General features: G+C 71.7%; 60 protein-coding genes and 2 pseudogenes (1 of these 62 only partly in view). 26 read left to right on the top strand and 36 right to left on the bottom strand.

Going from position 1 to position 89249, the window contains the following annotated elements; genetic code table 11:
- The coding region (locus ABZ809_RS17105) for a lantibiotic dehydratase (RefSeq protein WP_357563463.1) at positions 1–1794 on the top strand (1794 nt) is incomplete at its 5' end.
- 16 nt (positions 1795–1810) lie between these two features.
- On the opposite strand, the pseudogene ABZ809_RS17100 reads toward ABZ809_RS17105, so the two are convergent.
- The 5 genes and pseudogenes from ABZ809_RS17100 to ABZ809_RS17080 all read right to left on the bottom strand — a co-directional run.
- Positions 1811–2980 (bottom strand): annotated as a pseudogene (locus ABZ809_RS17100) (MFS transporter); the annotation flags it as partial.
- 365 nt (positions 2981–3345) lie between these two features.
- Complete coding sequence (locus ABZ809_RS17095) at positions 3346–3564, bottom strand: hypothetical protein (RefSeq protein ID WP_357563462.1); 219 nt, start codon at positions 3562–3564, stop codon at positions 3346–3348.
- Positions 3565–4808: 1244 nt separating this feature from the next.
- Complete coding sequence (locus ABZ809_RS17090; RefSeq protein WP_357563461.1) at positions 4809–6008, bottom strand: helix-turn-helix domain-containing protein; 1200 nt, start codon at positions 6006–6008, stop codon at positions 4809–4811.
- A 318-nt stretch (positions 6009–6326) separates the two neighbouring features.
- Positions 6327–7244 carry a hypothetical protein gene (locus tag ABZ809_RS17085; RefSeq protein ID WP_357563468.1) on the bottom strand — a complete coding sequence of 306 codons (918 nt, stop codon included), beginning with the start codon at positions 7242–7244 and terminating at the stop codon, positions 6327–6329.
- A gap of 6 nt (positions 7245–7250) precedes the next feature.
- Positions 7251–7442: pseudogene (locus ABZ809_RS17080) on the bottom strand (helix-turn-helix transcriptional regulator); the annotation flags it as partial.
- A 608-nt stretch (positions 7443–8050) separates the two neighbouring features.
- Between ABZ809_RS17080 and ABZ809_RS17075 the strand changes: the two are divergent.
- Positions 8051–8614, top strand: a complete 564-nt coding sequence (locus ABZ809_RS17075) for a DinB family protein (protein ID WP_357563460.1) — start codon at positions 8051–8053, stop codon at positions 8612–8614.
- Positions 8615–8640: 26 nt separating this feature from the next.
- On the opposite strand, the gene ABZ809_RS17070 is transcribed toward ABZ809_RS17075, so the two are convergent.
- A complete protein-coding gene (locus ABZ809_RS17070) occupies positions 8641–10005 on the bottom strand; it encodes an MFS transporter (protein ID WP_357563459.1) in 1365 nt (454 codons plus the stop codon).
- Between the two features lie 242 nt (positions 10006–10247).
- On the opposite strand from ABZ809_RS17070, the gene ABZ809_RS17065 reads away from it, so the two are divergent.
- The 3 genes from ABZ809_RS17065 to ABZ809_RS17055 all read left to right on the top strand — a co-directional run bounded on the left by ABZ809_RS17065 (position 10248) and on the right by ABZ809_RS17055 (position 19129).
- Positions 10248–17621: an amino acid adenylation domain-containing protein gene (locus tag ABZ809_RS17065; RefSeq protein WP_357563458.1), complete on the top strand. Its 7374-nt coding sequence runs from the start codon at positions 10248–10250 to the stop codon at positions 17619–17621.
- Between the two features lie 276 nt (positions 17622–17897).
- Positions 17898–18521 (top strand): response regulator transcription factor, encoded by a 624-nt coding sequence (locus ABZ809_RS17060; RefSeq protein ID WP_357563457.1) that lies wholly within the window; start codon positions 17898–17900, stop codon positions 18519–18521.
- Positions 18518–19129, top strand: a complete 612-nt coding sequence (locus ABZ809_RS17055) for a LuxR C-terminal-related transcriptional regulator (protein ID WP_357563456.1) — start codon at positions 18518–18520, stop codon at positions 19127–19129. The genes ABZ809_RS17060 and ABZ809_RS17055 overlap by 4 nt, the downstream gene beginning before the upstream one ends.
- A gap of 13 nt (positions 19130–19142) precedes the next feature.
- On the opposite strand, the gene sbnA is transcribed toward ABZ809_RS17055, so the two are convergent.
- Together sbnA and ABZ809_RS17045 are read right to left on the bottom strand one after the other, a co-directional pair.
- Positions 19143–20165 (bottom strand): 2,3-diaminopropionate biosynthesis protein SbnA, encoded by a 1023-nt coding sequence (gene sbnA / locus ABZ809_RS17050; RefSeq protein ID WP_357563455.1) that lies wholly within the window; start codon positions 20163–20165, stop codon positions 19143–19145.
- A 43-nt stretch (positions 20166–20208) separates the two neighbouring features.
- Positions 20209–20430, bottom strand: a complete 222-nt coding sequence (locus tag ABZ809_RS17045) for an MbtH family NRPS accessory protein (RefSeq protein ID WP_357563454.1) — start codon at positions 20428–20430, stop codon at positions 20209–20211.
- A gap of 261 nt (positions 20431–20691) precedes the next feature.
- Between ABZ809_RS17045 and ABZ809_RS17040 the strand changes: the two genes are divergently transcribed.
- Positions 20692–21321 carry a hypothetical protein gene (locus ABZ809_RS17040; RefSeq protein ID WP_357563453.1) on the top strand — a complete coding sequence of 210 codons (630 nt, stop codon included), beginning with the start codon at positions 20692–20694 and terminating at the stop codon, positions 21319–21321.
- Positions 21322–21324: 3 nt separating this feature from the next.
- On the opposite strand, the gene ABZ809_RS17035 is transcribed toward ABZ809_RS17040, so the two are convergent.
- From ABZ809_RS17035 to ABZ809_RS16995, 9 genes are all read right to left on the bottom strand, one after another.
- Complete coding sequence (locus tag ABZ809_RS17035; protein ID WP_357563452.1) at positions 21325–24231, bottom strand: AAA family ATPase; 2907 nt, start codon at positions 24229–24231, stop codon at positions 21325–21327.
- Between the two features lie 95 nt (positions 24232–24326).
- Positions 24327–24551: a hypothetical protein gene (locus ABZ809_RS17030; RefSeq protein ID WP_357563451.1), complete on the bottom strand. Its 225-nt coding sequence runs from the start codon at positions 24549–24551 to the stop codon at positions 24327–24329.
- Between the two features lie 79 nt (positions 24552–24630).
- A complete protein-coding gene (locus ABZ809_RS17025; protein WP_357563450.1) occupies positions 24631–27720 on the bottom strand; it encodes a type 2 lanthipeptide synthetase LanM family protein in 3090 nt (1029 codons plus the stop codon).
- 116 nt (positions 27721–27836) lie between these two features.
- Entirely contained in the window at positions 27837–28832 is a 996-nt protein-coding gene (locus tag ABZ809_RS17020; protein ID WP_357563449.1) for a hypothetical protein, read from the bottom strand.
- Positions 28820–32233, bottom strand: coding sequence for a hypothetical protein (locus ABZ809_RS17015; protein ID WP_357563448.1), 3414 nt, complete (start codon positions 32231–32233; stop codon positions 28820–28822). Before ABZ809_RS17015 ends, ABZ809_RS17020 begins: the two co-directional genes overlap by 13 nt.
- Entirely contained in the window at positions 32230–32913 is a 684-nt protein-coding gene (locus ABZ809_RS17010; RefSeq protein ID WP_357563447.1) for a hypothetical protein, read from the bottom strand. The genes ABZ809_RS17015 and ABZ809_RS17010 overlap by 4 nt, the downstream gene beginning before the upstream one ends.
- A complete protein-coding gene (locus tag ABZ809_RS17005) occupies positions 32910–33284 on the bottom strand; it encodes a hypothetical protein (RefSeq protein WP_357563446.1) in 375 nt (124 codons plus the stop codon). The genes ABZ809_RS17010 and ABZ809_RS17005 overlap by 4 nt, the downstream gene beginning before the upstream one ends.
- 370 nt (positions 33285–33654) lie before the next feature.
- The gene (locus ABZ809_RS17000; protein WP_357563445.1) at positions 33655–34695 is read right to left on the bottom strand and encodes a hypothetical protein; all 1041 of its coding nucleotides are present in this window, start codon (positions 34693–34695) and stop codon (positions 33655–33657) included.
- 174 nt (positions 34696–34869) lie between these two features.
- Entirely contained in the window at positions 34870–35649 is a 780-nt protein-coding gene (locus ABZ809_RS16995; RefSeq protein ID WP_357563444.1) for a peptidoglycan DD-metalloendopeptidase family protein, read from the bottom strand.
- A 539-nt stretch (positions 35650–36188) separates the two neighbouring features.
- On the opposite strand from ABZ809_RS16995, the gene ABZ809_RS16990 reads away from it, so the two are divergent.
- Both ABZ809_RS16990 and ABZ809_RS16985 read left to right on the top strand, forming a co-directional pair.
- Entirely contained in the window at positions 36189–37631 is a 1443-nt protein-coding gene (locus ABZ809_RS16990) for a hypothetical protein (RefSeq protein ID WP_357563443.1), read from the top strand.
- 17 nt (positions 37632–37648) lie between these two features.
- On the top strand, positions 37649–40741 hold the full coding sequence (locus ABZ809_RS16985) for a hypothetical protein (protein ID WP_357563442.1): 3093 nt from the start codon (positions 37649–37651) through the stop codon (positions 40739–40741).
- Between the two features lie 90 nt (positions 40742–40831).
- On the opposite strand, the gene ABZ809_RS16980 is transcribed toward ABZ809_RS16985, so the two are convergent.
- The 4 genes from ABZ809_RS16980 to ABZ809_RS16965 are packed head-to-tail and all read right to left on the bottom strand — an operon-like array spanning position 40832 to position 43731.
- The gene (locus ABZ809_RS16980; protein WP_357563441.1) at positions 40832–41431 is read right to left on the bottom strand and encodes a hypothetical protein; all 600 of its coding nucleotides are present in this window, start codon (positions 41429–41431) and stop codon (positions 40832–40834) included.
- 46 nt (positions 41432–41477) lie between these two features.
- Positions 41478–42653, bottom strand: coding sequence for an acetylhydrolase (locus tag ABZ809_RS16975; protein ID WP_357563440.1), 1176 nt, complete (start codon positions 42651–42653; stop codon positions 41478–41480).
- Positions 42650–43012 carry a transcriptional regulator gene (locus tag ABZ809_RS16970; protein WP_357563439.1) on the bottom strand — a complete coding sequence of 121 codons (363 nt, stop codon included), beginning with the start codon at positions 43010–43012 and terminating at the stop codon, positions 42650–42652. The genes ABZ809_RS16975 and ABZ809_RS16970 overlap by 4 nt, the downstream gene beginning before the upstream one ends.
- Positions 43009–43731, bottom strand: coding sequence for a hypothetical protein (locus tag ABZ809_RS16965; RefSeq protein ID WP_357563438.1), 723 nt, complete (start codon positions 43729–43731; stop codon positions 43009–43011). The genes ABZ809_RS16970 and ABZ809_RS16965 overlap by 4 nt, the downstream gene beginning before the upstream one ends.
- A 190-nt stretch (positions 43732–43921) precedes the next feature.
- Between ABZ809_RS16965 and ABZ809_RS16960 the strand changes: the two genes are divergently transcribed.
- On the top strand, positions 43922–44320 hold the full coding sequence (locus ABZ809_RS16960) for a hypothetical protein (protein WP_357563437.1): 399 nt from the start codon (positions 43922–43924) through the stop codon (positions 44318–44320).
- A gap of 64 nt (positions 44321–44384) precedes the next feature.
- On the opposite strand, the gene ABZ809_RS16955 is transcribed toward ABZ809_RS16960, so the two are convergent.
- From ABZ809_RS16955 to ABZ809_RS16945, 3 genes are all read right to left on the bottom strand, one after another.
- Entirely contained in the window at positions 44385–47252 is a 2868-nt protein-coding gene (locus ABZ809_RS16955; RefSeq protein WP_357563436.1) for a BTAD domain-containing putative transcriptional regulator, read from the bottom strand.
- A gap of 106 nt (positions 47253–47358) precedes the next feature.
- Positions 47359–48072: a molybdopterin cofactor-binding domain-containing protein gene (locus ABZ809_RS16950; RefSeq protein ID WP_357563435.1), complete on the bottom strand. Its 714-nt coding sequence runs from the start codon at positions 48070–48072 to the stop codon at positions 47359–47361.
- 223 nt (positions 48073–48295) lie between these two features.
- Positions 48296–49495, bottom strand: coding sequence for an oxygenase MpaB family protein (locus ABZ809_RS16945; protein ID WP_357563434.1), 1200 nt, complete (start codon positions 49493–49495; stop codon positions 48296–48298).
- A gap of 89 nt (positions 49496–49584) precedes the next feature.
- Between ABZ809_RS16945 and ABZ809_RS16940 the strand changes: the two genes are divergently transcribed.
- The 4 genes from ABZ809_RS16940 (at position 49585) to ABZ809_RS16925 (ending at position 55037) form a co-directional block, all read left to right on the top strand.
- Positions 49585–50952, top strand: coding sequence for an acyl-CoA dehydrogenase family protein (locus ABZ809_RS16940; RefSeq protein ID WP_357563467.1), 1368 nt, complete (start codon positions 49585–49587; stop codon positions 50950–50952).
- A complete protein-coding gene (locus ABZ809_RS16935) occupies positions 50945–52078 on the top strand; it encodes a phosphotransferase family protein (protein ID WP_357563433.1) in 1134 nt (377 codons plus the stop codon). The genes ABZ809_RS16940 and ABZ809_RS16935 overlap by 8 nt, the downstream gene beginning before the upstream one ends.
- Before the next feature lie 29 nt (positions 52079–52107).
- A complete protein-coding gene (locus ABZ809_RS16930; protein WP_357563432.1) occupies positions 52108–52875 on the top strand; it encodes a 3-oxoacyl-ACP reductase family protein in 768 nt (255 codons plus the stop codon).
- 293 nt (positions 52876–53168) lie between these two features.
- Positions 53169–55037: an AMP-binding protein gene (locus ABZ809_RS16925; RefSeq protein WP_357563431.1), complete on the top strand. Its 1869-nt coding sequence runs from the start codon at positions 53169–53171 to the stop codon at positions 55035–55037.
- On the opposite strand, the gene ABZ809_RS16920 is transcribed toward ABZ809_RS16925, so the two are convergent.
- Complete coding sequence (locus ABZ809_RS16920; protein ID WP_357563430.1) at positions 55034–55909, bottom strand: oxygenase MpaB family protein; 876 nt, start codon at positions 55907–55909, stop codon at positions 55034–55036. The two genes, ABZ809_RS16925 and ABZ809_RS16920, sit on opposite strands and share 4 nt — an antisense overlap.
- 113 nt (positions 55910–56022) lie before the next feature.
- Between ABZ809_RS16920 and ABZ809_RS16915 the strand changes: the two genes are divergently transcribed.
- From ABZ809_RS16915 to ABZ809_RS16905, 3 genes are all read left to right on the top strand, one after another.
- Positions 56023–56493: a DUF4334 domain-containing protein gene (locus ABZ809_RS16915; protein WP_357563429.1), complete on the top strand. Its 471-nt coding sequence runs from the start codon at positions 56023–56025 to the stop codon at positions 56491–56493.
- 25 nt (positions 56494–56518) lie between these two features.
- A complete protein-coding gene (locus ABZ809_RS16910) occupies positions 56519–57613 on the top strand; it encodes an NAD(P)-dependent alcohol dehydrogenase (RefSeq protein ID WP_357563428.1) in 1095 nt (364 codons plus the stop codon).
- Between the two features lie 157 nt (positions 57614–57770).
- Positions 57771–58988: an oxygenase MpaB family protein gene (locus tag ABZ809_RS16905; RefSeq protein WP_357563427.1), complete on the top strand. Its 1218-nt coding sequence runs from the start codon at positions 57771–57773 to the stop codon at positions 58986–58988.
- A 12-nt stretch (positions 58989–59000) separates the two neighbouring features.
- Here ABZ809_RS16905 and ABZ809_RS16900 read toward each other — a convergent pair whose 3' ends face one another.
- Both ABZ809_RS16900 and ABZ809_RS16895 read right to left on the bottom strand, forming a co-directional pair.
- Complete coding sequence (locus tag ABZ809_RS16900) at positions 59001–60146, bottom strand: TetR/AcrR family transcriptional regulator (RefSeq protein ID WP_357563426.1); 1146 nt, start codon at positions 60144–60146, stop codon at positions 59001–59003.
- A 144-nt stretch (positions 60147–60290) separates the two neighbouring features.
- Positions 60291–61487 carry a TetR family transcriptional regulator gene (locus ABZ809_RS16895; RefSeq protein ID WP_357563425.1) on the bottom strand — a complete coding sequence of 399 codons (1197 nt, stop codon included), beginning with the start codon at positions 61485–61487 and terminating at the stop codon, positions 60291–60293.
- Positions 61488–61671: 184 nt separating this feature from the next.
- Here ABZ809_RS16895 and ABZ809_RS16890 point away from each other — a divergent pair, with 184 nt between their 5' ends.
- Both ABZ809_RS16890 and ABZ809_RS16885 read left to right on the top strand, forming a co-directional pair.
- Positions 61672–62886, top strand: coding sequence for an acetyl-CoA C-acetyltransferase (locus tag ABZ809_RS16890; RefSeq protein ID WP_357563424.1), 1215 nt, complete (start codon positions 61672–61674; stop codon positions 62884–62886).
- 10 nt (positions 62887–62896) lie between these two features.
- Positions 62897–65044 carry a 3-hydroxyacyl-CoA dehydrogenase NAD-binding domain-containing protein gene (locus ABZ809_RS16885; protein ID WP_357563423.1) on the top strand — a complete coding sequence of 716 codons (2148 nt, stop codon included), beginning with the start codon at positions 62897–62899 and terminating at the stop codon, positions 65042–65044.
- Between the two features lie 5 nt (positions 65045–65049).
- Here ABZ809_RS16885 and ABZ809_RS16880 read toward each other — a convergent pair whose 3' ends face one another.
- The 6 genes from ABZ809_RS16880 to ABZ809_RS16855 form a co-directional block, all read right to left on the bottom strand.
- Positions 65050–66996: a GMC family oxidoreductase N-terminal domain-containing protein gene (locus ABZ809_RS16880; RefSeq protein WP_357563422.1), complete on the bottom strand. Its 1947-nt coding sequence runs from the start codon at positions 66994–66996 to the stop codon at positions 65050–65052.
- An 11-nt stretch (positions 66997–67007) separates the two neighbouring features.
- Positions 67008–67748, bottom strand: a complete 741-nt coding sequence (locus ABZ809_RS16875) for an ABC transporter ATP-binding protein (RefSeq protein ID WP_357563421.1) — start codon at positions 67746–67748, stop codon at positions 67008–67010.
- Positions 67745–68500, bottom strand: a complete 756-nt coding sequence (locus ABZ809_RS16870) for an ABC transporter ATP-binding protein (protein ID WP_357563420.1) — start codon at positions 68498–68500, stop codon at positions 67745–67747. The genes ABZ809_RS16875 and ABZ809_RS16870 overlap by 4 nt, the downstream gene beginning before the upstream one ends.
- Positions 68497–70437 carry an ABC transporter permease gene (locus ABZ809_RS16865; protein ID WP_357563419.1) on the bottom strand — a complete coding sequence of 647 codons (1941 nt, stop codon included), beginning with the start codon at positions 70435–70437 and terminating at the stop codon, positions 68497–68499. Before ABZ809_RS16865 ends, ABZ809_RS16870 begins: the two co-directional genes overlap by 4 nt.
- Before the next feature lie 74 nt (positions 70438–70511).
- Entirely contained in the window at positions 70512–71753 is a 1242-nt protein-coding gene (locus ABZ809_RS16860; protein ID WP_357563418.1) for an ABC transporter substrate-binding protein, read from the bottom strand.
- Between the two features lie 572 nt (positions 71754–72325).
- Entirely contained in the window at positions 72326–73477 is a 1152-nt protein-coding gene (locus ABZ809_RS16855; protein WP_357563417.1) for an acyl-CoA dehydrogenase family protein, read from the bottom strand.
- 75 nt (positions 73478–73552) lie between these two features.
- On the opposite strand from ABZ809_RS16855, the gene ABZ809_RS16850 reads away from it, so the two are divergent.
- Positions 73553–75043 carry an aldehyde dehydrogenase family protein gene (locus tag ABZ809_RS16850; RefSeq protein WP_357563416.1) on the top strand — a complete coding sequence of 497 codons (1491 nt, stop codon included), beginning with the start codon at positions 73553–73555 and terminating at the stop codon, positions 75041–75043.
- 1 nt (position 75044) lies between these two features.
- Here the strand turns inward: ABZ809_RS16850 and ABZ809_RS16845 are convergent, their stop codons facing one another.
- Positions 75045–75725 carry a GntR family transcriptional regulator gene (locus ABZ809_RS16845; protein ID WP_357563415.1) on the bottom strand — a complete coding sequence of 227 codons (681 nt, stop codon included), beginning with the start codon at positions 75723–75725 and terminating at the stop codon, positions 75045–75047.
- A 43-nt stretch (positions 75726–75768) separates the two neighbouring features.
- Here ABZ809_RS16845 and ABZ809_RS16840 point away from each other — a divergent pair, with 43 nt between their 5' ends.
- The 4 genes from ABZ809_RS16840 to ABZ809_RS16825 are packed head-to-tail and all read left to right on the top strand — an operon-like array spanning position 75769 to position 79931.
- Positions 75769–76584 (top strand): enoyl-CoA hydratase-related protein, encoded by an 816-nt coding sequence (locus tag ABZ809_RS16840; protein ID WP_357563414.1) that lies wholly within the window; start codon positions 75769–75771, stop codon positions 76582–76584.
- The gene (locus tag ABZ809_RS16835; RefSeq protein WP_357563413.1) at positions 76581–77738 is read left to right on the top strand and encodes a CaiB/BaiF CoA-transferase family protein; all 1158 of its coding nucleotides are present in this window, start codon (positions 76581–76583) and stop codon (positions 77736–77738) included. The genes ABZ809_RS16840 and ABZ809_RS16835 overlap by 4 nt, the downstream gene beginning before the upstream one ends.
- Positions 77738–78766 carry an LLM class F420-dependent oxidoreductase gene (locus tag ABZ809_RS16830; RefSeq protein WP_357563412.1) on the top strand — a complete coding sequence of 343 codons (1029 nt, stop codon included), beginning with the start codon at positions 77738–77740 and terminating at the stop codon, positions 78764–78766. Before ABZ809_RS16835 ends, ABZ809_RS16830 begins: the two co-directional genes overlap by 1 nt.
- 28 nt (positions 78767–78794) lie before the next feature.
- Complete coding sequence (locus tag ABZ809_RS16825) at positions 78795–79931, top strand: acyl-CoA dehydrogenase family protein (protein WP_357563411.1); 1137 nt, start codon at positions 78795–78797, stop codon at positions 79929–79931.
- On the opposite strand, the gene ABZ809_RS16820 is transcribed toward ABZ809_RS16825, so the two are convergent.
- Both ABZ809_RS16820 and ABZ809_RS16815 read right to left on the bottom strand, forming a co-directional pair.
- Entirely contained in the window at positions 79917–80666 is a 750-nt protein-coding gene (locus ABZ809_RS16820; protein ID WP_357563410.1) for a helix-turn-helix domain-containing protein, read from the bottom strand. The genes ABZ809_RS16825 and ABZ809_RS16820 overlap by 15 nt on opposite strands.
- Before the next feature lie 110 nt (positions 80667–80776).
- A complete protein-coding gene (locus ABZ809_RS16815) occupies positions 80777–82246 on the bottom strand; it encodes a cellulose binding domain-containing protein (RefSeq protein ID WP_357563409.1) in 1470 nt (489 codons plus the stop codon).
- A gap of 151 nt (positions 82247–82397) precedes the next feature.
- Between ABZ809_RS16815 and ABZ809_RS16810 the strand changes: the two genes are divergently transcribed.
- From ABZ809_RS16810 to rph, 3 genes are all read left to right on the top strand, one after another.
- A complete protein-coding gene (locus ABZ809_RS16810; RefSeq protein ID WP_357563408.1) occupies positions 82398–83072 on the top strand; it encodes a hypothetical protein in 675 nt (224 codons plus the stop codon).
- A 368-nt stretch (positions 83073–83440) separates the two neighbouring features.
- Entirely contained in the window at positions 83441–86614 is a 3174-nt protein-coding gene (locus tag ABZ809_RS16805; RefSeq protein WP_357563407.1) for a glycoside hydrolase family 38 C-terminal domain-containing protein, read from the top strand.
- A gap of 303 nt (positions 86615–86917) precedes the next feature.
- Positions 86918–89249, top strand: partial view of a rifamycin-inactivating phosphotransferase gene (gene rph, locus ABZ809_RS16800; protein WP_357563466.1) — the 5' portion only. Its footprint extends 263 nt past the window's final position; the window shows 2332 of its 2595 coding nt (coding positions 1–2332); its start codon is at positions 86918–86920; its stop codon lies beyond the right edge, outside the window.

The following is an 89249-nucleotide window of genomic DNA, read 5'->3' as shown; positions in this document are numbered from 1 at the left end:
GTGTTTTTTTCGTCGTGGGCGGTGGATGCGGTGGCGCGGGTGGTGGGTGGGGGTGTGGGGTTGCGGGAGTGGTTGGCGCCGCGTCGGGTGCCTTTTGTGCGGGTGACGGGTGGGGGTGTGGTGGTGCCGGGGCTACCGGCCCGACCCGTCGACGCCGTACGCCTCCGGGTGCTGGAGCTGTGCGACGGGCGCCGCACCGCCGCGCAGATCGCCACGGCGGCCGCACTGTCGCAGCCGGACTGCGTCGCCGCGCTCGACGACCTCGTCCGGCGCCGCTGGATCACCTGGCGACTGGACATCCCCGCCGACGTACGGCCGGAACGCCACCTGCGCCGCTGGCTGGAACGGGTCGGCGACCCGGACCTCCGCCAGCGCGGGCTGGCCGCGCTCGACGTCCTGGAACGGGGCCGCGACCGGGTCCGGGCCGCCACCGACGCGGACGCGCTCGCCGCCGCGCTGGCCGCGTTGGAGGCCGACTTCGTGGCGCTGACCGGCACCGCCGCCGCCCGGGAGAAGAGTTCCGGCACCGCCCCCTGCCGCACCCTCGTCTACGCCGACTCGCGGCGCTCGGCCCGCGTCCAGCTCGGCCGGCCGGTGCTGGACGCCCTCGCCCCCCTCGACGGGCTGCTGACCTCCGCCGGCTGGCTCACCGCGAGCCTCGCCGACCGGGTACGCCGCCGCGCCCGCGCCGTCCACGACCGGCTCCGGGCCGGCACCGACGGCCCGGTGGACCTGGCCGCGTTCTGGTTCGCGTGCATGCCGATCCTGCACGGCGACGCGGTCGCCGACGCGCGGGAACTCCAGGAGGAGTTCCAGCGGCGCTGGGCCGACGTGCTGGACGTCCCGGCCGGCGCCCGCCGCGTACAGCGCGACGGACGGGACATCGCCGACCGGCTCCGGCGCGCGTTCGCCGGGCCGGGCCGGGGCTGGACCGCGGCCCGCTATCTCAGCCCTGACGTGCTGATCGGCGCCACCGACGCCGACGCGGTCGAGCGCGGCGACTTCACCCTGGTCCTCGGCGAGCTGCACGTGGCCACGAACACCCTCGGGGCGAACCTGTTCGTCCAGCAGCACCCCGCGCCCGCGGACCTGTTCGCGCAAACCGATCGCGACCACCCCGGCCCGAGGCTGCTGCCGCTGCTGCCCAAGGAGCACCGGGCCCGGCTGTCCATCCGGGTACGCCAGTGCCTGGTCCGGCCCGAGGACTACCAGGTCGCGCTCGTCGACCAGACCGCCGACCCGGAGCTGCCGCGCACCGTCAACAGCGCCGACGCCGTGGTCGAGCCGCGCGGCGACCAGCTCGTGGTCGTACTCCCCGACGGGGCGGCCTTCGACGTCCTCGACGTCTTCTCGCACGTGCTCACCACGCTGGTGATGGACCTGTTCCGGATCCTGCCCGACGCCGACCATTCGCCGCGGGTCACGGTGGATCGGATGGTGGTGGCGCGGGAGTCGTGGCGGTTTGTGGCGGGTGAGTTGGGGTTCGTTGATGAGCGGGTGGAGTCGCGGCGGTTTGTGCGGGCGCGGCGGTGGCGGGCGGGGTTGGAGTTGCCGCGGTGGGTGTTCGTGACGGTGCCGGGGGAGCCGAGGCCGTTTTTTGTGGATTTTGATTCGCCGGTGTACGTGAACATTTTTGCGAAGGCGGTGCGGCGGTTGGTGCGTCGTGATGGGGGTGGTCGGTTGACGGTGACGGAGATGTTGCCGACGCCGGAGCAGGTGTGGTTGAGCGATGACGTGGGGAATCGGTACACGTCGGAGTTGCGGTTCGTGGCGGTGGACCAGACCCGCGCGTGAGAGCGATGGTGGGTTCGGCGTCGGACCGTCGGTGACGCAACTCGGTCGGCAGCACCGCCAGCGCGATCAGCGCGCCGAGCAGGCCCGTCGCGGCGAAGCCCCAGGCCGGTGCGGAGGCATCGATCACCGCCCCGGCCAGCGGGGCGCCGAGCGCCAGCCCCAGCGTCATCGCCGAGCCGTGCATGCCCATCGCCTCACCCCGCACGCCCGCCGGCACCAGCCGGCTCACCGCGTCGGCGGTGGCGGCTACGGTCGGCGCGGTGAGCGCCCCGGACGGCAGCAGCACCAGGGCCAGTAGCCACCATTCGCCGCTGCCCAGACCGACCGGAACGGTGACCAGGCCAAGGGCAAGGGTGAGGCGCAGCGACGATACCGGGCGGGACAGCGCACCGTAGGTGAGGCCGCCGACCAACGAGTACGAGGCCCACAGCGCCAGCACCACACCGGTCCAGTCGACGTGACCGGCGTCGCGCAGCACCGCCACCACCGTCACCTCGGTGCCGGCGATCACCAGCGTGCTGGCCGCGCCCCCGGCGAGCAGCCCGATCAGCCGTGGGGTCAGCCACTGCCGGCGGGGCAGCGGCTGCGCCGGAGCCGGCTCCTCGTCCCGTGCCCGGGTCGGCGGGTCGAGCACCAGCAGGGTGAGTCCGGCCAGAACGATGCCGGCGCCGACGGCGTACATGGTCCGGCTGGGCGAGACCTGGGTGGCCAGGGCCACCGCCGCCGCCGGCCCGATCATGAAGCTGAGTTCGACCGACATCGAGTCCAACGCGTACGCCTGCCGGCGCCGGACCGGCGGCACCAGCGCGGCGATCGACTGCCGGATCACGGAGAAGACCGGGAGGGCGAGCAGCCCGCCGACGAACGCGCCGCCGAGCAGCACCGGGTACGGCAGGACCGGCGCCGTCCCCCAGAACAGCGCCGTGACCGCCGTGGTCAGCAGCAGCATCGGCCGCAGGCCGCGCCGATCGACCAGCCGTCCGAGCAGTGGTGCGCCGAGCGCCGAACCGACAGTCATCGCGGCCCCGACCAGTCCGGCGGCGAGATAACCGTGGCCCAGATCGAGCACGTGCAGCGTCATCACCACCGCGGTTGCCGCCACTGGCAGCCGGGCAAGGATCGCGACCAGCAGCAGGGGCCGCAACCCCGGCAGCGCGAGCGCGTCCCGGTAAGGCCGCACATCCAACACGTCCGTACCTCCCGGGCCGTCCAAGACCGAAGCCGTCCCCGTGTACGCCGGATCAGTCGGGCATGCGGTCGACCGTATTACCGGCCCAGGCGGTCAGGCCAGCGGCCGATACGCGACATCGACAGTGCCCAGAAGCCGATTCCGCCAAGGCGATGGACGCCTCCTGGGCGACGAACGGGAGGGTGCCCTGCCGCGCTCCAGAGCCGCGCCAGGGCCCTCAATGGAGGCTCTCAGCAAGAGAAGGACCTCGGTCGGGCCCGACGCCAGGGCTGCCTCTTCGTGACGTGCGTCACATCAGACCCGGGCGGGCGGGGCTGCCCCAGGGGCGTCACGAACCGGCTCGTGACAGGCGCGCGCCCGGTTCAGCCCACCCCGATGGTCACGGCGAGGTGGGCGAGCGTCGTCGGCGCGGCGGAATCCCGGGCGACCTGGGCGAGGATGTCGCGGCCGGCTGGCCGCTGCCGGATCTCGGCCGGTGCGATTCGGTCGGCCTCCATTAGGACGCGGCCGGCACCGACCGGGTCGGCGGCGTGCAGGTGGGCGCGGGCGACATCGATGTACGCGGCGCGGGGATCAGCCACCGCCAGCCGTCCCGCCCGGTCACCTCGATACCATGTCCAGCGTACGCACCCCCCGCTCAACCTTGTCCACCCAACTCTTCGACTTACCCAACCGATCCGCCAACCCCGGACGTGAGACGCAGGCACCTTCCTAAAGCCACCACCATCGGCCCGATCGCGGCCAACGAGCTGATCCAATCCGGTTCACCGCCGCCCTCGCCAGCCAGGGCTCCGGCAAAGTCGGGCCACTAAGCTCCGCGCATGCAGCATTGCCGACTTTCCTCCACCAAACGCACAGCGATCGGGGCGTTACTGCTGGTCTTGGCTGTGGCCGGCTGCGACTCCAAGGCGGAATCGTCCTCCGATGCCACGTGGTCGAGCCCTGACACCGCCGCTACCGCGACCACCTCCCGCGCTGCTTCCCCCTCAAGTCCCCGTGACGCCGAACCTTCCGCATCTTCCTCCCCCACCGCGGACGAGTCACGGGAGGCCGAAGCGGCACAGGAGCCCAAAGCAGCAAAGAGGACGGAGGCGCCGAGCGGGGGCGGCACCAAGTACACGGCGTGCGCCGACGGCGACTGCAAAGTGTCCTTCTCCGGTTCGGTCAAATTCCCACTCGGCAGGTGGACGGTGTCGTCCTCCGTGGAGGATGGCGGTGTCAGGGTGCGACTGACCGACGCCAATGGCAGGGGCGGCGGTGGCGGCTTCATGGCAGGGCCCGGGTGCACTGTGGCGATACATGCCGACGGCGGCGGGCGAGTCGGATGCGACCAACCCGGAGCCGAACCCGAACCGGGCGGGTGGGTCGTACACCTGCTGGAACTGGACGGGGACACCGCTGTCATCCGAGCGATCCTGGGCTGACTGTGAGGAATGCTGTCGCAGCCTGATTCTGCCGGGCTGTGGTCTGGTGGCCGTGCGTGTGACCCTTGGTCTGATTAGCTTCGTGCCTTTGAGCTGACTTGTCTACGCACGGTCACCGGCCCCTCCGCCGGCATCGACTTCCTGCGCGCCGCCCAAGCCATCCAGATCCGCAGACGCCGCCTCGACCAGCCGAAACGCTTCACCACCGAGACCGTCTACGCCATCACCGATCTCCGCGTCCACGGAGGACGTTGCGGGGTGGTCGCTACCGGGCAGCCTGTGGTTCGGCAGGTCGGGCAGCGTCCGTCGGGTCCGGGTCGGTGGTGGCGGAGGATGGCGCGGGCGGTGAGGATCAGCCGGTTGCGGATCTGCGCCAGGGACAGCAACGGCGCGGTCACCGTTCAGCCCACCCCGATGGTCGCGGCGAGTTGGATAAGCGTCGTCGGGGCGGTGGATTCCCTGGCGATCTGAGCGAGCATGTCACGGCCGGCGGGGCGGTGTCGGATCTCGGCCGGTGCGATCCGGTCCGCCTCCACCAGCACCCGGCCGGCACCGACCGGGTCGTCGGCGTGCAGGTACGCGCGGGCGGCATCCACGAGGTACGCGGCGCGGTGCTCGGCGCTCAGCCACCGCCACCCGTCCCGCCCGGTCACCCTCTCGTGCCGGGCCACGGCCTCCTCGGCGTCGCCCCGTTCCACTGCTACGGCGACGCGGGCCAGTTCCACGGCCGTCGGCCCGAACCCGGTGCGATGGTGGTCGTGCCCGTCTCCCACCCGCGCCGCTATCTCGCCGGCCTCAACCAGCAGGCCGACGGCGGCCCGATCGTTCCCGTCGCGGGCGGACGCCAGTGCAGCCTGTACCAGCAGCGTCCCGCACAGCGACAGCTCCGCCGGGTCGCCGGACCCGCTCGTCGGCGGCGCGATGCGGTACGCGGCGGCCAGCATCACCGACTTCGCCACCCGCGCCCGCCCCGCAGCATGCAACACCTGCCCCAACTGCACGGCAGCGGCAGCCACCAGCACCCGGTCACCGGTGGCGGCGAGCATCGCCCGGTCCACCGCCAACCACGCCACATCCGGGGCGCCGAGCTTCACCAGCACCGAACCGGTCACCCGGTACGCCTCCACCAGCGGCACCCGCCCCGCGCCGGGATCGCGGGCATGGGCGCGCTGCGCCTCGGCCAGCAGCCCCGGCACCAGGTCGACCACCTGTGGATAGCGGGCATGCTGGAACGTGGTCCACACGTGCCCGGCCTGCCGCACCAACCGGTCCAACGGCAGCACCCGGTCAGATGTCGGGCGCTCCAGCGCGATCTCGTACGAAGACAGAGCCGTCCGAACCCGCTCGACACTCTCGACGCGCTCGGCCATTCCGGCCGGCTTGGCGTCGCGGCCGAGCAGAACCGCCGTGTCGATGCGCAGCACGGCGGCGATGTCCCGAAGCGTCGACACCCTGTCCAGGGAACGGACACCCCGCTCGACCTTGTCCACCCAACTCTTCGACTTCCCCAACCGATCCGCGAGCACCTGCTGCGAGAGCTTGCGCCGCCCCCGCCAGTACGCCACCCGCCGACCCACCGGCAACAACTCACTGTTGTCCACGACGCCACCGTCGATCCGGCACCGCTCGGGTCGTCTCCTCGGCCGGTATTCGATCCGCCTCGGCCCGCGCGAGAATCCGTTCGCGGGCAGCCTCCCGTTCCGCTGCCTGGATCTGCTCGCCTCGGTTCGTGGCTGGAGCGTCCTCGCTCATCCCTACCTCCGCTGGTAGGGGCGCGGCGGCGTGCTCTGAAAGGACCGACACCGCCGCGCCCGACTCCGAGCGGGTCACGCATTCCCGGTACCGAAGACCGTGGCGTACTCGCCCTGGTCACAGCATCGGGTGATCAGGCGGTCACGTTCCAGGTGGCACGCGTCCGGTCAGGTGTCCATGGACGCGGACAGGTTACGGACAAGAGCGGACAACCGGCCGGACCGGTTCCGGGCAGCGATCGACCGCGCCCGCTCCACCGACTGAGCTGCGCCGTCCCGCTCGCCAATTGCCAGTTGGGCCCCGGCAAGGTGGCACACGTAGGTGCCGGTCCAGTCGGCCGAAGCCGAGTCGACGTCCAAACCGTCGAGGCCGGCGGTCAACAACTCCACTGCCTGTTCGTGCTGCCCCAGCGCGGCCCGGGTGGTGCCCGCCTCCAGGTCGAAGAACGCCCGGTCCCGGTAGTAGTCCCACGGCGGCATCTCGCCCTTGTGCTCCAACGCGGCTACCGCCCGTTCATCGGCCGCCGCCGCCGTACTGATCGCGGCCTGCCAGTCGTCAGCGAGGACGTATGCGCGGGCAAGCTGGTAGTGGTCGTACGCCAGCTGCCCTGGCGACATCCCCGGCCTGGTCAGCGCCGCTCGGGTCACGCCAAGCAGGGCACCGACGTCCCCCGTCTGCCCGGCCAGATCGGCGCGGAAGGACAGCACCGTACCCAGCAGCGCGTCATGACCGCTCTCGACGGCCCACTCCAACGCCTGATTCAGCCAGTGCCGGGACCAACCGTGATCACCTGCGGCGATACCCAGCCAACCGGCGAACTGCGCCCACTGCGCGGCCTGGTCGACCAGCCGGCGCCGCAGGTCGTCGTGCGCCTCGCGGGCCAGGTGGCTGACGAGATCCAGGTTCGCCTGGACCGCCGGCATGACGGCGGCAGCACCGAGAACATCGTCAAGACGGCGTTGACTGGCCAGGAGATCCGCGAGCGCGTCGACCGTAGCCGGGTCAGTCCGCGTCGGATGACGAGCGGCGAAGGCGATCCGGTCGGCACCGTCGCCCGGCAACTCGGGCGGACGCGCCAACGCCATCAGTCGGCCACCCGTGCCGAGAGCGTCATCCAAGCGTCTCGCCACGTCATCGCTCGGTTGCCGTCGCCCAACTTCCAGGTCGTGAAGCTGGCTCTTGCTCTGGTAAACCACGTGCGAGAGAGCGCGAAGCGAGATCCGGGCCTCGGTACGCAGCCGGCGAAGCTCCGCACCGAAGCGCGGGTCAGCAATGGGCGACACGACGTACTCCCAGGTAGAGGGCTGGGGCGGCGGTCCCGCCGGCCTCTACCCCGACGGGCCGCCGCATCGGACGGTACACCCGCGCTCCACGCAATGTGACGCCGCGCGCCCCCCGTGTCGAGACATCACTTGGCGTCGTATTGATCAACGGTGGGGGCGTAGTCGATCAAGGCGGACGACTTGGCTTCTGAACTGCTGTTACGCCTGGCACTGATGGTCAGCGTGGGGCACCGTCCGGCTGGATCCATCTGCGTTCGGGACCTCGGGCGATTGTCCGCGTTCGGCGCCTGGCGGCTGCCCTCGTCCCGGCCGGTTGCTGTCACTGTCAAGGTCGACAACTCGAATTACGGGCTCGGTTAGTCGTCCTCGTCCAGGAGACCGAATGCCTCCGGCGCATCTTCGGCGAAGCTCGAAGAACGCCAGGCACTCAAGCAAGCTGTCGAGCACTGCCGTGAAGACCGGGTCAGGCGTGCACACGCGGCTGCAGACCGCGCCGCCGTTGACCCATCTTGCCCCCCTGCATCGGGCACGGACCGGGCACGCGGCAGACAATGGCCCGGCGTCCGCGAGGGTCGCAGCCAGGTCTCCGTTGTATGTAGCGTGCGGAAATGACAAGAAGCCAGCGACTCGCGGACCAACTGGACCGGCACTGGCACAAGAACCTGCGGCCGCGGCTGCACGGTCTTGCCGACGAGGAGTACTTCTGGGAGCCGGTGCGCGGCTGCTGGAGCATCCGCCCACGTGGCACGTCGGCCGCACCGATGTCGGCAGGTTCGGGGGGATGGACGATGGACTCCGCGTCCCCTGACCCAGTGCCGGCGCCGGTGACCACGATTGCCTGGCGTTTGGCGCACATCATCGTCTCCTGCCTGGGCTATCGGGTCGGATGGCACTTCGGCGGCCAGGACGTCGACTTCCAGACATTCGCCTACGCGGGGACCGCTGAGGAGGCGCTGAAACAGCTCGATGAGATGTATGGGAGATGGAACGCGGGGGTCCGCGAGCTCTCGGACGCTGACCTGGAGAATCCGCCCACCGTGGGTCCCGAGCGGTTTCCCATGGAGGGCATCGTCCTGCACGTCAACAGGGAGCTGATTCATCACGGCGCCGAGATTTCCCTGCTGCGCGACCTCTACCGCTGGCAGGACGGAGCCGTACCACGCCGAATATGACTTTCCGGTAACCCCTCCCGGCTGAATCACGCACGCGAGGGTGCGGCCGGCCCGGCCGATGCCGGCGGGAGGTCGCCAGCAGGCGGGGCCGAGCCGGCCCGGCCCCGCACGTCAAGCGGGAGGTCACCGGGCGTCTCAGCGGGCAGTGGACGCCGGGTGGGAGCGGGTCCGGCGGGCACTTCCGCGGGCCGGGCCGGGGCGTGGCGTACGGACCGGCTCGCCGTGGCCGCCGTGGCCAGCGTCAGCATCCAGGCGGCCAGCACCCAGAGGCTGACCGTCGCCCCGACGTGTTCGAGCAGGAAGCCGCCGACCAGGGGGCCGAGCGGCACACCGCCCATGGCGATCATGCCGCTGGCCCCGAGCACCCTGCCCTGGATCCGGTCCGGGGTGATGGCCAGCTGGTACGAGGAGATGGCGATGTTCCAGATCGGCCCGATGAACGACATGAGCGTGAAGACCGCGCCGAGCCAGTACGGGCCGGACGCCAGCAGGAGCAGCGGGAGCAGCAGGGCCCACGCCCAGTTCGCCCCGATCACCACGACGTTCATCGGCAGGCGCTTCTTGATGGCGGGGGAGAGCAGCGACCCGACCACCCCGCCGACCGCGCCGAGGCCCAGCATCACCCCCACGGCGGACGACGACGCGCCGTGCCCGTCGGCGATCACGATGATGACCAGGACGAGCGCCCCGAACAGCAGGTTGCTGCCGGCGATCAGCAGCGTGGTGGTCCGCAGGAACGGCTGACGCCAGAGCCAGACCACGCCCTCGGCGATCCCATTCGGACGTCGCGCCCCGCCCCGGTCGCCCTGCAGGTCGCTGCGGATGAGCAGCAGCGTGCACAGCGAGGCGACGTAGGTGAGCATGTCGAACAGGAACGGCACCGCGCGGCCGAGCCCGAACAGCAGGCCGCCCAGCGGCTGGCCGAGCATCGCGCTGCCCCGTACCCGGATCTCGTTGCGCGACATCGCCAGGGTCAACTGCGAGGAGTGCACCACGTGGGGGATCGCCGCCGCGGCCGCGATCCGGTAGCACACCGCCATCGACCCCTCGACGAAGCCGACCGCGAGGATGTGTGGCAGGTGCAGCCGGCCGGCCAGCAGCGCCAGCACCAGGCTGCCCAGGGCCAGCGCGCGCAGCACGTCCGCCCAGATCATCACCCTCCTGCGGTCGTACCTGTCGACAAGCACACCGGCCGGAAGCTGGAGCAGTAGCTGCGGTAACAGGGCCACGAACCCGGTGAGCCCGGCGTCCGCGGGCGAGCCGGTGAGGGCGAGGACCAGCAACGGGTACGCGACGGCGGAGGCGTAGGAGCCGAGGTTCGATGCCGCCGTCCCCGTCCAGAGCAGCAGGAAGTCCCGGTTGCGGCGGAGCGGCGGCACCTGTGTCGACATGGGTCGATGCTGCGTGCTCGTGGGCGCGGTCGGATGAGAAGGAGCGGCGGCAACGGAGGCAGACGTGAGCGCGGGCGGATCTGCCGACCTGACCCTCACCCCCGGCACGCGGGCGCCGTCACGCTGGGTCCGGCCGTCGCCGGCACCGGTGGCCCGCAACGGTACGGGCGGCGGTCACGACCGGGACCGTAGGGCTGTGCGGCTTCCGGAGTCGACCGACTGCCAGCACAGAAAGGCCAACCATGAGCACGAGCTCGATCTCCCGCGAGGAGCTGCTCCAACGCCGGTTGCGCGGATTGGCGACCCGACCGGACGCCGGCATCGGCCGGGTGCGTCGCGACGGTGCCCTGCCGGTGTCGTTCGCCCAGCGCCGGCTCTGGGTGCTCGACCAGATGCAGCCCGGCAGCACCGAGTACCTGATACCGGTGCGGCTGCGGCTGCGGGGCGTGCTGGACGCGGCCGCACTGCGCCGCGCCCTGGACGAGATCGTGGCCCGCCACGAGGTGCTGCGCACCCGCTACGTCGCCACCGACGGGGAACCGGTCCAGCTCGTCGACCCGCCCGCGCCGCTGCCCTGGGAACACACCGACCTGTCCGGGACCGACCGGGACGCCGCCGATCGGCTGCTCGCCGAGCTGGTCGAGACGGGCGCCCGGCGTCCCTTCGACCTGGCGGCGGAGTGGCCGGCGCGGGCGGCGCTGGTGCGACTCGCCGACGACGAGCACGTCCTGCTGCTGACCCTGCACCACATCGCCGCCGACGGCTGGTCCGAGTCGGTCCTGCTCGCCGAGCTGGACACCCTGTACGCCGCGTTCGCCGCCGGGCAGCCCGCACCGCTTTCGCCGCTGCCCGTCCAGTACGCCGACTTCGCCGCGTGGCAGGCCGAGCGGCTCTCCGGCGCGCGCCTGTCCGCGCAGCTCGACCACTGGCGTACGGCCCTGGCCGGGCTGACGCCGTTGGAACTGCCGACCGACCGCCCCCGCCCGGCCGCGCGTGACAACGCGGGCGCGGCGGAGTCGTTCACCGTGCCGGCCGACCTGGCCGCCGCCCTCGTCCGGCTGGGACGGGCCCACAGGGCGACCCCGTTCATGGTGCTGCTCGCCGCCTTCAAGCTGCTGCTGGCCCGCCACTGCGGCCAGTCCGACGTGGTGGTCGGCAGCCCCGTCGCCGGTCGGGACCGGGCCGACATCCAGGGCCTGATCGGCCTGTTCGTCAACATGGTGACGCTGCGCACCGAGGTCGACCGCCGGTCCACCTTCGGGGAGCTGCTGACGCGGGTCCGGGAGACCGCCCTGGAGGCGTACGCGCACCAGCACGTCCCCTTCGAGCGGCTGGTCGACGACCTGGAGCCGGTCCGGGACCCGTCGCGCACCCCGCTGTTCCAGGTGGTGTTCCAGGTCGAGGACACCCCGACGGCGGCGACGCCGGCGGGAGACGCCACGGTGGTCGCCGAACGGGAGCCGGTCGGCTGGGAGGTGGCCAAGTACGACCTGAGCCTCAGCCTCGCTCCCCGCCCCGACGGGACGATGGCCGGCAAGCTGGAGTACGCCACCGCACTCTTCGACGCGACCACCGTGCGCCGGATGGTGGGCCACTACCTGCGGCTGCTGGAGAGCGTGGCGGCCGACCCGGACCGGCCGGTCGGCCGGCTGGCGCTGCTCACCGACGCCGAGCGCCGTCACCTGCTCGCCGAGCGCAGCGGCCCCGGGGAGAGCTTCGCCGTGGGGCGGACCCTGCCGGAGCTGTTCCGCGAGCAGGCGCGGCGCACCCCGGACTCGATCGCGGTCACCGGCCCCGGCGGCGCGCTGACGTACGCGGAACTGGACGAGCGGGTCGACCGGCTCGCCCACCACCTGCGTACCCTCGGCGCCGGCCCGCAGACGCTGGTGGGGGTCTGCCTGGACCGCCGGGTGGAGCTGGTCGTGGCGCTGCTCGCCGCGCTACGGGCCGGTGCCGCCTACCTGCCGCTGGACCCGGGACAGCCCGCCGACCGGCTGCGGTACATCCTCGACGACGCCGGCGCCACAGTCGTCGTCACCCACAGCGACCTGGCCGGGCGGCTCCCGGCCGGTGGGGTGCCGGTGGCGCTTGTCGACCGGGACCTGCCGCAGCGGCCCGCCGCGCCGCCGCCGCTGCCGGCCGGGTCGCCCGACGACATCGCCTACGTCATCTACACCTCCGGCTCGACGGGACGACCGAAGGGCGTGCCGGTCAGCCACGCCAACGTCGTACGCCTCTTCGACTCCTGCCGCGCGGACTTCCGCTTCGGCCCCGACGACGTGTGGACGCTGTTCCACTCCTACGCGTTCGACTTCTCCGTCTGGGAGCTGTGGGGTCCGCTGCTGCACGGGGGACGCCTCGTCGTCGTGCCGTTCGACGTGTCCCGTTCCCCGCACGACTTCCTGGAGCTGCTGGTCGCCGAGCGGGTCACCGTGCTCAACCAGACGCCGTCGGCCTTCCGCACCCTGGTCGAGGCGGTCACCGAGACGGACGTGGCACCCGGGACGCTGGCGCTGCGGACGGTGATCTTCGGGGGCGAGGCCCTCGACGTCGCCGACCTGGCCCCGTGGTTCGCCCGGTTCGGCGCGGACGGCCCCGAGCTGGTGAACATGTACGGGATCACCGAGACGACGGTGCACGTGACGTACCGGCCGATCCGGCCGGAGGAGACAGCCGGCGGACCCCGCAGCCCGATCGGTCGTCCCCTGCGCGACCTGCGGCTCTACCTGCTCGACGACGACCTGGAGCCCGTGCCGGTCGGCGTACCCGGGCAGATCTTCGTCGCCGGCCCCGCCCTGGCCCGCGGCTACCTCGGCCGGCCGGCGCTGACCGCCGAACGCTTCGTCCCCGACCCGTACGGCCCGACGCCGGGCGCGCGCATGTACCGCAGCGGCGACCTGGCCCGCTGGGTCCTCGACGGTGACCTGGAGTTCCTCGGGCGGGCCGACGACCAGATCAAGATCAGGGGACACCGGATCGAGCCGGGCGAGATCGAGGCGGCCATCCGCACGCACCCGGGCGTCGAGGGCGCCGTCGTGGTCGCCCACCGCGGCAGTGGGGACCGGGAGGACCGGCTCGTCGCCTACGTCGCCGCCGCGGCCGGCGCGATCGACGTGCCGGGGCTGCGCGAGCACCTCGGCGAGCGCCTGCCGTCGTACATGGTGCCGGCGATCTTCGTGCCGCTGGACGCGATCCCGATGACCGGCAACGGCAAGGTCGACCGGCGGGCGTTGCCCGACCCGGGCGCGGGCGGGACGCTCGACCAGACCGGCCAGGTGGCCCCGCGCAGCCCGCTGGAGCAGCTCATGGCCGAGGCGTGGGGCGCGGCGCTCGGCGTCGAGGCGCTCGGCGTGCACGACAACTTCTTCGCCCTCGGCGGCGACTCGATCCGGGCCATCCGGGCCGTCGGCGCGTTGCGCCGGCAGGGCATCGACGTGACGGTGCGGGACCTGATGCTGCACCAGAGCGTCGACAGCCTGAGCCGACTCGTCGCGTCGGCGTCCGACTGCGGGCCGGCGGGCGCGGCGGACCTGCCGGCCGGCGCCGAGGAACAGCGGGTCGCCCCCTTCGCGCTGCTCGCCGACGCGGAGCGGGCGGCACTACCGCCGCACGTGGTGGACGCGTATCCGCTGTCCATGGTGCAGGCCGCCATGGTCTACCAGATGCTCGCCGACGACGACAGCCCGTACCACAACATCACCCTGTTCCCGATTGTGGACGACGCGCCGTTCTCGCTGCCCGCGCTGCGCCGGGCGGCGGCGCTGCTGGCCGGCCGGCACGAGATCCTGCGGACCAGCTTCAGCCTCGATGAGCACCGGGAACCGCTGCAACTGGTCCACGCGACGGGCAGCGTCCAGGTGGGCTACGACGACCTGCGTGGTCGCTCCGAACAGGAGACCGAGCGTACGCTGCGCGAGTTCACCGCGCGGGTCCGGCGGGAACCGTTCGACACCAGCCAGGCCCCGATGCTGCGCTTCCACGTGCACCAGACCGCCGAGGACCGGTGGACGTTCTCCTTCATCGAGTGCCACGCCATCCTGGACGGCTGGAGCCACCACTCCCTGATCGCCGAATTGTTCGCCGACTACCGGAGCATCCGCGACGGCCGCGACCTCGACAGCCGGCCCGCCCACACCGTCCGGTACGCCGACTTCATCGCCGCGGAGAGGCGGTCCCTGGAATCGGCGGCGGACCGGCAGTTCTGGACCGACCGGCTGGCGCGGTTCGACCGGGTCCCCCTGCCGGCGAGCTGGGCCGCCGAGCCCGGCGCTGACGAGCGGCCGTACAAGATCGGGTTGTCGTTCGCCGACCTGGAGCCGGGCCTGCGGCGGCTGGCCGTCGCCGCCGGGGTGCCGCTGAAGAGCGTGCTGTTCAGCGCCCACCTGGCGGTGCTCCGGGCGGTCTCGGGAACGCACCGCTTCCACAGTGGCCTGGTCTGCAACGGCCGGCTGGAGACCGAGGGCGGTGAGACGGTCCGTGGCATGCACCTGAACACGCTTCCGGTCGGCGTCGAGCTGACCGGGTCGACCTGGACCGACCTCGTGCGGCAGGTCTTCGCCGAGGAGGTGGCGCTCTGGCCGCACCGGCGTTTCCCCCTGCCGGAGATCCAGCGCCGGTGGGGCGACGGCACGCCCGTAGTCGAGGTCGCCTTCACCTACCTGGACTTCCACGTGCTCGACCGGGGTGGCATCGATTCGGCGAAGGTCGTCGACGACAGCCCCAACGAGTTCGCCCTGAACACCTGGACCTTCCCCGGTGTGCTGTTCTTCTCCGCCCGACCCGAACGGATCAGCCGGGCCGACGGCCAGCGGCTGGCCCGGATGTACCGGCGGGTCCTGGAGGCGATGGCGGCCGACCCGGCCGGGGACGCCGGCGGCGCGGCCCTCGACGCGGCGGAGACGGACCGGATCGCCGAGTTCTCCACCGGCCCCGAGGTGGACTACCCGGACCTGTGCGTGCACGAGATGTTCGAGCGGCAGGTGGCCCGGACCCCGGACGCGGTGGCGCTGCGGACGGCGGACGGCGGCACGGTCAGCTACGCGGAGCTGGACAGCCGCGCCAACCGCCTCGCCCACCACCTGCGGGCCCACGGCGTGGGCGCGGAGACGCGGGTGGGCGTGCTGCTGCGCCGTGGCCCGGAACTGGTCGTCGCGCTGCTGGCCGTGCTCAAGGCGGGCGGCGCGTACCTGCCCTTCGACCCGAACCACCCGACCAGTCGGATCCAGGCCCTGCTCGGTGAGGCCGGGCTGGCCCTGGTGGTCACCGAGTCGGCGCTGGCCGACCGGGTCTCCGCGGCGGTGCCGGCGGTGGTGGTCGACGCCGACCCGGCCATCGCCGGGCGCTCGCCCGATCCGCTGGGCCGCACCACCACCCCGGACGCCCTGGCCTACCTGATCTACACCTCCGGCTCCACGGGCGCGCCGAAGGGGGTGATGATCGAGCACCGCAACCTGGTCAACCACGTCTTCTGGGCGATCGAGGCGTTCGCCCCGCGCGGCGGCGTCGGCGCCCCCCTGTACTCGTCGATGGCCTTCGACCTGCCCCTGACCGCCGTGTACCCGGCGTTGCTGTCCGGCCAGGCGCTGACGCTCACCCCGGACGACGGCACCCCCGGCCTCGACGGGCTGGTGGAGGCGCTGCGTGCCGGGGGGTTCGGGCTGCTGAAGGCCACGCCGACGCACCTGGCGATCCTCAACCGGTCGCTGACGCCCGCGCAGCTGCGGAACGCGACCGGGCGGATCGTGTCCGGCGGTGAGGAGCTGACCCGGGAGATGGTGGACGAATGGGCCCGGCACGCGCCGGACACGGTCATCGACAACGAGTACGGGCCCACCGAGACGACCGTCGCCTGCTGCTACGTGGAGAGCACCGCCGGGGAACTGGCGGCGGGCGTGCTGCCGATCGGCCGGCCGATCAGCAACACGGTGCTGCGGGTGCTGGACGCCGGCATGCGTCCCGTGCCGGTCGGGGTGCCCGGCGAACTGTACATCGGCGGGGCGCAGGTGGGCCGGGGCTACGTGGGGCGGCCGGACCTGACCGCCGAGCGTTTCGTGCCCGACCCGTACGCGGCGCGTCCCGGGGCGCGGCTGTACCGCACCGGGGACCGGGCCCGCTGGCGTGCCGACGGAATGCTCGAGTTCCTCGGCCGCGCCGACAACCAGGTGAAGATCCGCGGCTACCGGATCGAACTCGCCGAGGTCGAGGCCGCCGTGCGGCGCCACGCCGACCTGCGCGACGTGGCGGTCCTCGCGCACACCGGCCCCGGCGGGGACCGGGAGCTGGTCGGCTACGTGGTGCCCGCCGGCCCGTTCGACCCGGTGGCCCTGGCCGACCGGATGGCCGCCACCGTTCCGGAATACCTGATCCCCTCGTCGTACGTGGTGCTCGACGAGTTGCCCATGACGCCGAGCGGCAAGGTGGACGCCAAGCGGCTGCCCGCTCCCGGGCCGGCCCGCGACAGCCGGCCCTACCGGGCCCCGCGCACGGCGGTGGAGAGCATCGTGGCCGCGGCCATCGCCACGGTCCTGGGCCTGCCGCGGGTCGGCGTGGACGAGCCGTTCACGGCGTTGGGACTGCACTCGATGACGGTGATGCGGGTGATCGTGGAGCTGCGGGAGCGGCACGGGCTCGCGGTGGCGTTCCGGGACTTCTACCGGCACCGTACGGTGCGGGAGTTGGCCTGCGCGGTCGACCCGGGGCAGCGCGACGGGCTGCGGCCCGCCGCCGCCGCGGACCCGGACGACCCGGCTGTCTGGGCGGCCGACGCCCTGCTGTGGTTCCGCCGCGACGGCGACCTGCCCCCGCTGTTCTGCGTCTATCCCGGCGGCGGGCAGTGGTACGTGCACCTGGCCGAGCAGCTGGAGCCGGGCCGCCCGGTCGCCGCGCTGGAGTGGCCGGGCCTGCACGGGCCCGTGCCCTCGCCGCAGAGCATCGGGCACGTGGCCGACATCTTCGTCGGTCAGCTCCGGGCGGTGCACCCCACCGGCCCCTACCACCTGCTGGGCTGGTGCGGAGCGGGGCCGGTCACCGGCGAGATGGCCGCCCGGCTGCTGCGGGAGGGCGAGCAGGTCACCTACGTGCTGCTCGACCCCGCACTGGACAGCCACACCCGGCGGAACCTGTGGGAGGAGTCCGCGGTGCTCGCCGAGGGCGAGGAACTGCTCGCCGAGCTGAACCGGACGACGGCACCGGACCGGATCGCCGAGCTGCAACGCCAGTTCGCGACGGTGCTCGACCGGGTGATCGACGAGGGCGCCAAGGTGGTCCCGCAGCCGGGCGACACGTTCTGGAGCGGACGGCTGCGGGTGTGGCGGGAACTGACCCAAGCGATGCTCGGCTACCGGGAGCGCCCCTACCCGGGGCGGATGGACCTGCTGGTGGGCGACGAACTCGCCGAGGGCCTGCACGAGGTCGCCTGGGGGCAGTCGTACGAGCAGTACCGGCAGCGGTGGACCGAGCTGACCCCCGGCGGCCTGCGGATCCAGCGGGTGGGTGGCGACCACCTGGGTGTCCTCAAGCCTCCGCACGTGGCCGGTCTCGCCAGCACGCTGACCGACCTGATGCGGCAGACCGAGCGCCTGGCGGCGACGGGGGAGGGCGCACCGCCGGTGGGCTGACCGAGGCGGCGGGAACGACCGGTATCCGGCGTGGGTGACCACGCCGGATACCGGCGTGTCGTGCCACCGTCCTTTATGCGTGCCCCACCCGCACATTCTTCGGAAGGCGGCGACACGCATCCGCTGCCATCGGCCCCCGACAATGCGATCGTGCGTATCGACGCAGGTCCCGGCGATCCGAGGAAACTGCGGGATCGTTCCCGATGTCGCCGGCCACGGGAATCGGCGACGCTCATCGGGCCGAGAAACATCCGTCCCCACAGCATGGAGGAACCGATGGGTGATCCCGTCCGCGTCAACGTCCTCGCCTCGGACCCGGTGCTGGAGGCCGGCGTGCTGAGCGCGCTGCGGGACATCTCGGACCTGGTCCCGGTGTCGGCGCGGGAGGCGGCGGACGTGTCGGTGGTGATCGTCGACGGGGTGGGGCCGCAGGCACTGGACGTGGTCCGCGGCGTGCGTAACGCGACCCACCGGCCGGAGGTGGTGCTCGTGGCGACCGACCTGACCGCAGCCGACGCCCTGCACGCGATCGCCGCCGGCGCCCGGGGCCTGCTGCGGCGCCGGGAGGCCGACTCGGCCAGGCTCACCCGTACCGTCCTCGCCGCCGCCCGGGGCGACTGCGCCCTGCCGCCCGACATGCTGACCTGGTTGCTGGAGCAGAGTTCGGGCAGCGGGGCAGCCGCCACGATCGGCAGGCACCACGCCGGCGCCGGCCTGAGCGAGCGGGAACGCGCCGTGCTCAACCTGGTGGCCGAGGGCCGGGAGACCGACGAGATCGCGCGGGAACTGTGCTACTCGCCGCGCACCGTGGTCAGCGTCGTGCACGACATCACCCACCGGTTCCAGTTGCGCAACCGGGCGCACGCCATCGCGTACGCCCTGCGGTCGGGGCTGTTGTGAGCGGCTGGGCCGACCCGCTGCGGGTACGCGTCGCGGTGGCCGACCCGCGCGGGCGGGAGGACCTGCTGGCGATGCTGACCGGCGGCGGGGTCGCCGTGGTGGACGAGGCGGACGGCCCCGCCGACGTGCTGCTGGCCGCGGCCGACACGCTCGACGAGGCGCTGGCGTTGTGCGACTCCCGTGGCCGGCCCGGCGGCGCCACCACACCGGCGCTGGCCATGGTCGGGGTGTTCGCCCCGGCCGCGATGCGACGGGCCATCGCCGCAGGGGTACGGACGATGCTGTGGCGGGCGGAGGCGACCCCGGCGAACCTGCTCGCGGCACTGCACTCCGCCCGGCACGGCGACGGGCGGCTGCCGTACGCCGTCCTGGTCCGGCTGCTCGGGGCCGAGCCGCGGCCGGCGTCCGCGCCCCCGTCACCACTGACCGTGCGGCAGACGGAGGTACTCGCGTTGATGGCCGAGGGGCACGGCAACGCGGCGATCGCCCGGATGCTGCGCTGCTCCGAGCACACCGTCAAGAACGTCAGCTACGAGCTGATGGCCCGGTTGCAGGTGCGCAACCGGGCCCAGGCGGTGGCCCGCGCGGTGCGCGCCGGCCTGATCTGACCGGTGACCCGGGTCACCAGTGATCGGCGAGGGCCACCTCCCGCGGGTCGTCCTTCCACAACTGCGTGACGTCGCCGAAGTGCTGCGCCACCCAGGAGTCGTCGTAGACGGTGTCCAGGTACCGCTCGCCCCGGTCGGGCAGGATCAGCGCGCACGTCGACCCGGCCGGCAACCGGCGCCGGACCCGGCCCAGCGCGCTGACCACCGCCCCGGAGGAGCCGCCGGCGAGGATCGCCTCGCGGGCGGCGAGCCGCCGGCAGCCCACCACGCACTCCAGGTCGCTGACGTGGATCACCTCGTCGGCGAGCCCCGGCCGGTGGAGCCCGGGGCGTACGGCCGCGCCGTGGCCCGGGATGAGCCGCTGCCCGGCCGGCGGGTGGAAGATCGCGCTGCCCTCCGCGTCGACCGCGACGATCCGGGTGGACAGCCGGTGTTCCTGGGCGAACTCGGCGCAGCCGCGTAGGGTGCCGCAGGAACTGGTCGCGCAGAACAGGTAGTCCACCCGCCCGTCGAGCGCCTCGACGATCTCCCGCATGGTGGTGCGGTGCGCCAGCGAGTTGCGGGGGTTGGCGTACTGGTTCGGGCACCAGGCCCCGGCGAGCGTCGCGAGGAGCGCCTGCACCCGCTGGATGCGTACCGGCAGGTACTCGCCGGTCGCCGGGTCGCGGGTCGTGACGGTCTCCACCTCCGCCCCGAAGGCACGCATGATCGCGATGTTCTGGGCGTTGGTGCGGGGATCCACGACGCAGATGAAGCGCAGGTCGAAGTACCGGCACGCCTGCGCCAGCCCGATGCCGAGGTTGCCGGAGCTGGATTCCACCACCACGGACCGGCCGGGTACGACCTGGCCGGCGCGGATCGCGCCGGCCAGCATCAGATACGCCGAGCGGTCCTTGATGCTGCCTCCCGGGTTGGCCGACTCCAGCTTGGCGTAGGTACGGATGCGGCCGTCCGGGAAGAGCCGGGTGAGCTGCACCAGCGGCGTCGCGCCGATGGTGGCGAGCACCCCGGTCGTCAGCTCGGGGTAACCGCCCATCAGCGTCTCGCTTCCGGCCGGTCGGCGCGGCCGGCGGGTGCTCTCACGCCGTCGCTCCCGCCTCGGCGACCATCCGCTGGCGGAGGCTGGCCGGGCGCATGTCGGTCCAGACCCGGCCGATGTGGTCGAGGCAATCCCGGCGGGTGCCGGTGGTGCCCTCGGCGTGCCAGCCGGGTGGCAGGTCGCGGCCGACCCACCAGATCGAGTACTGCTCGTCGCCGTTGTGGACGACCTGGTAGACGGCGTCGTCGTTGTCGTCGGTCATGGCCGGGTCTCCTGCCGGTCGGTCGGTTGGCTCCCTGGCCCGCCAGCGTGCCGCCCGGTGGGCGTGGCGACGTAGAGACAAACACGCAGACCGGCCGGCGTGGCCGTTCTGCTGGTCCTTCTCTTTCCCCGGCGGCGCGCGGGCAGCAGGCTTGACGGACAGCCGTACGGCGGCGGGGCCGGTCCAGGCGGGTGGCTGCCGCCTACGACAACGGTGCGGGTGTCGCCCGAGGTGCCCAGGCCGCTACGTCAGGAGGCTCGGATGCTCCATGCGCCAGGTCAGGTCGGCGCGTACGCGGACGGATCCGCGCTCGACGGGGCCGCCGGGCCCGGTGGCGCTCCCCGCGTGCTGACCCTGGTCGACCAGAGCCGGGCGGTGCAGCCGGCCACGGTGGCCAGCCTGGTGTGCGACGCGGCGAGCGCCGTCGTCACCGTCGCGGGGCTCCCGGATCCCGCCGACCGCCCCGCCGAGGTGCTGCGGGTGATCGGCGGGACCGGCACCACGGTGGAGATGGTGACGGCGGTGCCGGCCGCCGACGGCCTCGTCGATCTGGTCTTCGTCGTGTCGTCGCCGCGGTGCGCCACGGTCACGGGCGTTCTCGCCACCGCCCAGCCCGCGATCGGGTTCCGGCAGGTGCGCTGTGAGCACAGGCTGTTCCGGTTGACGCTGGCCGGGCCGGGCGTCGGCGCCGACCCGTCGGACGGTCGGTGGCGTGAGGTGGTGCGGCGGGCCGGGGCGTTTGTGCTCACCTGCGCGGTCGCCCCCGAGCGGGTGGAGGCGATGTGCCGGGTGGCCCGGCCCGGAGCGCTCGTTCCCCGGTTGCGGGCCGCCCTCGATCCGACCGCCCCGCTGCACGCCTCGCACGCGGCCCGGGCCGGCCGCGCCCGGTGACGGTCAGCTCCGGTATCCGCGCGAGGCGAACTCGCTCAGGGCGATCCGGTTCGGCATGCCGGTCTTGACGATCAGGTTGGAGACGTACCGCTCCACGGTCCGTGCGGAGAGGTAGAGCCGCTCGGCGATCTCCCGGTTGCTCAACCGTTCGATGAGAAGTTGCAGCACCTCGAACTCGCGGACGGTGACTCCCGCGGAGCGCAGCCGCCCGGGAACCCGATGCAAACCGGTGCGCCGCTGCGAGACCCGGACACCGGCGGTCCGCAGCAGGGTACGGCAGGCCCCGGCGACGGCGCTCACGTCGGCCGAGTGGAAGTGCTCCTCGGCCGTGCGCAGCCAGTCCACCGGGGTGCCCCACCCGTCGGTCAGCGCGGCCTCCGCCACCAGCCGGAGCCCCAGGTGCCGGCCCATGGGGTACGGCTGCCCGACCCGCAACGCCTCGGCGACGGCGGCGCTGGCGCGCTCCTCGTCTCCGGCCCGCCCCGCGAGGACGGCCCGGGCGAAGATGGCGAACTGACGGTCCCAGCGGAACGGGCTCAGCGCGGTGGTGAGGGCGGGGTCGGCGTCGTCCGTGCCACCGCGCAGCGCGGCGAGCAGCAGGTGCATCCCGTACCGCCCGATGAGCTGGACGGTCGTCGGATGGCGGGCGTCCGCGGCGAGCGCCTGGGACATCTCGTCAGCCGCCCGGGACCGGTTCTCCTCGAGGAGGGCGCAGACCGTGCGCGCCAGTCCGTGGATGCGCGGGCTGTTGCGCGTCTGGTCGCCGTGCGCGTCCTCCAGTTGGGTGAGGGCGTCCTCCATGTTCCGGCGCCGGCCCCGGTGGGCGGCCAGGACGACCCGCAGCAGCGCGACGTACTCGGTCGTCTCCAGCAGCCTGAGTCTGCTCGTGGCCGACCGCACGTCGTCGATCAGCGTCGCCGCCCGGTCGAACTCACACCGCAGGATCGCCTGCAGGGCGATGCTCGCCTCCGCCTGGTAACGCGCCGTCACCGCGCCGATCCGGGTGGCCTGCGCCCGGGCCTGTTCGAGCCGTTCCGTGTCGGCCTCCCGCAGCGCGTCGTCGTTGCCGAGCCGGACCAGCGCGTGGATCTCCCAGATCGGCAGGTCGTGTTCCACCGCGAGCACGCGGCTGCGTTCCAGGCAGGCGGTGGCCTCCGCCGGGTCGCGCTGGCGGACCAGCGCGCCGAGCAACTGCCAGGCCTGACAGGCGACCACCGGCAGGGGCACGGTCTCGGCCACGGTCGCGGCCTGCCGGGTCATCGCCTCCACCCGGTCGAGGCGGTCCGGCCCGGGTGTGTCGAGTTCGAGGTGGGCGGCCACCACGTCGACCGCGGCGACGTCGGCCGGCAGCGCGTCGGGGCCGAGCAGGGCGCGGGCGGCCCGCACCCGGTGCAGTCCCTCGGCCAGGTTCCCCGCCAGCATCGCGGCCCACGCCAGCCGGGTGTGCAGGCGGGCCAGCCGGCGCTCGTCGAGCGCGCCGGCCACCTGCTCGACCGTCTCCACGGAGGCCAGCGCCCGTTCGATCCGGCCCGCTTCGGCCAGCGCGTAGATCAACGGCTCCAGCGCGTCGGCACGGGCCGCCGCGTCCTCGTCGGCCAGCAGCTCCCAGGCCCGGTCCAGCAGCGTGACGGCGGAGTTGGCGGCCCCCTCGGCCAGGCAACGGCGTCCCGCCTCGGCGAAGAGCCGCCCCGCGGCGCCCCGTTCGCCCCCGGCGAGTCGCAGGGCGGCGGTGACCTGGCACCACTCCCCGGGCAGGCCGGGATGGACGGTGGCGACCGCGTCGGCGGTCCGCCGCGCCAGCCGGGTCCGCTCGGCGGGCTCCAGCAGGCTCAGCAGCGCCTCCTGCACGAGCGGGTGCTGGAACCGGTACCAGTCCGGGGTCTGGTCGTCGGCCACCACGAGCTGCGCCGCGAGAGGCCCCTGCAGGTGGGTGAGCAGTTCCCGGTCGGGCATCCCGGTCACCGCCTGTGCCACGGCGAGCGGGAAGCGGGAGCCGAGCAGCGCACCTGCCATGATCAGGTCCCGGGTGCGGTCGGGCAGTCGCTCGATCCGGCGCCGGACGCTGCGGACGAACGTGTCCGGCCGGTTGGCGAGGGCATCCTCCTGGACCTGCCAGCCGGTCGCCGTTTCGACCAGCACGTCGCTGTCGCACATGCCGGTGAGCAGATCCTCGACCAGGAACGGGTTCCCCGTGCTACCGGCCCAGACGAGTTCGGTGGCCACCGCCGGCACGTCCCGGGCATCCGTCTCGAGATAGGAGGCGATCATCTGCAGCACCTGCGGACGGTCCAGCCGGTCCAGCTCGATGAGCGTACCGTGGCCGCGCTGGACCACCGAGCGCACCAGATCCAGCGCGGCGCAGGGTTCGGGGCGCAGCGTACCCAGCAGCAGCGTGGGTTGCTGGGACAGGTTGTCGACGAGATACTCGGTCACTCCGAGGGTCTCCGGGTCGGCGTCGTGCAGGTCCTCCAGCGTCAACAGGCAGCCCGACCCCCGCCCGGCCAACGCCGTGAGCCGGAGCACGGCCTCGGCGAGGACGACCAGCGAGGCGTCGCCGTGATCGGCGGTGACCGGGCGCAGATCGGGCACCAGCCGGCCCAGGACCGGGCGGTACGGGCCGATCGCGTCGATGTCCACCGCCTCGCCGGACCGCAACAGGGACATGACCGCCTCGGTCAACGACCGGTACGGCACCAGCGGCCCGGTGGTGCTGCTCCGTCCGCGCATCAGCCGCATGCCGGAGCCGTAGGCCAGATCCGCGGCGGCGGCGGCGAGGCGGGACTTCCCGATGCCTCCCTCGCCGATGAGGAAGACGGCCCCGCCGCCGCCCGCCCGCGCGGCGGCAAGCCCCTCTTCGATCACACGTTGCTCGTTGTCCCTACCGACGATGATCGATGAACGTATCCCCATGGCTGTTGGACGTTATCGCCGTTTCGCATGCCGTGCCACGGGTCACCACAAGGATGTCTCGTCCTCAGTGGAGGCAGGATTGGCGGCGGCCCCGGTCAGAGTGCGTCCGGGGGGCAGCAGGTGGTGCTCACGCCGGAGACCATGCGGACCGGGTCGTCGATGAATCCCGGCGCGGCGACGGCACCGCCGGCGGTGGCGGCCACCAGCCCCGCGAGCACCGCGGCACGCAGCCCGAAGGACGAGCCGCCGCGGGTGCCCCGCCGCTGCGTCGGCGCGCCAGCGGTGTCGCGCTCGGGCTGGGTGTGGTCGTTGCTGGTCATCTGATCCTCCTGGCGTGAGATTGAACCGTCGGACTGGAAGTGGACGCGGTCGAGGGGCGATTCTCGGGAAGTCGTTGGCTCACCGGCGGTGCTCCGTTGGTTCGAGCAGCAGTACGGATGGCACCTGGGCGGGGAAGGCGAGGCGCAGCAGCCCGTAGCCGATGCCGGCCAGGCCGGTGAGCAGTCCTGGCGTGACGACCTCGTCGGGGGTTCCGCAGACCGGCCCGTACCTGCGGATCGCGTCCAGGATGAGTCCCGCGCGGCGGTGGCGCGCCTGCACGGCCCGGGGCTGGTGGCCGGACCCGGCCGCCACGGTCAACGCCTCGATCAGGCCCAGCTCGCCGTGGCAGAGGCTCAGATCCCGGGACACCGGCCGGGCGGCCAACAGCCGTACGCCCCGCTCGACGTCCTCGGACGAGTCGGTCGCGACCGCCGTCGCCAGCAGCCGTCCGGCGTCACCGGAACACCAGCCCCGGTTGCCGTCCACCGCCGGGACGCACGCCACCAGCTCCATCGCCCGGGCGGCGGCGGGCCGGTAGCGGGGCAGCGACCCCGCGACCCGGTGCAGGGCGTAGCCGACGCCGGCCCACCCCCGGCTGAAGTCGTCCGGCAGGTCGCCGGGCGCGGCCTCGCGTACGACCGGAACCAGCAGCTCGGCACAGCGCTCGGCGAGCCGCCGGGCGGGAGTCAGCCCGAGTTCGCGGTGCACGGCGAGCATCGCGGCCAGACAACCGGCCACGCCGTCCGTCCAGTCGGGCGGGGCCTGCTCCGTCGCGAGGGCAGCCAGCTCGACGGTGTCCGCGGCGAGCTTCGCGAGTTCCGGGTCGTCGAGGAGCATCGCCAGCCGGGCCAGCGCGTACGACATGCCGCCCAGCCCGGACATCCCGCCGCACCCGACCGCCGCCACCAGGTGCGGCTGTGCGGCGAGCAGCCGGCACAGTTCGAGGTAGGAGCGGCTGGCGAGGCGGGCGATCTCGGCGTACCTCGGGACCCCCGTCAACCCGGCCAGCTGGGCCAGGAAGAGAGCCACGCCGAGGCGCCCGTGGGCCAGGCCCGCTCCGGTCGGCAGGAGCAGCCAACGCTCCTCGTCGACCGGCTCCAACCCCAGCCAGTTGACCCGGACGCCGTCCGAGATGCCCGCCGCGACGATCCGGTCGGCCACCTCGCAGGCGGCGGTGAGCAGGCGCGACGGCGGGGCGGCGACCGCATCGAGATTCTCCAGCCACCGACCGGTGGTCCGGTGGGCCGGAACGACCCGCTGCGCGGCCATCGTCGCCTTGATGATCCATTCCTGGTCCTGCCGGTCCACCTCGCCGAGGCCGGCGATGGTCTCCTCGACCCGATCGCACTCGGGCCGGTCCAGGAGTCCTGGCAGCCGGCGCCCGTCCGAGTTCCACAGATCGCGGCTGCCGGGCCGGGACCGGAACAGTGGGATGTCGCCGGCCCACAGGTCGACCGCCTCGTGCGCCGCGAGGGTCCGGTGCAGCCGGTCGTCCGCCTCGGTCCACAGCGGGTCCAGCGCCTGGTCCCGGTCCAGCCCGTCGCGCAGCATGTCGGGACGGCCCGCTTCCTCGAGCAGCACCCGGTACCGGCGGGTGGGTCGGGCCACCACCCGGACGTCGAGATCGGCGCAGCGGCGCACGATGTCCAGCAGCCGGTCCCGGTCGCGTACCGCCGCGTCGTAGCCCAGCCGGAACCCGCGCAGCAGTTCCTCCCGGTACGCGGCGGGCTCCACCGCCCGCCCCGCCAGGTGGGGTCGGCTGGGTCCCTCGACCACGATCGCCGTGCGCCCCGCGGGTCGCATCTGGTCGGTGCCGGCCGATTCCCACCGCAGGACCGTCGAGCCGACCGAGCCGGCCAACGCGGACATGTCCGTCCCACCGTGTTCGACCGCGGGCAGCAGCGCGGTGCGGGCCACCGAGGCGGCCATCACCCGTACGGCCGGATCCGCGTCGCCGTAGGCCGTCGGCATGCTCGGATGGAACAGCGTCTCCGCGTCGACAACCTGGGGCTGGTCGCCGACGGCGATGACGTTCTCGCAGTGCATGTCGGTGGCGTGCACGACGTGCAGGAGGGCGAGCAGTGCCCCGAGGCGCCGGTAGTAGGCCGCGGCGGCGGCGGTGTCGGTCAGCGGAGCGCGGGCGACGAATTCCATCCAGCCGTGCCCGCCCACGCCGAGGACGGCCGGGGAGCGTACGTCGAGCCCCGGGGCAGCCGCGTTCAACCATCCGACCAGCTCGGTGAGGCGTAGCTGCGTCGGGATGCCGCGAGGCTTGTAGACGACCCGGGCGCCGCTGGTGAAGGAGAGGATCCGGACGGTCCGGCTCTGTTGGTGGGGATCGCCCTGGGCGGCGCTGACGGCGCAGAGCGTTCCGGGTTCGGTGCCGCCGAGTACGACGCGGACGATGTCCGCCCGGTCCCGGGCGAAGCGGATCAGCGTCTCGCTCAGGGCCTCGGCCTCGAACTGGCTGGTCTCGGCCAGGAGCCGGGCCAGTACCGGGTACTTGGCGAAGATCTCTCCCAGCCCGGCCGGTCGGCTCAGTTGGCGGACGAAGTCAGCGAACCGTTCTCGGCCGTCGGCCCCGCGCAGCCGGCCGGCGTCCCGCCAGGCGTGCAACTCGACGACGAAGGTGGGGGCGGCCAGGTCCACCAGCCGCCGGCCCAGGTCGGTGTCGAAGCCGGCGACCACCGAGGGCAGGTCGAGCGACGCGGCCGGCTGAAGCGGCGCGAGCCGGGCGCCGATCTGCTCGACCATCGCCGCCACCAGCGGCCGCAACGGCCAGGCGAACGCCTTCTGCCAGCGGGCCGGCACCGCGGTGTCCGCCGGCGGGGGACTCGCCGACCGGAGAGCCTCCTCCACCGTCCGCGCCCAGTGCGGCCGGGTGGTACGGGCAGCGAGTGCGGCGGGCGGCTCCGCGAGCAGCCGCAGCAGGCCCGCCTCGTCGAGGCCGATGCCCGACAGTCGTTGCTTGAAGGTCTCCTCGCCGTACGGTCCGAAGCGGTCCCGCCACCGGTTGAGCCGGGCCCTGGACGTCGCGTCGCCAGGCTGGTCGACCCGGTCGAGGCCGCGGGCCCGTTCGTGCAGTGCCAGGGCGGGCGCCCACCAACCGTCGTCGAGGACGACGGAAACGGCGGCGCTTCCGGTCCGGCGGGCGGGCTCTGTGTCCATGCGCCCACGATGCCGTCCCCGGGTACGACGTTCATGCGTGCAGGACACGTAGTTTCCGTACGATCACCACACCTGGACCGCGTATCGACGGTTTGGTGACGGTCGCGGTCGGGTCGTCACGAGGGCGGTGGGAAGCGCAGCACCCGGTTGGTCCGGGCGTCGGCGAGCCGCAGCGAGCCGTCTGGTGCCGCGACGACCGCGCTGAGCCTCTTCGCGCCGGGGACCGGCCACAACTCGGGCGTCCCGGTCGGCCGGAGGCGCCCCACCTGGGTGTCGGTGACGAACCACAGCGCGTCGTCCGGGCCGGAGACGATGTCGCGGATGTGCTCCGTGGTCGGCACCGGCACCGGCACGTGTGAGACGACACCGCCGACGGTGATCCGGCCGATGCCGTGCCGCTCGGTGAACCACAGCGCGCCGTCCGGGCCGGCGACGATCCGGTTCGGATTCGCCCTCGCAGGCAGCGGCCACGATGCGTGTCGGCCGTCATGCCCGACCCGGCCGATACCGTCAGGGTCGGTGTCCCGATCGCCCTGCAGGGTGAACCACACGGCGCGGTCGGGGCCGGTCGCCAGGCCGTGCTCCGGGAACCGGTGCGCCGTGCCGGACAGCGACGTCACGACGCGGATCCCCTGGGTCGGGTGCGCGCGTTGGACGGTGCGAGTGGGGCTGTGGGAGGTGAACCAGATCGCCCCGTCCGGCCCGACCGCAAGCCCGGTGATCCGACCGCGACGAGGCCCCTCACCGCCGTCCCACGTCACGAAGCCCCGTGCCCGGTCGATCCAGCCCAGCCGCCCGTTGGCGGTGTACCAGATCCGCCCGTCCGGGGCCGCCAGGACGGCATCGGGCTCAACCGTACGGCCGGGCACGCGGTGCTGGGTGACCCGCCCGGTGGGGTCGACCTCGGCGAGAGCGCCGATCCGGGGTTCGGCGACCCACAGGGTGCCGTCCGCGGTGAGGGTCATGGCTGTGGGGCCCGCGTTGCCGGGAAGCTTGACGACGTCGACGGCGGCACTTGGTGCGGGCGTCGGGCGCGGGGCCTGCTGGCACGCGGTGGCCACGAGCGCGACGCACAGCACGGCCGTGCGCCACCGGCCGGTCACATCGCGCACCGGAGGTCCGCGGGCGGCTCGGTGTCCAGGTACTGCCGCCACTGCTGCGCCGTGAGGTCGGCGCCGGCCGACGCGCAGGCGGCGCGGACCCAGGCGGCCGGGTCGAGTTGCCAGGCGACGAGGACTCCCCAACCGTTGACCGATTGGTGGCCCTCGGTGGCGGTGACAAGCGTCCGGCCGTCTGCGGAGAAGGCCAGCCCTGTGGAAAAGGCTTTCGAGTTGGCAGCCAGGGGCAGGGTCGCGAGGACATCGCCGGACGGGTACTCGATGATCCGTACGCTGTCGTCGGCACCCGGCCTCTGCGCCAGGAGGCCGTCGCCGACGGCGGGGCCGACGGCCGTGCCGGGCGTGCCCTTGAGCTGGCCGACCCGGCGGCTGCCGTCGGCGGCCCAGATCTCCAGTTCGCCTTCGTCGCGCTGGATGAGGAGCCGGTCACCGGCGTAGGCGATGCCGGCGGCGTCATCTCCGGCGAGAACGCGGGTGCGGCCGGTCGCCACGGTGGTCACCACCACCGTCGTGGTGTCGTCTTCGAGGTTGTAGTTGATGATGGCGGCATGCGCGGCCTGTTGGTCGACCGCCCGCCAGCTACCGGGCAGGTACCCCGATCCCCTGATTGTCGGCGCTCTGTCCTCCGGTCCGGGCACCGTCCGGAACACGTTGCCGGTGGTGGCATCCCTGATCAGGACGGTGCCGGATTTGTCGAGTTCGGCCACCTGCCGTCCATCCGGCAGGGGCTGCAGCAGTTCCACCGAGTCGGGCAGTTCCAACGGATCTGGTAGCGGACCCCAGAAGTCGGTGGCCCTGAGGTCCTCCTCGCCGTCGGGGGTGAAAAGCCGGGCGCTCCCGTCGGGCAGGCCGACCACGACCCCGGAGCTGTCCGGTCGCCACATCGCGGCACCGAGCCGCTCGTCCTGCGGCCGGGCCACCCGGCCGGGCGCGGTGCCGGCCAAATCCTGGACGACGATCGTGTCACCGTTGCCGCTGACCACGGCTGCGGCCCGGCCGTCGGGCGAGACCGAGACCGAGGGCTCTGGGCACGCGTTGCACGAGCGGGGAATGGCCGCGAGTCGCGCGGTCGCGACCCGGGAATACTGCCGCAGGTCCCACATCGTCAGCACCGAGCCCGAGGCGGAGACGAGGTCGTATTCGCCGTGCCCGAGGAATGCCAGGCCTCCGGGCGAGACCTTGCCCGCCCCTGGCAACGACACGGGCTCGGCCAGCGTCTGAGTGGTCTGTGCGGTCCGGGACACGTGCAGGGTACTGCCGATCGCGACGGCCGCCGCCCGTGCATCGCTGCTGAGCGCCACTGCCGCCGGCAACCCCTCGGGGACCTGCGCCTGCCGGGCCGGCTTGTCCGGATCCGGCTCACCCGTGGTACGCCACACCGGCAGCGGCGAACCCTTGTCGCTGTACGTGTAGTGGCTGCCGTCCGGCGAGATGGCCCAGCCCTTGTTGTCGTTGCGTAGGCCGATTCCGCCTCCGGCCGCCCGGGTCATCGACTCGGGCCGGACCCGGACCCAGTTGCTGTAGCCGCCGTTCAGGAGTACGACCTCGGTGCTGGACGAGAACGCCACGCTGTCGAGTGGTGAGAACATGTCCGGTAGATCGAGTCCCCGGGTGTCGCCGGTGTCCCGGTCCAGCACCCGCAGCGTCGGCGGGGCCTCGAACGCGGAACCTCTCGTCGTCACGGCCACGAAACGGCCGTCCGGTGACACCCCCACGGCGGTCGGCGTGGAGTCGGCGGGCAGGGTCGGCGCGGCCGCGGGCAGGCCTTCCCGCCACACCATGGCCGAGCGGTCGTCGATCGCCGCGACCGTGTGGCCCCAGGCGTCGGAGGCGACAGCCGTCACCGGGCCGGGCAGCCGGCCGAGGGTACGACCCGGGCCGGGCCGCAGCCTGGCGAGCTCCCACTGCCGGATCTCACCCCCGCCGGTGCCCGCCAGCACCAGGTTCGCTGATCCGGAACTCCCCACGGCGGTCACCGGCCCGCCCGCGTCGACCCGGCTGGCCAGGTGCGGACTCGCCCGTACGGCCTCGAAGAGCACCCGGCGCGTCAACGCGTCGTCGTGCTGCCGGTGTGCCTGGACGGCAAACAGCTCTGCGAGGCCGACGTCGCTGGTCAGCAAGCTCTGCGCCACCTCGGCGAGGCGGTGTGCGGTTATCAGGCGCTGCCGGGCCGTGGCGTTCTGGTGCTGGACCACCAGCCCCGAGGTGGTCGCCGCGAGCAGCAGGGACAGCGCTGTCGCCAGCCGGACGGCCCGGTAGCGGCGCACGTATCGGCGGGCCTGCCCGAGCGTTGCCGCGAAGCGTACGTCGTCGGGCTCGGGTGCGTTGGCCAGATCGATCCGGTTCGCGGCCGGGGCGACGAGCCGAAGGCCACTGCGCCGCGCGGACCGGAGCTTGGCCTCCATGTCACTGACCTTGAGCAGTCGCTCGCCGCCGTCCAGCGCGCCGGTCACGGCCGTCCGGGGCCGGGGCCCGGAGAACAGCGCCCGAACGCCCGCGACGCTGGGGCGGCGGGACCGCGGGTGTCGCAGCAGCTCGCGCAGGCCCAGGGCGAAGGCTGCGCCGAGAGACGGGCCCTCGATGCGCAGCAGCGCGGGAGCGCGGTCGGTCAGCACGATGCGCCACAGCACGCACCGGCCTTCCCGCCCGGGCCCGGCCACGCTCCACGCGTGCCCGACCGACGAGGCGAACTGCGTGTTCGGGCTGCGCACGTCGGCCATCGCCCGGGGATCCGGGTACACCCCGGGCGGGCCGGCCGGGAACTCGCTCAGTTCGAGGATGCCGGTGACGCCCGCCTCGCCCTGGTCTCCCGTGCCGGTGGAGCCGCCGAACACCACTGGCATCGTCACGACCGGCCGCCGCCGCGGCTCGGCGCCGACGAGCAGCAGGGCTGCGATCACCATCATGTTGTCGGCCGGCGTCGGCTCGGCGTCCCCCCGGGTGACCCGCAGCCACTCGACGAGCGCGGCCAGCCCCGATGCCGCGGTCGGAGTCAGGCGGCCGGTGTCGCGCCCGGACGGACGTGCGTCCCCCGGCGAGGACCTCGCCGACAACAGTCCGCTGTGCTCCCATGTGCCACGGAGCGTCCGCAGCACTTCGTGGTGATCCCCGACCAGCCCCTCGGGCGCCGACAGCGCCTGGCCCAACAGGAACGGAAGCTCGACCGCCGACCGCCTGGCCGTCGAGTCCGGCACGGTAGCCTCGATCCATTCCCGCAGCTCCGCGCTCCGCTCGCCGGCGAGCCACCCGGGATCGACGCGCACCGCCTCCCCGCACGCTCGCCACCACAGCCGGCGCTCGCCGAGCAGCTCACGGACGGCGGCCTGCGGGCTTGTCGAGCCGGCCAGCAGTGCCTCGACCTGTGCGCGCGTCGCTGCCGCGTCGCCGCCGCTCACCGGAGCGCCTCGTCGATCAGGCCGCCGAGACGCCCGCCGAGGGTGGCTCCGATCCGTCGCCACGCCTGCCGGGTCGCGTCGTTGAGCGCCGCCCGTACCGACAGGGTGACGGTCGCGTCCGACCAGCCGGGGTCGGCGGTGACGGGTTCGGGGCCACGAGCCGCCCATGTCGAGCCGGGACCGAACCCGGGGAGCGTGACGTAACCGGCCGGCGGCCCGACCCTCCCACTGGGCATCGGCACGACGATTTCCCACTCCGTGCCGTCCACGGCCGCGTAGCGCACGCTCGCCGCCAGCGGGCCCGGGTCGCCGCCACCGAGTAGCGTCACCTCGAGCTGGTAGTCAGCCGCCGCGCCGCGGACCAGGAACAGCGTCCCACCGTCCGGTGACGAGGCTTCCAGTACGAGCCTGTCGTCCCCGGCGGCGGTCAGCGCGCCCGACGTGGGGACGACGGGTAGTCCGAACCAGCCCGCGACGGGACGACGGACAGCGGGCGGGACGCGCGGCGGCGCGACCGTGGTCGCCGCCAACCGGGGCAACTGGCGGTTGATGATCGAAGCCCACACGCGCTGCCACAGGCGGTAGCCCTCGCGTCCCCGGCCAGCGGGTGCCGGCCGGGGAGGCGGCTGGCTGACGAAGGACCGCCACGAGCGGCGGACGACAGAGCCCACGCCGGTCACGGCACGCCCTCCTCGCCCCGCGTACCCACGGCCGGCTCGCCGCCAGCCTGCACCACCTCCGCCGTGTTCGCCCGGCCCACCTGCGCCAGGAGCGCCGGTGCCGAGGCGCCGACGAGGACGGCGGCGTACAGGCCGGTGATCTGGTCGTGGAGCAGCCAGCCGGCGGCCACGCCCAAGGCGGTACGGAACGCTGCCGCGAGCGCATCGGCGGGCGGATCCACGTAGGTGGTGATGCCCGGCAATGGCGAGCCTGCCACCCGGGCTGCATGCCTCGCCTGTTGCCAGGCCCGCAGCCGGCCGAAGGTCACGATCGCCTCCGTGACGAGACCTCCGACGGCCCCGCAGGCCGCGGCCTCGAACCAGGTCAGCATCGACTTCTCGCCCCCATCCAGATCTCCGGGCCGGCCAGTCGCGGGACAACCATGATTCGATCGACGATAGCGAATCTAATAGGGGAAAGAAGGCTCCGCCGGCGCCGTGGTCGACGAAAGACGGCGATCCGACAATCGCGCAGCATCTCCACGCCCTCGCGTTGGCAGTGGCCTGCGTGGGTCGACGGCTCAGCCTCCGCGCGTCACCGCGCTTGCCACTTCCGTGGCCCCTTGCTCCGACGGCTCGGGCCGTGCTGCCGAACCGCCCCTCGTTTCCGTGTCGCCCGCCGCCACGCCTGACGTGGGGCGTCCCGGCCCGCCGGGCGGCGGGCCGGGACGGTGGTCCGGTGGCGCGTGACCGACCGGGACGTCAGTAGTAGATCCGGGCCCGAATCGCGCGGTGGGAGGAGTAGTGCAGGTCGGGGTTGTCGGTGCCGGTGTAGTGGTCGTCGGCGGCGTCACCCTCGTTGTACTCGACGGTGTGCTCGTAGCCCATGTTGGCCTGGCCGGTGGGCCGCTTGGCGAACAGGTAGTCGATCCGGGCCGCACCGCCGCCATGGGTCCAGTGCTTGCTCAGGGTGCAGTCGAAGATGCTGCCCGGCTGCTCCGGCTCCTCGCAGTCGTCGAAACCGGCGTCGGTGTAGCCGTAGGTGCCGTGCATCGTGGTGTACCAACCGCGCCACGCTCCGCCGGAGCGGTCCTTCTGGTTGAAGTCGCCGCCGGCGATGTAGAGCTGCGCACCGGTGAACGCGGCCATCTTGTTGGCGGTCAGGGCCGCGTTCTGGTTCGGGCACGAGGAGGGGCTGACGTCCAGGTTGTGCCACGGCCAGTGGATGGAGCCCACCGCGATCTCCTTGCCGGAGACCTGGTCACGCAGGCGCTGGGCCACGTTGATGGAACGGGACAGCTTCGCCCAGCCGGCGCAGTTGGCGGAGCCAGGCTGGTAGGACTGCCAGGCCGACTTGGCGCCGACCAGGTCGAACCGGCCCTCGCGATAGATGATCGCGTTGCTCTGGTAGCCCTTCTCCGCCCCGCACGGGGTGTCGTCGAAGACGGGGTGGGTCTGCGCCACCACCGCCTTGTACACGCCAGCGAGTTCGGTGTTCATCTTGTTCAACAGGGCGGGCAGCTCGCCCTGCGGATCGATCTGCTGGACCAGGAAGAGGTCGGGGCTGTAGTCCTGGCGCTTCATGTAGTAGATGAGATCCTGCCAGTCGCCGGCACAGGACTCGCCCGCGGTCAGCAGGTTCTCCACGTTGTTGACGTAGACCTGGAGGAAGTTGGCGTTGTTGTTGACCGCCGACGCCGCGGCGGGGGTGGCGTTGACCACGGCGCCGGTGACGGCGGCCAGCAAGGCGACGGCCGCCGCTGACAGCCGTCGGCGGGCCTGGGCCCGTCGGGTGGTGAACATCCTCGAAATGCTCCTTTCGTGGGCGCTCCCCGGGATCGGGGGCGCTGTCCTCATCGCTGACGTGGCGGGATCGACCATGGAGGTGAGACAGGCCGCTCACCCACGGGTCGAGAGCACCCCGCAAGTCGTGCGTGCCTGCGGAAACACCGCACTACCTGGTGTTGTGGCGGGTGGTCAGCAGCGTGGTACGCCGGGGATGAAGCCGTCGTGGCCGGTGTAGACGTAGGCGTCGGAGACGAATCGGCCGGTGCCGATCCGGTCCCAGATGCTGCTGGTGCCGTACGTGCCGGTGACGGTGGTGCCGGTGGTCTGGCAGGAAATGGTGACCGTGGTGCCGTCGGCGACGGTGCCGACCGCGGTGTGGCCGGTGCCGGGTCCGGAGCGGACGGTCAGCGGTGAGCCGGCGGTGTTGACGGTGCCGGTGGCGGTGCCGGCGGAGCAGCCGTTGTCGCTGGTGTAGGTGCGGGTGCCCCAGTAGAGGGCGAGGGTGCCGTTGAAGCGGACCTGGATGTCGTTGCCGTTGAGGCGCTGCTCGTAGTGCAGGTGGGCGCCGGAGGAGTTGCCCGTGTTGCCGACGCTGCCGATGACCTGTCCGTATCCGACTGTCTGTCCGACGGAGACGTTGAACGCGTTGAGGTGGGCGTAGTAGGTGGTGTAGCCGCCGCCGTGGTTGATGCGGACGTATCGGCCGTAGCTGGTGTCGCCGAGGTTGGTGACGACGTCGACGGTGCCGGGTGCGCTGGCGACGACCGGGTCGCCGAGGTCGTCGGTGCGGTTGAAGTCGACCGCGTAGGCGGGGCTGTGGCCGGTGCGGGTCTGTCCGGTCCAGGCCTGGCCGCAGGGGAACGGCACCTTGAATGTGGGTGCCGCGAGTGCGGGTGTGCTCGGGGCGACGAGCCCACCGAGTGTGGTGAGAAGCGCGACCGCGAGCAGGCGTAGTGAGCGTGCCTTCATGTGACGTCCTTCGAACGATGCGGGATTGGCGGCGACGAGCGTGACCGTTTGGACTATCGGCGGGCGTGTTATACGAGTCAAGGCAGCTATCGAAGATGGGCGCGGAATGTACTCGTAATGTGCTGGGCGCTCGCATCGCTTATGCCCGGGCCATTGAGTTCACGGTGTCGTCGACGGCGGCACGATTGCAGCTCTGCCGGCGCATTGGGCAGGTATTTTGCTGTTTCCCGCTGATGGGTTCGCCCGTTCGCGGGGTCGAAGGATGCGTCCTCTCGGGCGACGAAGTGGGTCCGCCTCTTCCGAATTCTGAAGATGGCTGCCACACTTGCGCTGCCCGCTGAAGGCTATATACATTCGATCCCTTCGATGCTGGGCGATGTTCGTGTCAATGGTGTGGCCGTGGCCGTGCCCTGCGTTCTCACAGATTTTTTCAGCAGTGGCCCCACCTGATCCGCGGTGCGGGCACGGCGCCGGTCTGCATCCTCGACGCACCACTCTTAGCCGCATCGACAACGCGAAACCGACAAGGGAACCCATCAGTGAAGACGCGCAGAACGCACCGGTACACGAGACTGCTCGCCGCTGGCGCGGCACTGGTCATGACCGTGGGCATCAGCGTCGGCCCGGCACAGGCCGCGGCCGAGACATCTGCCGAGTCGGCCGTGAAGCGCCTGGCGGCCGCCCTGGCAGCACCGATCGGCGGGGCCGGAAGCTCGGCGGAAGTCCCCGGTGACCAGCCCCTGCCCGGCTACAGCATCTCCAATCCTCCGTTGACGCCCGCCGTCGTCGATGGCGAGCCCACTCTGGTCATGCAGGGCACCTACCAGCACGCCGGATTCATCGTCGAGCTGCCACCGGACTGGAACGGCGACCTCGTCATGTGGGCGCACGGGTACCGGGGCCAGGATCACGTCCTGACCACCGAGGTACCGAAGTTCGGCCTGCGGGAGCAGATCCTGAACCAGGGCCAGGGGTGGGCCTCCTCGTCCTACTACGCCAACGGGTTCGACGTCCGCGCCGGCGTCGTCAGCACCAAGGACCTGGCCACACTGTTCCGGACCAGCGTCGTCACCCCCGGCAGGACGTACATCGCCGGCGAGTCGATGGGCGGGTACGTCATCGGTCGCTCCCTGGAGGAGTACCGCGACCTCTATGACGGCGCCCTGCCGCTGTGCGGAGTGCTCGGTGACCACGCGCTGCTCGACGGGTATCTGGACTTCAACCTCGTAGCGCAGTCGCTGGCCGGCGTACCGGCGTACCCGATTCCGGCTGACTACCTCACCAACGCCGTACCCCGGATGCAGGTCGCCACCGGGCTGGCCGGGCTCCGCCCCGGCGGTCCGGACACCACCAACGACCTCGGCAAGCAGTTGCGGGACGTGACCATCAACCTGACCGGCGGCCCCCGCCCCGGCGCCGACCAGGCCTTCGCGGTCTGGAAGGACCACCTGTTCGGCCTGGCCACCATCAACGGCGGCGACAGTCCCGCCCGCCGTCCCGGCCAGCTCGCCACCAACGTCGGCACCTGGTACACCCCGAACGCCCCGGTCGACGTCAACGCCACGGTCTTGCGCGTTCCCGCGGAGAACCTTGCCGAGCGCACCGACACGAGCCTGACCGAGGTGCCGCGGATCGCGGGCCGGCCGAGCGTCCCGGTGCTCACCCTGCACGGCATCGGCGATCTGCAGGTGCCGTTCTCGATGGAACAGATCTACCGCGGGAAGGCCGTCGCCAACAAGCGGGCCCAGGTCCTCGTCCAGCGGGCGATCCGCACCTCGGCACACTGCGAGTTCAGCCCCGCCGAGGTGGGCGCCGCCTTCACCGATCTCGTCAACTGGGTCCAGGGCGGCGTGAAGCCGGCCGGAGACGACGTCACGGCCCCGGACACCGTGGCCGCCCCCACCTTCGGCTGCCGGTTCAGCGACCCGGCCGCCTACGCGGGTGGTACCGGCACCCGCCGGCTCTACGCCCCCTGCTCCTGACCGCAAGCGAGGACTGGATGATCAGAGTTTTCCCACTGCTGCTGTCCGCGGCGCTGCTCGCGACGGTGACGCCGGTCGCCGGCCCGGCCGTGGACCCGCCGCCCGCAGCGGCGGCCGGACCGCGACCGGCAGCCGCGACGCCTCGGGTGGACGACCTGAAGGAGACCACCCCGCGCCAACCCCGCTGGTTGACGATGCCGCGGAGCCCTGTCGTGCTCAACCCGTACGAGGTGCTCTCCGCCAGCTCGCCGCTGGAGCAGAGCGACCCGGCCCAGCTACCACTGCACGCCGGCTACTACATCGACCATCCACCGGCCTCGCCGACCGCACCCACCTCGGTGGAGCTCAACGAGCTGCTCATGGTCGACCAACGCCCCGCCGGGCCGGCCCCCGTGCCGCTGCGCTCGTTGTTCTACGACTCGTTCGCCACCCTGAGCACCGCCTGGACGCCGTCCGCCCCGGCACAGGCGCAGTCCATCGCCGGCCAGCTGCGACTCCAGGTGAAGGGCGCCACCGGCACCGCCTACGCGTACGTCAGCCGGACGGTCAGTATCGACATCGACCAGTATCCGATGCTGACCATCGGCGTGCAGAGCGTCGCCGGGACCTGGGGCCTGAAGGTCGCCGACAGCGGCGGCGTCGACCAGGTGCTGCAACCGGGCACCACGGTCCGCGGGGTCCGCAGCTACGATCTGCGCACCCTGGGCTGGCGCGGAACGAAGTCGGTGACCATACGGATCTTCGCCAGCGGCTTCCAGAAGCCCGTCGAGGTCGACCACGTCCGGGTGCACTCCACGTCGACCGTGCCGCTCGCCCACGCCGACGGGTTCCACGGTGGCCCGGGCGACGCGACCCTCGACCCTGGCTGGGTCGTCTACAACGCCACCGCCTCGGTGGACCGCGTCGCCGGTCGGACCTATCTGATTCGCGCCCGCGCGGACAGCTCGGGGGCTCCGCACTGGGGTGCCATCACCCGCCGGATCACCGTGGACCTCGACCAGCATCCGATGCTGTGGCTCGCCGTGCCCATGGGCGGTCGCGGCTGGGCGCTCATGGTCAACGGCGGCACCGACGTGGACACCGTCGTCCAGCCCACCACCACCCGTTCCGGCACACTCGGCTACGACCTGTCCGCGGTCACCGGCTGGCACGGCGTCAAGAGCTTCGACATCAAGATCTTCGTCGTCGGGTACGACAGCCGGATCCTGCTCGACGACGTCAAGGTCACGGGGCGCGGGCCCCGGCCGTGGCTGCGTGCCGCGACGACCGCGTCCACCTCCTGGGCACCACACCAGTTGACCTTCGACGGCCGGTACGCCGACGGCATGCACGTCACGGGCCGGGACGTGTTCCACGACGTCAACTCGGTGGGCAGGTCGATGACGGTCAGCGGTGGCACCACCGGACAGCCGGTCCAGATCTCGGGTGCCTTCCAGGGCACACCGTCGTGGGACGCCACCCGTCGGGTGCTGACCTTCGACAACGCCGGCTACCACTACGCGGTGGCCCTGCCCGCCACCGTCGGCGTACCCGGCTTCTACCGCGATCGGGAGGCGGTGCTGGACAACGGCCCGGTCAACAGCATCGGCTACGCCGCCACCTGGAGCCGTGGGTACTGGTCGGCGCCGGCTTCCGCGCCGATCGGCACGTCGGTCCAACTCGATCTGGGAGTCGGGTTCGCCAGCCGGGCCGAGGGACCGGCCCTTGCCGCGAGCCGGGCGTTGAGCGCGGCCACCGCCACGGCGGTGCAGCAGGACCCGGCCACGCGGGCGGCGGAGTGGGACGCTCTCCTCGCCCGGGTGCCCCACCCGACGAGCTTCGACGTGCAGGCCGTCCCTTCCGGCGGCGTCGACGCGGCGGCCGTCCGCCGGGCGTACTACCGTGCCTGGGTCTTCCTCGCCGCCAACGCTCTGCCGCCTCAGCCGCATACCGGTTACCCGTACGTGCAGTACCCCGTCGGCAAGGCCGCGATGTACCCGCACGGCCCGGTCGGTGCCCGCGCGATAGCGAGCTGGGACAGCGTGATCAACATGCAGGCGATGGCGTACCTCGACCCGGCGTCGGCCTGGAACGCGTTCACCGGGATGTTGAGCCTGGTCGACGCCACCGGCCGGCTGGGCGGGGAGAACCTGCCGGCCCGGGAGGCGCAGACCGCGTGGAACCTCTACGCGGTCACCGGTGACCTGGCCAGGCTGCGGTCGGTCTACCCCAACCTGCGTCGGCTGCTCGACTTCAAGGAGAAGAACCCGCAGTGGATCCCGCAGGCCGCCGACCATCCCGACAAGGCGTACGACATCGGCTTCGTCAGCTCATACCTGGTGGACGTCACCTACGCCAAGCGGATCGCCCAGGCGCTGGGCAACGCCGCCGACGTGGCCTACTGGCAGGGTCGCTACGACATGACGTACCCGAACCTCCTCTCCTGGTTCTGGGCCACCCCCACTTCCGCCCCGGTGCAGGCCTACTACCCGAACCGCACCACCAAACGGGTCAGCGGCGTGGTGGTGACGGCCACCAGCGCCCTTGCCGTGCCCACCCTCTCCGGCGCGCACCTGGCCTCGTTGCTGGCGTACTTCGAACAGCGCTACGACCCGGCACTGCCGCTCGCCGGATTCGGCCGGGTCACCGCACCGGCCGCGAGCAACATCGACGTCCGGCACGGCATCACCAGCTACACGATCTACGGCCTGCTGGCGCACGGTCGGGCCGAGCAGGCCAGGGTGTTCAGCAACGCGATCCTGCGCGACGCGGTCAGCACCGGCATGTTCGCCGAACGGTACGAGTGGACGGAAACCGGTGGCGTCCATGCCGCCGGCCAACGACCGAGCATCTTCGGCGCGGCGGCCGTGATCGACGCCGTCTGGATGAACAACGGCGTCCGCTCCGACCGGGGACTCCCGGCGGTGGTCTCCCTCGGTGACCGATCCGGCGGCGTCGAGGCACTGGGCGTACGCGGGTTCAGCCTGGACATCGCGTTCGACCCGAGCGCCGGGCACGCCGTCCTCAGCGGCACGGCGCTGACCGACGCGGCCGGCTGCGACACGCTGCCCCTGGCACCGGGGGCAACCGTCGACCTGCCACCGGCCTGCATCCGGGCACCCGTCTCCTGACGCCCGCGCCTTTCCACCTCTCCCACCTCCCCTTGTCGGCCGGCACGGGTCCCGGGGCGGCCGGCCGACTGTCTTCACTCAGGAGCATGATCAGGAGGGCTTCGGGAGTTCCTCGGGCCACCGCTGGCGGGCGACGCTTTCCCGCCACTCGGTTACCGGGTCCGGCCCCCCGGCACCGGCCCCGGTCCGGTCGACGACCGGGAAGTCCGCCCCGCCCACCAGTTGGTGCGTCCCACGCCCCTGCTCCGCCTTCGCCGCCAGCACGTAGGTCGTGCCGGGCCGCAGCAGGGACGCGCCCTCCACCCGCCAGGTGTCCCTGCCGAGGGTTCCACCCAGCTGGACCACCCGCAGCGTCCTGACGGGCTCGCCCTTGAGGGTCTGGTCCACGGTCACGTCGTAGACGGTGTACGGCGTACCGTCGCGCTGCTGCACCCCGGCGACCCGGTCCACCGTCCCGACGACGACGTGGTCGGCGAACCCGGCCACCTTCGTCTGGTCCTTGACATCGAACGCGTAGGACGGGTGCACCGAGTGCGTTTCACCTGGGCGCAGCGTGTCGTAGGCCCACCACCCGCCGGAGGCCACCGCGACCGCGGCGGCACCTGCGACCAGCGGTCGGACAAGGCGGCGGTTCATCCTCATGTCCGGGTTGTAGCAGACCACGCAGGAGCCCATGGCCGCGATCGCCACCGGCCCGGGCTGCTGCGGGGGCGTCAGTCGAGCTGTCTGAAGCGCGTCAGACGATGAACTGCACTTCCGGGAAGGCCGGGTTCGGGCGGTTGAGCAGGTGTCCTCGGTGGCGTAGGTGCAGGTCGAAGAACGCGAGCGGGTACGCCTGCTGGATCCGCACCGCCCGGGCCGGGTCGAGGGTGCCGATCCAGCCGGCGAGGTCCTCGTCGCTCATCCCGATGATCCTCGCCAGTTGCGGGATCAGCCACTGGTGGTCGCAGTACGACGAGTGCGCCGCGCCGTCGGCCTGCACGTTGAGTCGCCATCCGCGCAGGTGCGACCAGAACCGCTCGACGCTTGGCTCGGCGGCCCGGGTGAACTCCGCGGTCATCAGCATGAACGGCCGGTCGAGGTCGGTGACCGGTGGCTGCGACTGCATCGGGCCGTCGAAGCCGAGTCCGGCCCGCACACGCCGGTCCTGGTTCATGACGAGAGCGGTCGCGGTCGCGCCCTTCGACCAGCCGAACATGCCGATGCGCCGCAGGTCGAGCGCGGCGCCCAGGCCGGCCGGCAGCGGACGCCGCTCGGCGTCGGGGTTGCGGCCGGCGGCAAGGTCCTCGATGCGGTCGAGGACGAACCGGATGTCGTGGGTGGAGTCCCATGGTGTGAACGACAGGTCGAGGGGGACCGTGAGCCGGCCGTCGGGGAACTCGCTGAACCCGTCGTACGTGTGATCCACCGTGACCACGACGTAGCCGTGGCTGGCCAGTTCCTGGACCACGATGGTGGCCTCGGCACGGTGACCGTCGTTGCCGTGGGAGAACACGATCACGGGCAGCCGTCCGGGTGTCCGGAGTGCCGGAGCGCCCTCGTGGCCGGCCGTGAGGGGCGCCGCCGCGGCATCGGCGTCGAACCCGGCGGACCCGAGCAGCGCACGTAGCGGCGCGGCGGGCATCCATGGCACTACCGGATGACGCCGGGCGTCCCGGGCGGCGGGGTACCAGACGCTGGCCATCAGTTCGCGACAGTGCCCGGGGCCGGCGACCGGATCCGGGCGGGACCTGTCGACGAGGTGCAGGGACACGGTGCCGACACGGTGCGGCCCGGTGGGTGGGGGCAGCGTGAGCCGTGCCGGGCCACCCGGGGCCGCCGCCCAGCCGCGGCCGGCGTCGCCGAGCGGCACGGCGACCCCGGTTGCGAGCGCGGCTGCGAGCAGGTGTCGGCGGGTCAGTGTGCTGGTCATCGATCCTCCTGGGGGTCGGTGGTCTCGACCCGCGCGATGAGCTGCTTCAGCCGCCCGATCTCGTCGGCAAGCGCGGTGTTGCCGGCGGCGGTGAGCATGATCCAGGTACGGCCGCGGCGGCCGGCGTAGCCCTTCTCGACCTCGATCAGGCCGGCCGCTTCGAGCACGCTCAGATGCTTGGAGAGGTTCCCGGCGGTCAGCTCCAGGTGGGTGCGCAAGTAGCCGAACTCGACCCGGCGCGCCTCGTGCGCGATGGTGAGAATCCCGAGCCGCACCCGCTGGTGCACTACCTCGTCCAGCCCGGTGACCGGGTGGGCGAATGGCTCGTGCGGGTCCGGGGTCTCGGCCTCCGCGGTCACCGGTGCCGCCGGCGGGCCACCGCGAAGCCGACCGCGCCCAGCAGCAGAACGACGCCGTTGACGATTTGCTGCGGCAGGAACTCTCCCAGGATTCCCGCGTATCCCCAATTGGGGCGCCAGAAGAAGTTGATCGGCACCAGCACCAGCACCAGGTATCCGAGGGTGAACACCAGCAGTGCGACGTTGCGCTCCAGCCGGGCCAGCACCAGCAGCGCGACCCCGATCGTGCCGGCCGGTGCGACCAGACGGTCCAGCAGCATCACCCAGTCCGGGAACGGGTCCGTCGGAGCCGGGTGGTTGGCCAGGTACAGGCGCACCAGTAGCCACGCGGCGGTGAACAGGACGGTCAGGGCGACGCCGGTGAGCGCGTACGGCAACACCCGGGCGCCCAGCCCCCGTGCCCGGGTCACCCGCACCGCGTACACGGCGATCGCCGTGTACGCCAGCATCAGCGCCGGCGGCCAGTAGAACATCGCGCCCTCCCGCCGGATGTGGCACGTGGAGCTGCCGTCCACGTTGTTGATCCACGCGCTCGCGGACCCGCAGTCGGCATGGAGGGAGTACCAGTCGATCGGGATCGCCGCGAACGTCACCGCGGCCAGCACCAGCAGCGCGACCCAGGTCACCCGCTGGTCAAGCCGCACCCGGTGGGCGAGGGTGCGCACGTCCGACAGTAGCCGGCGGGGATCACCGCTGGCGGGTACCGAGTAAGTGGTCATGCCAATAGGTTTCCATAGCAAACCTATTTCCGCTAGCCCTAGCTTCGACGGCTACCGCACGACGCCCCGCAGCAGCAGCGGCCCGGGAGTTGACCCGTGAAAGCAGGTCCCGCAGCCGACCGGCCGGTCCGATCCTCCGATCGCAGCGTGCGTGAGCTCGAAGTGGGACCGAGTCCGCTACGGTTGGCCGATGCGGCAACTCACCGACGAGACGGTCTTGGCCGTCGGCAGGCTGACGTTGGCGGCGACCGAGCTGGAATACCTTCTCGCGGGCATCGGGGCCGATCAGTCCGACGGCGATCTTGCCGCGATCTTCACCGCACCCGGTGAACCGTTGCGTGCGGCACGACGTTCTGCTCAGCTCACCTCCCCGGACCGTCGTGACGAGTTCGTCGGGCTGGTGGAGGCTGCCGCGGCGTACCTGGTGCAGAGCAGGACGGCCGTACGCGCGATGTGGTCCGAGAGTGGCCTCGTCGGCGCGGCGACCTTCGACGAGATCTCCAGCCTCATCCTGCGCTGCCGAGACCGGTTGCAGGCACTGGTCGACGAACTGGGTCCCGTGCCGTCCGCTTCGCCTCGGTTCCGGTAACAGCAACGACCGCGCGTCGTCGGCGGCAGACGAGGGCCCCTGTGCCGCGGTCTACGCCACCCAGCTATCCAAGACCCTCGGCTCGTGGGATTCGCTGCGGCTTCCTGCCGTGGGGGGTGGACGGATCGTCGGCAGTACCGGGGATCCCGCCGTGCGTCTCCGGTATGGCCAGTTCGGTCAGTGCCCGGCGTAGCTCGTGGGCACCGGTGACGTCACCGATCTGTTCCGAGATGGCGAGCGCGAGGTGAAGGTCCTCGCGCGCGGCGAGCTGTTGTCCCGTGGCGCGGTGGACCTCCGCCCGTACGGTGAGGACCCGCCACTCCGCCTCGCGGTTGCCGGTGGCGCGGGCGGCGGTGAGGGCCCTGCCGAGCCAGGTGTAAGCCTGCCGGTGCTGGCTGTTGCGCGCGTAGGCCTGGCCGATGGTCAGGATGGTGATGCCGAGGCCGAGCTCGTCGCCGAGCTCCTTTCGCAGTCGCAGGCTCTCCCGCAGGTGCACGAGTGCGGCGTCGGGCTGACCGAGGTGCAACAGTATGTCGGCCAGGTTGTTCAGCGTGATGCCCATTCGCTGCCGGTCGTCGCATCGACGGTGCATGTCGAGCGCCCGCAGGAATTCCGCGTGGGCCTCTTCGAAGCGTTCGGCGGCGCCCAGCAGGAGCCCAAGGTGATCGAGAGTCACCGCCACCGCCTGGGTGTCACCGTCGGCCTCGTTCAGGGCGAGCGCGACGTGGAGGTTGTCCACCGCCTGGTCGGTCTCACCCAGCCGCGACTGGGCCATCGCGAAGTAGGTCAACGAGATCGTCTCGTCCGGTCGGCTGCCCAGGCGCCGGGCGCACTCCAGCGCGCACTCTGCCACCTCACGCAGGTCGCGGTAGTAGCCGCGCATCGGCAGGAAGGGGTAGAGCTCCGTGCACAGTCGTACCGCGAACTCGTTCCCTGCGGGCGTGTCGTCACGCGCCGCCAGCCGCGCTGCGGCGACGAGGTTCTCGCGTTCCATCTCCAACCATCGCAGGGCGCCCCGTTGGTCGGTGAAGGTCACGGTGGGGTGGGCCTCGACGAACCTGTCGGGCAGCCGGTCGGGCACGGGCCGGATCTGGTCCCTGGCTCGGCGCGCGGTGGCGAGAAAGTAGCAGCGGGTCGCGTGTGTCGCAGCCGCCCGGCCCGCAAGGTCGGAACGGCCGCGCTCCATCGCGTAGATCCGTACGAGATCGTGCAGACGGTAACGGTCCACGCCACACGCCTCGATGAGCCCGGCATCCGCGAGCCGGTCCAGCAGGGTACGCGCCTGACGGGTGGTGGCCCCCGTCAGCACCTGGGCCAGTTCGCGCCCGAGCGTCGGAAGGCAGACCATGCCCCAGCGGCTGAACAGCTCCAACGCCTCGGGCCCACCAGGCCGTTCGGTGAGCACGTCACAGGTCACCGCGAGGCTCGCGCGCACGGCCAGGTCGTCGCAGCACAGCTCGTCGAGACGGTGCTGTTCGTCGGAGAGCCGGGCGACCATGTCGGCGAGGGTCCACTCGGGGTGGGTCGAGAGACGGGCACCGACGATCCGCAGGGCGAGGGGGAGATGACCGCACATCGCCGCGAGTTCCTCGGCGTCCTGCGGGGACCTTGAAATGCGCTCCGGGCCCGCGCTCCGGGCGAGCAGTCTGACCGAGTCGTCGGGGCCGAGTTCGCGGACGGCGATGTGCGTGATGTCCAGGGTCGGCAGTGGCGTCCGGCTCGTCACGATCACCGTGGCGTTGCTGAGCACCGACAGCAGCCGTCGCACCTGGCCGGTCTCGACCACGTTGTCCAGGACCACCAGCACCCGACGGTCACTGAGTCGTACCCGCAACTCGGCCGCCTCCGCGCTCGGCGTACCGCCGGTCATGGCGCCGCCAAGGGTACGGAGCAGGCTGCACACCGCCTCCTCGGCCGTCATCGGAGTCAGACCGGGACTGCTGCCGTAGAAGTCGAGGTACAGCTGGCCACCTGGAAACGACGGAGCGAGCCGGGTGGCGATGTTTCCGGCGAGTGCCGACTTGCCGACCCCGGCCGGGCCGTGCAGCACGATCATGCCGGTCGAGCCGAGGGCAGCCTCGATCCGGGCCAGCGTGTTCTCCCGACCGACAAGTGCGACGGAAGGCGGGAGGGTCGACGGCGCCTTCGTCGAGGGCGTGGTGCCGGGGGCGGACGACGTGCGGCGGTCCGGGCTCGATGGTCCTCCGAGCAACTCCCGCTCGAACTCTCGAAGGACCCGCCCGATTCCCCGGCCGGACTCCGCGCGTAGCGCAACGTCCGCCGCAGACAGAGCCGCCAGAGCCTCGGCCCGGTCATCCGACCTGACCAGGGCGTGCAGCAGCCCCTCCCAGGCGGACTCCCGCGCCGGCTGGTCACCCAGCAGCGTGCGCAGGGCGGCGACCGCGGCATCGCACCGGCGGGCCTCGACGCAGGCAGCGGCGTACCGTTCGACCGCCACCCGCCGGCTCTCGTCGAGTGCGTCGAGGCTGCGGCCGAGCATGCCGTACCGGGGTAGTCCCTCGGCGGCCTCACCGTGCCACCGCCGGAGACCGGTGGTGAGCAGGTCGGCAGACTGCTCAGGGCGCCCCTCGCGCCATGCGTCATGCGCGTTGCGGACATCGGTCTCGAACCGGTCGAGATCCAACTCGCCCGGTTCGAGGGTCAACGCGTAGCCGGCGTTCACCCAGGTCAGCCGGGCGCGGTACGGCCCCAGTGCGGCCCGCAGACGCGTCGCGTAGGTTCGCAGGTTGACCTGGGCCGACGGCGGCGGATCCGCCCACAGGCCGGCCAGCAGACGATCGACGGAGACCCGCTGTCCGCGCCCGAGAAGCAGCGCGGCCAGTAGGAGCTGAGGCCTTCCGGTCGGCAGGGCGACGCGGGCACCGTCGAGGTGCAGGGTGACCGGTCCCAGCAGACCGAACGCGACTGTCATGATCCGCGACTTACCGCCATCCTTGGAGATCGAGCACCACCCATCCACGGACTCGATGAGCGTAGACGTTCGATCCAGGCGGTTGCGCCCTGTTGCGGTCCTGCCCTTACCCGATCGTGAGCCCGCCGGGTGGCGTGTACATGGAGGCCCATCGGCGAACCTCCCACGCCCGGTCACCGCCTCCCGCGCGTCGACCCGGTTGTGGGACGCCCGACGACGTGCGGCCTTCCCGCGGGGCGAGTTCCACCGCCACGGCGACGGTGCTCGTGCTGGCGGCTCTCGTGGCGAGGGCGCCGATGGCGAGGCTCCGGCCGGAGCGGTCGGTGACGAGGCCGGCGTTCAGCCGCAGGTCGGCGACGGGCACGCCGAACGCGGCCGCCGCGGCCTCCAGCAGCCGCAGTCGGGCCACGGCCGCGGCGACCCGGATGGCGGTGTACGTCGGGGCGCTGGTGTTCGGCACACCGGTGACCTGGTCGAACATCGTTCCCGGCCGGGCATCGGTCAGCGTGACATGGACCCGCCTTCGCGGGATGGACAGTTCCTCGGCGACCAGCGTGGCAGCCGGGGCGGTGATGCCCTGTTCCACGGCGGCCCGGGGCAACGTGAACGACACGATCCCGTCCTGGCTGACCTCGACCGGGAGCAGCCTCGATGCCGGCAGTGCCGCTGCGGTCATGATGTCGTTGAGGCCGAGCAACCTGGTCACGTCCGAAGACGGTGGCTGGGCGGCGGTGGAGGTCGCCACCAGCTCGGCCGCGGTCACGAGGATCGGGGCGGCCAGCACGTACCCGAGGAACCGTCGCCGGGGGATGGGTTCCACCGTGGTGGCTCACTCGCTGCCCGCGACCGGACCGCCGACGCGTTCCTGTACCCCGACCCCGGGCAGGACCCGGTGCCTGTTCAGCTCGGTCATGCCCTCAACTCCTTACCGAATCACGTGGCCGGCGTGCCGTGCCGCAAGCTGAGTGGCCTTGCGCCGGGGGAGCGCCCGTGAGAGCCGGGACGCGGGACCGGCCCGCGTCCTCGGCTGTGACGCTCCCCGATCAGAACTCGCGGTTGCCGAGCGGGATCTCGATGTTGATCGACTGCCCCTCGGACAGGAAGAGCAGGGCCAGCTTGCGCAGGAACTCGTCGAAGAGCCAGTAGCACTCCGGTGCGAGGGGGAGCGGAAGCAGTGCCTCCCGGACGGCGATGAACGGCCCCCAGAACGTCCGCAACAGCGTGTCCCAGAGCGGCTCCCGGGGAACCTCGAGCCAGGTGGCGATCTGGTTGCCGAGCATGAACCGGGTGAACGAGCCGAGGATGGGCTTGCTCAGGAGGCCGGCGTCCAACTCCTTGCCGAGGCCGAGCAGGATGTCCGCCAGCGCGATGCCTTCGGGCGTCGGTGCCAGCACCGGGTCGAGGACCTCGCTGGCCTGGGCGTTGGCCTCGCTCCACGACGCGGGGATGTACTCGTCCTTGATGCCCAGCATGTGGGCGGCCACCTGCCACAGGTGGAGGAAGGCAGCCGACTCGCCGGCAGGGATCGGCACGTTCCAGTCGTCCAGCTTCCGCATGACGGTGGTCGGCAGGCTGTGCCAGGTGACCATCAGGTCCCGCTGGCTGATCGGGATGTCCTCGGGGGCGACGTCCGCCCAGTCCGGCGACTGCGGCAGGAGGTGGCGCACGCCGGCGTGCGCCAGCCGGGTCTTGACGGCGGTCACGATCATCGAACCGTCGGGCTGGTAGGCGTTCGCCGTCCCGATGTCGTAGCCGAGCTTGGCGGTCTTGGAGATGCGGTCCTTCATGTCCGCGCCGCCCTTGGAGTAGTAGACGGCGCGAGCCTCCTTCGGAATGACCGTGCTCATCATCCCGCTGGCGAGGCCGTAGAGCACGCCGAGGTAGAGCCCCCGCTTCTGGTTGAACCGCACCGCGGTGGCGAGCTTGCCCTGGTCGACCCACGACGGCAGCATGCGGGCGCGCTCGATGAACTGGCGGAGATCTGCCGGCAGTCCGTCCGGCAGGGGTTGACCGTTCCTGGTCCAGGTTCGAAGCAGTTTGTTGACCATGGGCACGTCGCCCCGGTCGAGCAGCGAGGCGACCAGCGGGTCGGCCTCCTCATCCCACACCCACCGCGGATCGACGCCCGCCCCGGCACCCGCCACGGAGCCCGCGGGGGACCAGGTCCACACCGACTTGGCCTGCGCCGGCGCGGCGGCGCTCAACGCGCCGAGCGCGCCCAACGCCCCACCGGCCTTCAACATCCTGCGCCTGCTGACTGGTTCCACGCTTCACTTCTCCTCGTGGTCGAGGCCGCTGATACGATGAAACGAATGTTGCGCCCGTGTATCAGATGAGAGCACACTGTGTCGGTGATCACAAGGATGAATGTGATGGTGATCTATCTATGCTGTGGCGGGCGCGGACCGATGCGCGTGAATCCAAGCCGCCGGCTCGACCCGATCCACTGCGGACCGCCGGGAGCCCGGTGGAGACGTCGGTCGCGAGGCGACCGGAGCGACCAGGAGGCACCGAGGTGAACGTGGGTACGACGCCCGGCGGGGACGCGCAGGACCTGACGGGGCGGGTGAGAGCCTTCATCGACCGTCAGGTGATCCCCGTCGAGCGCGAGATCGAGGCCGACCCCGAACTCCGCGCGGGGCTTCGCGCGGCCGCCCGCGCCGCCGGCGTGTTCGCCCCGTCGGCACCCACCGAGTACGGCGGTTTGGGATTGTCGATGCTCGAACAGGCCGACGCTCTCGAAGAGTCCGGCCGGAGTCTGCACGGCCCGCTCGTCATGAACTGCGCGGCGCCCGACGAGGGCAACATGACGCTGCTGGAACACGTCGCCACGCCCTCGCAGCGCGAGCAGTACCTCCGGCCGTTGGTCGCCGGCGACGCCCGTTCGGCGTTCGCGATGACCGAGCCCGCCCCGGGCGCCGGATCCGATCCCGCGGCGCTCACCACGACGGCCGTACGTGACGGCGGAGACTGGCTGATCGACGGCAGGAAGTGGTTCATCACCGGCGCCGACGGCGCCGCTTTCTTCATCGTGATGGCACGCACGGGTGCCGACGCCGCGACGATGTTCCTCGTCGACGCCGGCACTCCCGGTCTGTCGGTCGGCCGGCACATCCCGACCATCGATGCCGGTTTCACCGGCGGACACTGCGAGGTGGTGTTCGAGCGTTGCCGGGTGCCGTCGTCAGCCGTGCTGGGCGAGGTCGACCGCGGCTTCGCCAACGCCCAGGTCCGGCTCGGGCCCGCCCGCCTCACCCACTGCATGCGCTGGCTCGGTGTCGCCCGCCGCGCTCACGAGATCATGCTCGGCTACGCCGTCGAGCGCGAGCTGTTCGGTAGCCGGCTCGCCGATCTGGGCCTGGCACAGCACCTCATCGCCGACAACGAGATCGACATCGCGGCGTCCCGGTCGCTGATCCGGACCACCGCCGCGATGCTTGACGCGGGTGGCCACGCGAACCACGAGACATCGATCGCCAAGACGTTCGTCTCCGAGGCCGTCGGGCGCATCGTCGACCGCTCGGTGCAGTTGTGCGGCGGGCAGGGCGTCTCCCACGACCTGCCGCTGGCGCGGTTCCTTGCCGAGGTGCGCCCGTTCCGTATCTACGACGGTGCGTCCGAGGTGCATCGCTGGGCGGTGGCCCGCCGCGCCGTCCGGCGGTACGAGGCCGCCCGTGCCGGCGGAGCAGCGCATGGCTGACGAGGGCGCCGGCCCGCTCCGGACGGAGGCCGGAACCCTGATCGGGTCGGCATCCGCAGGCGCGGGTGTGGATCCGCCGGGCCTGTCGCTCGGCCGGCTGGCCGCCTACCTCGGGGGGCGTCTACCTGACGCCGATCCCGCCGCGCCGTGGCACGCCGAACTTCTCACCGGCGGCCGGAGCAACCTCACGTACCGCATCGGCCAGGGCGGCAGATCCTGGGTGCTGCGTCGTCCGCCGCTCGGCCACGTGATGCCCAGAGCGCACGACATGGCGCGCGAGTACCGCGTCCTGCGCGGCCTCGAACGGACGGCGGTGCCGACCGCCCGGCCGTACCTGCTCTGCGAGGACCGGTCCGTCGTCGGCGCCCCCTTCCTCGTCATGGAGCACGTCGACGGCGTCGTGCTGTCCTCGGCGGCCGACTGCGCCGGTCTCTGCGCGGAACGCGCGGCGGCGACCACCGACGTCCTCGTCCGGACGCTGGCGACCCTGCACGACGCCGACCTCACCGGCACCGGCCTGGAGACCTTCGGCCAGCCGGTCGGCTACCTCAGCCGGCAGGCCGCGCTGTGGACCGCGCAGTGGGAGCGGACCAAGGTGCGTGACCTGCCGGGGTTCGACCGGCTCGCGCGCTGGCTGGCCGCGCGCACGGACGCGTTCGCCGACCGGGCCTGGACGCTCGTGCACGGCGACTACCGGCTGGACAATCTCATCCTCGCGCCGGACGCCGCGCGGGTACGCGCGGTGCTGGACTGGGAGATGGCCACCCGCGGTGATCCGGTGTGCGACGTCGCGCTCCTGCTCGTCTACTGGACCGAGCCCGGTGACGCACTGCGGCGGCACGTTCCGGTGGCCCTCGGCGTGACGGACCGGCCCGGTTTCGGTGATCGCGCGGCCGTCCTGCGCGCCTACACCGCCATCCGTCCGGTCGACCGCGACCACCTCGACGTGTGCCTGGCACTCACCTGCCTCAAGCTCGCGGTCATCATGGAGTCGATCCACTTCCGCCATCTTCAGGGCAAGCAGCTGGGACCGGGCGCGGCAGACATGGCGGGGGCAGCGGCGGCGCTCGTGGAGATGGGCCTGCGGGTCGTGGACGGGCAGGGCGTCGCGGCGCTGGGTTCGTGACGAAGACCTCCACAGAGAGGATTCCGACAATGACCATGGTCAAGGGACTGCTTCAGGGCAAGGTCGCCTGGGTGACGGGCGCCGGCCAGGGCGTGGGAGCGGCGATCGCCGAAGGACTGGCGGAGGCCGGCGCGGCGGTGATCCTCCAGTCGCGCCGGTTGGCGGCGCTGGAGGCGGTGCGGGACAAGATCGTGGCCAACGGCGGCACGGCGGACATCGTCGCCGGTGACGTCACCGACGAGGCCACTGCCGATGCCGCCGTGGCGTTGGCCCGGCAGCGGTGGGATCGCCTCGACATCCTGGTGAACAACGCCGGGATCAGTCCGGCGCTGCAACGCAGCGAGCGGCTGAGCGTCGCGGACTGGCAGCAGGTGATCGACACCAACCTGTCCGGGGTGTTCGTCTGCGCCCGCGCCGCCGGCGCGTTCATGATCGAGCAGGGCACGGGCAGCATCGTCAACATGTCCTCGGTCCACGGCCAGGTCGGCCTTCCGCGACTGGCCGCCTACAGCGCCAGCAAGGGTGGGGTGGAGCAGCTCACCCGGACGCTGGCGCTGGAGTGGGCGGCGGCCGGCGTACGCGTGAACGCGGTGGCGCCCGGTTACCTGGAGACGCCGATGACGGAGGGCCTGCGCAGCCACGACCAGTGGTCGAAACGGTTGCGCGAGCGGATCCCGATGGGCCGGTTCGGCCAGCCGCGTGAGGTCGTCGGCGCTGTCGCCTTCCTGGCGTCGGACGCAGCCAGCTACGTCACCGGCAGCGTCCTGCACGTGGACGGCGGCTGGACCGCGCAGTGACCACCGGCGACGTCGCGGATTCCGTCTCCCGTCGCATCCGCGGTCTCCGACAGTGACGTCCGGGCCACGGCCGGCCACCTGCCGGGCCGGCCTACCCGGTTAGTCTGCGTTCGTCCACCGACCACAAACGTAACTCAGGTGAGCACGTACTCCCAATCGCTCCTTCCCAGGAAGTTAACCCTCGTTTACAGTGCTGTCATAAGCTGCGGCGGCCTCGACGGCACCACGACGAGGGTGCGCCGGCCTCAACTCAAACCACCACCAGGCCCGGTTTACGGTTGAAGGAGTAACCCATGGACCCTGCCGAGACCCTTGCCGAACGATGCGCCAAGACGGCTGCCGACCTGACCGTCCCCGCACTCCTGCACCGCAACGCCACCGAGTTCGCCGATCTGCCGGCGCTGACCACGTTCGACCGCGACGACACCCGCACGTGGGCCGAGCTGCGCGACGAGGTCGCCGAGTTGTCCGGCGGCCTGGCCGAGATCGGCCTGGAGCCGGGCCGCCACATGCTGATCATGATGTCGAGCCGGCCGGAACACTGGCTGGTCGACCTCGCGGCGGTCCATCTGGGCGCGGTGCCCTCCACGATCTATCCGACGCTGAGCACCGACCAGATGCGATACCTGGCGCTGCACAGCGGCGCCCAGGTGCTGGTGCTGGAGGGGCCCGCCGCGCTGGCCCGCTGGCGTTCGATCCTGCCCGACCTGCCCCACCTGCGCCGGGTCGTGCTGGTCGACGAGGCCGACCCCGGCGACACGACCCCGGAGACCGTGCCGCTGTCACAGGTGCGTTCGCTCGGCCGGGCCGCGCACCAGGCCGACCCGGACGCCTTCGAGCGGCGCTGGCGTGAGGTCCGACCCGAGCAGCCGGTGACGTTGCTCTACACGTCGGGGACGACGGGTGAGCCCAAGGGCGTCGTGCTCAGCCACCACAACGTGATCTATCAGGCCGTGTCCCTCGAGGCCAACGTGTCCGTCCCCGATCACGCGCCGTCGGTGGCCTACCTGCCGCTGGCCCACATCGCCGAGCGGTTCCTGGGCATCTACAACGCCATCTACCGCGCCGGTCACGTGACCATCTGTCCCGACGCCACCCAGCTCGTCGCGGCCCTGCGCGCGGTCGGTCCGCCCTCGTTCTTCGGCGTGCCGAGGATCTGGGAGAAGATGGCCGCCGGCGTCCAGGCCCATCTGGCCGGCGCGGAGCCGGCGGTGCAGGCCGCCTTCAGCGCCGCGAGCGCCACCGCCCTGGAGGCGTACGGGCTGCGCGCGGCGGGCCAGCCTGTGCCCGACGAGTTGGCCGCCCGGTTGGCGCAGGTCGAAGCCGCGGTGTTGCGACCGATCCAGTCCACACTGGGCATGCACAACATGGTCTGGGCCGGCAGCGGCGCCGCCCCGATCCCGGTCGAGGTACTGCGGTTCCTCGCCGGGCTCGGCGTCGACGTGCTGGAGGTGTGGGGCCTGACCGAGACCACCGGCACCGCCACCATCAACACCCCGGACCGCTTCCGCACCGGGACCGTCGGCCGGCCCCACATCGGCATGGAGGTACGCCTGGCCGACGACGGCGAGATCCTCGTGCGCGGGCCGCTGGTCTGCTCCGGGTATCTGCGCGGCGACGGCAGCGTCGAGCCGGTCGTCGACGCGGACGGCTGGCTGGCCACCGGCGACGTCGGCACGATCGACGACGACGGCTTCCTCACCGTCACCGACCGCAAGAAGGAACTCATCATCACCTCGAGCGGCAAGAACATCTCGCCGGCGCACATCGAGGGGCTGCTTCGGGCGCATCCGCTCATCGGCCAGGCGGTCGCGATCGGCGACCGGCGCCCCTACGTCACGGCGCTGATCGTGCTGGACGACGAGGTCGCGCCCCAGTGGGCGCGGGCGCGCGGCATCAGCGAGGCGCAGCTGCCCGGCCTGGCCTCGGACCCGCTGCTGCTCGCCGAGATCCAGGCCGCCGTCGACGCCGCCAACGCCAGTCTCGCCCGGCCCGAGCAGGTCAAGACCTTCCAGGTGCTGCCGTCGAGCTGGACGCCGGAGTCGGGCGAGCTGACCCCCACCCTGAAGCTGCGACGCCGCGTCATCGTCGATCGTTACGGCGAGAGCATCGACGCCCTCTACGGGTCGGCGGGTGTGGCGGTCGAGTCCGCCACGGGTTAGTGCCGGTTGAGGTCGGGCGGCGGCGCACCCAGATCGGTGGGCCGGTATCCGTGTGGATAGCCGGGGTAGGTGCGGTTGCGTGGCGCGTGGGTCAACCGGCTCGTGCGGCGCGGGGGCAGCAACCGCACCACCCCGGCCCGGGTGCGCAAGCCGCCCGTGACCACCGTGGACAGCCAGCGCGGTGCGGCCGGCAACCCGAAGGCGGTGCGCAGCTCGGCGGGAAGCAGTGCGACCACGCCGAGCCGTGCCCCGCGGCGCAACGGCCTCGGGTACCACGAGCCGAACAGGTCCAGGGTGTGTTCGGCGATCCGCTGGTTGGTCGGGGCGTAGCGGAAGGTGGCGTGCTCGTACTCGCGCTTGAAGTCCCAGAACGCGTCGAACTCGTTCGGCACGTCGCGGATGCCCATCCGCGTACCGACCGCCCGGTAGTAGTGGAACGCCGCCAACCGCTCGTGCTCGTGCAGCCGGCGCCAGCCGAACCGGTCCAGCCACTCGATCGGCTCGTACACGAACGTGGACAACACGTAGCGCATGTCGTCGTTGGAGATCGCGTACCGGTGGTGCGCCCGGTTGATGACCTTCAGCGCCTGCCTGCCGCGCGGCGAGTCGTATCCGTGCTCCGCCATCTCCGCCATCAGCAGGGCCGTGTCGTCGTACCGCTGCTGCGCCCGCAGCCGGAACTCGCCGGTCGCGTCGAGCAGGGCGGAGATGCTCGGCACGCAGTAGGTGCGCAGCAGCGCGAGCTCCAGCGCCCGCTGGTAGTCGAAGGGAAACTCGTATCCGATCGAGATCCGGTAGATCTCGTGATGGTCGCCTACGGGGTCGAGCGCCTCGATGCGACGCAACCAGCGGTATCGACCGCCATCAGCCATCGCCACCACCTCGCAAGCAGATTCCGCGAAGGCCCGGCCCGTGTCAAGGCCAGACAGGCCGCCCCGGCTGATGTTCCCACCCATGCCACGGCACACGGCGAGAGGAAGCCATGATGGACGCCAGCAAGGCCCGAGCCCGCTTCTCCGAGCTACGCAGGGAGGAAGGCCTGGTCTCCGCCGTCGAACTCGACGAGATCTGGGCCGTGTTGGAGACGGTCCGCCCCGAGGAGATCCTCGGTGAGTGGAAGGGCAGTGAGTTCGTCACGGGGCACCCCCTCAACGGGCAGCTCGACCGGGTGGGGTGGTATGGCAAGACCTTCGTCACCGTCCAGGACGCCAAGCCGTTGATCTGCCGGAACGACAAGGGCGAGCTGTACTCCGACACGGTGCTCGGCAAGGGCGAGGCAAGCCTGTGGACCGTCGAGTTCCGCGGCGAGTCGACCGCGACGATGGTCTACGACGGCCAGCCGGTCTTCGACCACTTCAAGCGGGTCGACGAGCACACCCTCATGGGGATCATGAACGGCAAGCGATTCGCCGCCGAGGGCCCCTTCTTCTACTTCGTTCTTGATCGCGTCGCCTGAGTCCGGTCGCACGGAGGAGTTCGTCATGCGGATCCGGGCAGCCGTCACCGACACCCCGGGCGGGCCGTTCGTCATCCAGGCCGTGGATCTCGAAGCTCCACGGCCGCACGAGGTGCTGGTCAGGATCGCCGCGGCAGGCCTGTGCCACACCGACCTCAGCATGCAGGCGGTCTGGCCCCGGCGGCTCACCCCCATGGTCTTCGGTCACGAGGGGGCCGGTGTGGTCGAGGCGGTCGGCGCGGAGGTGACGGGCCTCGCGCCGGGCGACCACGTCTGCCTGACCTTCGACAGCTGCGGTTCGTGCGAGCAGTGCGCGGCGGGCCACCCGGCCTACTGCCACTCGCAGCGGCTCCTGAACACCTCCGGCGGCCGGGGCGACGGCAGCAGGCCGCTGTCCCGCGACGGGGCCGCCGTCCACGGCAACTTCTTCGGCCAGTCGAGCTTCGCCACGTTCGCGCTCGCCCGGGAGCGCAACACCATCCGGGTTCCCGCCAACCTGCCGGCCGCCGTCGCCGCGCCGCTGGGCTGCGGTGTGCAGACGGGGGCGGGTACGGTGTTCAACCGGCTGCGCCCCGAGCCGGGAGACTCCCTGGTCGTCATCGGTGCCGGCGGGGTCGGACTCAGCGCGCTGATGGCAGCGGTCGTCCTGGGCTGCGACCCGGTCGTCGTCATCGAGCCGGTCGCCTCGCGACGCACCCTCGCCATCGAGCTCGGCGCCAAGGCGGCCCTGGACCCGAGTGCGGCCGACGACCTGGCCACCACCGTGCGCGACCTCACCGGCGGCGGCGCACACCACATCGTGGACACCACCAGCCGGCCGGAAATGCTCCGGCAGGCCGTCGCCGCCCTGCGGCCCCGGGGTGACCTCGCCCTCGTCGGCGTCGGCACCGACGTCGCGTTCGACGTCATGAGCCTGCTCAGCAAGGGGATCCGGGTCCACGGCGTGATCGAGGGCGACGCGGACCCGGCGCGTTTCATCCCCGAGCTGGTCGACCTCCACCAGCGGGGCCTCTTCCCGCTGGACCGGCTCATCGCCACCTTCCCCTTCGAGAACATCGGCGACGCCGTGGCCGGCATGCGCGACGGCACCGCCATCAAGCCCGTCCTGACCTTCGGCTGAGGGGACGAGGCCGCCGCCACATGACCTCTTGCCGGCAGAGTCATGCTCCTCTATGTTAATAGAAAATCACATGACCGGATGACTTGAAACCTGCTCGTATCGTTGCCATAGGCCGGTGTTCAAGGCAATGTCCGGCCGACCGTAGGTAGGAGCGCTAATGCAAAATCTCAGCAGAAGAGGCATCCTGACCCTCGGTGCCGCGCTGGGTCTGGTAGCCGCGACGGACACTCCCAAGGCGTGGGCGTGGTCGTCCGCCAACTCGATTGCCGGAACCGACGCGGTCACCGACCCGTGGGAGGTCTGGGACGACGACACCGACCCGCTCGTCGCGTCGTTGTTGGTCAACGGCCAGATTCCGGCCGTCAACGAGGCGTTCAAGTCGTGGATCAAGAACGGTGACCCACTGCCCAGCAGCCTGCCCCCCGCGCTCGCGACGTACATCAGGAGGGTCAACACCCTGCCGTCGTGGGCGGACCAGGCCAAGCTGGACCGCGCCGCCCAGTTCAACAAGCGCATGAGCATGTACCTGTTCCTGCTCTACGGCCTGGGCAGCGGCATCATGAGCACGGTGATCCCGCGGGAGGCCCGCAACGTCTACTGGTCCGAGGGCGGCGCCGACATGAAGGCGCGGGCGGCCAAGACCTTCACCTACGGCTACGACATGAACCCGGCCGACGCCTTCAAGTCCACGGGCAAGTTCATCACCACCTCCACCAAGACGCGCCTGACGCACGCCGCGGTGCGGCACCTGCTGCCGCAGTCGGCAGCGTGGCGGGGGGTCACGGACCACCCGATCCCGATCAGCAACGGCGACATCCTGATCACCTTCCACAGCCTGGGCACCTACGTGCACCGCAAGCTGACGGAGTGGCGCCGCTACGGCCTTCGGATCTCGGCCGCGGAGGAGGAGGCCTTCCTGCACATGTGGCAGGTCGCGCTGCACCTGCTGGGGGTGCGCGACGAGTTCATCCCCGCCACCTGGGCTGCCGCGTACGAGCAGTCGGAGTACGCGCTGACGCCACTGCTCGCTCCGACGCGGGAGGGCATCGACCTGGCCGACATCCTGCTGAACCTGACCTCGTCGGTCGACCTGGGTATCACCAAGGGATTCCAGCGCGAGTTCGCGCGCTACGTGCTCAGCGACGAGATCGGCAACTGGCTGAGGCTGCCGCGTGACCTGGTGTCACGGGGCGTGATCGAGGTCGGCTGGCCGACGTACGTCATGTTCCGCGAAGGGTTGTCGCCGGTCATGCCCGGCACCTTCGGCATGTTCGACCGCTTCGTGCGTGGCCTGGCGATGCTCTTCCTCAACAACGGCACCTCGTCGAGCCACACGCCCATCACCATTCCGACGCACAACCGGCCCGGCAGCTGAGCGGCCTTTCCCTCACAGGGTCAGGGATCCGGTGACCAGAGCCGTGACCGTGTCCCGGTGGCCGGGTGCGTCCTGCCAGCGCAGGGCGCGCCCGGCCTCGACCACCACGCCGAACCCGGCATGGACCAGCAGCCGGGCCTGTCGCGGGTCCAGCTCCGGCCGGACCAGCCGTAACTGCTGCTCCCAGACGGCGATGTGCTCGCGCTGCGCGAGGATCAGGGGGCGCCGCAGGTCGGCCGGAAGACTGGCGACCTCGGCTTCGGCGACACTGGTGAGGGCGTTGTGCTCGAAACAGTAGGCCACGTACGCCGCTGCCAGCGCGACCACGGCCTGACGCGGGTCGGCCGCCTGGCGAAGACTCCGGTCCACGGCCTGGGCCAGCAGCCCCGCCGCCTGCAGACAGGCGGCCACCAGGATGTCGACCTTGCCGGGGTAGTGGCGATAGATGGCGGACGGAGCGAGCCCCACCGCCTGGGCGATCTGTGCGTTCGTGACGTTGGCGAACCCGTCCCGCGCGAACAACGGGATGGCCGCTGCCAGGATCTCGGCGCGCCTGGTGCGCGGCACGGGCTGGGCGGGCAGTTCGACCAGGCGCGAGGTGCCCGTGGCCGCCGCCGGATCGGTCGCGACCACGTGCATGGCGGATGCCAGCAACAGGTCCTCGATCCGGCGTTGGGCGATCGAGGTGTGGTGCATCGTGACCGACCCGATCACCCCGAGGGCCGCCACGGCCCGCAGGCGCTCGTCGGGCAGCGGATACTCGCGCCGCACCATCTCGATCACCCGGTCCACGACGTACGCGAACTTCGTCCGAAGTTGCCTGCGGTCCTCGCGTTCGAGGTAGCGGGCCTCCCACCGGTAGAGGCCGCCCGACGCGCGGTGCGCGACCGTGACCCGGATGAGGGCGGCGAGTACGTCCTTCAGGGCCGCCTCGGGTGGCCACCCGTCGACGGCCGCGACGAGCTTGTCCACCATGATGTTGGCGCACTCGGCGAACAGCGCGTACTTGTTCGGGAAGTGCCGGTACAGCGCCGCCGCGCTGATCCCCACGACAGCGGCGATCTCCTCCATGGACGCCGCGTGGTAGCCACGCTCGCTGAACATCTGCCCGGCCGCTTCGACGATGGCCTGCTTGCGGTTGCGCGGTCGGGTGGCCACAGTCGGCCCGGTGGTCACAGGATCTCTCGGGTGGACGGGGGCAGACACGGGACCATACGTGCAGTCAATCACAGCGCCGCCGAGGCCCTCGGGATCACGGCGGGCCTTGAGCGCGTCCCACCCTGAGCGGCGGGGCCGGGCAGCTCAGGAACGCAGCACCGCGAGGGCGAGGCGGACCGTCTGGGCGTCGTAGCCCTCGGTGCGGTCGAAGCGGCCGAGCCGGCCGATGTCGGTGACGACGTTGAGTGCGGCGTGCACGAGCACGCGGGCGTCGGCGGCCGGCAGGTCCGGTCGGACCGTACCGACGAGTCGCACCCATTCCTCGACGTGCGAGCGCTGTGCCCCGCGCAGCTGGTGGCGGTCCTCGTCGGGCAGGTTGTTGTTCTCCGCGAGGTAGACCGCGACGAGGTCGCTCTGGCCGAACGCGAAGGCGACGTAGGCCTGCACGACCCGGCGCAGGGCGTCGGGCGGGTCGCTCGCCTCGGCGATCGCCGCGGTCGTGGCGCCGGTGAGGCGGTCGGTGGCGCGGTAGTAGGCGGCCGCGAGCAGGTCGGCCTTGCTGGGGAAGTAGCGGTAGACGCTGGAGGCCTGCATGCCGGCCGCGCGCCCGATGTCCTCGACGGCGACGGCGTGGTAGCCGTGGCGGTGGAACAGGCGGATCGCCTCGCTCAGCAGCAGTTCCCGGCGCGACGCCGGGCGCAACGGCGCGGTGCCCGGTGCCGCGCGCGGCTGGGGCGGCACCTGGGGCGCGTCGGCCCGCAGCAGGGTCCAGGCGACCCGGGTGAGCAGCTGTTCGGTGTCGGTGCCGGTGGCCGCCGCGCGGTAGGTGGCCACGCTGCCGAAGGCGCTGAGCGCCGCGTTGACCAGCAGCTCCGCCTGCCCGGCGGTCAGTTCGGGCCGTAGCTCGCGCAGGGGCGCGGCGAGGCGGCCGACGAGCGTGGTCATGGTCGCGGCGAACTCCCGCCGATGCTCGGGGGTGAGGTAACGGCCCTCCCACTGGTACAGCCCGGCGACGCGCCGCTTGCTCACGGCGACTCCGGCGAGCGTGCCCAGCAGTTCGTCGAGGACGCCCTCGGTGGTGCCCGTCTGCGGGTCGGCGGTCGCGGCGAGCAGGGCACCGACGACCTCCCGGGTGGCGTGCACGAGGATCGCGTACTTGTTCGGGAAGTGCCGGTAGACGGCGGGACCGCTGATGCCGACGACGGCGGCGATCTCGTCGACGGAGACCCGGTGGTAGCCCCGCTCGCAGAACAGTTCGGCACCGGCCAGCGCGATGCGGTCCTTGCGGTCTTTCGGCCGCTTCGTCGCTACGGGGCTCGTGCCGTTCGCTGCTGGTCGCACCCCTACACGTTAGCGCCACCTCGCGGGAAGGCCGCGGCGACCGTCGGCCTTCCCGCTCGCCGTGCGCGGGCGGGGCCGAATGCGGCCAGCGCGCTTCGTGGCCGGAGTCTCCTTGACAAGCGACCGCGAACTCAACGAAAGTTAGGCGCAATTCGCATCCGGGTGAGCAGCAAGGAGCTTGGCCATGACGACGGAGGCGTTCATCTACGACGCGTTGCGCACCCCGCGCGGTCGAGGAAAGCCGAACGGATCGCTGCACGGGGTTAAGCCGGTTTCGCTCGTCGCTGGTCTGATCGGGGAGACCCTGCGGCGGATGCCCGGCCTGGATCCGGCGCTGATCGACGACATCGTGCTCGGGGTGGTGTCCCCGCTGGGCGACCAGGGCGCCGACATCGCCAAGACGGCCGCCCTCGTCGCCGGTCTGCCCGACACGGTGGCCGGCGTGCAGCTCAACCGCTTCTGCGCCTCGGGTCTGGAGGCGGTGAACATCGCCGCGCAGAAGGTGCGTTCGGGCTGGGAGGACCTCGTCCTCGCCGGCGGCGTCGAGTCGATGTCCCGGGTGCCGATGGGGTCCGACGGTGGAGCCTGGGCGCTGGACCCGGAGACCAACTTCCGCACCGACTTCGTGCCGCAGGGCGTCAGCGCGGACCTCATCGCGACCCTCGACGGCCACGACCGGGACGTGGTGGACGGCTACGCCCTGCAGTCGCAGGCCCGGGCGGCGAAGGCGTGGGCCAACGGCTACTTCGCCCGTTCCGTGGTGCCCGTGCGGGACCGCAACGGGCTGGTGGTGCTCGATCGCGACGAGCACATCCGGCCGGACTCGACAGCCGAGGGCCTCGCCGCGCTCCGTCCCTCCTTCGCCGGCATCGGGGAGAAGGCCGGCTTCGACGCGGTCGCGCTGCAGAAGTACCACTGGGTCGAGCGCATCAACCACGTGCACACGGCGGGCAACTCCTCCGGCATCGTCGACGGCGCCGCGCTGGTGGTCGTCGGCAGCGAGGCCGCCGGGGCTGCCGCCGGCCTGACCCCGCGGGCGCGCGTCGTCGCCACCGCGCTCAGCGGCGCCGATCCGACGATCATGCTCACCGGCCCGGCGCCGGCCGCGCGCAAGGCGCTGGCCAAGGCCGGCCTCGGCGTCGAGGACCTCGACCTGGTGGAGATCAACGAGGCGTTCGCGGCCGTGGTCCTGCGGTTCGTCGCCGACCTGGGTCTGAGCATGGACATCGTCAACGTCAACGGCGGGGCGATCGCGATGGGGCACCCGCTGGGCGCCACCGGAGCCATGATCCTCGGCACGCTCGTCGACGAGCTGGAGCGACGCGGCGGTCGCTACGGGCTCGCCACGCTCTGCATCGGCGGCGGCATGGGCATCGCGACCGTCATCGAACGAATCTGAGGAGTCACGAATGGTCAACACGATCCGGTGGGAGCACGGCGACGACGGCGTCGTCCTGCTCACCCTCGACCACCCCGGGCGTTCGGCGAACGTGATGAACGACGAGTTCACCGCGAGCTTCATGGCGACCGTGGATCGGCTCGAGGCCGAGCGCGACCAGATCGCCGGCGTGATCGTCACCTCGGCCAAGAAGACGTTCTTCGCCGGCGGTGACCTGGAATCCCTGCTGCGGCTGACGCCGGCCGACGCCGAGGCGTCCGAGGCCGACACCCGTGCGCTCAAGAACGCCGTGCGCCGACTGGAGACACTCGGTCGTCCGGTGGTGGCCGCCATCAACGGATCGGCCCTCGGCGGCGGGCTGGAGCTCGCCCTCGGCTGCCACCACCGCATCGTGCTCGACAACCCGGCTATCGAGATCGGCTTTCCCGAGGTCACGCTCGGCCTGCTGCCGGGCTGTGGTGGCGTCGTGCGCAGTGTCCGGCTGTTGGGCGTGACCGACGCGCTGGTCAACTGGCTGCTGCGCGGTCAGCGGCGCCGGCCGCAGGACGCGCTCGCGCACGGGCTGGTCGACGAGATCGCCGCCGACGAGGCGGGCATGATGGGCGCGGCCCGCGCCTGGATCGCCGCCAACCCCGACGCGACACAGCCCTACGACCGCAAGGGCTACAAGATCCCCGGCGGGACCCCGTCCACCCCGGCGCTGGCCGCCCAGCTGCCGGCCATGCCCGCCACCCTGCGTAAGCAGCTCAAGGGTGCGCCCTATCCCGCCCCGCCCAACATCCTCGCCGCCGCCGTCGAAGGTGCGCAGGTCGACCTGGACACCGCCTTCACCATCGAGGGGCGGTACTTCACCGAGCTGGCCACCGGCCAGATCTCCAAGAACATGATCAAGGCGCTCTTCTTCGACGTACAGACCGCCAACTCGCGGGACGTGGGTGAGGGCCATCCGCCGCTGCGGCGGGTGGCTGTCGTCGGTGCGGGCATGATGGGCGCCGCCATCGCCTACGTGTGCGCCCGGGCCGGGATGCAGGTCGTGCTCAAGGACGTGACCGTCGAGGGGGCGCTGCGGGGCAAGGCCTACTCGGCGGGCCTGCTCGACAAGGCCGTCGCCCGGGGCAGGGCCACACCCGACGAGCGCGACGCGATCCTGGCGCGGATCCAGGCCACCGGGGACGTCGCCGACCTGGCCGGCATCGACCTCGCCATCGAGGCGGTCTTCGAGGATCCCGCGCTCAAGCACAAGGTGTACGCCGAGATCGAGCAGGTCGCCCCGGGCGCGCTCATCGCCTCCAACACGTCCACGCTGCCGATCACCCTGCTCGCCGAGGGCGTCAGCAGGCCGGAGGAGTTCGTCGGGCTGCACTTCTTCTCGCCGGTGGACAAGATGCCGCTGGTCGAGGTGATCCGCGGCGAGCAGACCGACGAGGCCACGCTGCACCGGGCCCTGGGCGTCGTACGCCGGCTCCGCAAGACGCCCATCGTCGTCAACGACAGCCGCGGCTTCTTCACCAGCCGGGTGATCGGGACGTTCACCAACGAGGGCGTGGCGATGCTGGCCGAGGGGATCCCGGCGGCCACGATCGAACAGGCCAGTAGCCAGGCCGGATACCCCGCGCCGGTCCTCGCGCTGATGGACGAGCTGACGCTCACCCTGCCCCGCAGGATCCGGCAGGAGACGGCCGCGGCGACGGTCGCCGCCGGCGGCACCTGGCAGCCGCACGCCGCCGACGCCGTCATCGACCGGATGATCGACGACTACGGCCGGCCGGGACGCTCGGGCGGCGCCGGCTTCTACGACTACCGCGACGGCAAGCGGGTCGGGCTCTGGCCGGGCCTGCGGGACAACTTCGGCGGTACGAACCTCGACACGCCCTTCGACGACCTCAAGGAGCGGATGCTCTTCGTCGAGGCGATCGAGTCGGTGCGGTGCCTCGAAGAGGGCGTACTGACCTCGGTGGTCGACGCCAACGTCGGCTCGATCCTGGGCATCGGCTACCCGAGTTGGACCGGCGGCGTCCTGCAGTACGTCAACCAGTACGAGGGCGGGCTGCCGGGCTTCGTCGCCCGCGCGCGGGTGCTCGCGGAGCGCTACGGTGACCGGTTCAGCCCGCCCCCGCTGCTGTTGGCCAAGGCCGACCGGGGCGAGCGGTTCGAATAGGTAGGTCAGAGTCCGGCGGCGAGACGTTGGGCGTTCATGTACGCGATGGCCTCTACGGAGATCATCGGGTTGACGCCCAACGACGCCGGGAAGGTGGACGCGTCGGCGAGGACCAGGTTCGGCACCTCCCACGTGGCACCGTCCGGCCCGGCGACCGACGTCGCGCTGCTGCCGCCCATGCGGGCCGCGCCCATGATGTGCAGGGCGGCCATGGCGACCTGGCCGGGCGCGGTCCCCAGGGCGTCCGTCTGCCGGATGAAGTCGTCGATGGAGCCCTTGCCGCGTTCCCAGATCCTGCCGCGCTGATGTCCGGAGAACAGCTTGCGGGCGCCGGCCGCCTCGACGATACGGGCGGCACCGGAGATGCCGGCCCGCATGTGGGCGGCGTCGTAGGCCGAGAGGCGGTAGTGCACCACCGGCTCGCCGTCGCCGTCGACCTTCACCTGTCCGCTGTCGCGGTCGCGGGTGATGATGCCGACCCCGCCGAGGTTCGGCAGCGACCGCATCTGGTCCAGGTGGGCCTGGGCGCCCGTCCAGCTCATGAACGACACGGCGGTGGCCGGGTTGGTGGCGGCGGTCTCGTAGATGACGCCGTAGCCGCGGCCGTCGAGATCGGCGTGTTCGGTGGAGTACCGGGTCTGCATCCCGCCCTCCCACGGTCGGACCTCCTCGTCGAACACGCCCCAGACGCCGGTGGCCGGGTGCAGGTGGAGGTGCCGGCCGATGTTCGGGTTGGTGAGGCCGGAGCGGCGTAGCAGGGCCGGCGTCTGCACGCTGCCGGCCGCGGCGACCACGGCGCGGGCGCGAACGGTCACCGGATGGCCGTCGGCGGTGTGGCCGGCGACGCCGGTCGCCCTGCCGGCCCGGACGGTGACGGTGCGTACGTCGACGCCGACGACGAGCCGCGCCCCTGCCCGCTGGGCGTCGACGAGCCAGGTCTTGGTCGTCGACTGCTTGGCGCCGAGACGGCAGCCGAGGCCGCACCGCCCGCACTCGACGCCGGTGTCGCAGCCGTCGACGTTGCGGGGCATCTCGTCGACGTGCCAGCCGAGCTTGGCCAGTCCGCGCTCCATGAGCGCGTCCCGGGAGGAGATCCGGCCGTGGTCGCGGTTGACGCCGAGCCGGGACCACACCGCGTCGAGGCAACTGTCGTACTCGTCGGTGGCGAACTGCGGCACGCCCAGCGCGGCCCACTCGTCGCGGACGCGCGGCGGGGTGCGGAACGACGTGCTGTAGTTGACGACGGTGCCGCCACCGAGGCACTGGCCCTGGAGAAGGCTCAGCTGGCCCTCCGCGGTGGCCGAGGGGCCCGGGGCGTAGAGCCGCGACAGGCCGGACAGTTCCCCGCCGTCGAAGTCCTTGTCGTCGTAGTACCCGCCCTTCTCCACGACGATCACGTCCAGGCCACGGCCGGCGAGGACGGCCGCGGCGGTGCCGCCACCGGCGCCCGACCCGACGATGACGACGTCGCAGTCCAGGGTGGTCGCCTCAGCCGGGCGGATCGGGGCCAGCACGGGCTCGGGGGCGTCGGCCCTGGTGCCGAGCGGGCCGGGGTAGCCGATGGCGTCCCACAGTGGCGAATGACCGGTCGGTCCGGGTGCCAGGTAGTAGGACAGGGTGGCGGCGCCCTTGAGCGCCTGGAAGAGCGCCCGCTTGCGGGTGACGCTCGACCCGGCCAGGGAGAGCAGCATCTGCTCGCGGCGCCCCTGGGTCTGCCGGGAGAACCGCCGTGCGCCCCCGCCGAGGACCAGTTGGGTGGCGGGGGAGTCCCACAGGTCCAGCAGCCGGAGGAACTGCCTGACCTCGGCGGTACGAGGGTTGTGCAGCACCAGCGCGGCCATGACCTCGACGGCGCCGAGTTGACTGGCCGGCGGCAGGTCGGCTCCGTCGCCTGGTGCGAACGTGTCGCAGATGCTTGCCAGGGCAGCGCGCTGTTTGGCAGATAATTCCATGATTTTCCGTTTCAGAGCGGTGGGCGGGTTTCCGAGTGGCCGGTGCCGGGCGTGGGGGCGGTACCGAAGTAGGCCTCGGCGACACTGCGCCGGTCGGCGCGGAGCTCGGCGGCGGACCCGGTGAGCACGACTCGGCCGTGGTGAAGCACCATCGCCCGGTCGGCGATGGACAGGGCGAGATCGATGTGCTGCTCGACGAGGACGATGCCGACACCGAGCCGGTCGGCAAGTGCGCGGATGCCGGGCAGCAGGGCCTGGACCGCGATCGGGGCCAGACCCATGCTCATCTCATCGATGAGCAGGACCCGTGGCCGGCAGACCAGTGCCTTGGCGATGGCGAGCATCTGCTGCTCACCGCCGGACAGCTGACCACACCGGCGTGACATCAGTGGTTTCAGGGCGGGGAAGAGGTCGAGGGCATGCCCGAGGTTGGCGCGCCACCCTCGGGCGAGGGCGAGGTTTTCGCGTACCGACAGGTTGTGGAACACCCCTCGTGTGTCAGGTACCAGGATCAGGCCCGCGCGGGCGTTCTGCTCCAACCGTCCACTCAGCGGCCGACCGAACGCGGTGACGGTGCCGTCCATCGGCCGGATGACCCCGGCAGCGGTCAGCAGCGCCGTGGTCTTTCCCGCACCGTTGGGGCCAAGCAGGGCCAGGACCTCGCCCTCGCCGACGTGAAGGTCGAGTTCCCGGACTGCGGGGACGTCGGAGTAGCCAGCCGTCACGCGGTGCAGACTCAGGACATCGCTCACGGCACGAGCTCCGATCCGAGGTACGCGGTACGCACGGCCGGGTCGGAGAGCACGGCACCTGGCGTTCCGGAGGCGATGACGGCCCCGTAGTCCAGGACGTACACGCGATCGCAGATGTCGGCGACGAGGTTCATGTCGTGCTCGATGAGCAGCACCGCCCGGCCCGATGCGGCGATGGCACGGACGTGGCCGCCGAATTCGGTGCTCTCGTCGGTGTCCAGCCCGGCAGCCGGTTCGTCGAGCAGGAGGACGCGAGTGGCGCCGGCGAGGGCTCGGGCGACGCCGACGATCTTCTGCCGGCCGAGGCTCAGCTCATCAGGACGGCGATCGGCGATCGAGTGCAGGCCGAACATCTCCACCACGCCGTTGACGTCGTGGTCGGGCTGGCGACGACCGGCAAGGTCACTCCAGAGGTTGTGCAGGGGCCCCCGGCCGGACGCGATCGCGATGTTCTGGCGCACGGTCAGGTCGGTGAAGAGTTCTCCCGCCTGCCAGGTCCGGGCCAGACCGGTCCGGCGGCGTTCATGGGGCGCGAGCCGGTCGATCCGTCGTCCGGCCACGCTGATCGTGCCCTGGGCCGGGGTGAATCCGGTGACGGCGTCGACGAAGGTGGTCTTGCCGGCGCCGTTCGGGCCGATCAGCCCGACGACCTCGTTCTCGTTGACCTGGATGCTGATGTCGTTGTTGGCCACCACGCCGCCGTAGCGGACGGTCAGGCCGGTCGTGGTGAGCAGCGGCTGGGTCTCGCTCACGAGGTGACCTCCCGGCGGGTGTGTCCGCGCAGCAGGCCGGTGGCGCCGCCGGCGATACCCGCCGGATTGAGTACGGCGGTCACGACCAGGGCGCAGGCGGCGATGAGGGTGTAGTACCGGCCGAGGCCGAGCGTGCCGTTGAGCAGCGTGTAGAGCACGCCGAGGGGTGCGACGAGTCCGGCGATGAGCGCACCGCTGATTCGGGTGATCCCGCCGACGTAGGCCATGCACAGGACGCTGAGTCCCACGATTATGTTGAAGGACTCGACCGACAGCTGTGAGCGGCTGTAGCCGATGAGGCATCCGCCGACACCGGCGAGGAACGCGGAGAGCGCGAAGCCAGTCAGTTTGACGCGGGCAACGTTGATGCCGGCGCTTGCCGCGGCCCGTTCGTTGGACCGGACGGCCAGGAACGACTGGCCGGTGGCGCCGGCCAGGATCCGGGCGACGGCCAGGGCCAGCACACCGACGATGACGATGACCGTGGTCGCGAACGCGGAGGTCGTCAGGTCGGTACCGCGGCGTACCGCCAGATCCCAGCCGAACAGAGTGGGGTCCGCGATGAGGTTGCCCTCGAACGGGGTCAGCGCCGGGTTGGCGAAGACGAGTTGCTGCAGGGCGACGGCGCCGGCCAGGGTCACGACCGCGAGCTGCGCCCCGCGAACCCGCAGCGCCGGCAGGCCGACGACCACACCGACGAGCGTGGCAGCGCCGGCCGAGACCACGATCGACAGCGGGAACGGTACGTGCCAGGACATCGTCGCGCGGGACAGCAGGAACCCGGCGGTACCGGCGAAGGCCATCGCGGCGAGCGAGATCTGGCCCAGATAGCCGGTGAGCACGACCAGCGAGAGTGCGATGAGCGCCATGATGATCGAGGTGACGACGCCGAACCGCCAGCTGCCCGACGTCAGGCCGACGGCCAGGGCAGCCGCCCCGGCCAGCGCCACGGCGGCCGGCAACGGCCGTCGGGGCAGCTCCACTGCCGGCATGCGTACCGTGCCCAACGCACCCCGTGCGGGGATGTGCCGACCCAGGACGACCAACGCGACGATCACGAGCAGGAACGGCACCACGTCGCCGAGGCCGGCCTGGGCCCAGACCGGCCAACCATCGAAGCTGCTCAACAACAGCAACACCGACTGAAGGATGCCGATACCCACACCGGCCAGGCACGCGATGATGATCGAGGTCAGGCGGGCCAGCAGGGCGGCGGCGAGCCCCGGCAGGACATAGAACATGTAGCCGATCGGGTCGAGGCCGAGTGTCGGGGCGGCGAGAACCGCCACCAGTGACGTCGCCGCACCGGTGAGCAGCCACATGACGCTGGCCAGCCGGTCGGGCGACAACCCGGTCAGTCTGGCGGCGAGCTCGTCTTCGGCTCCGGCCCGGGTCGCCACGCCCAACCTGGTGAACCTGAAGTAGACCGAGAGGACCACGGCCACCGTCAGGGCCGCGACCAGAAGCAGCAGGTCACTGACGTTGACCACGGTGCCGCCCACGGACAGCGTCCGGTCCGTGAGCAGGGCGGGCGCGAGTACGCCGTCGGTCGAGAAGCGCAGCGGAACCAGCGCGGCGATCGCCAGCATCAGCCCGACCGATGCGACCACCTGCGACAACGGTGGAGCGGTGCGCAGCGGCCGGAACACCAGCCAGTGCGCGGCGAACGCCAGCCCTGCCGCGCTGAGCACGCCGAGCGCGACAGCGGGCCAGGCCGGCAGCGGTTGCGAGCTGAGCTGCACGGCGCCGATGGGAAACACGAGCGTGCCGGTCTGCCGCAGCTCGGCCACCACCCACACCGCCCAGAGGGCCAGGGAGCCCTGTGCGAAGTTGAGGACCCCGGTGGCGGCGTACAGGGACACGATGGACGCGGCGATCACGGCGTACACCGCCCCGCCGGCGAAGCCGAGCGTGACGAACAACAAGAGCTGATCCATGGTCGATTCCTTGTGCTGGCCCGGACGTGGACGGGGGCGACGGCGTGCGGCCCGCGCACGCCGTCGCCGGGGGCTCACACCGCGCCGGGGATGACGCTCATGACCTGGGGGATGGGCGTGATCCAGGTGTCGGTGACGGGCTTGATCGAACCGTCGGGCTGGACCACGAACAGCAGTAGTTGGGTGGTGCAGTTGGGGGAGGTGGCGCTGCCGCAGGTGACCTTGGGGCCGAGGAAGCTCGGGAAGTCCTTGAGCGCCTTGAGCGTCTTGAGGACACCGGGGCCGGTCAGGTCGGCGTCGGTGGCCGTGGACATCGCCTTCGCGAAGTTCATGAAGAGCGCGAACTCCCCGAACGCGTAGTAGCCGGCGGTGCCGCCGGACACGGCGGAGATGTACTTCTCGGCCAGCGCCAGATCGCGTTGGGCTTCCGGGGGTGCGTACCGGGCCGCGGCGGGCAGCCAGTTCGACGAGTACAACGCGCCGCCGGCAGCCTGCTGCGGGGCACCCTTGACGTAGTCGGTGCACGCGGCGGTGAAGATCTCGCCCTGGTACCGCAACTGCCGCAATGCCTTGACCAGGGCGGTGCAGACGGCCTCGCTCGGCGCGGCGACCAGGCCACCCACATCCGGCTTGTCCCGGGCGATCGTGGAGGCCACGGCGGTGAAGTTGGGGTTCGTGGGGGAGAAATAGATGCCTTTGGCGTCGATTTCGAGCGCCTTGGCCACCACCGGAAGGAGTTTGTCGATGGTCTGGTGTGACGACGGGGTGTCGACGAGGGCCAGCGTCACCGATTTCTTACCCTCGGTCTTGAACGCCTGCAGGGCGCCGATGAGGAAGGCGGCCTGCGGCGCGGCGAAGAACACGCGGTTCTCCGCCTTGGCGCCGGTCACGGAGTCGAACGGAATCATGCCGACGAGCGGGATCTGTGCGGCGGTCAGGGTCGGCAGGGCCGCGCTCGACGACAGGTTGTAGCCGTCCATGACGGCGACCACCTTCTTCTCGACGAACATGTTGGCACACGACTGGGCCCGCTCAGGCGTCGTGTCGGTGTCGCATGTGACGACCTCGATCGGGTGGCCGTTGATGCCGCCGAACTCGCCGTTGATGTAGGACACCGCCGCCTTGGCCCCGGTGTCGGCGCCGGGTTGGGGGACCGGCCCGCCGGACGGGTTGAGGAAGCCCACGACGATCGGTGGCTTGGACAGCGTCGAGGTCGTGCTCTGGGCGCTCGGGGCGTCCGAAGCGCAGCCGGTGGCGGCCACCATGGCGGCGACGAGAACGGTGGAAGCCCGGATGACGGCAGGGGCTCTATGCATGGAACCTCATTTCGACGCGATGGTCGGTGCCGTCAACGGTTCGAGGCGCCGACCGAACGACTTCCCGTGATGCGACGGGCCTGTCCTGTGGCGTCACGTCAGACATTGCCGCTGGTGGCTGGCGGTGTCGGTGGATGCCAGGGACGGCGCACCGCCGGACCGGTGCGGGACCGGACCGGCGGTACCGGCGGTGACATGCGATCGGCCCGCGATCGATAGCGCGGGCGTCCTGTTCGTGCTTACGGCACTGTAAATCACACGTAACTTCTTGGGAAGGGTCGCGGGCAGCGCCCTGGCAATCGGATTTCACCAGCACTTCGAGCTTTATGTGGCCCTACCGGGCCTGGGCGTCGGCTGGACGGCGACGCCGGGAGGCCTGAATCCGAGCAATGGCTGCGAACCGCGCCTAACAAAACACCCCGGCCTGTGAGTGTTTGGCACACTCTCAGGCCGGGGTGTACACCGTTGGTGACGCGTTCACTGACGGTGTGTCACTGGGTGCCGGTGACGATGGCGGGGATCCCGCGTCCGACCGGCGGCGACGTGGTGGTCAGGTTGGTCGTGGATCAGCCTCACTGCAACCGGTCGGACAGTCCGTAGGTCTTCGCGATGATCTCGCGCTGGATCTCGCTGGTGCCCCCGTAGACGGTGGACACGATCGAGGACCGGACCAGGCGCTCCATGTCGAACTCGGTCGCGTACCCGTAGCCGCCCATCATCTGCATCGCGTCCAGGGCGACGCGGCGGGCGACCTCGGTGGCCTTGAGTTTGGCCATCGAACTCTCCCGGGGCAGCACCGTGTCCGGGGACCGGTCGACCTTGGCGGCGGTGTCGTAGATCAGCAGCCGGGCGCACTCGATCTCGGTGGCCAGGTCGGCCAGGCGGTGCCGGATCACCTGGAACGACCCGATCGGCCGGCGGAACTGGCGCCGGTTCTTGACGTAGTCCACGACGTCGTCGAACGCCCGCTGGGCGGTCCCCAGCATCACGCTGGCGAGGATCAGCCGCTCCATGTTGAGCCCGGCCATCAACTGCCGCCAGCCGTTGTCGATCTGGCCGACGACGGCGTCGGCGGGCAGCACGCAGTCGGCGAAGTAGAGGTCGTTGACCTCGCGCCCGCCCATGGTCTCGATGCCGGAGATGGTCAGCCCGGGCGCCGTGGCGGGGACCAGGAACATGGTCAGGCCGTCGTGGTCGCCGGCCCGGCCCGACGTGCGGGCGACCAGCAGGATGTGCTCGGCGAGATGGGCGTTGGAACACCAGGTCTTCTGGCCGTTGACGACGAATCCGTCGCCCCGGCGCTCGGCGCGGCAGCTCAGGTTGGCCACGTCCGAGCCGGCCTCGGGCTCGGACATCGCGACCGCCTCGATGGCGCCCCGGGCCACCCCGCTGAGGATGAGCTTCTTCTGCTCCGCCGAACCGAACCGCTCGTACGTGGCGGCGACGATGATCGACGTGGTGAAGCCGCCGATCGGCGCCATCGCCCGCGCGGTCTCCTCCAGGAAGAGGCACAGCTCCACCATGCCCGCGCCGCCGCCGTCGAACTCCTCCGGCAGGGACAGGCCCAGCCAGCCGAGGTCGGCCATCTTGCGGTACAACTCCGGGCTGTGGGTCTCCCGTCCGCCGTTGGTGAGTTTCTGCCGCTGTTCACGGGTTCCGGCCTCGCGGCGGCAGAAGTCCTGCACGGCCGCGACAAGTGATCGTTGCTCGTCGCTCCACTCCACAGCTGTACCTCCAGCGTCACACGGGGATTGACAGCAAGGCTAAACTATCGAATATCAAATGTCAGGAGGCAGCCGATGACGTCTCTCGCTGAGCACCCTCGCCGGCTCCACGTCGTCGACCCGATGACCGGCGAGCCCCGCACCGCCCACGACATCGCCGACGAAGCCGCGGTGCACGCCGCCGTCCAACAGGCGCGCGACGCTGCGGGGTGGTGGGCCGGCCTGGACGCCCGGCAACGCCGGCGTCATCTGCTCGCGTACAAGGCACTCGTGGCGAGCCGCATCGACGAGCTGGCCGCCCTCATCCGGAGCGAGACCGGCAAGTCGGTCGCGGGGGCCCAGCTGGAGGTGATGCTCGCCGTCGAGCACCTGGACTGGGCCGCCCGGCACGCCCGGCGGGTGCTGAGGCGGCGGTCGGTGTCCTCCGGCATGCTCGCGTTCAACCAGGCCAGCTCCGTGGAGTACGTGCCGTACGGCGTCATCGGCGTCATCGGCCCGTGGAACTACCCCGTCTACACGCCGATGGGGGCGATCTCGCACGCGTTGGCCGCCGGCAACGCGGTGGTGTTCAAGCCCAGCGAGTTCACCTCCGGCGTCGGTGTGTGGCTGGCGCAGCGGTGGAGCGAACTGCTCCCCGATCGACCGGTCCTGCAGGTCGTCACGGGCGACGGCACGACCGGTGCCGCGTTGTGCCGTGCGTCGGTCGACAAGATCGCGTTCACCGGGTCGGCCGCGACGGGGCGTGCGGTCATGGCCGCCTGCGCCGAGAGGCTGACTCCCGTCGTGATCGAGGGCGGTGGCAAGGACGCGCTCATCGTCACGGCCGACGCCGACCTCGACGCGGCCGCCCAGGCGGCTGTGTTCGGTGGCCTGGGCAACGCCGGGCAGACGTGCGCCGGAGTCGAACGCGTCTACGTCGAGCAGGCCGTGTACGAGCCGTTCGTGGCCAAGCTGGCCGAGCTGGTGCGGCAGGTCCGGCCAGGTGCCGAGCCCGACGCGCCGTACGGGCCGATGAGCACGCCGGCCCAGCCCGGCATCGTGCTGAGCCACGTCACCGACGCGATCGACCGGGGCGCCCGGGCGGTGGTCGGTGACGCGAGTTCGGTGCGACCGCCGTTCGTCGAGCCGGTCCTGCTGGCCGACGTCCCCGAGGACAGCACGGCGGTCACCGACGAGACGTTCGGCCCGGTGCTGGTGGTCAACCCGGTGGCCGACGCCGACGAGGCGCTGCGCCGGACGAACGCGACCAGCTACGGGCTCTCCGGCTCGATCTTCACTCGACACCGCCGGCACGGACTGGCGCTCGCCGCACGGGTGCGGGCGGGCGCGGTGTCGGTCAACTCGGTGCTCGGGTACGCCGGCGTGCCCTCACTGCCCTTCGGCGGCGTCGGCGACTCCGGCTTCGGGCGGGTCCACGGCGCAGACGGCCTGCGCGAGTTCAGCCGGCCGCGGTCGGTCACGTGGCAGCGGTTCCGGGCACCGATCGACGTGATGACGCTGCAACCGACCGCTCACGCCATGCGGCTCTCGCGGGCGATGTTCAAGTGGCGCCATGGCCGCCCGTGACTCACTCGCTCCACACCCCCAGGCCGTCGAGATGCTTGACCAACCGTTCGGCACCGTCGGTGAAGTGGCGGGCCATGACCGGTCGGGCGGTGGCCGGGTCGTGGGCCTCGAGCGCGTCGAGCAGGGCCTCGTGATCGGCGATCATGCCCGCCCGCCACTCCGGGTTGGCCGCGTAGAACCGCGACGGCGTGTAGCGCGTCGCCGTGCGCAGCAGCCAGGACAGTTTGCGTGCGTCGGTCAGCCGGTTGATGCTGCGGTGGAACTCGAACTCGAGCTGCTCGACCCGGTTGATCTGCCTGGCCTGGGCGGCCCGGCGCAGCCGCTCGTGCTGCCGCCGCAGGTCGTCGAGCTGGGCCGGCGTGATGCTGACGGCGACCCGGGCGGCGAGCTCGCCGGCGATGTCGCCCTGCAGGGCGAACACGTCGACGATGTCCTGCCGGGACAGCGGCGCGACCACGTGGCCGCGCCGCGGCTGCAGCTCGACCATGTCCTCCGCGCGCAGCATCAGCAGGGCCTCGCGCACCGGCGTGATGCTCAGCCCGGTCTCCTGGGCGACCTCCTCGAGCCGGATCCGTTCGCCGGGACGCAGCTGGCCGGACATGATCCGGTCGCGCAGCAGGCTCGCCACCGTCTCTGACAGCTGAGGATGAGATACGTCCTGGGCCTTGCTCCGCTGCGCCACGCGACTACAGTATCAAATGTCAAATGTCACAAGGGGTGTGCCGATGAGCTTGCCTGAGGCCGAACCGGCCGGTTGCGGTCTGCGGGCCGCCACCCGCGCCGGGGTCCGCACGATCTGGTTCGACCGGCCCGACCGGCGGAACGCGATGACGCTGGACATGTTCCGCGACTACTACGCGGCGCTGCTGGCGGCCGACGCGGATCCGCGGGTGCGGGCCATCGTGGTGACCGGCACCGGCGACTGGTTCTGCGCGGGCGCCGACCCGGAGGCGCTGCAGGCGCTGCTCGACGACAGCCACCGCGACCAGTTGATGGACGAGTTCGGCTTCGCACCACATCTGCCGATCACGCTGGGAACGCCGATCGTCGCGGCGGTCAACGGCGGCGCCGCGGGCCTCGGCCTGGTCCACGCGCTGTACGCCGACGTGCGGTTCCTGGCGGCACAGGCGCGCCTGGCCACCGCGTTCAGCCGGCTCGGCCTGATCGCCGAGTACGGCAGCGCCTGGCTGCTGCCCCGCCTGGTCGGCGCCGGCAACGCGCTGGACCTGCTGGTGTCCGGCCGCAAGATCGATGCGGCGGAGGCGTTCCGGATCGGACTGGTGCAACGAGTGCTCCCGCGCGACGAGGTGCTGGCCGAGGCGCAAGCCTATGCCGCCGACCTCGCCGCGCACTGCTCGCCGGCGTCCATGGCGGTGATCCGGCGGCAGGTCTGGTCGGGCCTGGAGACCGGGGTGGCCGAGGCGGCCGCCGACGCCGGCCGGCTCATGGGCGCGTCCCTCGCCGGTGCTGACTTCGGTGAGGCCCTTGCCAGCCAGCTCCAGGGGCGTGCTCCCCGCTTCGCGGCGCGGGCCGGCGCATGAGCGGCCCGCTGGCCGGGGTCCGGGTCGTGGAGCTCGCCGGGATCGGCCCAGGTCCGTTCGCGGCGATGCTCCTGGCCGACCTCGGGGCCGACGTCGTCCGGGTCGACCGACCGGAGCCGGGCGCGCTGTCGGCCGGCGACCCGAGACGGGACCTGCTCAACCGGGGCAAGCGGTCGGTCGTCGTGGACCTCAAGCATCCCGACGGGGCCGAGGCGATCCTCGGGCTGACCGACCGGGCCGCGATCGTGATCGAGGGCTGGCGTCCCGGGGTGGCCGAGCGGCTCGGCGTCGGGCCGCAGGCCGCGCTGGAGCGCAACCCGGGCCTCGTCTACGGACGGATGACCGGTTGGGGACAGCAGGGGCCGCTGGCCCGCGCCGCCGGTCACGACATCGGCTACATCGCCGTCGCCGGAGCACTGCACCCGATCGGCCGCCCGGACGGGCCACCGCAGATCCCGCTCAACCTCGTCGGTGACTTCGGTGGTGGCGCGCTCTACCTCGTCGTCGGCTGCCTGGCGGCGCTGCACGTGGCCCGGAGCACCGGCCGCGGGCAGGTCGTCGACGCCGCCATCGTCGACGGCACGGCCCACCTCACCACGCTGTTCGCCGGTCTCCTCGCGGGCGGCGCCTGGCAACCCGAGCGCGGCCGCAACCTGCTCGACGGCGGCGCGCCGTTCTACGACGTCTACGCCACCGCCGATGGCGGGCACATGGCCGTCGGCGCACTGGAGCCCCAGTTCTACGCCGAGCTGTTGCGGCTGCTCGGGCTGGCCGACGCGGACCTGCCGGCCCAGCACGACGTCGCCGGATGGCCGGTGCTGCGCGCGCGCTTCGCGGCGGCCTTCGCCGAGCGCACCCGCGACGAGTGGACCAAGCTGTTCGAGGGGACCGACGCCTGCGTGGCACCGGTGCTGTCGCTCGTCGAGGCGCAGCGCCATCCACACCTGGTGGCGCGCGCGACGTTCGAGGAGCACTTCGGCGTCCGGCAGCCCGCCGTGGCGCCCCGCCTGTCGGAAACACCGGGGGCGATCGGTGGCAGCCCGCCGCTGCCGGGCTCGGACACCGAGACCGTGCTCACCGAGTGGGGTCTCGGCGCAGACCTGCCAAGGTGGCTGGGCAACGGCGCCGTCAGCCAGACAAGAGGAGTTCGCTGATGCGTATCGCGACACCGCTGGCGTACGCCACGGATCCCAGGAGCGGCGCGGACGCCGTGGCCACCTGGGAAGACGACGGCCTCGACGTGGTCTGGGTGTCGGAGGCGTACGGCTTCGACGCGCCGACCATCATGGGCTACCTCGCCGCGAAGACGACCCGGCTGCAGATCGGCTCCGCCATCCTGCCCATCTACTCCCGGACCCCGGCGCTGCTGGCCCAGACCGCGGCCGGCCTGGACGCGATCTCGGGCGGCCGCGCCATCCTCGGCCTGGGCGCGTCAGGGCCGCAGGTGATCGAGGGCTGGCACGGCGTCGCCTACGACCGGCCGCTCGCCCGGACCCGTGAGGTGATCCGGATCTGCCGGCAGGTGTGGCGCCGCGAGATGCTGGTCCATGACGGCATCCACCGGCTGCCGCTGCCTCCCGAGGAAGGCACCGGTCTCGGCAAACCGCTGAAGCTCCTCACCCACCCGGTCCGCGACCACATCCCGATCTACGTGGCGAGCCTGGGCGACAGGAACGTGCGGATGACCGCCGAGCTCGCCGACGGGTGGCTGCCGTTCCTCTACGACCCCGAGCGCGCGGCCGACGTCTGGGGCGCGGCGCTGGCAGCCGGCCGGGACAAGCGGCCCGACGATCTCGGCCCACTCGAGGTCGTGGCCGGCGGCCCGCTGGCCATCGGCCCGGACGTGACCGGCCTGCGTGACCTCGCCCGGCCGCTGATCGCCCTGTACGTCGGCGGCATGGGCGCCAGGGGCCGCAACTTCTACCACGACCTGCTGTCCCGCTACGGGTACGCTGCCGAGGCGGACCGCATCCAGGACCTCTACCTGGCCGGCCGCAAGACGGCGGCCGCCGCCGCCGTGCCGGCGGAACTGCTGGAGCGCACCAGCCTGATCGGGCCGGAGAGCTACGTGCGGGATCGCGTCCAGGCCTATCGCGACGCCGGCGTCACGATCCTCAACGTCACGCCGCTGGGCACCGAGCCCCGGCGCCTCATCGCCGCGGTGAAGGACATGGCCCGGTAGGGACCTGCGCAGTAAGGAGTCGACACACATGGTGAACCGCACGATCTTCTCCGCCGACCACCTCGCGTTCACGGAACTGGTGCGCGCCTTCATCGACAAGGAGGTCACGCCGCACCACGACCGCTGGGAAGCCGACGGCATCGTCGACCGCGGCGTGTGGCGGGCCGCCGGCGCCGCCGGCCTGCTGGGCTTCTTCGTCGACGAACGGTACGGCGGCGGCGGGGTGACGGACCGGCGCTTCAACGCCATCCTCACCGAGGAACTGGCCCGGGCGGGCGCGAGTGGCCCGGCGTTCGGCCTGCACAACGACATCATCGGGCCGTACCTCACCGATCTGACCAACGACGAGCAGAAACAGCGGTGGCTGCCGGGCTTCTGCTCCGGCGACGTCATCACCGCGATCGCCATGTCCGAACCGGGCGCCGGCAGCGACCTGCAGGGCATCACCACCACCGCGGTACGCGACGGCGACGACTACGTCCTCAACGGGCAGAAGACCTTCATCAGCAATGGGATCCTGGCCGACCTGGTCATCGTGGTGGCCCGCACCGATCCCGCCGCGGGGCACCGGGGGATCAGCCTGCTGGTCGTCGAGCGCGGCATGCCCGGCTTCGAGCGGGGCCGCAACCTCGACAAGATCGGGCAGAAGGCGCAGGACACCGCCGAACTGTTCTTCGCCGACGTCCGGGTGCCCGCGGCCAATCTCCTCGGCGACGAGGGCCAGGGCTTCGCCTACCTGATGCGCAACCTGCCCTTCGAGCGGCTGTCGATCGCGGTCGCGGCGCTCGCCGGTGCCGAGGCGGTGTTCGCGCAGACCCTCGCCTACTGCAAGCAGCGCCAGGCGTTCGGTCGCCCCATCGGCAGCTTCCAGCACAACCGGTTCGTGCTGGCCGAACTCGCGACCGAACTGCGCCTCGGCCGCGTCTTCGTCGACCAGTGCCTGGTCGAGCCCACCCTCACGGCGGAGACGGCGGCGATGGCGAAGTGGTGGTGCACCGAGTTGCAGCAACGCACCGTCGATCGCTGCCTGCAGTTGCACGGCGGCTACGGCTACATGCGCGAGTACCCGGTGGCCAGGGCGTATCTGGACGCCCGCGTCCAGACGATCTACGGCGGAACGACGGAGATCATGAAGGAGGTGATCGGCCGGTCACTCGGACTGTGAACCGTACTCCAGCATGGGCACGAGGAACCGCCGGGCCACGGCGCGCAACTGTTCGGCGTCGTCGAGGTCGACGACGTGGCTGGGGGTGACCAGAAAGGAGCAGGACAGCCGTGTCATCAGTTCGGCCACCACCTCGACGTCCGCGGTGGCGGGGATGTTGCCGGCCCGTTGCTCGCGGCGGAGTTGGCCGGCGACGAACCGTTGCACCGTGGCCAGCGTCCGCCCGCCGTCGCTGATCATCGAGGGGACGAGCACGTCCGGTTCGGCGGTCATCAGCCCTCCGATCAGCGGGTTGCGGCGAAAGGCCTGCAAGGCGCTGACGAAGCCCAGGACCACCCGGTCGTCGACGGTCGGGGCCTGCTGGATGTCGAGGAGGAACTGGTCGAAGTAGCGCCGGAACTCCCGGCGGACCACCTGCTCGACCAGCCTGTCCTTGGTGGCGAACCGGCGGTACGCCGTGATCCGGGAAACCCCGGCGCGCCGGGCCACGTCCTCCATCGTGGACCGGCGGATGCCCATGCGGCAGAACTGCTCGTAGGCGGCGTCGAGGATCCGCGTGGCGACCTCGTCGTTGTCGTCGGCGCGTTCCAGCGCCTCGGTGAAGGCACGTTCCAGCAGCGACTCCGAGCCGGACGCGGCCCCGAGCGCGGACAGCAGCGGTTCTGCGGTGTGCCCGTCGTGACCTGCCTGGGACGGACCGGGGGACGACGCGTTCGCGGAAGCGGTCCGGGCCATGGCTGCCCTCTCGTGAGATACGTTGACGCGAGCCTTGCATCACGGTACCAACCACGAACCCGGAACTCCGAGTTCTGCCGGGCCCTGGCCGACCTGACGTGCGCGCCGGGCTACGGGGTGACGTTGATGTTGGTCAGCCCGGTGACAGCGTTGGTGACGGTGTTCGAGGCGTACACCAGGTTGGGATTGGCGGCGCAGCGCGACGTCGAGGAGACGTACACGGCGTAACGGCCGACGCCGCCGAGGTCGGACGTGTTGTGGCGCCATATGTTGCCGCAGCCGTACCCGTCGAGCAGGTTGTGCGTCTCGTAGCCGTTGGCGAACGTGCCGGGCGCGCGGAAGGTGCCCGTGTTGCCCTCGATCAGGTAGCCGTTGCCCTTGGCATCGACCCACGAGTCGCCCGAGTTGGCGCCGGAGATGCCCTGTCCGTTGAACCTGTTGCCCCTGATCACACCGCCTTCGGTGCCCTCCTTGACGTCCACGTGCTCGGCGGTGACGTTCGGGCCGATGTCGTTGTTCAGCACCTGGACCCGGTCGGAGCGATCCACGCCGCCGGAGTTGCCGTGGCAGCCGAAGTTGGACTGGGCCGAGCCGAGATAGACGGCCTCACCGTAGCCGGGCTGCGTCAGGCCGGTGTCGGTGATGGTGGAGTTGCGGATGATCCCGTCGGCGGAGGAGCGGCGGAAGTGCACCGCCTCCTCGTCGGTGTGGTGTACGTGTACCCCGTCGATGGTCACGTGCTGCGAGTTGTCGAGCACGATGCCCTTCTTCGACTCGGCCACGGTGAAGCCGGTCAGGTTCCAGTAGGGCGCGTCGAACAGCCAGAGGCCGTACCCGGAGTCCCAGCCGGCCGTCGGCACCGGGCAGGACGGGGCGGTGCCGGTGGGACCGTCGTTGATCAGAACCGCGGTGCGCGGACCGGTCAGCGTGATCCGGGACGTGGCCGTGCCGGCCCGCCGGGTCAGGAACGACCCGCGGTACGTTCCGGCCGCGAGCCGGATGGTGTGGCCGGGCTGGGCGGCGGCGAGGGCGGCCTGGAGTTGGGCCGCGGTGGAGACGTCCACGACTGGCCCGGCCGGCGGAGTGGTGGGCGGTGGCGGCGTCGTGGGTGGGGCCGTCGTGGGCGACGGTGTCGTGGTCGGCGGGACGGTCGTGGGGGCGGCGCCGCCACAGGGCTTTCCGTCCACGGTGCAGTTGACGGGCACGCCGAGGCCCGCCACGTTGAAGCCGAAGTCCTCGGCGGCGCCGGGGGCGATGTCGCCGTTGTGGCCGGCGTTGGTGAAGCGGTAGTGCTGGCCGATCTGGGTCCGCACCGAGCTCCACGAGTTCGTCACCCGGGAACCCGGGGGCAGGTCGAACTCGACCACCCAGCCCGTGCTGGCGGCGTCGCCCCGGTTGGTGATGACGTATCGGGCGCCGTATCCGGTGTTCCACACCGAGCTCTGGGAGAACACGGCGGTCAGGTCGGGGGCGGCGGCGGACGCCGTGGGCGCGGACGCCAGGGCCGTCGAGCCCAGCCCGGCGAGGGCGACGACCAGACCAACCGTGGCGAGCGCGGTGCCGGTACGGGAGCGTGCCATCAGTGGGCCTCCGTCGGTGCTCCGAGCGGGTACGTCGAGGGGCGAGCGCTCAGCCATTCTAGGTCATCGATGTCGTGGCGGTCGTCGTCAGCTGCCGGACGTCCCCGCGCCCTGGCACGGACCTGTCACAGGTCCGTGCAAACATCGTCGCGTGACTGGATGGATCTACAACGATCGCCCTGAGGGCCTCAGGTTCCTGACCGAGCGGGTTGCGGAACCGGGCCGTGGGGAGATCGACGCCGAGATCTGGGACTGGGTCGTGCGTGGCGAGGATGACGCCGGCGACTTCCTGGACTACTTCGACGTGGACGAGCAGCGCCACGGCGCCACGGACGAGGAGCTCAGGGCGGCGTACGAGAAGGCTCTGGTCGCTCGGCGGGAGCAGCAGCGCGAGTGGGGTGAGGTACGGAGCAACCTCACCCGCGCGTTCGACGAACTCGCCGACCTCGGCGTGTTGGCCAGGGAGAACTTCAGCTGCTGTGGCACCTGCGCGGCCGCTGAGATCCACGATGAGCGGGACGGCTCCCGGCACTGGCACGGCTACCTCTGGTACCACCAGCAGGACACGGAGTCGCTGCTCGCGAGCGAGGACGGCGAGGTCTACCTCGGCTACGGCGCCTATCCGCCGGCGGACTTCGACGAGGTCGCCTATGCCGCACTGTCGGAGGCGGAACAGCAGGCCCGCTACCAGGCCGACCTGGAACGGCTCCTCGACGAGATCGCCTTCCCGGTGCTGCGAAGGCACGGCATGCGGGTGGAGTGGAACCGCAAGCAGTCCACGCGGATCCGGGTGACCGGCGCCCAGTGGTACGCGCCGCTGACCTGAGACGGGCAGTTCTCGACAGCGTGGTCCGCGCTGGAGTCAGGTGACGTCGAGGCCCCACGGGCCGCGCTGCAGCATCTCGACATCGCGATGCTGCGCCAGGGTCATCCCGTCCCTGCCAGGGCACCGACCTGGCCGGTCGTCCCGGGTACGCCGACCCGGTGGCCGACCTGCTGAGCGGGTCGCGTCGGTGGCAGGATGCCAACGGCGATCCGGACGGCACCTGGACCGGGCAGTCGCCGCCACCTGACACACGGCGGAACCGTCCCGGGGTGACCGGCCTTCGACCTGGCCAGCCCGGGAGGTTCGCCGACCCCTCCTGACCACCGGGTTACCCGCCCCGCTCCGGGCCTGACCAAGGAGACCCATCAATGCATGATGACCGCGAGCTGATCGCCGACCGGCTGGCCCGGCTGCTGCGGGAACGGATCCGGCCGGCCACCCACCGTACGGTGGCCTCGCTGGAGGTGACCGCATGGCACGTCGAGGGCGGTCAGGGCGAGCCGGTGCCGCCCTCGGCCGCGCTGCCCCAGCCGGGTGCGAGCGGCCCGGACGAGCGGTACGTGCCGTTGCGGGTCGGCCAGGAATGGGGGCCCGCCTGGGGCACCAGCTGGCTGCACCTGACCGGCGAGGTGCCGGCCGTGGCGGCCGGTGCCCGCGTCGAGCTGCGAGTCGATCTCGGCTGGATGCCGGGCATGTCCGGGTTCCAGGCCGAAGGGTTGGTCTACCGGCCGGACGGGTCGGTGGTCAAGGGGCTCAACCCGTACAACGACTGGATCCCGGTGGCCGCGCCGGCCGCCGGTGGGGAGCGGATCGACCTCTACCTGGAGGCGGCGGCCAACCCCTATCTCAGCGACATGAGCACGTTCCTGCCGACCCCACTCGGCGACCGGGACACCGCCGGGGCGCAGCCGCTCTACCGGCTGGTCCGGGCCGACGTGACGGTGTTCGAGGCCGAGGTCTGGGAGCTGGTCGCCGATCTGGAGGTGCTCGACGGGTTGCGCCGCGAGCTGGCCGACGGCGATCCCCGCGGTTGGGAGATCCACCGGGCGCTCGGCCGCGCGCTGGACGCGCTGGACCTGGCGGACGTCGCCGGCACGGCTCACCTGGCCCGCGCCGAACTGGCCGAGGTGCTGAGTCGACCGGCCCACGCCAGCGCGCACCGGCTGACCGCGGTGGGGCACGCGCACATCGACACCGCCTGGCTCTGGCCGCAACGGGAGACGGTACGCAAGGTCGCCCGTACCGCGGCCAATGTGGTGCAGCTGATGGACGAGGAGCCGGACCTGGTCTTCGCGATGTCCAGCGCCCAGCAGTTCGCCTGGTTGCAGGAGCACCGGCCGGAGGTCTTCGAGCGGGTCGCCGAGCAGGTCCGGGCGGGCCGCTTCGTCCCGGTGGGCGGAATGTGGGTCGAGTCGGACACCAACCTGCCCGGCGGCGAGGCGTTGGCCCGGCAGTTGGTCCGCGGCAAGCGCTACTTCCTGGACACCTTCGGCATCGACACCCCGGAGGTGTGGCTGCCCGACTCGTTCGGCTACTCGGCGGCCATGCCGCAACTGGTCCGGCTGGCCGGGTCGCGCTGGTTCCTCACCCAGAAGATCTCCTGGAACCAGACCAACCGCTTTCCGCACCACACCTTCTGGTGGGAGGGCATCGACGGGACCCGGCTCTTCACCCACTTTCCCCCGGTGGACACCTACAACGCCGAACTCACCGCGCGCGAGCTCGCCCACGCGGTGGCCAACTTCCGGGACAAGGGGCCGGCCAGCCGCTCGCTGGTGCCGTTCGGTCACGGCGACGGCGGCGGGGGTCCGACCCGGGAGATGCTCGCCCGGGCCCGCCGCGTCGCCGACCTGGAGGGTTCCCCCCGGGTACGCGTCGAGTCGCCAGCGGCCTTCTTCGCCGCCGCCGAACAGGAGTACCCGCAGGCCCCGGTATGGGTGGGAGAGCTCTACCTGGAGGCGCACCGGGCCACGTACACGTCGCAGGCCCAGACCAAACAGGGCAACCGCCGCAGCGAACACCTGTTGCGGGAGGCGGAACTCTGGAGCGCCACCGCCGCGCGGGCCGGGCTGGTCGACTACCCGTACGACGCGCTGGACCGGATCTGGAAGAGCGTGCTGCTGCACCAGTTCCACGACATCCTGCCCGGCTCCTCGATCGCCTGGGTGCACCGGGAGGCCCGGGACACCTACCGGCGGATCGCCGCCGAGCTGGAGGAGATCATCGGTACGGCCGTCGCCGCGCTGGCCGGGGCTCCCACCGGCGCTGGCGAGGACGCGGCCGGCGGTCAGGCGGTGGTGTTCAACGCCGGCCCGTACGCGCGGGACGGGGTGCCGGCGCTCGGCGCCGGGCAGCCGGACCCGTCGGGCGATCCGGTGCGGGTCAGCCGGGCCGACGGCGGATTCGTGCTGGACAACGGCCTACTGCGGATCGTCGTCGACCGGCACGGGCTGCTCACCTCGGTGCGGGACCTGGCCGCCGACCGGGAGGTGCTGGCGCCCGGCCTGCCGGGCAACCTGCTGCAACTGCACGCCGACCTGCCCAACCGCTGGGACGCCTGGGACGTCGACGCCTTCTACCGCAACCGGGTCACCGACCTGACCGGGGTGGACCGCCTCGTCTGCACGGCCTTCCCCGAGGCGGATCAGGGTGAACAGCAAGACCCGATCCCCGGTGACCGTGGCGGTGCCGAATCCGTCCTGGTGTTCCGCCGGTTCGGCGACTCGACGGTGGTGCAGGAGATCGGTCTGGCACCCGGTCGACGCCGGGTCGACCTGCGCACCGAGGTCGACTGGCACGAGCGGGAGAAGTTCCTGAAGGTCGCCTTCCCGCTCGACGTGCACACCGACCGGGCCGCCTACGAGACCCAGTACGGCCACGTGCACCGCCCCACCCACGAGAACACCTCCTGGGAGGCGGCGAAGTTCGAGGTGTGCGCCCACCGCTGGGTACGGGTCAGCGAGCCGGACTACGGCGTCGCGCTCGTCAACGAGGCCACGTACGGCCACGACGTGCGGCGGGAGGCCCGGCCCGGGGGTGGCACGCTGACCACCGTACGGCTCTCCCTGCTCCGTGCCCCGCGTTTTCCCGATCCGGAGACCGACCAGGGCCGGCACAGCTTCCGCTACGCCCTGGTGCCGGGCGAGCGTCTGGTCGACGCGATCCGCGAGGGCTACGCGATCAATCTGCCGGCACGCCGAGCTGCCGGTGCCGCCGCGGTGCCGCCGCTGGTGGAGGTGACGCACGAGGGGGTGATCGTCGAGGCGGTCAAGCTCGCCGACGACCGGAGCGGCGATGTGGTGGTGCGCCTCTACGAGTCCCTCGGCGGGCGGGCCACGGCACGACTGCGCGCCGGTTTCCCGGTCGCCCGGGTGACGGAGGCCGACCTGCTTGAGCGCCCGATCGCGGCCGACGCGCTGCGGGCGGCCCCGTCGCATCCGACCCGGCCGGAAGCCGATGGTGAGCTCGCGCCCGACGGGGTGGAGCTGTCGTTGCGCCCGTTCCAGGTGGTCACGGTGCGGCTGGTTCCTGCCGCCGGATGAGTGCCGGCGACTCCGGGCCGACGACTGGTGCTCGTCGGCCCGGAGTCGACGCGCAGCGAACCTCCGCCGGAGGCAGCCGGCAACGCCCAGGTGACTGTGGTCCAAGCCGCCCAGCGGCTGGCGCAGGCTCGAAGGAGCACGGCGGGGCGGTCGGCAAAAGCAAAGGCAGGGAGACAGCGCTCCTTGCCACTTCTAACGTATAGCGCACAGGGGGGCTTGCGGCAAGACCCGGGATGTGCCGCAGAATCGGCGGCCGGACACAGCGCCGACCTGAAGAGGGGGCACGTCGTGGGGGGTGTCGAAGTGACCGAGCCGTACGTGGTGGATCTTCGGGAGGTCGACGGGACGCACGTCGCGGTCGTCGGCGGCAAGGCGGCGCACCTGGGCGGGCTGTCGCGGATCGAAGGCATCCGCGTACCGGCCGGGTTCTGCGTCACGACGGCCGCCTTCCGGCGGATCATGGCGGAAGCGCCGTCGATCGACGATCGGCTCGATCGGCTGTCCCGCCTGAACCCGGACGACCGGGAGTCGATCGGCAGGTCCAGCGCGGAGGTCCGCCGCACCATCGAGGGGATCACCATTCCGGGCGACCTGTCGGCGGCGATCACCCGCGCGCTCGCCCCGCTCGGCGAGCAGGCCGCCCACGCCGTGCGGTCCAGCGCGACGGCGGAGGACATGCCGACGGCCTCCTTCGCCGGCCAGCAGGACACGTACCTGAACGTCGTGGGGCCGGCGTCGGTCCTCCGGCACGTCAGCCGGTGCTGGGCGTCGCTCTTCACCGAGCGGGCCGTGACCTACCGCCTGCGGAACGGTATCGACCACCGGGCGGCCCAGATGGCGGTGATCGTGCAGAAGATGGTCTTCCCGGACGCGGCCGGCATCCTGTTCACGGCCGACCCTGTCACGGGAAACCGGAAGGTCGCCACCGTGGACGCCAGCTTCGGCCTCGGCGAGGCCCTGGTCTCCGGCCTGGTGAACCCGGACGTCTTCACGGTGCGCGACGGGGAGGTCGTCGCCGGGGCGGTCGCCGCCAAACGGCGTGCCGTTCGCGCCCTGCCGACCGGCGGGACGCAGGAAGTGGCGATCGACCCGCAGCGGCAGCAGCAGCCGGCGCTGACGGACGCGCAGGTCGTGCGGCTCGTGCGGCTCGGGCGGCAGATCGAGGCGCAGTTCGGCCGCCCGCAGGACATCGAGTGGTGCCTGCTCGACGACGACTTCCACATCGTGCAGAGCCGGCCGATCACCACGCTGTTTCCCATTCCCGTGGCCCGCGACCGGGAGAACCGCGTCTACCTCTCCGTCGGCCATCAGCAGATGATGACCGACCCGATGAAGCCACTGGGGCTCTCCATGTGGCAGCTCACGGCCATGGCGCCGATGCACGAGGCCGGCGGCAGGCTGTTCGTCGACGTCACCGGGCGCCTGGCCTCGCCCGCGAGTCGCACCGGCCTGCTGGAGATGATGGGCAGGGACGATCCGCTGAGCAGGGACGCGCTGGAGACCGTCCTCGACCGCCACGACTTCGTGCCGACGCGCCCGGACGAGGGTCCCGGCGGGCCGCCGGCCGGCGCGTCCGCCCCGATCGAGACCGATCCGGCCATCGTCGCCGAGCTGATCGAGCGCAGTCAGGCCTCCGTCGCCGCCCTGCGGCGTGACATCGGGACGAAGACCGGGCCGGCGCTGTTCGACTTCCTGCTGGAGGCGTTCGCGGAGCACAAGCGGCTCCTCGCCGATCCGTTGAGCATGCGGGCGATCATGGCGGGGATGGAGGCCACCTGGTGGCTCAACGACCGGCTGCGGGAGTGGTTGGGTGAAAAGAACGCGGCCGACGCCCTCACCCTCTCCGCCCCCGGCAACGTCACGTCGGAGATGGGGCTGGCGCTGCTCGACGTCGCGGACGTGATCCGCCCCCACCCGGAGGTGGTGGCGTTCCTGCAGGGCGTCGAGGACGAGGGATTCCTGGACGAGTTGCCGAAGCTCCCGGGCGGGACCGAGGCGCGCGACGCCATCGAGGCGTACCTCGACCGGTACGGCATGCGCTGCGCCGGCGAGATCGACATCACGAGGCCGCGCTGGAGCGAACGACCCACCACGCTCGTGCCCCTGATCCTCGACAACGTCAGGCTCTTCGAGCCGGGCGCTGCCGCGCGGCGCTTCGAGCAGGGGCGACGAGAGGCTCAGCAGAAGGCGCGGGAGGTGCGCGAACGCCTGCGGGCGCTGCCGGACGGCGAGCGGAAGGCCGACGAGACCGGGCGGATGATCGACCGGGTCCGGACCTTCATCGGCTACCGGGAGTACCCGAAGTACGCCATCATCAGCCGTTACCAGGTCTACAAGCAGGCCCTGCTGGAGGAGGCCGAGCGTCTCGTGCGGGCCGACGTGATCGGTGCGCGGGAGGACGTCTTCTACCTGACCTTCCAGGAGTTCCACGACGTCGTGCGCTCGCACCGGGTGGATGCCACGCTCATCGAGCGGCGCAAGGAGGAGTTCCGGTCGTACCAGGCGCTCACGCCGCCCCGGGTGCTGACCTCGGACGGTGAGGCCGTCGTCGGGGCGTACCGTCGCGACGACGTGCCGACCGGCGCCCTGATCGGCCTACCGGTCTCCGCCGGGACGGTCGAGGGGCGCGCCCGCG

The organism is Micromonospora sp. NPDC047074, from assembly GCF_040643815.1.
GTDB lineage: Bacteria > Actinomycetota > Actinomycetes > Mycobacteriales > Micromonosporaceae > Micromonospora.
Note: the sequence above shows the minus strand (reverse complement) of the source record. Positions and strands in the feature narration are given on the sequence as shown.

Coding starts and splice junctions, on each gene's coding strand:
- ABZ809_RS17085 (WP_357563468.1), bottom strand. CDS start 7,244: ATGGCGTTGGCGCGTCCGCCCGAGTTGCCGGGCGACGGTGCCGACCGG.
- ABZ809_RS17075 (WP_357563460.1), top strand. CDS start 8,051: ATGACAAGAAGCCAGCGACTCGCGGACCAACTGGACCGGCACTGGCAC.
- ABZ809_RS17070 (WP_357563459.1), bottom strand. CDS start 10,005: ATGTCGACACAGGTGCCGCCGCTCCGCCGCAACCGGGACTTCCTGCTG.
- ABZ809_RS17065 (WP_357563458.1), top strand. CDS start 10,248: ATGAGCACGAGCTCGATCTCCCGCGAGGAGCTGCTCCAACGCCGGTTG.
- ABZ809_RS17060 (WP_357563457.1), top strand. CDS start 17,898: ATGGGTGATCCCGTCCGCGTCAACGTCCTCGCCTCGGACCCGGTGCTG.
- sbnA (WP_357563455.1), bottom strand. CDS start 20,165: ATGGGCGGTTACCCCGAGCTGACGACCGGGGTGCTCGCCACCATCGGC.
- ABZ809_RS17045 (WP_357563454.1), bottom strand. CDS start 20,430: ATGACCGACGACAACGACGACGCCGTCTACCAGGTCGTCCACAACGGC.
- ABZ809_RS17040 (WP_357563453.1), top strand. CDS start 20,692: ATGCTCCATGCGCCAGGTCAGGTCGGCGCGTACGCGGACGGATCCGCG.
- ABZ809_RS17035 (WP_357563452.1), bottom strand. CDS start 24,231: ATGGGGATACGTTCATCGATCATCGTCGGTAGGGACAACGAGCAACGT.
- ABZ809_RS17030 (WP_357563451.1), bottom strand. CDS start 24,551: ATGACCAGCAACGACCACACCCAGCCCGAGCGCGACACCGCTGGCGCG.
- ABZ809_RS17025 (WP_357563450.1), bottom strand. CDS start 27,720: ATGGACACAGAGCCCGCCCGCCGGACCGGAAGCGCCGCCGTTTCCGTC.
- ABZ809_RS17005 (WP_357563446.1), bottom strand. CDS start 33,284: ATGCTGACCTGGTTCGAGGCCGCGGCCTGCGGGGCCGTCGGAGGTCTC.
- ABZ809_RS17000 (WP_357563445.1), bottom strand. CDS start 34,695: ATGTTCACCACCCGACGGGCCCAGGCCCGCCGACGGCTGTCAGCGGCG.
- ABZ809_RS16995 (WP_357563444.1), bottom strand. CDS start 35,649: ATGAAGGCACGCTCACTACGCCTGCTCGCGGTCGCGCTTCTCACCACA.
- ABZ809_RS16985 (WP_357563442.1), top strand. CDS start 37,649: ATGATCAGAGTTTTCCCACTGCTGCTGTCCGCGGCGCTGCTCGCGACG.
- ABZ809_RS16975 (WP_357563440.1), bottom strand. CDS start 42,653: ATGACCAGCACACTGACCCGCCGACACCTGCTCGCAGCCGCGCTCGCA.
- ABZ809_RS16965 (WP_357563438.1), bottom strand. CDS start 43,731: ATGACCACTTACTCGGTACCCGCCAGCGGTGATCCCCGCCGGCTACTG.
- ABZ809_RS16960 (WP_357563437.1), top strand. CDS start 43,922: ATGCGGCAACTCACCGACGAGACGGTCTTGGCCGTCGGCAGGCTGACG.
- ABZ809_RS16955 (WP_357563436.1), bottom strand. CDS start 47,252: ATGACAGTCGCGTTCGGTCTGCTGGGACCGGTCACCCTGCACCTCGAC.
- ABZ809_RS16945 (WP_357563434.1), bottom strand. CDS start 49,495: ATGTTGAAGGCCGGTGGGGCGTTGGGCGCGCTCGGCGCGTTGAGCGCC.
- ABZ809_RS16940 (WP_357563467.1), top strand. CDS start 49,585: ATGAGAGCACACTGTGTCGGTGATCACAAGGATGAATGTGATGGTGAT.
- ABZ809_RS16935 (WP_357563433.1), top strand. CDS start 50,945: ATGGCTGACGAGGGCGCCGGCCCGCTCCGGACGGAGGCCGGAACCCTG.
- ABZ809_RS16930 (WP_357563432.1), top strand. CDS start 52,108: ATGACCATGGTCAAGGGACTGCTTCAGGGCAAGGTCGCCTGGGTGACG.
- ABZ809_RS16925 (WP_357563431.1), top strand. CDS start 53,169: ATGGACCCTGCCGAGACCCTTGCCGAACGATGCGCCAAGACGGCTGCC.
- ABZ809_RS16920 (WP_357563430.1), bottom strand. CDS start 55,909: ATGGCTGATGGCGGTCGATACCGCTGGTTGCGTCGCATCGAGGCGCTC.
- ABZ809_RS16915 (WP_357563429.1), top strand. CDS start 56,023: ATGGACGCCAGCAAGGCCCGAGCCCGCTTCTCCGAGCTACGCAGGGAG.
- ABZ809_RS16910 (WP_357563428.1), top strand. CDS start 56,519: ATGCGGATCCGGGCAGCCGTCACCGACACCCCGGGCGGGCCGTTCGTC.
- ABZ809_RS16905 (WP_357563427.1), top strand. CDS start 57,771: ATGCAAAATCTCAGCAGAAGAGGCATCCTGACCCTCGGTGCCGCGCTG.
- ABZ809_RS16890 (WP_357563424.1), top strand. CDS start 61,672: ATGACGACGGAGGCGTTCATCTACGACGCGTTGCGCACCCCGCGCGGT.
- ABZ809_RS16885 (WP_357563423.1), top strand. CDS start 62,897: ATGGTCAACACGATCCGGTGGGAGCACGGCGACGACGGCGTCGTCCTG.
- ABZ809_RS16880 (WP_357563422.1), bottom strand. CDS start 66,996: ATGGAATTATCTGCCAAACAGCGCGCTGCCCTGGCAAGCATCTGCGAC.
- ABZ809_RS16865 (WP_357563419.1), bottom strand. CDS start 70,437: ATGGATCAGCTCTTGTTGTTCGTCACGCTCGGCTTCGCCGGCGGGGCG.
- ABZ809_RS16860 (WP_357563418.1), bottom strand. CDS start 71,753: ATGCATAGAGCCCCTGCCGTCATCCGGGCTTCCACCGTTCTCGTCGCC.
- ABZ809_RS16850 (WP_357563416.1), top strand. CDS start 73,553: ATGACGTCTCTCGCTGAGCACCCTCGCCGGCTCCACGTCGTCGACCCG.
- ABZ809_RS16840 (WP_357563414.1), top strand. CDS start 75,769: ATGAGCTTGCCTGAGGCCGAACCGGCCGGTTGCGGTCTGCGGGCCGCC.
- ABZ809_RS16835 (WP_357563413.1), top strand. CDS start 76,581: ATGAGCGGCCCGCTGGCCGGGGTCCGGGTCGTGGAGCTCGCCGGGATC.
- ABZ809_RS16830 (WP_357563412.1), top strand. CDS start 77,738: ATGCGTATCGCGACACCGCTGGCGTACGCCACGGATCCCAGGAGCGGC.
- ABZ809_RS16825 (WP_357563411.1), top strand. CDS start 78,795: ATGGTGAACCGCACGATCTTCTCCGCCGACCACCTCGCGTTCACGGAA.
- ABZ809_RS16820 (WP_357563410.1), bottom strand. CDS start 80,666: ATGGCCCGGACCGCTTCCGCGAACGCGTCGTCCCCCGGTCCGTCCCAG.
- ABZ809_RS16815 (WP_357563409.1), bottom strand. CDS start 82,246: ATGGCACGCTCCCGTACCGGCACCGCGCTCGCCACGGTTGGTCTGGTC.
- ABZ809_RS16805 (WP_357563407.1), top strand. CDS start 83,441: ATGCATGATGACCGCGAGCTGATCGCCGACCGGCTGGCCCGGCTGCTG.